Source organism: Microbulbifer sp. Q7 (genome assembly GCF_001639145.1).
Taxonomy (GTDB): domain Bacteria; phylum Pseudomonadota; class Gammaproteobacteria; order Pseudomonadales; family Cellvibrionaceae; genus Microbulbifer.
In genome coordinates this window covers 2187988-2303330 of sequence record NZ_LROY01000002.1, presented here as the reverse complement: position 1 = coordinate 2303330, position 115343 = coordinate 2187988, and the positions used below count along the sequence as shown (strand labels likewise).

The following is a 115343-nucleotide window of genomic DNA, read 5'->3' as shown; positions in this document are numbered from 1 at the left end:
GTACCGGTTCTGCCAGTACCCGGCCACAGGCCTGGCCCAGGGGAATCGTTTCGGTAGCAGTAATCGGGTGGATACTGTCGATCAGCATTCGCTTGGCGACTTCTACGGAGCGCAGGCCGTTTTCTGCACAGACGTCTGACATAATGCTTGCCTTTATTTTCTATCTGCTTGCCCCGCAAGATAGCCGGCCGGAGTGGGTTCTGCCAAGTCTTAGCCGACAGCGACCGCGAGATTGGTCGTCAGCAACGCGGAAATCTCCGGTTTGCAGGAACCGCAATTGGTACCGCAGCCTAAAAGTTCACCCAGTGCATCCACAGACGCCGCACCTTCGGCAATGGCCGTCTCGATTTCCTTGCGGGAAACCTGCAGACAGGTACATACCATTTGCGCTCCCGCCGGCACGTCGTGGAGGAGTGTGGCGGGAGCGTCTGGCAGGGGCTCCTGCAAAGCATTTTCCAGAGTCTTGCGATCGGGCAGGGTCTGCCAAGCCGCACTGGTAAATACCAGCAATTCCATATGTTCGCTGTGCAGCAGCCAGCGTTCACCACTGGGTAGCTGTAACTGTTTGCGATTGAGCTGCTTGCCGCTCAGGCTGAATAGCTTTTCGGCCAAGGATTGCCAGTCTGGCTGTTTCTTCAAGGCCAGTTCAAAGCGATAGCCGCCTTCTACCGGTACCCGGTACCAGTGCAGGATGGTTTCAAACAGCTGCGAGTCGCCGGCCTGCAAACAGCTGTGGAGCTCTTCGGCGGCTTTGGTGCGCAGCAGCAGGCAGGCGTAACTGTGGGCAATGAGGGGTTCCAGTTTTACCGCAACCTGTTTCAGCTCTGGTTGGCCAGACACCGGGTCAGTGAACGGAATGGCGAGAGCACTGACGGTGGCATTGTGGGCGAGGCTGTCGCTCCAGTGGATCGGGGCAAACAGTTGGCCCGGTTTCTGGCTGGCAGTCACCCTGGCGCGGCCAAAAAACTGACCTTTTTCGCTTGCTACGCGCACCAGTTGCGCGTCTTCGATACCGAACTTTGATGCTTCCTGCGGGTGTACATGGAGCTCCGGTGCTTCACTGTGATCCAGCAGTTTACGCGCACGGCCGGTGCGGGTCATGGTGTGCCACTGATCGCGCAAGCGGCCGCTATTCAGTATCAACGGATATTCGTCGCGGGTTTCCTGTTTCGGGCACTGTGGCTGAACCGCAATGAAGCGGGCGCGGCCGCTGGGAGTGTAGAAATCACCATCGCCGAACAGGCGCGCCGTACCCTGCGGATGTTCTCCATTGACCGGCCATTGCACCGGGGTAAGGAAGTCGTATTCCTGATCGCTAATATTCGCCAGTGCGGAAATATCGAAGGCGCGGCGGGTTTGCTCGCGGTTGTTCTCGAAGCCGGACAGTGCAGCGTGCTCGCGAAAAATTTCAGCAGGAGACTGGAAGTTAAAGGCTTCAGCAAAGCCGAGACGCCCGGCCACATCGCAAACAATCTCCCAGTCATGGCGTGCTTCGCCCGGTTTGGGCAGGAAGCCCTTCTGGCGGGAGATGCGGCGCTCGGAATTGGTGACGGTACCGGTCTTTTCCCCCCAGGTGGTGGCGGGCAGCAGCAGGTCGGCACAGCGCGCGGTATCGGTATCGCCCACGCAGTCGGACACAATCACCGTGGGGCACTGTTTCAGTGCCGCAGCGACACGGCGGGCGTCGGGCATACTCACCGCCGGGTTAGTGGCCATGATCCACACCGCTTTGATTTGGCCGCTTTCCACCGCATCAAACAGCTCCACCGCCTTCAGACCGGGGCCCTGTGCCATCTTCGCGGCACTCCAGAACCGGCCCACGCGGTCGATATTGTCCTCGGTGAAGTCCATATGCGCGGCGAGCATATTCGCCAGGCCGCCCACTTCGCGACCGCCCATGGCATTGGGCTGGCCGGTGATGGAGAAGGGGCCGCAACCCGGCCTACCGATACGCCCGGTAGCCAGGTGGCAATTGATAATGGTGTTGTTCTTGTCGGTGCCGGTGCTGGACTGGTTGACACCCTGGGAATAGAAGCTCACCGTCTTCTCTGTTCTACTGAACAGCGCATAGAATTCGAGTAACTGTTCCAGATCGACGCTGCAGTATTTCGCCACCTTCTCCGGTGTCCATTCCGCTGCGGCGTAGAGCGTATCGGCAAAGTTTTCCGTGTGATTGTCGATGAATCGCTGATCCAGCGCACCGGATTCGGTCAGGTAATGTAGCAACCCGTTAAACAGCGCCGCATCACTGCCCGGGGTAATCGCCAGATGCAGATCCGCCATTTCCGTAGTAGCACTGCTGCGAGGGTCGACCACCACCAGCTTGGCATTGGCTGCCTGCATGCGTTGGAACAGAATCGGATGGGTCCAAGCGGCATTTGAGCCGATCAGTACCACCAACTCCGCCTCGTCCAGATCCTCGTAATTGCAGGGCACCGCGTCGGCGCCAAACGCGCGTTTGTAGGCGGCTACGGCAGAGGACATACACAGGCGAGAATTGGTATCGACGTTGGCCGTGCCGATAAACCCTTTCATCAGCTTGTTGGCCACGTAATAGTCTTCTGTCAGCAACTGGCCGGACAGGTAAAACGCCACAGAATCCGGTCCGTGCTCATCGATGGTCGCACGCAGCCTGGACGCGGCAAATTCCATTGCCGTATCCCAATCACACTCCTCGCCGTGCAACTTCGGCTTTAACAGCCGCCCATGGTCACCGAGCGTATCCGCCAGGGAAGAGCCCTTGACGCACAGCTTTCCAAAATTTGCCGGATGCTGCGTGTCCCCCTGAATTCGGATTACCTCCTCACCCGAGGCCGGACTGGACTCCCGCGTCGCCGCCACCCCACACCCCACCCCGCAATAAGGGCAGGTAGTGCAGGACCTGCGGGCGCTGAACAGTTCTGTTAATGCCATCGTCGACTGCTTGTTTATGTGCGTTGTATTAACCGACCTGAATCAACACGTCATCGCCTTCAAAGGCAATGGGAAAGGTATCCAGCTGAATGTCTTCCTCTTCCAGGCACTGGCCGTCGGTCAGTCGGTAGTGTTGCTTGTACAGCGGCGATGCCACGGTCAGGTCACCGTTGATCTCCGCAACCAAGCCGCGGCCGATAACGCCGGCGTTGGCAATAGGGTCCCAGTTGTCTATGGCGTACAGCTGGGGTTCCTGGTCGGGTAAAAAAAACAGGGCAATCTGACGACCGCCCACAAGAGCGCATACTCCGGAATTGGCTACAAGATCTGATCGCTTGCAGACTTGCAGCCACTCGGCGCGGGTTATGGCAACTTCGCTCATTCTGGTTCTCCACTTAGGAATGGAAAGAGTAGGGTGGTGAAAAATCATTAACTCACTATTAGCGCGCTACACGCAGAAGGTAGATGTGAAGGTGGAGTGCCGGGTGTAAAGTTTCAGGAGCGTCGCAAACAGGAAGTTTGCGCCGCAACGCCCAGGGATGGGTTTACAGTGGTCCTGAAACTTTACACCCGGTGCTCCACCGCCACCGGGCTACAAAAGCCCCTAAGCCGGCTCAGCAATCTTGACGATTTCTTCTTCAGTGGCCGGGCGACGTTGCTTGCGCTCTTCCACGAACACGATCTTCTCGTCTTTCTCGTCGGTGTTCACAAACTGGCGGAAGCGCTTCAGCATCTCCGGGTCGTTGATCGCGGTTTTCCATTCACACTGGTAGGTGCCAACCACATTGCCCATCTGGCGTTCCAGTTCTTCGCAGATACCCAGCTTGTCTTCGATGACTACCTCACGCAGGTAATCCAGACCCCCTTCCAGGTTCTCCATCCACACCGAAGTACGCTGCAGCTTGTCGGCCGTGCGCACATAGAACATCAACACCCGATCGATATATTTAATCAGAGTCACATCGTCCAGATCTGTAGCAAACAGGTCCGCATGGCGCGGACGCATACCGCCGTTGCCACAAACGTACAGGTTCCAGCCGTTTTCCGTCGCGATCACCCCAATATCTTTACTTTGTGCCTCTGCACACTCACGGGTACAACCGGAAACCGCCATCTTGATCTTGTGTGGCGAACGCAGGCCCTTGTAGCGGTTCTCCACGGTGAGCGCCATGCCCACACTGTCCTGCACCCCGAAGCGACACCAGGTACTGCCGACACAGGACTTCACCGTACGCAAAGACTTTCCGTAAGCGTGGCCCGTCTCAAAGCCCGCATCGGTCAGCTCGCGCCAGATCTCCGGCAGTTCCTCCAAGCGTGCGCCGAACAGGTCGATCCGCTGGCCGCCGGTGATCTTGGTGTACAGGTCATACTTCTTCGCCACCTGCCCGAGAACAATCAGCTTGTCCGGGGTGATTTCACCACCGGCAATACGCGGTACCACGGAATAGGTGCCGTTTTTCTGCATATTCGCCATGAACGTATCGTTGGTATCCTGCAGGCCAACGTGGGGCTTGTTATGGATATGTTCATTCCACAGGGAGGCAAAGATGGATGCCGCCGTCGGCTTACAGATTTCACAGCCCTTGCCGGTGCCATGCCTGTGCAGCAGCTCGTCAAAGGTTTTAATTTCCTCCACCTGCACCATATGGAAAATTTCCTGGCGGGTGTAAGGGAAATGTGGGCACAGATCGTTATTGACTTCCACACCCAGCGCAGCGAGTTCTGTATCCACTACATTTTTCAGCAGCGCCGCACAGCCGCCACAGCCGGTGGATGCCTTGGTGCAGTCCTTGACCTCGCCCAAAGAGCAGCAACCACCCTGAACCGCGCCGACAATATCGCCCTTGCTCACGTTGTGACAGGAGCAGATGGTGGCGGTGTCTGGCAGTGCATCGGCACCCAGTGCCGGTGCTGCGCCGTCCAGAGCCGGCAGGATCAATTGCTCCGGGTGCTCCGGCAGGTCCATATCGTTCAGGTGATATTGCAGCAGGGTGTCGTAATCACCGGTGTCGCCCACCAGTACGGCACCGCGCAGTTTCTTGCCTTCGCGGTCGGTAATCATCCGCTTGTACACGCCGGTCTGCTCGTCCACGAAGGTGATCGCCGCGGAGCCTTCCGCACGGCCATGGGCGTCGCCAATGGAGCCTACTTCCACGCCCAATAGTTTCAGCTTGGTGCTCATGTCCGCACCGTTGAACTCCGCCGCCTCCCCACACAGCAGGGAAACAGCGGTGCGTGCCATGGTGTAGCCGGGCGCTACCAGACCGAAGATAAAGTTATTGAACAGGGCACACTCACCGATGGCGTAAATGTTCTTATCGGATGTGCGGCAGTGGTTGTCGACCACGATACCGCCGCGCTCACCCAGTTCGATACCGGCGGACTTCGCCAGGCTATCTTCCGGGCGGATGCCGGCAGAGAATACGATCAGGTCGGTATCCAGGGACTTGTCGCCTTTACTCTCGCCTTTGTCTTGAAAGGTCATGCGCAGACGGCCGCCATCGACCTCTTCAATCAGCTCCGTGGCGGTGCTGGTGTGGACGGTTACGCCCAGCGCCTGGATCTTTTCGCGCAGCAGTTTGGAGCCGCCTTCGTCCAGCTGCACGGACATCAGGCCCGGGGCGAACTCCACCACGTGGGCTTCCAAACCCAGCTGCTTGAGTGCGTTGGCCGCTTCCAGACCCAGCAGGCCACCGCCCACAACCACGCCCACCTTGCCGTCTTTGGCGGCGGCCTGGATGTTGTCGAGGTCTTCAATGGTACGGTAAACGAAGCACTTGTCATGCTTGTGGCCGGGAATTGGCGGCACAAAGGGGTAGGAGCCGGTGGCCAGAACCAGGTGGTCGTACGCTGCGGAAGCACCGCTAGCGGAAGTCACGATTTTATTTTCGCGATCGATGCTGACGGCTGCATCGTTCAGGCGCAGATCGTAGCCCCATTCGCGGTACTGCTCCACCTTGCCCATGGCCAGGTCGTCGGCGGTGCGACCGCCGAAGTACTCGGAGAGGTGAACCCGGTCGTAGGCGGGACGGGGTTCGGCGCAGAAAACGAGTACGTCAAACAGTTCCCGTTCGGGACGGTTTGCCAGTTGTTCCAGGAAGTGGTGACCCACCATGCCGTTGCCGATGACGACGATTTTTTGCTTAACCATAATCTCTGCCGTTTGTGCCTGAATCGTTCGACAGAAGTGAAGCGCTGGGGGAGGGCCTGGGGCGCGAGAGGCTCACGGGCGTCCCCTCTTCTGTCGAAGAGTGGTAGGCGCCGTTGCCTTGCTAAAAGAATTTCGGATTGTGACTATTGGTATTCAATCTCTGTGCCAATTTCTTCCGCCGCCAAAAACCCGCACATCCACAGTGTTGATGCGGTTTGGCGATGACCAGGGCATATGAGCTGCAATAAAGTGGTGCGTCAGATGGGGTTTTGCCTCAAAGAAGTGCGGGCGGGATTTCTGTGATGCAGGCTCCTGTGATGTAGCGACAGGTATTACGTGGCTCTGGGGCGGACAAGTTGCCTGAATAAAGCGCTGCGTTGCTTAAGGTTTTTTATATGGCGCCTACAGGAAATATAAAAGATGCGAAAAAATCGCCAGCGCGGCGACAATTTGCCAGAACAGCAATGGATTGCGCTCCATTAGTGGCGGCTTGTCGGCGGTATTGAAGCGCTTGTTCGGCGTGCGGAGATCGTGTACGAACTCGGACAGCGCCGGGTAGCGTGTTTTGGGGTCGGGTGCGCAGGCACGGCGCAGGGCGCCGTCGATCCAGTCTGGAATATCATTCCGGTGCTTGCGCGCACTCAGATACTTCAGGCTGGCGTAACTCTTCAATTGATAGTGACTGCTGCCGAAACGTTCCTTATAGGGGTAATGACCGGTCAGTAGCTCATAGGCAATGACCCCGAGAGAAAAAATATCCGATCGGTGGCTGGCCGCATCCCCACAGAAATATTCCGGTGCACAGTAATTTTTGCTGCCCGGTGGCGCGCTGCCTTGGTAGCGCAATAATTCCTCCAAGCCAGCCGCATTGGCGCCGCCCAGGTCGATTAGCTTCAGGCGGCCGGAAGAATCCAACATGATATTTTCTGGCTTCAGGTCCCCGTGCACGATCTCCAGCCGCTGCAGACGGCGCAGTGCGCTCACCAATTGCTCAATCAGGTTACGTACGTGATCCAGTGGTGGCTCCGGGTTCAGCTGCATCCACTGCCGCAGATTCTGTCCATCTACATACTCCAGGACGTGATAGAGGAACTTGCGTTCCTTGCGTGGCGGAAACACCTTTACAATGGCCGGGTGCTCGAGCCGGCGCCCAGTCCATTCCTCAGCAATGAACCGCTCTATATAGGCTGGGTCATCACTAAAGTTTTCTGACGGTGCTTTCAAAGCGCGCAGCGCGTGGGATGTCATATCCCGCACCAGGTACAAATAGCTGCGGCTGCTCGCATGCAGCTCCTGCAGTACCTCGTAGCCGTCGATCTTGTTGCCCGGCTGCAACGGTGGCGGAAAGGGCAGCTGGCTCGTCGCCAGTATCACATCCTCCGCCTCCAGTGAGTCCACGACATTCACCCGGCACAACGCCAGGCTCAGATTGTCCTCGCTACCGTTATCCAGCGCAGCCGCCAGCAATGGCTGCGCCGCTTGTAGTTGATGTTCAGTGAGCAGATGGGCGAACTGCCTGTGGGGCAAGAAGTCGTGAATTCCATCCGTCGTCACACAAAACAGGTCGGCCGGTTCCAGCGACTCCTGCCGGTAATCCACCTCGATATGCGCATCCATGCCCAGCGCCCGGCTTAAGAACGTCCGCCCCGGTCCCAGGGTGCGACTGTGATCCTGTGTCAGGCACTCCAGCTTGCCATCCCGCAACCGGTAAATACGCGAGTCGCCAATATGGATCAGATGCGCCGTGGCTCCCTTCAGCACCACCGCCGAAAAGGTCGTCAGCCAGCCCCGCTGCACCTCATCGGCACCGCCGCTCTGGCGATACAGCCAGCTATTGAGCGCATGCAAGACCCGCGCAGCCGCCTGCTTCACCGACCAGGAGTCCGGCGTACTGTAATAGTCGGAAATAAATCCGCTCACCGCCGCCCGCGCCGCTGCACCCCCGGCCTCGGCACTGCCAACGCCATCCGCAATCGCCACCAGTGAACCGCGGTAACGCCGATCACTGCCTGTGGCCCGGTAGACCGCAACCGCGTCGTCGTTGTAAGCGCGCTGGCCGCACTCAGTGGCCGTCGCGAACTCGAGGTTTTCGGAATTGGAAGCCTGTAGGTCGGAATCGGGCACAGTGATGGTTTCGCAGGTGGTGTTCAAATTGGTGCCGGCAATAGTAAGTGATGGAGTGGGCCCGGGAACCTGTTAACGGCTGCCCGGGAATTTAAATTAAGCAACGTCAATCAGAGAAACACTACCATCCGGCATGACCTCTGCCATCTGACCTTCCGGCTCCTCCAGGAACAACAGTGTGACAAAGCCGAGTACCGCAGTGCCGGCAATTACCAAGAAGAAGGTCTCGTACGAAACCATGCTCAATACCGTGAGGTAAAACACCGCGCCTACATTGCCGTAAGCCCCGGTCATTCCCGCAATCTGCCCGGTCAGGCGACGCTTGATCAGCGGTACCACCGCAAACACCGCGCCCTCACCCGACTGCACGAAGAACGAGCATGCCATCGCCGCAGCCACCGCCAGATACAGCGGCCACTCGCTATCGATCATGCTCATGGTCAGGTAACCCAGCGCCAGACCAGCTGTCAGGATCAGCAACGTGCTCTTGCGCCCGAACCGGTCGCTGATCAGGCCGCCCGCCGGGCGAGACATCAGGTTCATAAACGCATAAGCCGAAGCCAGCAGGCCCGCCTTCACCGGATCCAGAGTAAAGGTCTCCGAGAAAAATAGCGGTAACATCGAAATTACCGCAAGTTCAGAGCCAAAGGTCGCGAAGTACAGAATGTTCAAAACCGCCACCTGCTTGAACTTGTAGCGGTGAATCGGCTCCGGCAGCTGCACGAAGAGCTCTTTATTGATGTCGTAACACTTCTTCGCATCAAACACATACAGTGCTGCCAGTGCCACATAAATTACAACCGCCACCGGCTGCGCCAGAATGCCGACTCCATGTGGAGAGAGCTTCCAGGTGAGTAGCGCCAGTGCTGCGTACATCGGCACTTTCATGATCAGCAGCAGCACGAAGTCCGAAGGGCTGGACACTTCCATGCCGCCGATCTTCTTCGGTTTGAAATAGGTTCCGCCCTTGGGGGTGTCGGTTACTGAGCGGTAGTAGATCACACTGTATACCAGCGCAATCACACCGGTGAGACCGATGGCATAACGCCAGCCCTCTTGTCCTGGAGTGTCGCCACCAAACAATAGTGCGATGGTCGGCAGGCTCATGGCCGCGGCCGCGGAACCAAAGTTGCCCCAGCCGCCGTAAATGCCTTCTGCCGCACCCAGTTGTTTGGCCGGAAACCACTCGGACACCATGCGGATACCAATAACAAAGCCTGCACCGATAAAGCCCAGCAGGAAGCGGCCAATGGCGGCGGCGGCAAAGCTGTCTGCCAGTGCGAAGATAAAGCAGGGGATACTGCCGATGGCCAGCAGCAGGGAGTAGGTCAGACGCGGCCCGTATTTATCGGTCAGCATACCGATGATGACCCGCGCCGGGATGGTCAGCCCCACGTTCAGAATCAGCAGAGTCTTTACCTGATCGGAGGTGAGTGACAGGCTGTCGGCGATCGACATCAACAGTGGTGCGTGGTTGAACCAGGCAAAGAACGTAATAAAGAACGCGATCCAGGTCAGATGTAGCACCCGGATCTTTCCTTTAAAGGAAAACAGATTTAAAGAATCGCTGGACATACTTTTATCCCGTTAGTCGATGTTCTGAGTCAGCCTGTCGTCATCGTGGCAACCGTCCCAAATTGCGGGCATAAAAAAAGCCCACGGGGCAACCTGGCTGCCGCCGGTGGACTTCGCTGTCCGTATCGCAATGGCAGCCCGGGGTAAACCGGGCTGACCTCACGCGCTGTGTTGCAGTAAGTAATTCAATATTTGTGCCACCCTGCCTGATATTCGTGCATGGATTCAATTCTGGTGCGTGGCAGCGCAAAACTTTGGCGCATCGCGCTGAAGAAGTGGTGCTGAGGGGAATCGGAAGGGCGCTGATCGGCCACGGTGATGGTGCAGCGGACTTTTCTGGCGCCCCGTTTTGGGGTGTTTTGGGCCTCCGGTGGGCGGGAGTGCACCGGAGGCGTGCGTGCGCGAGGGGCTGGTTAACGCTCCCGCAGCCCTGTATGCCTAAGTGGCGACACGGATGTGGCGGTGTCGAATGAAGTCCAGGGTCTGCTGGTACAGATCTGCCTGAAATAGTTGTGTGGTATCGGTGTCGACCGGGGCAATGTCATTGCACAGGATTAGCAATTCGCGCGCTTTCTTGTCGGTAGGGCGTCCGTGGTCGGACTGGGGGTGGGCGAAGAGGTGCCAGCCGGTGTTTTCCGTGGGTACGCGATCCTGCCGACGCAGTAGTTGGTCGTTCAGCGACAGGGCGATAGTTTCCTCCGGCAGATCCAGGTACTCAGGTCGTGCCAGGATACCCACGGCATCGCGGCGCTGGCTGCGATCGCTCAACCAGCCGCAGGCTTCCAGTAGCGCCGCGCGCAGCGCGAGATGTGTGGCCGGGTTGGTTTGGTGCCAGCTGCGGGTAACCGCCAGCACCTTTTCCGGCATCGCCGGCATCATGGCATTGTTCGGTGTGGCAATCACGCCGATACCCTCCTGCACGGCGATGGTGTTCCAGGGTTCACCTACACAGAAACCGTCGATATCGCCGCGGCGCAAATGATCCACCATCTGTTCCGGTGGCAGAACCAGCAGGCGTACGTCGGTATCCGGGTTGATGCCGGCGCTGCTCAGCCAATGGCGCAGTTGCAGGGTGTGGCTGGAAAAGGGGTAGACGCTGGCAAAGGTCAGTGGGGTTTCGCTTTCGGCGCGAGCGCGGATGAACGCGCTGAGTGCGGCGCCGGTGCCCGCAGCGTCATCGGTTGCCGGTTGAAGACGATCGTAAAGGGTTTTCGAGAGGGTAATGCCATTGCCGTTACAGCTCAGGATCAGGCCACTGAGCAGCTCTTCCTCGCAGTTCGGCAGGGTCTGTTTCAGGGTCAGTGGCATCGGTGCCAGCATGGCGGCGGCATCGGCGGCACCACCGATCAATTTGTCGCGCAATGTAGCCCAGGAGGTTTCCCGCTGCAGCTCGACCTTCAGGCCATAGCGTTCAAACAGGCCCAGTTCGCGGGCAATGATAAGCGGCGCGCTGTCGGTGAGGCGCAGGTATAGGAGTTTCAGGTTAGGCTTTTCGGCTTGCAGGCTGCTCACGGTTGTACTCTCGGTAATCTCAAAATTTTTGCGCTGGGTTCCGGCACTTTCTGGGACGCTGTCTTGCTTCCTGCGTTATCGAACGGGCGCCTGTAAATGGGCGACGATTTGTTCTGCCACATTGCGCATGGTGGAGTTGCTATTCATGGCCAGGGTGCGCAGGGTCTGGTGAGCCGCCTGCTCACTGATATTCTTGCGCGCCATCAGTAGTCCCTTGGCGCGCTCGATAATTTTGCGTTCATCCAGCTGCTGCTGGGTACGCTGCAGAGACTGCCGCAGCTGCTGGTAGCTGCGGAACTGGGCCATGGCGATCTCGATGGCCGGTGCCACGCGCTCCGCCGAAAGCCCCTCTGCCATATAAGCGCTGACGCCGGCCTCGACTGCGCTGGTAATAAACTCAGCACCGCCACGGGCGGAGAACATCGCCACCGGTGTTGGGTTGTGCTGGTTGATTACGGAAAGGCTTTCGAGAATATCCCGGTCTGGGGATTCGATATCGATCAGGACGATGTCCGGACGGTGCTTCTCGACCTGGAATAGCAGGCCTTCGGCACTGGAGAGTTGCGCCAGCAGGTTGTAGCCGGCAGCGGTGAGCTGCGCGGCCACCATGGCGGCGCGTTCGGTCTGGTCATCAACCAGCAAGATACTGACAGATGCTGATACAGGTGTGGTCGTCATCGCTTGGTCAAAACTTCAGTTCGAACTGCAGCCAAAATTTGTCCGTATCGGTGCTGAACGTATCGGCATCGTAGGTGGCGTACTTGGCGAGCAGGCCGATATTTTTTGTTATGGCATAGGTCGCGACCAGGTCGAGTTCGTTGCCGTACTCTTGGCTGGCGCGATCGCTATAGAATTTATGCAAAGTTGCTGCAAGCTTGATGCCAGAAACAACGACTGAGCCGCCAGCGTAATAATATAGAGATAGTGGAGTGAGAGCTGGTCGCTGAAGTCTCACTCGGCGTGAAAAGCATTCTAGGTCTGCTCGTTCTAGCGGCTGGCGCGCAGCAGCACGCAGGGCGTCAAATCTTGCCAGCGAGCTTTGCGGGCGGTACTTAGGCTTGACGCTGGCGGGGGAAGCCCGGAGAGTGGTGCGACGAGTTTGGGGTGGATGTACAGGAACCTTTTCGACAGATGACGGCAAATTCCGAGTTTTTCAGTCAGGAGCGGGGCCGAGCGCCGGTGCAGAAGCGGGTGTGTCCGTTGGTATTGGCGGGCGGCCAGTCCAGCCGCATGGGAAAAGACAAGGCCCTGCTAAAATTATCCAATGGGCGCACGCTTCTGGAGCAGGCCAAGTATGTGATCGATGGGCTGCAGCCGTCAGAAGGCATCGTAATGATGCCGACGATGGTGAGCGGCGCGAGGCCCGGAGGCATACCGGACCGGGTCCCCGACGCCGGGCCACTTGGTGGTTTGCAGGCGATAGCGCGGCATCTGGACAGCTGGGCACTGCCGTGCGATGCGCTGTTAGTGTTACCGGTGGATATGCCATTGCTGAGCTCGGCACTGTTGCATCAGCTATGTGCAGCGGGACAGACGGTGGAGCAGGTAGTCTGTATTGGCGACGTTTACCTGCCGTGCTGGTTGCCCCTGAATGATCGTTGTCGAAGTTACCTGGATGCAGCGGTCACCGGTCAGGTCATTGGGTCGGTGCGCGCGCTGTTTGGCTATCTGGGGTGTATGCAGCTGCCAGAACCCGCTGGTGATTGGCATCTGAACGTCAACCGCCCAGAGGACTTCCAGCGCCTGCTGCCTTGAGGTGCTCGGGCCCTGCCGGGGCTGGGGCACGCTGGTGCGTGCAATCAAACGCGTGTGAGGCCAATGGCGTGAGAGGCCAGCGGTGCTTCCGGGGTGCAGCTCCGGTGAATCAGGGTTTCCGGGACAGAGAGGTTGGTGTCCATGGCTACTGGGTTGCGAGTTCGGCTACTGGCAGGTGTGCTCACGTGCGTCATGCTATTGCTGCTTGGCAGTTGTGGTTCGCGCCAACCGCCAGAGCTGCGGCTGGCGGTGGATGCCGGTTTTCAGCCGGCCGTGGAGGCATTGCGGGAGAGCTTTGAATCCCGTTGCGGGTGCCGCCTCAAGATCACTGCCGGAGCCAGCGGTCTGTTGTATAGCCAGATCCGTGCCGGTGAACCCTTCGACCTTTTCCTTTCTGCCGACAGCGCCCGCCCAGTGTTGCTGGAAAAAGCCGGCCTCACCGTCGCCGCCAGTCGCCAGACCTACGCCCGGGGCCAGTTGGCCCTGTGGGTTAATCGGCAGATCTCTGCGGATAAATCCTCAGGTTTCTCTACCCTCACCGCCAACCTTGCTCGCAACGACGCTACCCTGACGCCGCGCCAGCTGATCCTGTTACTGGGGCGCGGCAAGCACAAGCTGGTGGTTGCCGACCCACAGCTGGCGCCGGATGGGGATGCCGCGGTGCGTATGCTGAAAAAACTGCGCTTGTGGCCGCGGCTGCGCGGGCGGGTGGTATTTGCAGGGCACGCGGGGCACGCCCAGATACTCCTGCACCAGGGGCAGGGCGACATGGGGCTGATTCCTTACGGGCAGGCGCTCGCCACCGGGCGTCATGGGCAGTTCATGCGGATTCCCGCGCACTTTCATCCGCCCATTCACCAGCAAATGGTCATCCTGCGTAACACCCGCCAGCGCGATCTCGCTATCCGCCTGCTGCAGTTTCTGCAGTCCGATGAGGTGCAACAGCAATTGGGCGGGCTGGGTTTCTTGCGAGTGGATCCAGCCGCCAAATCGGCATTGTGAATATTCCCGGAAATGTATTCGGCTTCCCCAATAATTAGTTTTAAAAGATACCTATTCCATTACTGACTTATATCCATAGCAAAGCGTTATTATTTATTGGTGATATTGATAAACCGTTTGGAATAGTTAAATAAAGCTTTCTTTATATGAACTGGAGCGAATAGTTTTTACATGGTTTTCATCGTTGTGGGCCTGTTTGATAAAGATCGGTAAATTTTATGCAAAGTCACCAAAGTCAGGCTCATCTTCGCGTTATTCGTTACTTCGGTAACTGTTTCTGCTGTTTTTTAATCGATTTTCCGCATTTTCAATAGTATTGCGCTAAACGAGTAATAAGAATCCTCTATTTCCTTTGCCGATATTTATTCTCTTTAATTCATGGCCCTGCCGAATTGCATTTAATTTTCCGAAAAACTATTTTTTCGGGGATGCCCGTTTTCGCCCTTGAATCAGAGTATCCTGATGACGGTGCGAACGATTCGGGATTAGTTAGGTTTGGGATTAAATAGCAATGGTAAAAGAAGGATCCCATCAATCGGGGTAGTTCGTTCAGGCGCTATATTCAGAAATCGATAAAAACGACAATTTTTGTACGGGAGCACAAACGGTGATTATTGCCATACCAAAGGAGACCGCGCCGGGCGAGGCGCGGGTCGCGGCATCGCCAGCCAGCGTAAAGCGCTTGCAGGCGCTGGGCTTTGACGTTGCCATCGAACAGGGGGCCGGTGAAGCTGCCAGCTTCCCCGATGCAGAATATGAACAGGCGGGGGCTAAACTCTGCGCTAACGCAGCAGAGTGCCTGAGCCAGGCGGGCATTGTGTTGAAGGTACAGCAACCCAATGAGGCGGAGCTGGATCTGATTCCCAGCGGCGCTACGCTGGTGGCCTTCCTCAAGCCGGCACAAAATGAAGCGCTGCTGAAAAAGCTCGCGGACAAAAACATTAATGCGCTGGCGGTGGAGTCGATCCCGCGAATTTCCCGCGCACAAAAAATGGATGCGCTGAGCTCCATGGCCAACATCGCCGGTTACCGCGCGGTAATCGAGGCGGCGCACGAGTTCGGGCGTTTCTTTACCGGCCAGATCACTGCCGCGGGCAAAATCCCGCCGGCCAAAGTGCTGGTTATCGGTGCCGGTGTTGCCGGGCTGTCTGCCATTGGCACCGCGAAAAGCATGGGTGCCATCGTGCGCGCCTTCGATACCCGCCCGGAAGTACGCGAGCAGGTAGAGTCCATGGGAGCGGAATTCCTCACCGTGGAAATCGAGGAAGACGGCTCCGGCACTGGCGGTTACGCCAAGCAAATGTCCAAGGAATTTATCGATGCGGAAATGGCTCTGTTCCGGGAACAGGCCAAGGAAGTGGATATTGTCATTACCACTGCGCTGATCCCCGGCAAGCCCGCACCGAAGCTGTGGCTGGCGGACATGGTGGAAACCATGGCCGAAGGCTCCGTAGTAGTGGACCTGGCCGCGGAAATGGGCGGTAACTGCGACTTTACGGAAGCGGATAAAAAAGTCGTCAAGAACGGTGTGACCGTCATTGGATACACCAACCTGCCTAGCCGTGCGGCGACTCAGTCTTCCACCCTGTATGCCACCAACCTGTGTCATCTGTTGACCGATATGACACCGGAGAAAAACGGCGAGATCGACATCAATTTCGAAGATGAGGCGATCCGCGGTGCCACGGTGGTGAAGGAGGGTGAAATTACCTGGCCGCCGCCCGCGCCGAAAATCTCTGCGGCACCGCAGCAGAAAAAGCCGGAGCCGCAGATCCAGGTGGAGCCCAAGCCGGAGAAGAAGTCTTCGCCACTGTCGCTTATCGCATTCTGGGCTGTGGCTGGTGCGCTGTTACTGGCACTGGGCAAATCCGCGCCGGCGGACTTTGTGGCCCACTTTACCGTGTTTGTGCTGGCGATCTTTATCGGTTGGCAGGTGATCTGGAATGTATCCCACGCCCTGCACACGCCGCTGATGAGTGTGACCAACGCCATCTCCGGTATCGTGATCATCGGTGCGCTATTGCAGGTTGGGGCCACCGGTTCCTTCATCGTCACGATCATGGCATTTATCGCGGTGCTGTTCGCCAGTATCAATATCTTCGGCGGGTTCTTTGTTACCCACCGTATGCTCAAAATGTTCCGTCGCTAAGGAGAAAGAGACATGAATAGTGTAATTTCCATGGCTTATCTGTTCTCCGCGGTGATGTTCATCCTGAGCCTCGGCGGACTGTCTACCCATGAAACCGCAAGACGCGGCAACTACTACGGCATGGTGGGGATGGCAGTTGCCATCATCGCCACCGTGGCTGGCATCACTTCCGGTGCCTACCTGCCCGTCGGTATCGCCATGGGCGTGGGTGCGGTGATCGGTATTCACCTGGCGCGCAAGGTCGAAATGACCGCGATGCCGCAGCTGGTAGCGCTGCTGCACAGCTTTGTGGGGCTTGCGGCGGTACTGATCGGCTGGGGCGGCTACCTGGATCCGCGCATCAATCTCGAAGGTGCCGCGCACATCGTGCACAACTCCGAGATTTATATCGGCGTGTTTATCGGGGCCATTACCCTGACCGGTTCCATCGTTGCCTTCGGCAAGCTGCAGGGACTGATCTCCGGTAAACCGCTGATGCTGCCGGCGCGCCACTGGCTGAACCTGATCGCACTGGTGATCTGTGTGCTGCTGGGTGCCCAGTTCATCCCTGCAGACGTGAGCAACGCTACCATCATCAACCTGCTGGTGATGACCGGTATCGCCCTGCTGCTGGGTATCCACCTGATCGCCGCCATCGGCGGTGCGGATATGCCGGTGGTGATCTCCATGCTGAACAGCTACTCCGGTTGGGCCGCCGCGGCCACCGGCTTTATGCTCAGCAACGACCTGCTGATCGTGATCGGTGCGCTGGTCGGCTCCTCCGGTGCCATCCTCAGCTATATCATGTGCCGCGGTATGAACCGCTCCTTTGTCAGTGTGATTCTGGGCGGCTTCGGCTCTGATGGCACAGTTGCCAGCGCGGACGGCGAAGAAGAAGGTGAAGCGGTAGCCACCACCCACGATGAGCTGGCAGACGATTTGAGAAATGCCAAAAACATCGTGATCGTTCCCGGCTTCGGTATGGCCGTGGCCCATGCGCAACAGGCGGTGAGTGACCTTACCGACAAGCTGCGCAAAGCGGGCAAGACCGTGCGCTTTGGTATCCACCCGGTAGCGGGCCGTTTGCCCGGGCACATGAACGTATTGCTGGCAGAAGCCAATGTGCCCTACGACATCGTGCTGGAAATGGAAGAGATCAACGATGACTTCCCGGAAACCGATCTGGTACTGGTGATTGGTGCCAACGACACCGTTAATCCAGACGCGGTAGAAAAACCCGGTTCCCCCATCGCTGGCATGCCGGTACTGGAAGTGTGGAAGGCTGGCAAAGTGGTGGTGCTGAAACGCTCCATGGCGTCCGGCTACGCGGGCGTATCCAACCCGCTGTTCTACAAGGACAACTCGCGCATGCTGTTTGGCGATGCGAAAGAGAGCCTGCAGAGTGTGCTGGGGAAACTCACCCCGGCCTGATAACCCCGGGCAACCAATGGCCAGCTACTGGCCAGTGAGTTAACGGGTTATCACTCGCCACCCAAAGCGATCCCTTCCGGGGGTCGCTTTTTTTATACCTGTGTTTTGACTGTTCGGAGTCGTCATGGCGGGGAGTCGCTCCCGGAGGAGGCCGGTGGTAATCTATGTCACCAGAGTTTCCGTACAAAAAGCATCAATAAAAAGAAAGATCAAAATATGGCCGCCTCGCTCGAACACGCTTTAACCCGTAAACCCCTCGCCGCGCGCCACTTGCTGCGCGCCCCATTGGGAATCATTGCGCTTTCCCTGCTGACTGCCTGTGGTGGCGGCTCCGGCGGCGGTAACGACAATGATACCGGCGGCCTGCCACCGATTACCCCGGCCCCTGCGATCCTTACCCTCACCGGCGATAGTAGCGCTGAAGCGGGGGATTCGGTTGGCATCGTGGCGAGCCTGTCAGAGCTCGGCTACAACCGGTTTGAGTGGGTGCAGCTAGCCGGGCCGGATGTGGGGCCGCTGGCGGGGAATGGCACCGCGGGTATCAGCTTCGATGCGAAGTTCAGCGGCAGCTATCGCTTTCAGCTGACCGCCAGCAATGCCGATGGCGATCAGCAGGTGGAGACGTTTGATGTGGTGGTCAATGCCGGTAATTCCGCCGCGCGCGCGCAATTGCGCGCAGATCGCGCGGTGTCGGAAGGGGCGTCGTTCTCCCTGCGGCTGAATGCCAGTGACTACAGTGGCAGCGTCAACTCCTGGCGTTTCGAGCAACTCTCTGGCCCGATAGCAACACTGGCCGAAGATGACTCCGGCCAGCCGGTGCTATTTGTCACCGCGCCCAAGGTAAGCGGTGATCAGGTCATTACCATTGAAGGAACCCTGGAAACCACCGGCGGCAGTATTTCGGATATCGCCTACGTGGTGGTGCAGGACCGCCCGCAAGTCACCAGCGAATTTTTCTGCGACGGCGACGGCCAGTACTGCGCGAAAAGCGAGCCGCTAAACAATGTGTACAGTTATCGCGACGATAGCCCCTACCGGGACGTGCTGGCGGGTTGTGTTTACTCCAACCAGTTGACGGAAGACAACCTCTGCACTCTGGGCACTTTGCCCGTGATCGGCATGACGAGTAACGCCCCGAGCGTGGACCAGATCATGGACCATGTGCTGGTGTCCCACGACTGGATGGGGGAGCGTTTTGAGCGATTCCTTGGCGAGCTGGACCCCTATGGCGACTTTGCCAATATGCTGCGCGCCACCACCGCGGTGGTGATCTCCAGTGATGTGCGCCCGTCGTTTTACTGGCAGCTCACCGGCGCCATTTATCTCGACCCGGACAGCCTGTGGCTGACACCGGAAGAGCGGGATGTGATCAGCGAGATACCGGATTACCGCAGCGGTTTTGGCTCTGCGCTCAATTTCGTTACGCCGTGGCGGTATGTAAGAAATAACGACTATGCCTTTTATAGCTACAACACGGCCAGCCGCTTCTCCCGGCCCTTCTATGAGCTGGAGGCGGACCTGGGTTCGTTGTTGTACCACGAGCTGGCCCATGCCAATGACGCCATGTCACAGGGAAAAATCCGTAGCGGGCTGGATCGTGGGGATATTTTCTTCAATCAGGCGGCGAGTGGTTCAGCGGTGAACGAACTGGTGACCGCGGTTTCCCCTCCGCTGTCTCAGGAACTGTACGACTTGGCCGAAGTGCGCTCGCGGGGTGCAGAGGCCACGGCCCAGCAGCGCGCCTATACCCCGGGCGATATTGCCGGTTTTTTCTTTCCGGACAGCGCCAATGATTTCTACAGCTACACCACGCCCTGGGAAGACACGGCGATGCTGTTTGAGGAAACCATGATGAGCCTGCGCTACGGTATCGAGCGGGACATCGCGGTGACCAACAAGCCCACCGCACCCACCTCGGCCGATGATTACAAGGTGTCTCAGGGGCAGCGCGGACGCATCGGTTCCGAGCTAATTCGCCCTCGCGCCAGCACGGCGGTGCAGTATCTGCTGCCGGAAGCCTGGGCAGCGGCCGATGACCATCTGCGCAGTATTGCCCCGGTAGCCATGTGCGCTGGTGAAGGCTGGGGGCAGAACCTGACCCCAGCCTGCGAGGGCCAGTCCGGATTGTTGCGTTTTGCGGCGCCGCAGCCGAGCCGCGCGGCTCCGATGCCCACCGAGCGCCCGCGCAGCTTTATACCACCCACGCGCTTTTGATCGATAAATACGGGAGGTTGCCAGTGATGAATGCTCTGGGTAAATCAATCCGGCGCGGGCTGGTGGCCAGCGCTTTGCTCTGCGCCAGCGCGGTGGTTGCCGCCGCGCAGCAAACCACCACCATCTTCATGGCCGGCGACTCCACCATGTCGGTCAAGGAGCTCAAGGACTACCCGGAAACCGGCTGGGGCGTGCCTTTTGCGGTGTTTTTTGAAGACGGCGTCAAGGTCGATAACCGGGCCATGAACGGCCGCAGTACCCGCACCTTTATCGAGGAGGGGCGCTGGGCCGGCATCATGGACGATCTGCAAAAGGATGATTATGTGATCATCCAGTTCGGCCACAATGACGAGTCCGAGCACAAGAAAGACCGCTACACCACGCCGCAGCAGTACAAGGCAAACCTGTCCCGTTTTATCAACGATGTGCGCGGGGCCGGTGCCGAACCGATCCTGATGTCACCCATCACCCGCCGCTATTTTGATGGTGACAACACCATCAAGCACACCCACCCCTATGCGCCGCTGGTACGCGAAGTGGCCGCACAGGAGAAGGTGGAATTTATCGACATGGAAGTGGTGACCCGGGAATATTTCCAGGCCATGGGCGATCGCGATAGCGCCCTGCGTTTTATGCACATCGCCCCGGGGTTGCACCCCAATTACCCGGTGGGGGTGAGGGACGATACGCACCTGAACCACCTGGGAGCGCGGGAAGTGGCACAACTGGTGTTGGCGGAGCTGCGCAAGCGTCAGCACCCGCTGAGCGAGCGCTTACGCACACCGGACCCCAAGCATCTGGCGCTGAAATACTGAAGTACGGATTGAGAGGACGGGGCGCCTGCAAGGGCAGGCGCGCCAAAGGTGGGAAAGGTCCGGTCGGTCAGGGACGCAGCAGGTTGGACAGGCGGGCGTTGGGTTTGCCAGCCTTGCGGAAGATCAGGGCGATTTTGCCGATTTCCTGCACCAGCTCGGATTTGCTCTGGGCACACAGCTCGGCGATCAGCTCCCGGCGCACATCGCGGTCGTTGACCGCCACTTTCACCTTGATCAGCTCGTGATCTTCCAGGGCGCGTTTCAGCTCTTCCAGCACCCCTTCCGTCAGCCCTTTATCGGCTACAGTGACGATTGGTTTGAGGCTGTGGCCACGAGCGCGCAACGCTTTTTTGCGGTCAGCGGTTAAAGGCATACAATACTCCATCCTTAAATCGGGTAACCCGTGCGCGGACAACCCCAGAAATTAGCGATGTATTGTAACTGATGGGCCGATCAAAGAGCAGCCACCGCTGGCTACGTGAACATTTCAATGACCACTACGTCAAGCAATCCCAGAAAGACGGGTATCGCTCGCGTGCGTCCTACAAGCTGCAGGAGCTGCAGGAGAAGGACCGCCTGATCAAACCCGGCATGACCGTGGTCGATCTGGGCGCCGCCCCTGGAGGCTGGTCCCAGGTGGCCGCAGAACTGGTGGGCCACAAGGGCCGGGTGCTGGCCTCCGATATCCTGGAAATGGACGCACTGGCGGGGGTGGACTTCGTGCAGGGCGACTTTACCGAGGAAGCGGTGTTCGACCAGCTGTTGGAAAAGCTGGGAGAAGAACGCGCCGACCTTGTGATTTCCGATATGGCCCCCAATATGAGTGGAGTGCGCGCTGTGGATCAGCCTGCCTCCATGTATCTGGTGGAGCTGGCGGTGGATATGGCCCGCCAGACCCTGAAACCCGGGGGCGGATTTGTCGCCAAGGTGTTTCAGGGGGAAGGTTTCGATGAACTGATCCGCGATCTCCGCAGTCAATATCAGACCGTGGTTACCCGCAAACCCGGTGCATCCCGTCCCCGCTCCCGCGAAGTCTACGTTGTAGCGCGCGGCTTCAAGGGATAGGCCGTACCACCAAAGGGGAGCCGCGTCCCCGGCTGACCAACGAGCCCCGCTGCTTTGGCGCAGGTCGGGCGGTGTGGTACAACGGCACCCTGCGCCGGCAATGGCTGGCGCCCGCTTCCTGTCTTCAGTACTCCTTCCGACGATTACCGCAGGGGCTGGATGACCGGAGCGACAGATGTACGATTTTCGCCGCCTATACTGGGTGGAATGGAATTAGCTGCTAAGGCAATGGCAAGAGGGCATACCCTTTGAACGATATGGCAAAGAATCTGGTGTTGTGGCTGATCATCGCTGCGGTGCTGCTGATGGTCTTCCAAAACTTCAAGCCGCAAACCCGGGACGAGTCCGTCAGCTATTCCGAGTTTGTACAGGATGTGCAGTCTGGCCAGATAAAGAGCGCTCTGGTTGATGGCCTGGTCATCACCGGTGAAAAGGCCGATGGCAGCCGCTTCAAGACCATCCAGCCGCAGATCATCGACGACGAGCTCACCAACGAGCTGGTGCGCGGTGGCGTACAGTTCAATGGCCGCGAGCCAGAGTCCCCCAGTATCTGGCAGCAGCTGCTGGTGGCCAGCTTCCCGATCCTGATCATCATTGCCGTATTCATGTTCTTCATGCGCCAGATGCAGGGCGGCGCGGGCGGCCGGTCCGGCCCCATGGCCTTCGGCAAGAGCAAGGCGCGCCTGTTAGGCGAAGACCAGATCAAAACCACCTTCGCCGATGTGGCGGGTGTGGATGAAGCCAAAGAAGACGTGCAGGAGCTGGTGGAGTTCCTGCGCGACCCGTCCAAATTCCAGCGCCTCGGCGGTGCCATTCCCCGCGGTGTACTGATGGCGGGCCCCCCCGGTACCGGTAAAACCCTGCTGGCCAAGGCCATTGCCGGCGAAGCCAAAGTGCCTTTCTTCTCCATCTCCGGTTCCGACTTCGTGGAAATGTTCGTGGGCGTGGGTGCATCCCGTGTGCGCGATATGTTCGAGCAGGCCAAGAAGCAGGCGCCGTGCATCATCTTTATCGATGAGATCGATGCCGTTGGCCGCCACCGCGGTGCCGGTGTGGGCGGTGGCCACGACGAGCGCGAACAGACCCTCAACCAGCTGCTGGTGGAAATGGACGGCTTTGAAGGCAACGAGGGCGTAATCGTCATCGCCGCCACCAACCGCCCGGACGTGCTGGACTCCGCGCTGCTGCGCCCGGGCCGCTTCGACCGCCAGGTGTTTGTCGGCCTGCCGGATATCCGCGGCCGCGAACAGATCCTGAAAGTACACATGCGCAAGGTGCCGCTGGACGAGAAAGTCGACCCGCAGACCATTGCCCGCGGTACCCCCGGTTTCTCCGGTGCGGACCTCGCCAACCTGGTGAACGAGGCCGCCCTGTTTGCCGCCCGCGCCAACCGCCGCATGGTCACCATGGAAGAATTCGAGCGCGCCCGCGACAAGATCATGATGGGTGCCGAGCGCAAATCCATGGTGATGAACGAGAAAGAAAAGACCAACACCGCGTACCACGAAGCCGGCCACGCCATCATCGGCCGACTGGTGCCGGAGCACGATCCGGTGCACAAGGTCACCATCATCCCGCGCGGCCGCGCTCTTGGGGTGACCCAGTTCCTGCCCGAGGAAGACAAATACAGCCTGAGCAAGCGCGCCCTGGAATCCCAGCTGTGCTCTCTGTTCGGCGGCCGTATCGCCGAGGAAATGACCCTGGGTGCGGACGGTGTGACCACCGGTGCCTCCAACGATATCGAGCGCGCCACCGACATCGCCCGCAGCATGGTCACCAAGTGGGGCCTGTCGGAAAAACTCGGCCCGCTGCACTACGGTGAGGATGAAAGCGGCCAGCCTGGCCACGGCAACCCGATTTCCGGCAAGACCTCCAACGAGATCGACGAGGAAGTGCGCCGCATCATCGACACCTGCTACGACCGCGCGCAGAAGCTGCTGGAAGACAACCGGGATATCCTGGAATCGATGAAAGACGCGCTGATGGAGTACGAGACCCTGGATGCGGAGCAGGTGGACGACCTGATGGCCCGTCGCAAGGTGCGTCCACCGAAAGACTGGCACGACAACGACTACACCGGCGGCGGCCCCGCCGACGAGGTGCCGGAGGCCGATGCCGACGTAAAGCCTAAAGATGGCGACACCCCAGTGGGTGGCCCGGTCAACGGCCACTGAGCGTCAGCGCCCAGCCTGTTCGACGCCATCGGCGCGACACGGCACCAGACCTGAAGCGGGCCCTCTGGGCCCGTTTTGTTTACCCTCTGTTTATTTCCTCTTTCATCTAGATCGCCTGTCTCGCCTATGAAGTTGCACTGCGGAACCCGCACACTGGATTTGTCCCGCCCACGGGTGATGGGCATTCTCAACACCACCCCCGACTCCTTTTCCGACGGTGGCAGCTACTACGCGGGCGGCGATCTGAACCTCGATCTGGTGCTGCACCGTGCGGAGCAAATGGTGCGCGACGGGGCTGCGATCCTGGATATCGGTGGCGAGTCCACCCGCCCGGGTGCCGAGCCGGTATCAGAAGAAGAGGAGCTGGCGCGGGTCGTACCGGTGGTGGAGGCCATCAGCCAGCGTCTGGACGTGGTTATATCAGTGGATACAAGCACTGCCGCGGTCATCCGCGAGTCCGCCGCGGTCGGCGCCGGCCTGATCAACGATGTGCGGGCGCTGACCCGCCCCGGCGCACTGCAGGCCGCCGCGGCCACCAAGCTGCCCGTCTGCCTGATGCATATGCAGGGGCAGCCCGGCACCATGCAGGCCAAGCCTGAATACAGCGATGTGGTTGCCGAAGTGCGCGAGTATCTCGATCAGCGGCTGGCCGCCTGCATCGATGCCGGAATCGACCGTGCGCGGGTGATCTACGACCCGGGCTTTGGTTTCGGCAAGAACGATGAGCACAACCTGGCGCTGCTGCGCAGCTTGGCGGAGTTGGCGCCGGCGGACATCCCCCTGCTGGTGGGGCTGTCACGTAAATCCATGATCGGCCGCCTGCTGGGCCGCGAGGTAGAAGAGCGCCTGCCCGGCAGCCTCGCTCTCGCCCTGCTGTCGGCCCAGCGCGGTGCCCGCATCATTCGGGTCCACGATGTGGCAGCCACCGCAGATGTGCTTAAAATGCGCGAGCTTGTAGACTGCGCCTGATAAAAGTTAGTAATTGACAACGAGTTGTATGATGAGCAGAAAATATTTTGGCACCGACGGTATCCGTGGCCTGGTAGGTGAGGGAGCCATCACTCCGGATTTCATGCTGCGCCTCGGCTACGCCGCTGGCAAAGTACTCGGTGCCAGAACCGGCAGCGGCCGCAGCCGCATCCTGATCGGCAAAGACACCCGCGTCTCCGGGTACATGTTTGAGGCCGCCCTGGAAGCCGGCCTGATCAATGCCGGCGTTGATGTGGGCCTGCTCGGCCCCATGCCCACCCCGGCCATCGCCTACCTCACCCGTACCTTCCACGCCCAAGCGGGCATCGTCATCAGCGCCTCGCACAACCCGTACCAGGACAACGGTATCAAGTTCTTCAGCGCCGACGGCAGCAAACTGCCGGACCACGTGGAAGCCGAGATCGAAGCCGCCCTCGACCTGCCCATGGAGACCGCCAAAGACCTGGGCAAGGCCTGGCGTATCGACGATGCCGTGGGCCGCTATATCGAATTCTGTAAGGCCAGCACCCCCTGGCGCTATTCCCTGCAGGGGCTCAATATCGTGCTCGACTGCGCCAACGGCGCCACCTACCACATCGCGCCCAAGGTCTTCCGCGAACTGGAGGCTGAGGTGCACGCCATCGGTATCCAGCCAGACGGCGTCAATATCAATCTGGAATGCGGCTCCACCAAGCCCCAGCAACTGCAGAAAGAGGTGGTCGAGCGCGGCGCCGACCTGGGGATCGCCTTTGATGGTGACGGCGACCGGGTCATGTTTGTCGACAAGCACGGCAACCTGGTCGACGGTGACCAGCTGCTGTTCCTGATCGCCATCCACCGCCAGCAGTTCCTCGGCGGCTGCAGCGGCGTAGTGGGCACTCAGATGAGCAACTACGGCTTCGAGCTGGCCCTGCAAGACCGCGCCATTCCCTTCGCCCGCGCCAAAGTGGGCGACCGCTATGTGCTGGAGCAGATGTACAAGAACGGCTGGACCCTGGGCGGGGAATCCTCCGGGCATATCGTGTGTACCGACGTCACCACCACCGGCGACGGCATCATCTCCGCGCTGCAGGTACTGCGCGCGGTCAGTGACTTCGGTGAACCGCTGCACCAGCTCACCGGCAAAATGGAAATGCTGCCCCAGCACATGATCAATGTGCGCCTGGCCAGCCGTGACGGGGTACTGGAGCACAGCGATGTGCAGGACGCAGTCACCCAGGTGGAGACCAAGCTGGCGGGCAGTGGCCGCGTACTGCTGCGCCCATCCGGAACCGAACCCCTGATCCGGGTCATGGTTGAGGGCAAAGACCCAGAAGTCGTCCAGCAACTGGCGGGCGATATCGCCAAGGTGGTGGAGCGCGTCGGCAACGCCTGACGCGTCCCCGGTGGCGCTCATCCCCAGTGAAAGCCACCGGAAGCCCTTGATTAATCAACAGAAAAACCAATACAAAAATCCATAAATATCCGGAAACGCTGGTTGTATGTTACCGGCAATACCGCTAAGATTTGCGCCCCTTGGAGGAGCACCCATGCGTAAAACCCTGGTAGCTGCCAACTGGAAAATGCACGGCACCAAAGCGTTTGCCGAGCAACTGTTGGCCGAGCTGAACAACGGACTCAAGTCCCGCGAGTGCTCCGCGCAGGTCGTTATTTGCCCGCCGTACCCCTATCTGGGCGTCGTCGCAGGCAGCATCGGCCAGGCCCAACTGGGGGCGCAAAACCTCAGCGAGCAGCCCTCCGGTGCCTACACCGGTGAAGTGTCCGCAGAGATGTTGCTGGACTGCGGCGCACGTTACGCCATCGTCGGCCACTCGGAGCGTCGCAGCCTGTATGGTGAAAGCAGCGCACTGGTCGCCGCCAAGTATGCCGCCGCCAAAGCGGCAGGCCTGATCCCGATCCTCTGCGTGGGCGAGTCCCTCGAAGAGCGGGAAGCCGGCAAAACGCTGGAAGTGGTGGCCGAGCAGATTCAGGCGATTGTCGCCCTGGGCCTGCCGGATACCTGGCAGAATGCCGTCGTCGCCTATGAACCCGTGTGGGCCATCGGCACCGGCAAAACCGCCAGCCCGGAGCAGGCGCAGGAAGTGCACCAGTTCATTCGCCAGCAGCTGGGCGAAGCCGGTGGCGAGACGCAAATCCTCTACGGAGGCAGCGTCAAAGCGGCCAATGCCGCAGAACTGTTTGCCAAGCCCGATATTGATGGTGCGCTGGTAGGCGGTGCCTCACTGAAGGCAGAAGAGTTTATTCAGATTTGCTGCGCCGCAGACTGAGCGCAGCAATAAATTTTTGAGCAAGGGCGAACGCCCGACAGCAGGTTTTCTGGACAATGGAAAAACTGGTACTAATCGTACACATCCTCACCGCACTGAGCATCATCGGCCTGATCCTGATGCAACAGGGCAAGGGTGCGGAAGCAGGCGCCTCCTTTGGTGCCGGCGCGTCTAACACCGTATTCGGCAGCCAAGGCAGCGGAAATTTCTTTTCCCGCTTGACTGCAATTATGGCGACGGTATTCTTCGTCACCAGCTTCGGCCTGGCCGTCCTCGCCAGCCGCGGTGCAGCACCGGATATCGAAGGTATCCCGCAAGTACCGGCAGCGGTAGAATCCCGCGGACCGGCAGCGACCGAAAGCGACATTCCTGAGCTTCAGGAACAAGCCCCGGCCGCAGACGACCTGCCAGCAGCAGAAGAAGCCCCTCAGGCTGAACTGCCAGAAGCCGGCAGCGAAGAGACTGAGGAACAGCCTCAGTAAGCCGCAAGGCGAAATCAAAAACTGTAAAGTTTTTGCCCAGGTGGTGGAATTGGTAGACACGCTATCTTGAGGGGGTAGTGAGCTATGCTCGTGCGGGTTCAAGTCCCGCCCTGGGCACCACATTGAAAGCCGGCTTGATCCGGTATCCTTTCGAAAGCCCCGCAATGCGGGGCTTTTGTGTTTCTTGCCCCGAACAATTTTATTGCTCGCCACTTTTGTTTTACTTTCCCACCCTTCTTCTCATCAGAGAGATAACACCGCAATACCTAAGACCACTAATATTTAGAGGCATTCGATATTTTAGTGTTCGCTTTATGAAGCCGGTGCCTCACATAATCGCTAATCTAAGTGGTGTGTACGGATTATCGGGCTGCTTACCTTCCGCCTTTGGCTTATCTAACGGTCGTACCTATGGCTCTTACCTTAGACTGTTTTGCGCTCGATCGATTCGTGAGATGAGACTCACGCGGGCTATACCGTTGTACGTGGAGTCTGCTGGCTTAACCTATAACTAGGTACCTCAGTTATTGAAGATGATAATCGGCTTGGGCTCGGCGAGCTGAGTGTAGCCTGAGCTGGGACGCACGCTAGTTAAGCGGGATGCTATGAGGCCCACTTGATTTCAATCATTTTTAGGTGGTTGATCTGATGTTTTCTGCGCGCCCCTCTCCATAGTACGATTAAAAATTATCCATAAATCTTAGGTTGGAAGTTCTTGCGTCGCCGAAGATTAGTTACGTACTATGATCTAGTTCTTGGAGGCCGTTGTTACACTAAATTAGCCTATAACCTGTAAATAGTAATTCGGGGGCAAGTGCCCACATACTGGAGCAGTGGATTGTCAGAAAATAAAAACCCTCACGTGTACCGGATGGCTAGATTTTTGCCGTTTGACCCTTCACACGACCAGATTTACGAAGAGTACCAAGTCGCGGGTGACTCGCTCAATCTAGATACGGTTGCATACAGCTATGTATCGGATGCCGTGGAGTCCGGTGCAGGTGTCATTGTTCTGACTGGTGATGCGGGTCACGGCAAAACGCATCTGTGTCGAAGAGTTATCGAGAGCGCTCTTGGCTATAGTGAGGAAGAGGCCCGGAATTTAATCAATGAGGCCTGCGACGGCAAACAAGTGATTCGGGCGAAAGCGGGAATTAGTAATTCACGTGCCTTGCGCATATTTAAAGACTTTTCAGAATTTGCCCCGGAGATTGCCGCTAAATTACTCGAAGAGCCAAGCGGCGAGGGTGTGGTTACCATAATCTGCGCGAATGAGGGGCGTTTTCGAGCGGTTCTGGCCTCTAAAAGTGCGGGGTCGCGTTGTGCAGAGCTTCTGAAAAGTTTCGAGTTGTCCTTTGATCGAGGACAGGCGAGCCGCGATGGGGGGATCCATATTGTGAACCTCAATTACCAGTCAACCGCCGCAGGATTAGGCGGCCATTCTCTAGGAGACCTGGCTCTTCGTGACTGGACATCGGGCAAAAGGTGGCGAAGCTGCAATGACTGTGACGCCAGAGAGGCCTGTCCGATAATTCGCAACAGGGAAATGCTCTCTGAGCGGGTGGCGCAAGGTAAGGCTGCAACCAGAAAGGCGAAGTTACGTCTCCTATTTGCGACTTTAGAGCGGATAGGGTATGTCATAACTATCCGGGATATGCTAATGGCATTTGCATATCTCTTGACTGGGGGGCTGAAGTGTGACGATGTCCACAGGCTGAAAAGGGGGCGCAGAGAGGGCTGGCAGCAGGCTTACGCATTTTACAATCTCGCTTTCGAAGCTCCAAGCTCCCTACCAAAAGAGCAGTTAAAACGCCTACCGCTGATGCAGCAACTTGCGAAGCTTGATCCCGGAAAAAGAGCATTCCGAGAGGTTGATGAGAGAATTGTCAATCAGCAAGGGATTTTCTGCCTTGGCGAGCTGGACCTGCAATTTCCTGCACCTTCTACGTCTGGTGAAGATCTAATCGATGCCGCAGACGGAATTGATGAGATTATCGGAGACCCCCGGAATAAGAAACAAAGAGCAAGTGAGGCAGAAAATGTCACGCGCGTAGTTAGGGCCCTTAGGCGTCGCGCCTACGTAGATGGTATAGGAAATAGCGCATTGGATATGGCGTATCTGGGATTCCCATACGGTGCCGATTTTCTTTCTATTATCGATGGCCAGATGGGAGGGGCTGCGCAAGCTATCTTAAAGAAAAAAGTAATTGCTGGGTTACACCATATTCAGGGATTTCAGTTCTCCGAGCAGACGCCGACACTCCACTTGGTTGATCCTGCATTTGGACGGTCGATGTCAGGAACAGCGATACTTGCCGCTAGAATTAACCCTTCGAATGTCGAGCTTTTGAGGCTTTCAGAAAAATGGGGGGATAGCGAAGAAGTTGACTACCACCTGAAGAAAAGTGTCGACTGGATCGATCGTCATGTGGTTTTAAGGGTCGTTGATCAGCAGGGCGATTCACATGATCTCTTGCTCGATATGATGACTTTCGACTGTATTCTGAGGGCGGCGGCAGGGCATGTACCTACAAAATTCTACGAGCACGATATTCGACGCGTAACAAGCTTTCTCGGGCGTATCGCACAATCAGCGCATACAAACTCGGATCAAATAAGTTTAGTTAGAAACGGCCGCACTCAGACCATCTCAATTGACGGTAGTACTATCCAAGTTAGTACTGGGGGCTAAATGGGGAACCGTGACCATGAAGAATAATCCAGTACAAAGAGTGCGAAAAGGTCCTGAAGTTTCACGTGAACTGTTCGGGGGAGTGCTAGATTTCGATGCTGCCGGGCATTACCCCGGCCTTGAATTATTGAACTTCATATACTGCGGCGAGGAAGAGAATTCTTTTGCCGTAGGTGATGTCGTTAAAATAAGGCGTCGATCGCATGATTTTGGCAGAAAACTTGTCTGGGACAGCGACTTTAAAAGTGACCCGCGACGACATGATGTGCTTCTTGACGATGCCTCCGCAGAGGATGCACTAAGAGAGCTCCTTCGCTGTCTCCAATTGGAAATTCCTAGTGGCACCAAGGAGCCGAAATGGTCACGAGCACATTTCTTTCCTTATACGCCGTCGCTCATTCACTGGGATGCGAGGGATAGAAGCGGACGCATAAAATTAGAGCGCCTCTATCTTCGCGGTGGCGGTGCTCTCGCCTTCAAAATCCTTAGGTCTGATCCTAATACAGATCGCCTACAACGCATTATTGCCGGCTTTAATCGACTTTATTCGCCAACTATTGAAAGCCCGCTAGAAATTCTTGCCGCATTCATTAACGATCAGAGTAAAAAAGACGAAGAGCCTCGGTTGGACGAAATCGCAAATGCCACTCGAGCCAATATCGATGAATTTGAGAGTGTTTATTGCGACGGAATTCTCAATATTTTGGAGCAGGACGGAGCGACTTCTGTGGCAAAGGTTCGAGCCGTTATGGGGTGGACAGCGCTCTGGCTTGTTTTAATGCAAAATAAGCGAGCAAGATTTAGCCTTGGCCTAGATGAAGGGAACATCATCTGTGACTGCGGAGCGAGTAGTCCTCAGCTACGGCGAGTGGCTCAGCGTTGTCTGCAAGAAGTCCTGAGTAATATTGTAGATGCCGTAGAGAAGGTAGAGCCAAATATAGCAAATGCCCAGCGTAACAAAATCCGAAGTTTCTTCTGGGCCACAGCCGCAGCAAATGGCATCTTGAATGCGTGGCGTGGTCGAAAGCATTTTACATTGTCCGTCGATGCCTTGGAAATGATTGTGCTAGCTACCATTCCGGCGGACAAGGAGATGCCTTTCGAGAGATTTGTTGATGATGTGCTCTACGGCCGGCTTGGTATTACTGTTGGACGTGGTGCCGCAGAGCTGTCAGGCCTTATTAATTCAATTGATGCGAGTATTTTTGAAGAGAATGAGGCGCAATTAGCGCTTCAGATGATCGCCGCCGGATTAGTAACACAGTATTCTGACGCTACACGAATGGTTAGCCCAAGAACAGCTTTGTAATTGGATTTATTGATGATTGGAATCGAAAGCATTATAGGCAATACAGCCTTCGTGATCGTCGCTCGTAGCTTTTTAGCAAATGACAGTGCCGATCGAAATTCTTTTAGACTAAAGAATCTCACTAGGCATGAAGCACTGGCGTTCTTGGAAGTATGGAAGCGTCGTCGTACCGAATGGGGGCTGGGCCGTGTTACGCTTCTCGTTGCTAGTGATTCTCATCAGGATTTTCCCTCTGAGTTTAGGGCTGACCCGGATCATTCGATCACGTATTATCGTAATAATAATGATCACGGGCTCGTTTATATTGAAACGAAAGAGGAAAGTGACGAGCAAGGTCTGAAAAACCTATTTACCCTTAGAGATGTCAATTTTCTCGATGGCACATTCGACGAGGATGGCAAGTTCTTGGTTCCCGAGGAGATGTTCAGGCAGGCACTTCTATTTGAAGGTTCGCCCAAGGCAGAGGGATACGAGCTGCTTAGGGATCGACTTGTAGAGGTCCTGCGGGAGCTAAATTCTGTTGGAGTCCCTATTCCAGTAAGAAAGTTTGCCGGCTTTTTACTTGCAGTTTCAAAGGAAGTTGTCACGGTATCAAGTGCCTACTCACCGGAGGAAATAAATGCGTTAGTCGGAAGATGCTTGGTGCATCTCGACATGTTCCCGGATGAAGCTTGGCGCAAAGATCCTGGCAATGTGGCGCGCCGTCTTTCTCTCAATCTGCTGAGATCCGAACTTGCTGCCTCTACCTCTTCAGATCTTGACCCAGAAAAAGCTGCGCAGGATTGTGTTCGTACGAAATTCGAAGATGAAGAAGGTGTGCAATACGAAGCCGGGTTGCAGGCCTACTGGAGAGAGAGTTGCGCCGAATACTGTCGAGGGCCGTCCCGCGAGAGGCGAGAAAGGATTCCGTATAGGATCTTTGAGCAGGTTTTTAGAAAAGATGTGAAAGGGTTGCCTCTTGGTCAGCGAGTGGCGGGTGACATTGTCCACAGTGATCCTTCGAGGAAGTCTGAATTCGACGAGCTGTCTGTTGAGGGTGGTTTGGATAATCGATCGCCGGATGATGCCCGCAGGTTCCTTGAGAGTGAGGCCTCTGAAGCTAGTATCCTTCCTTTGAAAGACCTTCTTTCGAAACAGACGCTTCGCATGGTCGAAAAGCTCGCTTCACCTGCAGTAGAGCGGATCGAGAACCCCCTGATAAAATTATCCCAGGTCGCTTCGGATTTTCGTGCGCGTACGAGTTTTGATGGTGGCTCGCTCCGGATCGATATTCGTACTAGTGCAGCTACATCTGAGCGTCACACGCCCTCCCTTGGCCTATTTGCATTTCTCTATGGTCAATCGCTGTTGGAAATATCTAGTTCGCTTGCAGATGGCCTCGGGTCAGTCTCGCTGAATATCGATACTTCTCTAACTAGGCAGATTCCCGTCCCTCACCTAAAAGAGGAAATTGATCCGGAGATCGAGAGCTCGGAAGCTGGGTCATCTGAAGAAGATGAGGGAGTGATTTGGCTTCCGGTTCCTCTCGAGTTCGTGCTAGTGAATACTGAAGATGAGGTAGAGCTTGATAGTGAAGTGACAGTCGAATGGCTGCCAAGAGATCTGCATTATCTAGCGCTATTCTGGATATCCGTCTGTGGGGAGGATCGGAACGATTTAATAAAAGAGTCTTATGCACCTTTGAGCCCAACTGGTGAAGCGTGGATCGAGGAGGTAGTCCATCGCCTTCTGCCATTTAAAAATGGGAGAGCTAGGCCCATAAGTGAAGAAGTGCTACATCATCCTGTGATTAGCCGCTTAGTAGATATTCGGTCGAACTTCAGGGCTGAGGTTGAAAAAAACGGCCTTTCTTCTGGGCTTTTGAATGATGTATTTGACGAGTGGTCGACCCTTCTTGCTGAGGCGCGAACATCTTTTATACCCGAGGGGCACGTCCCAAGTGGCATGGTTGAGTTTTTGAATGCGGACTGCGTGCAGGAATTTGACGGCGACCGTGTACTCATGCTCCAGTCTCACCCGCTGAAACTTAGATGGATGGCAGCGTACCTTGCGAAATCGAAAGATCTTGCAGCTGATGCAATTGAAGGGTCGTTGCGGTTAAATGAGCAAAACGAGACACTGTACCTTAGCTGGATCCAAGGGCTTTCTCCTCATCAGCAACCGCCTATCCTTACATCGACAGAAGGACATATACTTTTCGCCGCCGGCGAAAGAGGATGGGCGGAAAGTTTTCAGCCTAACAGTTCGTCCGGAGGCACTGTTTCGGCTGGAAAAATCCATGCAAGTATCATTAGTGAAGTCGGTCGACAGATTACGGCATACCTCCATTCTCACCCTTACAAGGCAGATGGTCTTAAAATTCTCGTTGTAAGTAGTGAAGCAAGTTCTCTACCCGCAGATTTGGTCCAAGCGGTCAGAAAAGCTGAATTTAAGAACCTTGCTATGACTATCGATTTTGTCGCCCCTAAGAGCTGTTGGCAAGAGTCGGCACGTCAGTTTGAACTTGTTGATACGGATAATCGTCTCGCTGGTGACGGAGCACTTTTCCCGCCCGTACAACTGAATTTTCACGATCTCGATAAAGTGAAAGAAGATGCGGATGCGGCTTTGGACGGGCAGATCTTTGATCTGGCGATTGTGCCTCAGTTCCTCGACGACAATATAATCCAAGATACTAAAACCGAAGACCAATCAGGAGTCACCGGGAAATTTGATCCTCTTCTCGATGATCCAACTTATATCGCCTCGGGCGCTGGATCTTCTGCCTTGTGGGTATCTCTGAGGCCTCAAGTACCTGATATTGCTCTTGCTGACTGGTCGACCTTGGTAGTTAGGCATGATCGGAAAAGCCCGGTTGCTTCCGATCGTCCAGAAGCGACCGATTTTATCGACTTGAGAATCAATTTCCATAATGCAGCGCGTTTCTTCGGAGTACTCCATAAGTGCTCGCATTGGGTCATCACTATAGAGCGGCATATCACGCGGGAGCAGATTGAGAAGCTTGAAACACGCCCAGCAGTGCTTTCTATACGGGATAAAATCGGGCCGGGAGGATTATTCACTCTAATCGTATCGTCAAATGCTGGACGACAATTTATTACAGATCGTTTGACTCGTAAGTTAAAAAGAGTGGCGGCATCGATAGGTCGCACAGGACTTGCGGAGCGCCAAGCGCATTTTCTTGCTAACAAAATCTACGAAGAAGCTAGACAGATTTCTCCCAGGTTGACCCTAGATGCCTTAGGTATATCGCGGGTGACGGAAGAAGTTCTTGGCTTGAGTATTGCGAGACAGGTCGCTGATCGCATAGTTCCACTATCTATCACTGATGGTTTTATCGCTTGGATTTCGCTCGATGAGCATCCGGAATGGTTCGTTTCGGCAACTTCAATGCGAGCAGACATGGTCAGACTTGCGGTAAACCTTGTGGATGATTCTCTTTCGGTGGATGTTCTCGTTCTGGAGAGTAAGTTGAGGCGCTCGGGCTATGAAGCTCACGGAGCGGAACAAGTACTCAAGACTTTGAAAATGTTCGATTCGATCTTTCCGAAGGTTGAAGAGCAGGATGCAATGGATGGGAAGTTATGGAGGGACTCACTTCTGTCAGCTGTAGATACCGTGAGCGAAGATGCGCTTGTTATTCAGTCTTCGTCGGACTCAAATTTGAACCTGCGATCTTCGAAGGTATCGGATGAGATAAGAAGCCGTTTTCGCGAAGGTGATTTTTCTTCAGTAAACATCGGTGGGCTATATTCCATTTGCGAGTACTCACACTCTAGAAGTATGACGGTTCAAGTTTATGAGGCAGACCCTCGGGTTCAGGTTGTTAAGACAGGTGGAAGTGCGCTTTTGGACGGTCCTCCCGCGCCTGCGTCTCTTGCGCTAGAGAATGAAAAGGAAGCGGCTCAATTAAAAAGACTAGACAAGCAGAGGTCTTCATTTATCTCTAAGGATGGGAATGATGAGGAAGCCCGAGTCCACGTTTATGAGCCACCTGTACCTGCTTCTCAGGTTGACAGTAGTGGAACTGAGCCTAGTGAGGATGCGCTTGTTAATTTAGAGGGAAATACAGGTGGTCCTTGCGATCGAGGCCGCCTTGGATGGCTTGAGCTTGATCGTCGGTACCAGATAATACTGGACACTTTTGGACGATTTGGAATTAATGTTAATAGAACGTTGGCTGATGTTGACCATGCTATAGAGGGGCCTGCGTCAGTTCTCTATAGAGTGAAGCCTGGGAACGGTGTGGAAGCGCGCAAGCTTTATGCGCAGCATGATGCTTTGAAGCTTGCTTTAGAGCTTGAATCATCTCAGGATTTGCAATTTGGCATTGATAAAGGTTATGTGACTATTGATGTGCCTAAATCGGATGCGGATCGATATTTTGTTGCTGCGCAAGATCTCTGGTCTCGCTGGCAGCGTCCGGTCACAGGTCTGGTGGTGCCGTTGGGGGAGGATCGATTCGGTAATATCGTTGAAATTGACTTTGCCTCGTCAAACTCGCCCCATCTTTTGATCGGAGGCACGACTGGTAGCGGTAAGTCTGAGGCGCTGAACACACTTCTTGCAGGTATTGTTGGACATTATTCGCCAAAGGAGGTGCGCTTGCAGCTGATTGATCCGAAAGGAACGGAACTGGAGCCATTTTCAGGGTGCAAGCATCTCGATGGAGAGATAGGTTGGGACGAAGAGGACGCGATTAAAATTCTCGCCCGTGCTGTTGAAGAGATGCAGGTTCGATTTTCTAACTTCAAGAAAGCCAAGGTCCGCTCTATTGATGACTACAATGAGCAAGTTTCTGAAGAGAACCGCATACAGCGATGGGTGATTGTTCTCGATGAGTACGCTGACTTAACATCAGAACCTGAAACGAAAAAAATAATTGAGGCACATCTGAAGCGCCTTGCTCAAAAAGCTCGTCAAGCTGCTATTCATGTCATTATTGCGACCCAAAAGCCGGATGCGACAGTTATCAGCACAAACCTTAGGTCCAATCTTCCGGCTCAGCTGGCATTACGTGTGAAGAGTGCGACAGAAAGTCGGGTGATTATGGACGACCCAGGGGCGGAGGCTTTGACAGGAAAAGGTGATGCCTTTTTCAAGGAGAGCGGTGTATTAACTCGCGTCCAATGTGCAAAAATATAACCGGCGTGCTGGCATATCCCTCGAGTATTTTTGATTGAGAGGAGAGTAGAGTTTTTTTCGAAATGTTTATGCTGGTATGTCGGCTTCTTTCGTGGGGCCGATTGAGAGCAAGATAGAGGCAGCTGGAGCTGCCTTTCAGTTGTTCGCTAAATCCCGGATACGAGAAGTCATATCTTCGTCTCGAGTTGCCAATCTGTTCAGTGTCGGTGTGGCCGCATGGGACTTTAGGTGAAGGTTGTCCAAGTTCTCGGGGGCTTAAATAATTTCTTTCATTTTCATAATTCTCAGTACATGTTCTGCAATCTGCTTCGCAAGAAATGGAGGTACGGCATTCCCCACTTGGAGGTATTGAGCGCTTTGGCCTCCTTCAAAATAGTAGTCATCGGGGAAAGTTTGTATGCGCGCGGCCTCACGAACGGTGAGTGAACGCATCTGTGAAGGGTCGTAATGAATGTTGGCGTGCCCGTCCTTGTGCATATGTGAGGTAATTGTTTTTGCTCTGTATGTGCTCGGGTACGTCCTAAACCTATCTTGAAAATTCTTGCTATACCAGCTTTTGTGTTTCGAGGCCAGCTCTTTTGGAAAGAACTTTGTCGTTGGGGATGGTGAGGGTTCTCGGTTGGGTACTGGAGACTTTTTTCTAGCGTCTGTCCAAAGGGCGCTGAACATGTATCTTGTCATGTCTTTAGGCATGTGCTGTTTGGCGCAATGATTGAAAGTTCCGGGAAAATCTTTAGTTAGCCAATTGTCTAATTCGAAATACCGTTTTGCATCTTTGCTCTTAATTGCTTTTTCATTTTTTGAGTTTAAATAAAAATCACTCCCTTTATGGGTTTTTCTAAAGATGTCAATAGTCTTTAATTTTTCTTCGATTCGTTTATAAGTTTCAGATATCAAAGATATGTATTCAGATTTTTTTCTAAGAATTTTAGAGTCTTCTTCTGGTGTAAGAGGGATATTCTTAATGAATTTTTCTGATGCGTCCTTGGGAAGCTTTAAATTTTTAGCTTTTTCAATTCTTGCGCTAGTCCTCTCCCAGTCAATTATATCTCTAACACCTCTCTTTATCGCGCTGTCCCCCGAAACAAGTTTACGTATGAATTCTACGTTTGATTTTCGTATCTCGTTCCAATTTGAATCGGTATCTTCAGTTGCGTCTAAGTGCTGACCACCGAGGCGTATCGAAGCTTCTCTTTTGCTTATTGAGCTGCGAATCGGGGGGAGTGAGCCAATGGTTTCGCTGATCGAGGGGGCTAGAGGAGCTTCATTGGGATCCATAATCATCGAAAGAGAGTTTTCAGTATCATGTTCCGCATTGATTCCAAGGAGGATTACTCGTTTTCTGGCTTGAGGGACCCCAAAATCGACTGCATTTACCAAGTAGTCTTTGTCTGTAGGTTTGTCTTCTGTCCCGATAAAATTCTCTTTGCTGACTACCAGCGAGTAAATGTGATACTTTTTCTTGTCCTTTGGTGTGGGATTCTCTTTTAGATATTCTAGACGCTTGATGATCTCGGGGAAGATTCTAGATCCATTGGCAAGCTTTGCTGAACCTATTCCAGATACATTTTCCATTACAAATAGGTCCGGCCGTGCTTTCTCTATGACGTCTGCGTATTCTTTGTATAGAAAAAATCTTTGATCATGATCCTGATTGTGGTCAGCGATTCCAGCGAGCCTTCCTCGCCCTATTGTCGAATATGCTTGACACGGCGGCCCACCAATCACAATTAAAGGTTCGCAATCCTTTAGTGGTGTTTTCTTGCTGGTCCTGCGCGTTGACTCGCATACTTCTTTTATTCTTTTGTCAATTTCTCGCTGTTCTTTTGTTCTTTCCTTAAAGTCTTGATCTGTCGGGTTTTCTCCATTTTTCCATTTCTCAAAGATCGTGCTATTGCCTAGGGCATGAGGTGACCCCATGGTTTCGCGAAGCGCCTTTCCCCATTCCTCTGTTTGTTCTATTTTTTTCATCACTTTATTTTTTGAAAACTTTGATTTTGCAGTTACATATTCAATGTATAACGACTTATCTTTTAGTTTTCTATAAAATGATCGTAGCGTTAGGGTCTTGTGCGCGTTTTCTTCTTTTTCAACGGACATGGCAATTTCAAAAGGAGAGTTTTTGCAGTTGCTAAACCCTTCACCTAATCCGCCAGGGCCGGCAAAGAGATCTATGATGGTTACTTTTTTAGAGCGTCGTATGTTCATGTATGCGAAATTAAGCGGGTGAGAATAGAGGTAGGATACCAGGTTTATTTGGCCTTGCCAGGAGTAATTTTTCTCAATGATCTATATTGGCAGATGGAGGATAGAGGGCAGAGTGTACACCTTGGCTTTGATGGTGTGCAGATCGAGTGAGCAAGATCTAGAAGAGCATAGTTTCTATTGGCTGATAGGCCAGCTGCCCCTCCGAAGCATCTCGATATTAGGGAGCGGGCCCTCTGGGACCGATGCCTCTCTTGTCCGATCTTATCCCCGGTGATCCTCGAGGCGATTCTTAGTGTGTTTGTATCGGTAATGTGAGTGGGGATTCCGTGTCCAAAACATAATACCGCATTAGCTATATAGTGCCCTACACCTGATAAAGCGACAAGATCAGAGTACCTTTTGGGAATATGCCCCCGGTGTCGATTAACCAACATTTCGCAAGATTTAATAAACTGGTCGGCTCTTATCGCTAGGCCTAAAGTGGCGGTGAGTTCTAGCCAGTGGCTTTTGTTAGTAATAACAGATTCGGGTGATGGAAAGCGTGTAATTATAGTATTGAAAACTTCGGCCACGCTAGTTGATCTTGTTCTTCTCAAAAGATTCTCAGCCACAAATATTGACCATGGAGTGCTTTTATGTCGCCAAGGTAAATCGTGCCTACCCTTGACCCTGTACCAGTCCATCAGGGTTGCCCAATTTTCTTCGTTTAGATGATTAATCATTTTGATCAATTAGTGAGCCTCGTACTGCGTCAACATTAAACACAGGAGGTCAAATTGGCTAGGGAAACATTTAGTGCTTGGCTAACATTCAGCGCTAATTTCACCTAAAACCTCGTTGCCATTGCGCCCGCCTGCTATTTCACCGGCTCCAGCCGATAGAGCCCGGCACCCGTCTGATCGTTCAGCAGATAGATATATCCATCTTACCGCTAGCGCACTTCGTGGATCCGGGCGATCTCTCAGTCCAGTAGTGGAGAAAAAGGCATCCGCTAATTACTCCCCACTAATTGGTTCGGTGGTTGACAGTAGTCGTTTGGGTAGGCCAAGAAAGGCCACGAATTCCACCGTTTAATCAGTTGATTGGGTGAGCAGTGTAAAGCGACGTCACTCAGTATCATCGAAGAGTGGCAGATTATAGCGGTAAGCCCGTGATGATGTTTTTTTAAGAGTATAGTTTGGATTAGGAGGGGGCTATTCCTCTGTGGCCGCAGACATGCACTGCCGAAGCGATGTGTGATCTGATGATCCTAGAGAATCGGCCAGTACACACGTTCCCGCGGTTTGCCCCTCGGACGATAGACTCATTTAGCATACGCATATACCAGCTGATATCCATGAGTCTTGCGCGCCATATCTCCACAACCTCTATAAGTTTCGCCACCTCCTCCGTATCGAGAGTTTCGTGGCGAGCAAAAAGCTGGGACAGCAGTGTGGCGCTGATAGCCTTTTGTTTTATGGGTGTTCAGGAAGGACATTTCAGGAAAGGCGTTCTGCGGAAGCATTTGGGTTAGCTAAACGACAGTATTTACTACCGATGTTGATGTGCCGAAATGGGTTGCGCAGGAGGCTAATACAAAAACGACCCCGCATGAGCGGGGCCGCTTGTTTACAAACGTATCAGGTCAACTTGGCCTTGATCAGGCCAAGTAGCCCATTATCGATGTTTTTAGTTACATGCCCCCAGTGACATCCAGGGCTGGCCTGAGCCGGCGCCGCCATTGTTGCTGGATGGGTCATCACCTTGCGTCCACCACTTGGCTTCATAGCGTACACCGTCTTTTTGCACTTGATCGCCTTTGAGGTAGACGGCCCCGGCATTCCAGGTCGGTATGCTTGGGCAGGTGCCGCCACCGGAGCTGCTGCCGCCGGAACTGCTTGAAGAGCCACCGGACGAGCTACCGGAGCCTCCGCTAGACGATCCACCGCTAGATGAAGAGCCGCTGTCATCACAGCTACGCAGGTGAGTCCAGGAGGTTTCCCAGTGCAGGCCCGCACCTGGCTCGTAGGCCCAGGCCGCGGACGATGAGCACCAGCCGGCAACGTCGCAGCGGTATTCGCTGCCCAGGTTCTGAACTTCTTGCCCTGTACTATAGCTGGCGCCCGCGACGTACTGGGGTGCACTGCATGAGCCGCCGCCGGATGAACCACCAGAGCTGCTTGAGGATGAACCGCCGGAGCTGCTTGATGACCCGCCGCCGTTACCGGGCTCTGTGTACAGCAGTCGGTTTGGCGAACCATTGACGCCACTAATCGCCCCGGTTGTTGCCAGATCTATCATGCGTCTCTCGATGGTCGAAGGTGAGGCGCCCGGGTCTTCCTCCAGCAGCAGTGCGGCCATGCCCGCACCGTGTGGTGAGGCCATGGAGGTGCCGCTGATTGTGTTTGTCGCACTTGCGCCAGTCCACCATGCGGAAGTGATGTCTGAGCCCGGCGCGAAGAGATCAACACAAGATCCCCAGTTGGAAAAGTTCGACCGGCTGTCGCTGGAGGTTGAAGAAGCAACAGTCACGGCACTGCTCTCGCGTGCCGGTGAGTAACTACAGGCGTTGGCATTATCATTACCGGCGGCCACCACGACGGTAACCCCCCGATTCACTGCTCCGCGCACCGCTGAGTCCAGTGCGGTAGAGATACCGCCACCAAGGCTCATGTTCGCGACGGCCGGCTTAACGTGATTGGATGCGACCCAATTGACCGCATCAATAATGATCGAACTGCTGGTTTCTCCGGAGCAGCCAAAAACCCGTACGGAGTGCAGCGTCACATCCTTAGCCACTCCCCAGGTGGAGCCTCCCACTGTGCCTGCGACGTGGGTGCCGTGGCCATTACAGTCTTCGGTGCCCCGGCCGTCGTTGACGCCGGCGAATCCATTGCCCATGCGTCCAGCGAATTCTTGATGCGAGCCCAGTATCCCGGTATCGATGATGTAGGCATGCACACCGCGGCCGGTACTGTCATAGGTGTAGGCGTTGTCGAGCGTTCTCTGGCGTTGATCGATGCGGTCGAGTCCCCAGGTCGCCGGCGACTGAGTGGCGCTGGTATACATCACCTGATCCTGCTCGATGTAGGCAATCGAGCTGTCCTCGGCCAGTCTCTGGACTTGATCCGGCGATGCCTTGATGGAAAAACCCAGTATGGCGTTATCGTACTGGTGCATAACAGAAACGCCAGCATTTGCTGCGATGCGATTGGTTTCTGTAGTTACAAACTGTGAGGTGCTGATCGAATGCAGGCGCGCTTCGTCTTTCAGGACGACAATATATTGATCCGGGATTGCGCGGCTGGAATCTACAGACAGAATATCCGCTGCGGCCAGCGCGCCGGAAGACAAGGGGATGGCCCCGGCAACTAATAACGAGGCCAATATTTTATGGGTGTACTTCATGTTGATTATTCTCCAATTATATTTATGTAGTAAAAAGAATGGCCGAATGGAATTCGGCCAAAAACAACAACGAAATGCATGAACTACAGCTACAACATCCCCGTTACCATATCGATGAATATGGCTGAGAGATTCGGGTTGATATATTTTGCGCGAACGAATCCATAAGCCGCTGCGGATGAAGCGACTTGAGATGCCGGTCAGCTAAAAATATCTAAATCAGATGATTGTTTTTGTTGCGTTACAGATCAGAAATAGGCTCGAGCGAGAATCTGCTCGATGTCTAATGAGCTAATAAGCTTGCGATAGATAATATGATGATAGCGATGCAAAGCCTTGATGCGTGTGTCATCCATTTTTATAAAAACAGACAGAAACCTGGAAGGTTTTTTTGGGGCGAGGGGCTTAACTGGCGCTCTTAATCGCGTGGAAGCGCAATCACTATTCGACTTATGATCGACCACAATTATTCTCCGGTTTATTAGGTCTCAATCACTTGATCGGAAAGCAATTGATGTGGTGCTTGAGGTCGGCGAAATCAGCTTGTGACTGATTCTTAAGTCAAAATACGGGCACAATGATAGCGCTGTCAATGCGGTGCAATTATTGTGGCGCACAGCTCCTTGTGTTCACGGTGACGATCGTACCAACTAGGGCGTTTGCAGTAAAAACGCCTACAGTGCTGGCACATTTCTGTGTTTATTGAATGGATTAATGCAGTAACCGGGCGCTTATTTATTGTTGTGCGCCCGGGGGTGCTGTTGAAGCGAGAGGCGGGTGTACCACTTTCGAAAGTTCTTGGGCTGCGGCTCCAGTCGCCCGCTACTCCACCGGCTCCAACCGATAGAGGCCCGCGTCTGTCTGATCGTTCAAAAGATAAATAAATCCATCGCGCCCCTGGCGTACATCGCGGATACGGCCGATCTCGCCGTCTAGCAGCACTTCTGTCTCCTTTACTTCGCTACCGTCGATGACAATACGCAGAAGTTTTTCACTGAGCAGGCCGCCTGCCAGCAGGTTGCCTTGCCACTGGGGGAACAGTGGGCCATCCACTTGGGCGAGGCCGGAGGGGGCGAAGCGGCCTTCATAGTAGTGCTGGGGTTGCTGGGTGCCGGCTACGGACGACTTGCCGATGGCCTTGTCGCCACTGTATTCCTGGGAGCGGCTGGCCTTGGGCCAGCCATAGTTCTTGCCCGCCTCAATCAGGTTCAGTTCGTCGCCGCCGCGGGCGGCGTGTTCACTGGCCCAGATCTGATCCTGGGCCGAGACCACGAGGCCCTGAATGTTGCGGTTGCCGAAGCTGAATATCTCATCCAGCCCCGCCTTGTCGCCGGCGAAGGGGTTGTCTGCCGGCGCCTCGCCGGTGTCGGTGAGGCGCAGCACGCTGCCGGCGTGGTCCTCAATATCCTGCGCACGTTCGCGGTCCACGCCACGGTCGCCGATGCTCATCATCAGGGTGCCGTCATTGCGCCAGGCCAGTCGGGAACCATAGTGACGGCCGGGTTGGGAGAAACGATCCTGCACAAACAGTTCTTCGAAGTCGGTGAGGGTGTTGCCGCTGAGTTTGGCTCGGCCCAGCGCGGTGGCGGTGCCTTTGTCACCAGCCTTGTCGCCGGCTTTGGAATAGGTGAGATAGATCCAGTCGTGGCTGCCGTCGCCGTATTGTGGGTGCAGCACGACGTCCAGCAGACCGCCCTGGCCAGCGGCGGACACCTCGGGCACACCTTCTAGGTAAGTAATCTGTCCCTTGTCGACCAGTGCCAGGCGGCCGCGGCGCTCGGTGATCAGGAAGCGTCCATCGGGCAACTGTGCGACCGCCCAGGGGTGATGCAGGCCTGTAGCGACGCGCACGAGTCGGACGTCGTGCTTGTCGGTACCGATGCGCTCCTCGATTACCTCGGCAGCCGTCGCGAAAGTTCCGCTGGTCAGTGCGAGTGCCGCGAGGCCGCGGGTTATAAATTTGGCCAATCGGTTCATGTAGTTGGTCTCCTGTATTGCAACCTGTGTGCCGCTGCCGAATGCTATTGGGCCGCCAGTAAGCAACAGCGTGCGTATACTTTCGCTATGCAGAAATACGCATAAAAAAGCCGGGTGAGTGCCCGGCTGTGTTTACGCTGACAATCGCGTTTTCGATCATCGCTTTTGAGGGGGTTTACACTGCGGGCTACACATTCTCCACATTGTGATAAACCGCCTGCACGTCTTCCAAATCTTCCAGCATATTCAAGAACTTCTCAAACAGCGCCACATCATCCCCGGCAATCTGGGTGTAGGTTTGCGGCACGAACTGAATTTCGTCTGCATCGAAATCAATCTCGCCAAAGGCTTCGATTAATCCCTGCTTGGCTTTGTTGTACTCGGTGTGGGGGGCGAAGACGGTGAGTTTGCCGTCTTCGTTTTCGATATCCGTTACGTCTACATCCGCTTCCATCAGCGCTTCCAGCACCGCTTCCTCGTCGTCGTGGTTAAACGCGAGGATGGCGAGGTGATCGAAACTGTGGCTGACGGTGCCTTGGGTACCAATTTTGCAGTGGGTTTTGGTAAACGCCTGGCGCACGTCGCCGAAGGTGCGGTTGGGGTTGTCGGTGAGGCACTCGATGATGGCCATGCAGCCGCCGGGGCCGAAGCCTTCGTAGCGGGCGCGGGCGAAGTCTTCACCGGCTCCGCCCTTGGCTTTGTCGATGGCTTTCTCAATCACGTGGGCGGGAACCTGGTCTTTCTTGGCGCGGTCGATCAGGCTGCGCAGGGCCAGGTTGCCGTTGGGGTCGACGCCGCCGGACTTGGCGGTGACATAGATCTCGCGCCCATAGCGGCTGTAGACCCTGGCTTTCATGTTCGAGGTCTTGGCCATTGACTCTTTGCGGTTCTGGTAGGCTCTGCCCATGGGCTGGTGCTCCGGTATCGTTGCGTATTTCTGGGAAATCGGGAAAGTGGGCGATTTTACTGGGCGGCAGGCCCTAAGAGAAGCTGTTCGCGCACCCGCTCCGGCTGCCCGGCAGCTGGGCAGCTGAGGGCTGTTTGGTCACAATAACTCATGGGCAAGGCGACATTGCCCCTTTAATCACTGGTTGGAGAAGTCTGTGTATCCGTCATCAAACAATGTCATGGAGCGCCTGTTTGCGCTGCGCGCCCACGGAACCACGGTGCGTGGTGAGCTGCTGGCGGGGCTGACGACCTTTGTCACCATGGCTTACGTGGTGTTTGTAACCCCCAATATGCTCGCCGGTACGGGCATGGATCCGGGGGCGGTATTCGTGGCCACCTGCCTGGGCAGTGCCGTGGCCTGTTTGCTGATGGGGCTGTACGCCAACTGGCCGGTGGGGCTGGCGCCGGGTATCGGCTTGACCGCCTTCTTTGCCTATACGGTAGTGGGTGAGATGGGCTACAGCTGGCAGGTGGCACTGGGCGCGGTGTTTATTGCCGGGGTGCTGTTTGTGGCCATGAGCCTGTCGCGGGTGCGGGAGTGGATTATGAATAGTATCCCCATGTGCCTGCGCTACTCCATGGGCGCCGGGGTGGGCCTGTTTCTGGGGCTGATTGGCCTGAAAACCGCGGGCATCGTGGTACCCAGTGAGGCGACCCTGGTGTCGCTCGGGTCTTTCCGGGAGCCTCAGGCGCTGCTGGCAGCGCTGTGCTTCCTGCTGATTGCGATACTGAGCTTCTGGCGAGTATTCGGGGCGATTCTGGTCAGTATCCTGGTGGTGACGATGATCGGCCTGGGGCTCGGGCTGGTGGAGTACAGCGGCCTGGTATCGGCGCCGCCGAGCCTGGCGCCTACCTGGATGGCCATGGATATCCGCGGTGCCCTGGATGTGAGCATGGTCAGCGTGATACTCGCGTTTCTGTTTATCAATATCTTCGATACCGCCGGCACCCTGATGGGGGTTGCCCACCGGGCAAAGCTGATCGAGCCAGATGGCACTATTGAGAAGCTGCCGCGGGCGCTGAAGGCCGACAGTACCTCCAGCGTATTGGGTGCCTTCGTCGGCAGTCCGCCGGTTACCAGCTTTGTGGAGAGCGCCTCGGGCGTGGCAGCCGGGGGCCGCACCGGGCTCACCGCGGTGACGGTGGGCGTGCTGTTTATGCTGTGCGTCTTTTTTGCGCCGCTGGCGGGCATGATTCCGGCCTACGCCACCGCGGGCGCACTGATCTATGTGGCGATGCTGATGATGGGTGGTATGTCGCTCATTGATTGGGAGGATCTGACCGATGCCATACCGGCGGTAGTGACCATGATCATGATGCCGCTGACGTTTTCCATCGCCAACGGGATCGCCCTGGGTTTCCTGACTTACACCGCGCTCAAGCTGTTTACCGGCCAGCACCGGCAGATTTCTTTGAGCTTGTATGTGCTGAGTGCGCTGTTTCTGGCCAAGTTCGCGTTCCTGTAAATCTCGGCTGAAGTTGCCCGCACAATGTGTGGCTGCTACGTGTGGTTGTAACGTGTGGCTGCAAGAAGGCGGAACTGATTTTGCAGGGGTAGGGTAAAACGTCGCTTTCCCGGGGCAGGATTGTGCTGTGTGCCGGGAAGTGTTCACCGGGATGTTGAAAGGAGTCGCCATTTGAAAACGTTACCGCCGATCCATACCGATATGCGCGCCGTGGACCTGTCGCACTGGCTGCAAAGCCTGGCGGCCGTGGCCGTGGCTGCGGTGCATCCGGACAACCTGTTTTCGGGCCCATTGCCACCGCCGGGGCGCAAAACCCTGGTGGTGGGGGCCGGAAAGGCCAGTGCGGCCATGGCCGCCGCGCTGGAGCGGGCGTGGCAGCAGCAATACCCGGAGGCGGATCTCACCGGGCTGGTGGTGACGCGCTACGGCCATGGCGCCCTGTGCAATCGCATCGAGGTACTGGAGGCATCCCACCCCATGCCGGACACCCTCGGTGAGGTAGCCGCCGGACGCATGCTGGAAGCGGTCGCGGGGCTGACGGAAGACGACCTGGTGATTGCGCTGATTTCCGGTGGTGGCTCGGCATTGATGAGCCTGCCCGCGCCCGGATTGACCTTGCCGCAGAAGCAGGCCATCAACCGCGCACTGCTGCGCAGCGGTGCGCCCATTAGCGAGATCAATACCGTGCGCCGACATTTGTCGGCCATCAAGGGTGGGCGGCTGGCGGCGGCCGCGCACCCGGCGAAGGTGGTGACCTACTTGATTTCCGATGTGCCCGGCGATGCGCCCACGCTGATTGCTTCCGGGCCGACATTACCCGACACCACCACTCCTGCCGATGCACTGGAAATCCTGCAGCGCTACCGCATCGATATTGAGCCCGAAGTGCGCGCCCATCTGCAAGGCGCCGCAGACAGTCCCCGGCCAGACGATTTCGCGTTTGCGGGCGACCGGGCACTGATGCTGGCAAAGGCTGCCGACGCGCTGGAAGCTGCCCGCGCGGCGGCACAGGCGGCCGGCGTTGATGTGCGGGTGCTGGGGGACAATCTCGAGGGCGAGGCGCGCGAGCTGGGTGCGGCGCATGCCGAGCTGGCAGTGCATTGTCGCGATCAACTCGAGCGGCCTGCGCTGATCCTGTCGGGCGGGGAGACCAGTGTGACCGTCACCGGCGACGGCCGAGGTGGGCGCAATGTAGAATATCTGCTCGGGCTGTTTAACACTCTCGGCGGCGCCGAGGGCATTTACGGCCTGGCTATCGATACCGATGGCATCGACGGCTCTGAAGACAACGCTGGTGCCTTCTTTGCGCCGGATGACTGGAGCCGGATGCAATCCCAGGGACTGAGCCCGCAGGATTACCTCGCCAACAATGACGCCTATAGTTTCTTCGGGGAATTGGGTAACCTGATCGTCACCGGGCCAACCAGAACCAATGTCAACGATTTCCGCGCAATTCTGGTGCTCCCCGCGGCGGATAAATAATGGCGCGGCGGGGGTGCTGGGAAATTGCTGACTAAGCTGTGTCTAAGCCATCGGCCCCGGTCAGAATTTGCCAGAGAGAGATCATGACCCAAATCCCCGCCAGCCAGCGCACCGCCAACCCCCTCCGTCGTACCAAAATTGTCGCCACCCTCGGCCCCGCCAGTGATAAACCCGGGGTGCTGGAAAAGCTCATCGCCTCCGGCGTCGATGTGGTGCGCCTGAATTTTTCCCACGGCACCGCCGATGACCACCGCCGGCGCCTGCAGCAGGTTCGGGAAATTGCCGATCACCAGGGCAGGACCGTGGCGGCACTGGGGGACCTGCAGGGGCCCAAGATCCGTATTGCCCGCTTTCGCGACAACCAGGTCACCCTGCGGGAAGGCGAGTCCTTTGTGCTCGACATGGCGCTGGATACCAACGACGGCGACGAGCAGCGCGTGGGCTGTGATTACAAGGAGCTGGTCAACGATGTGGCCGCCGGCGATGTGCTGCTGCTGGACGACGGGCGCGTAATCCTCAAGGTGGAGCAGGTAACCAGCCGCCATGTGCTGACCACCGTGGTGGTGGGTGGACGGCTCTCCAACAACAAGGGTATCAACAAGCAGGGTGGGGGGCTGTCGGCCGCGGCCCTGACCGACAAAGACCGGGCCGACCTGAAAACCGCCATCGACATCGGCGTGGATTACCTGGCCGTCTCCTTCCCGCGCAGCGCCGCGGATATGCGCGAGGCGCGGGCACTGCTGGGCGAGGCCGGCAAGCACATCGGCCTGGTAGCCAAGGTGGAGCGCGCCGAAGCCGTGGCGGAAGACGAAACCCTGGATGAGATTATCCGCGCCTCCGAGGCGGTCATGGTGGCCCGTGGGGACCTGGGGGTGGAGATCGGCGATGCCGCGCTTATCGGCGTGCAAAAGCGCATGATCAAGCGCGCCCGCCAGCTCAACCGCGCGGTGATCACCGCCACCCAGATGCTGGAGACCATGATCACCGCCCCCCTGCCCACCCGCGCGGAAGTGTTCGACGTGGCCAACGCGGTGCTCGATGGCACCGATGCGGTCATGCTGTCGGCGGAAACCGCCGCCGGCGATTATCCGGTGGAAGCGGTGGAGGCCATGCACCGGCTGTGCCTTGGTGCCGAGCGCGAGCGCTCCGCACAGGAGTCTGGCCACCGCATGCATCAGGGCTTTACCCGCATCGACGAAACCATCTCCCTGTCCGCCATGTATGCCGCCAACCACCTCGAAGGCGTCACCGCCATTGCCTGCATGACCCAGACCGGCTACACCCCGCTGATTGCCTCCCGCATCCGCTCCGGCCTGCCCATCGTCGGTCTCGCCCACGACCCCATCGCCCAACGGCGCATGGCTCTGTACCGCGGGGTGATCTCCGTGCTGTTTGTGCCCGGTGAAAACGAGGGCGACCGGGAGCTGAACCAGCGCGCCCTGGACACCCTCAAGGCCCGGGAAATCGTCCAGCCGGGGGATCAGGTCATACTGATTCGTGGCGACCTGATGCAATCCCACGGCGGCACCAACACCCTGAAAATTCTTGATGTGATGTAATGATGTAAAGGGCGTCGATAGGGCGACAGTGCACAAACTGGCGGGAAAATTGCCTAGTAAAGGGAAGGCTCCGATAGAATGCCGAAGTGCGCGGTGAAATCCGCCAGAGAATCAACTACTAAGAATGAACAGAGGGCAGTGCCACCGATGGCCTAATCTCAGCACAAACTGATAACTGAAATACACCGAGCCAGTATTCCTAAGTCTTGTATAGGGGGTGCTGGCCGCGGGCGGCAATGCCAGCTCGCCAGGGTCGCAAGGGAAACCGAACGGCCTCCCGCATTTGGAAAGGTGATGAAAAAGAATAACGTCCTGGAAGACGGCTATGGTCGCCGCTTCTACTATTTGCGCCTGTCGGTCACAGACGTCTGCAACTTCCGTTGCGACTACTGTTTGCCCGACGGCTACCAAAGCGCCCCTAAAGCCCCCGATCTCTCGGTCGCGGAGGCTACTACTGTCATGCGCGCGTTCGCCCAACTGGGCACCCGCAAGGTGCGCCTCAGTGGTGGCGAACCCTCCCTGCGCAAAGACCTTCCTGAGCTCATTCAGGCCGCCAAGCAAACCCCCGGCATCCAGCGCGTCGCCGTCACCAGCAACGGTTACAAACTCCCCAGCGTCATCGATAGCTGGCACCTAAGCGGCCTCGACCAGCTCAACATCAGCATCGACAGCCTCGACGACAACGAATTCGCCCACATCACCGGCCACGACTGCCTGCCCAAAATCCGCGCTGGCATCGATCGCGCACTGGCGCTGGGCATGCAAACCAAAGTGAATGCCGTACTGCTCAATGATGGTGCGCAGGCCCGCCTGCAGCAGTTCCTCGGCTGGCTGAAAACCACCCCCGTCACCATGCGCTTTATCGAGCTGATGCAGACCGGCGACAACCGCGACTACTTTGCCAGCAACCACCTGCGCGGCAGCGACATCGAGCAGCACCTAATAGAAAGCGGCTGGCAACTGCTCCCCAGAGCCATCGACGCCGGCCCCGCCCGCGAATACGTCCACCCGGACTACATCGGCCGCATCGGCCTGATTACCCCCTACAGCAAAGACTTCTGCAGCAGCTGCAACCGCCTTCGCATCTCCGCCCAGGGCAAACTGCACCTGTGCCTGTTCAGCGATGCCGGCCTCGACCTGCGCGAAACCATCCGCACCGGCGATGCCGACGCACTGGCAGAGCAGGTGAGGGCGCTGATTGACAACAAAGAAGTCAGCCATTATTTGCAAAAGGGAAATACGGGTGGAACCCAAAACCTGTCGATTATTGGTGGATAACAGTTAAGCCTTACGAAGTACGAAAGACAGAATTGAAGAGCGGGCGTCGGGTGAAAGGTTTCAGGAGCGTCGCAAACAGGATGTTTGCGCCGCAGCGCCCAGGGATGGGTTCACAGCGGTCCTGAAACCTTTCACCCGATGACCGCTCGCCACAAAGCAAAAAACAGAGCACCCAAGGCTACGGAGTACCAAACCATGAGCCACGCACCAATAAACCCTGAGCAGAAACTCAATATCGCAGTCCTGACTGTCTCCGACACCAGAACCGAAGAAAACGACACCTCGGGTAACTACCTCGTCGAAGCGTTAAAAGCAGACGGCCACAACCTCGCCGACAAAGCCATCGTCATCGACGACAAATACCTGCTGCGCGCCCAAGTCTCCGCATGGATCGCCGACCCTGAAATCCAAGTCATCCTCACCACCGGCGGCACCGGCTTCGCCGGCCGCGACTCCACCCCCGAAGCCCTCGCCCCACTGTTCGACAAACACATCGACGGCTTCGGCGAAATCTTCCGAGCCGTCAGCTATGAAGAAATCGGCTCCTCCACCATCCAATCACGCGCCCTCGCCGGGCTCGCCAACCACACCCTCATCGCCTGCCTGCCCGGCTCCACCGGCGCCTGCAAAACCGGCTGGAACAAACTGCTGCAGGAACAGCTCACCGCCAGCCACAAGCCCTGCAATTTCGTCGGCTATCTGTCCAAATAAATTCCCTGAGGCCGCCAACACCATGACACTCACACACCTCAATCAGCAGGGCGAAGCCAGCATGGTCGATGTCACCGACAAAGACATCACCGACCGCACCGCGCGCGCCCAGTCTGCCGTCGCCATGTCCAGCGAAGCCTTCGCACAACTGCAGGCCGGCAACAACAAAAAAGGCGATGTGCTCGCCACCGCCCGTATCGCCGGCATCCAGGCCGCCAAGAAAACGGCCGACCTGATTCCCCTGTGTCACCCGCTGGCACTCACCAAAGTGCAGGTGGACTTCACGCTGGACCCGGCCAACTGCACCGTGAACATAGCCAGCTACTGCCGCCTCGCCGGCCGCACTGGTGTGGAAATGGAAGCGCTTACCGCCGCCAGCGTGGCCGCCCTCACCATTTACGACATGTGCAAAGCGGTCGACCCCGCCATGGTCATCGGGCCAACCCAGCTGCAGGAAAAAACCGGTGGCAAGCGCGGTCACTGGACCCCGCACAGTACGGGGGAGGGCGCGTGATACGAGTGCTGTTTTTTGCCAGCCTGCGGGAGCAGTTGGGGCGCGATGCCATTGACTGGGAAGCGGGACAGCTCGCCGATGTCAGCGCATTGCGCAGCGCGCTCGCCGGCCAAGACGAAACCTGGCGCAAGGCGCTGTCGCAGCCGCAGCTGCAGGTCGCGGTCAACCAGCAGCTGGCGAACCTGCAATGTCCCGTGCGCGATGGTGACGAAGTAGCCTTCTTCCCCCCGGTCACCGGAGGCTGAGATGACAGCGGACATCTCCATTGCGGTACAGGCCGAAGGCTTCGATCCCGGGGCGGAATATAACCGGCTGCGCCGCGCAAACTTTGCCGATGGTGCCACCGCCATGTTCGTGGGCAACGTGCGCGATTTTTCACCAACGGAAACGGGTGGGCATCAACAGGTCTCGGTACTCGAGCTGGAGCACTACCCCGGTATGGCGGAATCCGCACTTGCTGCCATTGCCCGTCAGGCCGCCGAGCGCTGGCCGCTGGGCAGGGTGCGCGTCATCCACCGCTTTGGCCCTTTGCGCGCCGGGGATGAAATCGTATTCGTGGGGGTGACCTCGGCCCACCGCCAGGATGCCCTCGATGCCTGTGGCTTCATCATGGACTTTCTCAAAAGCCGCGCGCCCTTCTGGAAGAAAGAAGTAAACAAAGACGGGGAGCAGGGCACCTGGGTGGCGGCTCGCAGCAGTGACGAGAAAGCGTTGAAGAAATGGTGAGTGCACACTTTCATCGAAGTGGGTGCTCACTAACCCGCCGGGACATAATTTTCGCGCCACAATGCGCCGATCACGTGGTAAGTAGGAAGTGTGTCGCGGAAATTCAGCCACCTTGTGGGTTTCGTCACATTTTTCCACCGCCTGGCGGCCGTGATACCTGTCACATAATCGAGATTTATTCTCTTGTCCTTTGAATTTTAAGAAAAAATTCTTCTCCGACTCTGTGCGCGAGTTTTGAAGCGCCTCACATCTCCCCCTCGCCCCTTGCCATACAATCTGCCCGGCTAAGGCTGCCTCTCCGACGTTGGTCGGATGTTTGAACGGCACTCCTTGGTAACGAATTTCAGGGCGGGGTTTGAGGTCTAGGGGATATGCGCAGAATTCTGATCACACTGGCAACAGCGGTGCTGTTGTCCCTGTCCGTTCTGGCGAGCGCCCAGAATGTCAGCCGCGAAGAGATTCGCGGCCTTGATGAGCAGATCCAGGACGTCAAGAAAGACGTGATCGGGCTGACGTCGGAGCTGAACCGGCTGGAAGAAAAGCTGCTGTTCCCCTCCAATACGCAGGCGGCCTTTTTCATCTCCCTGGCGGGTGCCGCCAGCAGTGACGACTTCAGCCTTGAGTCGGTTGAAGTCAAACTTGGCGACCAGGTTGTCGCGCACCACCTGTACACCTATCGCGAAATCGAAGCCCTGCAGCAGGGCGGTGTACAGCGTATCCACACCGCCAATGTGCAGACCGGCACCCATCCGCTGGTGGTGAGTTATTTCGGCAAGTCCAAGTCCGGCAAGGAGTACCGCGGTTCTGCGAGCTACAGCGTGGAGAAGGCGGTAGGTCCGAAATTCGTTGAAATCCAGATCGCTGGAACCCAGTCAGCCATTCATTTCAAGGACTGGTAAGCATGTTCCCCCGTCTGGCCTGCGCAATTGCCGGCGTGACCCTGTCGGCACTGACCTCGCTGCACAGTTTGTCTGTGCAGGCCAAGGCGCCCGTGGATCCGGGTGCGCTGCACACCGATGCACTCCAGGACCTGTTTTTTGGTGAGGCGTTGTTCAACGCTTACCAGGACAACTACGTCGATGCCATTATCGGCCTCGATACCGAGCTGAAGCAGCATCGCCTGCTGGATGATCCCGAACGCGACCCCTTCCGTGTGCACTTCGGGCAGGCGGAATTCGCCGTGGGCGACCTGGAGCTCTCCTACCGCATGCACCGGGAGGCCGGCCGGGCCATGCAGCAGGTGCTGCAGGGCAACGTGGCGCAGCCCATCAAGAACGAAGCGGCCTACCGGCTGGCAAAGATCCACTACCAGAAACAGCAGTTCGCCAACGCGTTGCACGCGCTGGAGCTGATTCAGGGGCGCGTGCCCGAGCGGGTGCGTCCGCAAGAGCAATTTCTGCGCGCGCGGGTGTATATGCAGCTGGGTCGCTTCGAAGAGGCTGTGGCCCTGCTCGAAGACCTGAAAGGGGAAAAATCCCTGCAGGGCTTTGTAGAGTACAACCTGGGCATCGCACTGTTGCGTGCCGGCGAGACCGAGAAGGGTGTGCTGGTGCTGGATGGTCTCGGGCGCAATGCCGGCAGCGGTACTGCCGCGCAGGCGCTGCAGGACAAAACCAATCTGCTGCTCGGCAACCAGCTGATGAAGGCAGAAGAGTTCGATCGTGCGCGTAAGTACTTCGAGCGGGTGCAGCTCTCCGGCCCGTTTTCCGATCAGGCCCTGCTAGGGGCGGGCTGGGTGGAAGCCAATGCGGGGCGCTTTGACCGCGCACTGGTGCCCTGGCGGATGCTCAAGCAGCGCCGTGCCACCGATGCCGCGGTACACGAAGCCATGCTTGCGGTGCCCTACGCCTACGGCAAGCTGGACGTACACAGCACTGCCGCGGTGAACTACGGCGAAGCGCTGGACCTGTTTGGCGAGCAGGTAGATGTGCTCACCCGCTCCATCACCAGCATCCGTGAGGGCAAGCTGCTGGAGGCGCTGCGTCGCAAGGAGGCCCGCCAGGTGAAAAACTGGGTGGTGGAGCTGCGCAAGCTGCCGGGGGCGCCGGAAACCCATTACCTGCTGGACCTGATGGCCTCCAACGACTATCAGGAATTTTTGCGCAATTACCAGGACCTGAATGACCTGTACGAGCGCAACCGCGACTGGCTGCAGAGCCTGGATGCGTTCGAAGACATCATTGCCCTGCGCCGCAACTATTACGAGCCGATCCTGCCCGGGCTGGATGTGGCGTTCCGTCAGGTCGATGCGCGCATCAAGATGCGCCTGGAGCAGCGTGCGCGTCTCGCCGCCCGCATCGACAACCTGTTGGTCAACCGCCGCCCCGAGCTGCTGGCCAAGAGTGATGAAACCGAGGCGCGCCTGATGCTGGCGCAGATTCGCGAAATCCTTGCCTATAACCCCAGTCTCAGCAGCGAAGAAACCGAGGACCGCATTGCGCGTCTGGAAGGGATTTTGAACTTCCGCCTGTCCCGGGAATTCGATGACCGCCTGACCACCGCATACAAGAACTTGCAGGAACTCGACGGCGTGATTGCCGTATTGCAGGAAACCTACCAGCGCTACGTACGCACCCGCCAGGCCGCCACCCATAGCTATGAGGGCTATAGCGACCAGATTACCAGCCTGCGCGCGGGCCTCAATCGTGCCCAGCGCCGTATCGATCAGTTGATGGCGCGGCAGGGCAGCATGCTGGAGCAACTGGCTATCCATGAACTGGACCAGCGCCGCGCGCAACTGGAGAGCTACCAGATAAAAGCCCGCTTCGCCCTCGCCGACAGCTACGACCGCGCCAATGAGCTGCAGGAGCGCCGGGAAGACGAGCGCAAGGTAGAGGAATACCGCGAGCAGGCAGATCAGCTGCAGCAGGCCGAGCCCGCGGTGAATCCCGATGGTGAGCTACTGCCCACGGACAATCCGCCGGAGCTGGAAGCGCCCGCGCCGGAAGCCATTCAAGACGCTGCAGACGGAGAGGGTGCCGGTGATGCATAACCGAGTCTGGGCGAAAACCCCTCTCAGCCTGACCATCAACCGCATTGCGGTGGCCTCTGTGGCATCGGCCGCGCTGTTGCTGAGTGCGTGCGCCAGCAACAGTGGCAAGACCATTGGCAGCCTGAAGCATGTGGATATCGAAATTCAGGAAACCCGTATCGAGGGCAGCCTGGAAAAGGCCCTCGCCAGCTACCAGAAGTACCTGCAGGAGACGCCGGAAACGGCGTTGACGCCGGAAGCGATTCGCCGTATCGCAGACCTGAAAATCAAGCAGGCACACCGCGCCGAAGCGGGGGGATATACACCCTCCACGGAGCCCCGGATTCTGTCTGAAGAGGACGTGACCGCGGCCATGAATACCGGTGCGCAACGCAATGTCACCGGCACACAGGCCGCGCTGGACGCTCCCGCTGCAGCGGCGGTTGCGGTGGCGCCTGCGAACGGCAACGCCATGGCATTGAGCGGCGTTGCTGCTGGCAGTGAGGAAAGCCAGGCAGATTTTGAGGCCCGCGCTACCGCAGCGGTCGCTATCGATGGTGCAGCTGGCGAGAATGTGGCTGGCGAGAGTGTGGCTCTGGAAGGCACCCTGCCCGGCGACGATCCGGATGCGCTGCTGGCGGCCAATGCCCGCGAAGCCATTGCCCTGTATCAAAAGCTGCTGGTGCAGTATCCGCTGTATGAGCGCAATGACCAGGTGATGTACCAGCTCTCCCGGGCCTACGAGGAAACCGGCCAAATCGAGGAAGCCGTCAACGTCCTGCGTCAGCTGGTGGCCAAGTACCCGGCCTCGCGCCATCTGGATGAAGCCTATTTCCGGTTGGGTGAATATTATTTCACCCGCAAGAAATATCTGGACGCGGAAGAGTCCTACGGGCGAGTCATCGATATGGGCGTGGCCTCCAGCTTTTTTGAGCTGGCGGTCTACAAGCGTGGCTGGGCACTGTTCAAGCAAGACATGTATGAGATGGCGCTCGACGATTTCGTGCGCATGCTCGACCACAAGGTAGGGCAGGGTTACGACTTCGAGCAGCAGCCCAACGAAACCGAGCGCAAGCACATTGAAGATACCTTCCGTGTGATCAGCCTGAGCTTCTCCTACCTCGGCGGTGCGGAATCCATTGTGGATTACTTTGCCCGCAAGGGCGCGCGGGATTACGAGTCCTATGTGTACAGCCATCTGGGCGAGTACTACCTGGACAAGCGTCGTTATCAGGATGCGGCGAAAGCCTACGATACGTTTGTCGAGCGCAACCCGCTGCACAAGGTCGCGCCGGACTTTTCCATTCGCGTCATTGAAATCTATCAGAAGGGCGGTTTCCCCCGCCTGGTACTGGATGCGAAAAAGGTCTTTGCCAACACCTACGCACTGGACGCGCAATACTGGACGGTATTCGATATCCAGGAATACGCGGCGGTGGTCGAGTTTCTGCAGGGCAACCTGATTGATCTGGCCAGCCACTATCACGCGGCTTACCAGAATGTGAAGCCCAAGGATAAGCAGTTCCAGCAAAAGCGCGGCGAACATTATGCGGAAGCGATCCACTGGTATCGCCGCTACCTGAAGTCCTTTGCTGACCAGCCGAAGGCGCCGGAGATCAATTACCAGCTCGCTGGCCTGATGCTGGAAAACAAGGATTATCTGAACGCCGCCCAGGAATACGAACGCACGGCCTATCAGTACGCGGTGCACAAAGATGCCAGCGAAGCCGGTTACGCTGCGGTATTTGCCTACCGCGAGCACCTCAAGCGCGATCTTGCCAAAGGCAGCACCGCACAGAAGACCGCCGTTCAGAAAGAAATCATTCGTTCATCCCTGACCTTTGCAGAAACCTTCCCCGAGCACGGCAAGGCACCGCAAATTCTATTGGGCGCAGTGGGTGACCTGTACAAGCTGAAGAGCTTTGCAGAAACCATTCAGAATGGTCGCCTGTTGCTGGAGAAATTCCCTGCAGCAGAGCATGAAATTCGTCGCTCCGCTTGGCTGCTGGTGGCCCACGCCTCGTTTGATACCGAAGCCTATGCGGATGCCGAGGGCGGGTATCGCCAGGCGCTTGTCATGACGGCTGAGGACGCCAAAGACCGTCCGGATCTTATCGACAACCTCGCCGGTGCCATTTACCAGCAGGGTGATGTGGCGCGCCGCGCGGAAGACCATCTGGCGGCGGCGGAGCACTTCCTGCGTATTCGCAACGCCGCGCCGGGAGCTTCCATTCTGGCAACGGCAGAGTACGATGCCGCTGCCTCACTGATTCAGTTACAAAGCTGGGTACGGGCCGCGGATGTGCTCAAGGCTTTCCGCGCGAACCATCCTCAACACGAGCTGCAGAAAGAAGTCACCAAGAAGCTCGCAGTGGTGTATCAGGAGAGCGGTCAGCTCCTGCTGGCAGCGGCCGAGTTTGAGCGCATCGAACGCGAATCCGACATCGACGAGGTACGCCGCGAGGCGCTAACTCAGGCAGCAGACCTGTACGGTGCGGCCAAGAGTTATGACAAGGCTCTGGCGGTACTCAACCGTTACGTCAAACTGTTCCCGAGCCCGATGGAGCCTGCACTGGAAACCCGGCAGCGCATCGCCGATATCCACAACAGTGCCGGCAACCGCAAAGCCTACTTCAGCACCCTGGAAGACATGGTGCGCATCGAGGCCCGTGGCGGCAACGAGCGCAATGACCGCACCCGCTACCTGGCAGGCAGCGCGGCGCTGTTGTTGGCCGAACCCAAGTTCGAGACGTTCAAAGAAATCGCCCTGGTGGCGCCGCTGGAGCGCAACCTCAACAGCAAGCGCACGCGCATGAAGGCTGCGGTCAGTGCGTTCAGCGACCTGATCGACTACCAGGTGGCCGACGTCACCGCCGCAGCGACCTTCTATCTCGGTCAGATCTACCTGCATTTCAGCCGTGCGCTAAAAGACTCCGAACGACCCACCAACCTGAATGCGATGGAACTCGAAGAGTACGAACTGGCACTGGAAGAACAGATTTACCCGTTCGAAGAGCGTGCCATCTCCGTGCACGAGAAAAACATCGACCTGATGGCCGCGGGTATCTACAACCGCTGGATTGGCAAAAGTATCGGCCAGCTTGCCGGCCTGGTGCCCGCCCGTTACGACCGTCCGGAAGATGCACACAACATCGTGATGACCATCGTGCCGGTGGCGGAATCTGCGCAGGCCCCCGCGGCTGCGAGTGTAGAAAAAGTTGAAGCGACGGTGATTGCCGAAGCGGAAGAAACCGAAACCGGGGAGGACAAAGGATGATCGTAAGCAAGCGCCTTCTCGCCGGGTTGGCCTGCCTGACTGCGCTGCTGCTCAGTGCTTGCGCCAGCGGTCCGAAAAGTGCCAGTGGCCCCGTGGACCCCATGAATGTCAGTGTTTCCGGTAGCGTTAATCGCGATTTCCTGCAGGCGGTGGACTACCTGCAGGGTGAGCGCTATCCGGAAGCCATCGAACTGCTGCAGAGTGTGGTCGAGCGCGAGCAGCGTCTGTCGGCCCCGTACGTCAATCTCGGCATTGCCCACTTTAAAAACGGCGATGAAAAACATGCGGAAGAGAGCTTTCTCGAAGCCCTCCGCGCGGCACCGTTCGACCCGGTGGCGAGTAATGAGTTGGCGGTGCTCTATCGCCATCAGGGCCGCTTTGATGAAGCCCGAAAAACCTATTCCGATGCGCTTGCACTGCACCCGGACCATCTGCCGCTGGTGAAAAACCTCGGTATTCTGTGTGACCTGTACCTGCAGGATGTGCACTGCGCGCTGGCTCAGTTTGAGCAGTACCTGAAATATCAACCGGATGATCGCAAGGTTTCCATCTGGGTAGCAGACCTGAAACGGCGGGCTAACTGATGAGTATGAAAAAGCGTACAACTGCACTGGGTGTGACCGCGTTGACGGCTTTCCTGATGCCATTGATGGCAATGGCGCAGGACGATAGCGGTACAGCCGAGAAGAAAGTCGACCAGGAAGTAAAAGAGCTTTCTGGTATCTCGATTATCGGCAACAAGGAAGCACCCAAGTCACTGTATATCGTGCCGTGGAAGAGTTCCGAAGTGGGCGTGGAGAGTGGCCTGAATTCCAGCTTGCTGGATCCGAGCCTGCAGCCACTGGACAAGGAAGTGTTTGAGCGAGAGCTCGAGTTCTACCAGCTCAGTCTCTCTGACGACTGAGTAGACCCAAACCAAACCTAAATCAATAAACGACCACCAAAGGTCACAGCCAGGTAAAGCGGAAAAGTGCCGCGGAGCCGAGAAAGAAAACCAAGAGGGCAAATGATGGATTTCTTTAACAGCGTAATCGCGTTTTTTCAGACTGGTGGTGTTTTTATGTACCCCATTCTGGTGGTGTTCGCGCTCGGCGCTGCGGTCGCCATCGAACGTTACATTCGACTGGTCTACGAGCGCAGTACCAACCGCGCTACCTGGGAAAAGGTACAGCCGGTACTCAATTCCGGCGACTTTGATCGCGCGCGCAATCTCGTAAAGGACGACAACACCGGCGTGGGCCGGCTGCTCGCCATGGGGCTTGAGCGTCAGGGCGCGGTACGTCGCCGTGAAGACATCGAGATCGCCATGGAAGAGAGCATCATGGAAAGTATTCCGCAGCTTGAAAAGCGTACCCCCTACGTGGCACTCGGCTCCAACATTGCCACGCTGCTCGGCCTGCTCGGTACCATTATGGGCCTTATCGAGGCATTTACTGCGGTAGCGAATGCCAACCCGGCGGAAAAGGCCGACCTACTGTCGGCCAGTATCTCCGTGGCGATGAACACCACCGCCTTCGGCCTGATGGTGGGTATTGCGCTGCTGATCGTGCATGCGCTGCTCAACTCCCTGACGGGCCAGATCGTGGACAGCCTTGAAATGGTTTCCGTGAAGGCGCTGAACATCATGTCTTCCGGCACCCGCCGCCGCAGCGACGCCGCCAAGGAAGAGAAGCCCGAGGTCAAAACGGCCAAGCCGGTAAATCAGGATGTTCAGCAGACCCAGCAGGCCAGGCAGAACACCGCTGCCACCCAGTCCGCTGCCGAACACAAGACCAAGCCGGAATCTGCGTAATGAGAAGCAGGCGTCACGGTAGAACAAAAGAAACCCCGGAGCTGGACATCACCGCGTTCCTCAACCTGATGGTTGTGCTGGTGCCGTTCCTGCTGGTTTCCGCAGTGTTTTCCCGGGTCACTATCCTGGAGCTCAATATGCCGAGCGGGGCTGGGGGCGGAGCCGCAGACCCGGGAGTGAGTCTGGAAGTGGTCGTTCGCAAGCAGGTGCTCGAAATCAGCGACGGCGATAAAGTCATCGCGCGCTTTCCCAACCTGAATCAGGAAGCGGCCAGCGATGGCGGTGCGGAGGTGGCTACCGACGGTGAGAGTGCCGTGCCGCTGGATGAAAACGGCCTGCCGATCATCCTGCCCACCGAAGAGGTCTATGACTTGGCCAAACTGCGGGAATTCCTGCTGCGGATCAAAGAGTCGTATCCGGATAAAACAGACTCCATTCTGTTGATGGAGCAGGATGTGGCTTATGAGCATCTGGTGGGCATCATGGACGCGGTGCGTAGCACACAGGTGATGCCAAAGGTGGAAGAGGGTGCACAACCGGACCCTGAGGCAAAGCCGGAGACTCTGGAACTCTTTCCCGATATTTCCCTGGGAGACGCGCCATGAAACGTGAAAGCAGACGCATGAAGCGCATGGCGCGGAGCCGCAAGCGCAAAACCCAGGGGATGAACCTTACCTCGCTGATGGATGTGTTCACCATTCTGGTGTTCTTCCTGCTGACCAACAGTGCGACTAACGAAGCCATCGAGGCGCCGAGGGTCATTACCCTGCCGGACTCGGTAGTGGAGTCCAAGCCGCGTAAAACGGTCACCCTGATGGTGACGCATGACGAAGTGCTGATCGAAGCCAAGCCGGTCATGGCTACCGAAGACCTCTTTCAGAGCGAAGAGCTGGTGATTGAGGCTATTCAGCAGGCCATGGTGGAAGAAGTAGGCAAGGCCGTGACCATGGCAGAATCCGAGCTGGAAGAAGCGAAAGCGGCCCTGGCAGAGCGCGCCGCCGCGGGCGAGGATGTGGCGGAAGCCATGGCCGAGCTGTTGGCGGAGCCACCAGAGGTCAATATTCTCGCCGACCGCACGGTGCCGTTTGCGGTGCTGAAGAAGGTTATGTCCAGCTGCACCAATGCCGGATACACGCGAATTTCCCTGGCGGTGATTCAAAAAGCATCTCAGAGTTAGTGAGCCTTTGTGAATAATTTTCATCAACAGAAACAGGCACTGACAGCGAAGCAGGAAGCGGTTCGCCAGCAGCTGGCCATGCTCGAAGCCGAGTATGGTCAGGTTGATGGCAAGCTGGAATCGCTGCGCGAAGACGGGGCCAAGCACCAGCTGCTCGATGAGATCTCCGATCGTCTCGCAAAGCTCGAGGATGCCGGAGCCGGCGATCTTTTTTGGGCAGAGCACTACAAGCAGGATGCGTCCAAGGCCCTGATTCATCGCCTGCAGAAAACCGTCAGCATCTATCATGCGAACCTGGATCTGCTGCTTGAGCGTAAGCGCAAACTTCAGGACCAGATGGAAGACTGCCGGGATGACCTCTTCGACCTCGACGCCGAGTTCCGCGAGATTCGCCAGCAGGAAGAGGAGATTCACTACGAGTACGAAGTCACCCGCGAGCTGGGTGATGGTGCCTTCCGCAATGCCATCATGCCGTGGAATACCAATGGCGATGATGAACGGCGCTTCCGCCGGAGCCTGCTCGCCTGCTTGCTGGCGGCCTTCTTCCTCGGCTTTGGTATCCACCTATGGCAGCTGCCGGAGCCTGATGAAAACGAAGTAGTCGAAGTGCCCGAGCGCCTGGCCAAACTCGTGCTGGAAAAGAAAACCAAGCCGAAGCCACCACCCGAACCGGTGGTGAAGAAGCCGGAAGAGAAAAAGCCCGAGCCTGAAAAGCCCAAGCAGCAGGTAGCCAAGGAAGAACCCAAGCCCTCCAATGTGGAGAAAAAGCAGGTGCGCAAGAAGGTGGAGCGCGCCGGGGTACTGGCCTTCAAGGACAACTTCCAGGATTTAATCCAGGACGACCTCGACAATCGCCTCGGCCAGCAGACCCAGCTCAGCACGGCTGGCAAGAAAGAAAATCGCAGTCAGCGCTCGCTGATCACCGCGGCCGCGAAGTCTGGCTCCGACGGTATCAATACCGCCGCGCTCAGCCGCAACGCCGGTGGTGTGGGTACGGCGCTGGATGGTGTGAGCTTCTCGCGGGTGTCCAGCGGCATCGGCACCGAGGGTGACTTTGCCGGCGAAGAGCGGCCGCTCAGCGATGGTGTGGGCCCGTCCCGTACCGACGAGGAGATCCAGATCGTGTTCGACCGCTACAAGTCGGCACTGTACCGGATCTACAATCGCGAACTGCGCAATAACCCGGCGCTGCAAGGCAAGATGGTGCTGAAAATCACCATTGAGCCGGACGGGACTGTTTCGCTGGCCTCGGTAGAAAGCAGCGATATGGACTCGCCCACCCTGGACAGCAAGATTGTTGCCCGCGTGAAGCGGTTCAACTTCGGGCCCAAAGAGGGTGTGCCTACCATCACCATCCTTTACCCGATCGACTTCCTGCCGGCGGCGTAACGGAGAGGTTAAAAAACCACCACTCGGGTCAAGGCCTGAGTGGTGGTTTTCATTCTTAAGAAACTACCTGAGCTTTGCCTGAGAACTGTTTGGCAAAGGTAGAAAAAATTCCCCCCATGCCGCTGCAACTATGACTTGCTTCACGGTGCCAAATTGCCCCTTCCAATAAAGTTCCGCGACCGGCCCCTCCCCCGGTAGTGCCGCCTGTGCGGCAGTTCTCGAAATACTTATTTCACTGGCAGCGGAAAGCGATGAAGTCTGAAGTAACTGGGCGAAAATTATTCAGAAATGCACCTGCGGCACTGAGATCTTCAGTGCGGTGGCTGCTTTCCGTCGCGCTACTGTTGGGCTCCGGTCAGGCCTTGGCCGCCTTTACCAACATGTGTGTGGTGGGTGAGCAGAACCCGCCCACTAATCTGGTTACGGTACAGAACAGCTACTGTGATTTTTGTAGCTACGGCTACGTAGAAATTCAGATTACCAACCCCTACCGGCAGGGCACCAATGCTGACGATGGCGACCAGCCCTATGAAACACGCGTGGTCACTATTAATGGTGATACGCGCACCCAGACGCGTCGCAATGCGGACTATGGCTCGGCAAACCCGTCGCTCAATTTCAGAAACTCTGGTGGCCTGACGATCACCCTGACTGACGGCCTGGAGCTTTACACGGGGGTAACCCCAACACTGCCGCTGGGTGGCACGCTCAGTGGTACCAGCACGGTTTCCGTCAACAATATGCTGGACCTGCCTCCGGGCAATACCGTTACCTTGCGTATCCCGGTACACCGCCCGCCAACCAACAGCCCCGAGTCCCTCTTCGGCACAGCGCCCCAGGCCACCGCTACTATCGATTACACGATGGCGGACGGCTGTGACGATGTCCCCGGGCAGCGGGAAAACTTCCGCAATGACAATACCTGGTATGACGGCTGCGGCGGCAACCGCTGCTCAGGGTCGGAGGACCCGGATAATTACCCTACCGACTTCTGGCAGAACTACGCCCGTCCCGACAGCCAGCACAGTGCGGGCATTGATGTCCGCGAGCCGGGTATTGCCCTCAACAAACAAGGGTGGAACTACGACAGCGGTCAGCGCCAGAATACCCGCAGCGATCAGGTATTCGGTCACAACGACGACGACATCGTTTGGCGAATCAATATCCGGAACACGGGCAATGCCCCGCTGCAGGACCTGCGTATCGATGACCTGCTGAGCCGCGCGGATGTGATGGATGCGAATTACGTGTGCCCCTCAGCTGCGGAGGCGAATGCCATTGCCGCTCAAAATGGGGTGTTGCCTCTAGGCTCAAATTGTGTGGCGACGGATGCTGCTACTGGTGCCGTGCTGGCCGACTGGAGTGTGGCCGCACCGTTTGGGCATAACGATGATATCCCTCCCCCCTATGCAAACACCGTGGATTCGGTGATCGCCGGTACCTCCAGTGATGCGATCGATATCCGTGCCGGTGACAATATCAACCTTTATGTGGTCGGTAAGATTCATGGCAGCGGTTCCTGTGCACCCGGTCGTTTGACCAACAGTTTTGAAGATGTGCAGTTCGGCTGCGCTGTGCAGACACCACCGGGTGGCATTGACTCAGGGCAGGACGAAACTAGTTTTCTGGATGCTTACTATGGGCTGAATGGTGGCACCAATGCTTTGCGGGTGGAGCGGCAGCTGACCGGTATTACCGGCACGGGTCCGGTGGGTACTCGCGGTTTGATGACCATCACTCTGCGCAATGAAGGGCGTGGTACCGTCTGGTTTGATCCCAGCATGGCCTGGCACTTGAGCAATGTTCTGCCAAGCGAATATGTGGTCGACCCAAGCTTTGAGCCCACCTTTGAGAATGCGTTCTCCCTGTATGGTGCTTACGAGGGGCGGGTGGATACCCTGGATTGGGTCAATGCCAACGGTCCGATTCCGGGTGCCTCGGGCAATGAAAGCGCCTACCTCAATAACTCCGAGCCACAATTCAAACTTACCAGCAGCTCAAGTGATAGCGATCCCGATCAGGTGGAAGAAAGCACCGGTTTGATGCGTCATGGCGACGTGGTCGTTATCCGTTTTGCGGTGGTGATGAAAGAAAAGGACTATTTCGATCGCGCGGCGGATCTGGACGTTCTGGAGGAGCTTTCTTCCGTTAACCTGAATCAGAGACCGGAGCCGACAGATCCGGATCTCAGCCCCTTTTCCGCTCTTGATAACGCCCTGACCGTTCAGGTGAAAACGCTGTGTGATACACAGGGCGTTTTGCAGTCCACCATGACGGGTAACGGGGTAAACGACACTTTTGCCGCGAACGATGCGGGTACACCCGTAGATTTTGCGCCGGAGGAGCTCGATGTAAACATCAACGAGCCCACCTTCATTATCACCGATGACCGCACACAGACTACGCCGCTATCCGTCACCGTGACTAACCGCGGCGGCGACGAAGCGCGCGATTTCAGCGTATTCATCAGCTTTGGTGCGACCATCAATGTGGTCGGCAGTTCAGCGCCAGCAGGCTTCAGTTGTGCCGCGACCAGCGTCACTCAGACCAGTGTGGATGGCAATGGCCGCCCCATGGGGCACCCGGACCCCTTTAAGGTGTGGGCGGTGAACCCCGCGCCCGATGAAGTCAACAAGATGCATATGTTGCTGCCGAGTGATGGCACTGTGTATCAGTGCCAGCCTAGCGGCTCACAATTGAATGCTGCGCTGGCCGCGGGCAGCAGTGCGACCTTCAACTTTGAAGTGAACAAGACCACGGACCCCGCCGGGATTGCTGCCGATGACCTGACGTTTCGTGCAGACGTTGTTGGTGAAATTTTTACCCTGAGCGACTTCACGATCCCCGCCACCCAGGTGAATACCCGTAATATCGGCGTAAATCAGGTCACCAATGGTGGTAACCGCAGTATTTCCTCAGTCGTCGTCAACAATCCTTCGGCCATTACCAACGGCAATCCCCTCTGGTTTCCGGCGCCGGGCAACGCGGGCAATACCCGTACCGACGGCGAAGTCGACCGCGGCAACCTTTACTCGCTGGACGCGCACTGGTCGCGGGGAATCGGTTTTAACCTCAAGAAAGACCAAGTGACCGCGGGTGATACCAGCTCGGGTAACTATGGCGGTGTGCCAGATCTCGGGGTGTGTAATGAAAATACAGATGGTGTAACTCGCGCTGCGGCCGATACATTCCCCGGCCAGGCCAAGCCTGCCGAGCACGTTCAGATTGGTGAAGAGTGTACCGTGCGCATCCAGACTGGCGGCTGGTTCGGATTTGATTCCCGCGGCTTCAATTTTATTGGTGTGCGGGATATTCAGGTGCTGGACCTGATTCCGGACGGACAGGGCTTTATCTCCAGTACGGCACCGGTAGTCACACCGCAGATCGCTGGAGCCACCCAGGCTCCCAATGATCCGGGTACCACGACCCTGGGGGAGCTCAGTCCGTTTGGCTGGCGATTTACCGGGACAGAGTCTTCCGTATTCTCCGGCGCGCCCAATGACGACTACGTGATCGACATTGATCAGTGGTTCACGATCAATACCACCAGTCGTCTGCTCAACAAGATGCAGAACGACCGGGCGGCACCCAACCTGCATGGCAACAACAGCGCCAATGTACTGGACTCCTCCTTCAAGGGGACATTCTTCAACAACAATACCGGTGAGTGGGAAACCTACAACTTTGGCAGTTACGGCGGTGGTGAGACTGTCGGCTATCCGAAGGAGCCCATTCGTCGCGTCGACGTGGTGGTAACCGAGCCCCGAATCACGGTGGTCAAGGAAATCTGCGCGGCTTCTGATTTCGATAACGGCACCGGTTCCTGTGGTGCTGGCTGGACCGAAGATTACCAGGGCGCGGTCACTACTAATGACTACATCTACCGCCTGTCGGTTACCAGTGAGGCTGATGCGGGCGGTCATCCGCGCCCGCCGGTATACGACCTGACCGTTGAAGATACCCTGCCGGACCTGCTGTTTATCGAAGATCTGGACAGCGACGGCATCGACAACGACGGCGACGGGGTCATCGATGAGCCCGGTGAAGAAGGCGTTATTGTCGGCAACGTGATGAACGATGGGAATCCGACCACCATCACCTTCTCCCACACCCAAGGCGTGGACGGCACTGGGCTGCGCCGTCTCGACTCCGGCGCCAGTGTGCATATGTACTACCGCGTGGATCCGGATGATCGCATTGCCCCGTCTGAAACGCTGACGAATAACGTAAAGGTTACCTACTACGATTCCCTGGAAGGCAGCGGGAACGACCACAGTAACCAGACTGTGGTTACCCCGGGCAGTGGGGAGCTGGGCGGTGCGCGTATCTACCCGGCTGCTGGCGATGCGGATACCGAGGCCACGGCTTCCATTACCTTCAGCGAGCCCACCACCGAGCCTAAAACGATCACCGCCCTGTCGGAAACATCGCTGGTGGGCAGTGGTGTACAGCCGGTGAAAATCGGTGAGGAAATCGAATACACCCTGACCGCGGAACTGCCGGTGGCGCAGCTGCGCGCGCTCACGGTCACCGATGTGCTGCCCGTGGGACTGATGTGTGCAGATGCCCCCACCATCAACCTCTCTACCGACGCACCCTGGAGTGCGGCCGGTTTCAAGCGCCCCGATCTAAGCGATGTTGGGGATGTCACACCCGTCTGTTCCGACAATCAGGTGCAGTGGTCTTTCGGTGACGTGGTACTTTCCAATCCGTCGTCAGACAGGGATCCCAACCGTTTCACGTTTGAACTCAAGTTTATCGCCCGGGTACAGAACAGCGCGGACAATAACGATGGAACTGCGCTGGTCAATGGTGTGCCGGCGACCAGCGCCACGCTGGAGTGGCGTGACGAAAGCGGCACCGATAACAGCCTCGATTACGGCCAGGTAGAGGTGCAGGTCACCGAGCCATTGATCGCCCTGAGTAAAAGCTGGGATGCGCCGAGCGGCGATATCGATGCCGCGGATACCATCACCATCACGCTGACCGCCACCAACAACGGTACCGCCAATGCCTATAACCTGCGGATTCTGGACGACCTGCTCGATAGCGAGATGACGTTTGTTTCCGGGAGTGTCGGTGGCAGCACTCCACCGGATAGTGTCGATACCACCACCTTCGGCAGCAATCAGCCGGTATTTGTGTGGAATCCGGAAAATCCGCTGGCGCCGGGGGAAAGCCGCGAAGTCACCTTCGAGGTGACCGTGGACGAAACCGCCCGGCCGCACCAGCTGTTGCAAAATGCTGCGCAAGCGGTCTGGACTTCACTGCCCGGGCAAAACACTGCACTGAATCCCGCTGATCAGATCGGCGTTGATGGCGCATTGGACGGCCAGCGTATTGGTGCGCTGCCACGCGCGGGCGATGCGATCAATGACTACGAAACCGTTAGTGAAACCGTGGATGCCGCGGTGGCCGGATTGGCGCTGCTGAAAGAAGACATCACCGAAAACGGCAGCACCCCAGAGTCCCGGGCCATCGGCGCGCACCGTACTTTCCGCCTAGATATCCGTCTGCCCGAGGGCGTGACCGAAAACGTGGTGGTGACCGATACCCTGTCTGCGGGTTACGCCATCGCCGATCCCGCGCACGGTTACGAAATCCGCTGTGAATACGACAGCACTATCCGCACCATCAACGACCAGGCGCCGGATGCTGCCTGTGGACAATTTGCCGGCGCCTTGCCGCAAAACGGCGATACCGGTGTGCTGTCCTGGAATATCGGCAAGGTCGAGACCGAAACCGAAGATGACACCGGAGACGGCGCCACCAATGCGATCGACCCGGTTATTCACATTTACTACGTCGCGCGTATCGAGAATACCGGCAGCGTGGTGGCGGGCACGGCGCTTTCCAACAGCGCGGAGCTGGATTACCTGAACGCACCGACCACGCTGACAGCGGATTCGGGTCCGATCGAGGTGGCAGAGCCGCAACTGACGGTGACCAAAACCGCGAGTGCCGCGAGCGCGGTCAGTGGCGATACGCTCGACTACACCATCACCATCACCAATGCGTCCGGTGCCAATGTTTCCACCGCCTACGACGTCAACATTGCCGACTTGCTGCCGGAACAGTTGCGCCTAGACAGTGCGACCGTCGACGGTGCCGACTACATGCCCGGCACCCGTGCGGATGGTGCGTTTGTGTGGGGTCGTGAAAATGGTGACAACAGTCTGGATATCGGCCCCGGCGAATCCCTCACGCTGATCTACAACACCACGGTACTGTCTGCCTTTGGCAGTGCAATCGAGAATATCGTGCACGTGGACTGGACGTCGCTCGATCACGGTGTGCCCGGCCAGGACACTTATCCCGGTGTTTACCAGCGTCACGGTGACGGTTGTCCGGATGCCGTGGCACCGAATACATACTGCAGCTTTGTTAATGAAAGCGTCGCTACCCAGGACAGCACCGACTTCAGCAAAACGGCTGTTGCCGATGCGTGGGGTGCGGCGGACCGCGCGCGGATTGGCGATACCGTGCAGTACACCCTGAACCTGTTTGTCCAGCCGGGCATCACCCGCAATGTAGTGGTTACCGACCAGTTACCCGCGGGCCTGGAACTGGTCTCTGTGGATAACATCGATTGTGGCGTCAACGGATTTACCTGTTCCCAGGCTCCCGTTGAGCCGACGCCGGGTGCCACCGGCACGCTGCAGTGGCAGCTGGGCGATATCGACGCGCAGAGCGATTCCACACCGCCGTTCACCATCGTCTATACCGCGTTAGTGTTGGATGATGAGACCGTATTCCCCGCGGGCAGTGGTGAAATCGAGCGCGCGAACAGCGCCGAGTTAACTTACGACGGTGCTACAACATTGTTGCAGGATCAGGCGAGCATCTGGGTGGTACAGCCGAATGTCACCAACCTGCAGAAAACCGATTCCCGCTCCGGCGTTACCAGCCCGCACACGGTTGTGGATATCGCCAACGAGGTGATGAATTTCCGCCTGCAGGCACAGAACACCGGCGGTGCGCCGGCCTATGGAATGGTAATTGCCGATACCCTGAACATCGATCCGGCCAACCCGGAATACGATGAGGCTTCGCTCAACATTACGCAGGTTCTGATCGATGGTATGGCCGCGAATTACACCCACACGGTGAATGCGGGCATTATCGAATTTACCCTCGCCGATGTAGTTCCTGAAAACGCGACTATCCAGATCGATTACGAAGTCGGCCTGAATCTCGATATTCCCAGCGGCCACACCTGGTACAACCGCTTCCATATCGACAACTACATTTCCAACGATATCGACAGCACCAGCAGCCGTCTGTACGAAGGTACCGCGCCGGCCTGTGAATCCGCGCTGTCCGCGAACTGTTTCCAGCTGATGACCTCGGTGGCAAACCCGGAAAATCTAACGCTGCAGTTGATGGAGCCCTCCGATGGCCGCGCGCCGATTGGTGAGCCGGTAAGCTACCGCATCACCGTACCGGCAAGCCCGATTGCCAGCTCCACCCTGGCGAATGTAAAGGTTGAAAATACGCTCCAGGGCCGCGATACGGTGATTGTGCTGGATGCCGTCACTATCGGTGGTAATCCGATAACCGTCCCCGATGGTGAGACATTTACCATCGACGTGGGTGACATCCCGCCCAATGAAGTGCGTGAAATTGTCTTCACCGGCTGGGTCGCCAATGTCGATGCCGCCCAGTCCGGACAGACCTACAATATCAACGCGACCTATACCTATGACGAAGCCGGTGTAGTGACGGAAATGGGTGGCGGCTCCGCGACCCTCACCATCGTCGAGCCGGAGCTGGCCCTGACCCAGAGCGCGGTCAACCAGAGCGGCAATCCCGAACCGGTGGCCGGCGATCTCTATCGCTTCAGCCTGACGCTGGCAGAGCAGGGTGCGAACGGCTCCACCGCCTACGATCTCTCCGTACTGGAAGAACTGAGCATGGGCTGGGCCTATCAGGCCGGCAGCGCGACCTTTAACGGCGTGCCGATGGCTGAGCCGGCAGTTACCGGCGACGGTATCAATACCGCGCAGAGCCTGAACTGGAATGCCGTTGCCAGTACAGATATTCCCACGGGTGAAACTCGCACTCTGGAATTTGATGTGCGGGTTCTCGACAGCGTCCTCGCCGGCCAGCAGTTGACTGGAAGCGCCAGCGTACAGTGGACCAGTCAGGCTGGCGGGCCGCAGCATGTAGAGCGCGATGGCTCCGGGATGCCGGACCCTGCGGCGCTGAACAATTACTTCCTCGGTCCCGAGCAGCTGCCGCCGCTGGTCATCAACAACACGGCGACGTTCGAGAAAAACGTGGTCAGTGAAACCGCGCCGCTCAATGACGGTGAGCTGCGCATTGGTGATCTGGTGACCTACGAACTGCGCCTGGGTCTACAGCGTGGTACGCTGCCGAATGCGGTTGTTACCGACACCTTGCCTGAGGGTATGGTGTTTGTGGATACGGTTTCCATTGCCGCCGACGGTATGAGCTATGCGCTGGCCGAAGAACCAATGGCCGAAGCCGCGGGCGCAGTCACCTGGAACTTTGGTTCGCTGGTGAACAGCACCGGCGACGAGCTGGTGATTACCTACCGCACGCGCGTGCAGCGCGATGTGCTGCCGTTGAACACAGCCAGCATCGAAATGCGCAATGCGGCCAGTTTCCAGTTCGACACCGCTGCCGGGCCCAGCACGCCGTTGCTGGCGGAGCAGGTCCTGACCCTGCTGCAACCGGATCTGGCGTTTGCGCTGACCGCTAATCCTGATGGCAGCGCTGCGCTGATACCGGACCAGGCGATCACCTTCACCGCCACTGTGACCAATAACGGCTCCGCACCGGCGTATGACATTGTGCTGCGGGATGTGATTCCGGTAGGCATGCGCAAGGCTGGTGTTGAGACGGTTTCCGTCAACGGCAATACAACGAACCCGCTGCAGCCGACGTTTGATGCTGCCACCGGTGAAGCCGTGTGGAATTTCGTTAACGAAATTCCCGCGGGCGGTGTGCTCGAGGTCGTCTATCAGGTAGCGACGGACAGCGACCTCGCCGCCGGTCTGCAAATCGGCAACAACGCGTACATCGAATGGTATTACTCCTTCGGCGAAAGCGAGATTCCCGAAGGTGCGGTGCTGGATAACCGCCAGCCCTACGGCCCCAGTGACGCGGTGAGTGTAATTTTTAGCACCCCGGATGCGGAGCCATTGCAGATCGCGGTTGAGCCGACCACTCGCGAACAGGCGTCGATCGGCGAGCCCTTTGTTTATCGCCTGACGATTCCAGCCGTGGGTGCGCTGCACGATGTGGCGATCCTGATGGACCTCGCGGACTCCGGGATCGATCCGGTGGATCTGGCCTTTGTAGAGGTTATGCAGGTCTCCGGCAATATTGCATTCAATCCGCAGGGTTCCGTGGATGGCGGCTTGCTGACTATTGTGGATAACACCAGCGGTATTGATGTCGAGGCCGGTGACGAAGCCGTCATCGACGTGACCCTGCGCCTGCGCGATACCGCGCAGAACCAGTTCGGAAACGCCTTTACTTCCCGCGCCAGTTACAGCTACAGCTACGCCAATGACGATCCGGCTGCGGGTCGCGGCATGGGCGAGGTCAGTGAGTACTCGGCACCCATCGAGATTGTCGAGCCCTACGAGCTGGTGATGAACAAAACCGGTGATGCGCAGGTGCAGTCCGGTCTGGCCGGCCGCTTCACCCTGAATGTGCACAACCGCGGCAGCGGTCCGGCGTGGGATCTGACCGTAAGAGATTTCCTGCCCAGCACGGAACAGGGCGGCATGTGTGCGACACCGCCGGCCAACTTTGTTGCTGCGGTGGTGGATGCTGCTGGCAATCCCGTGGCATCCCTCAGCGAGGGCAGTGATTTCAGCGCGGTATTCGATGCGGAAAACTGTACCCTCACGGTCACTACTCTTGGCGCCAATGCCGTAGTACCCGCGGATCATCATCTGCAGTTTGCCTACGACGCCTGGCTGGATGAGAACACCGTCGACGGCACTGCACTGGATAACGTGGCCGGCGCTGAGCGCTGGTACAGCTGGGACCGTACCGGTCCGGATGCGCGGGTTTACGAGCGCACTTATGCGGCCGAGCCCCCCGACGGTACACCGTCCATGGAAGACCACGAGGACGTGTTCACCGTGATTGCCGCGGTGCCGAGCGTGGTGTTCGAAAAAGTGGTGGAAAACATCACCGCCGGTGAAAGTCCGGCGACCACCGCGACACCGGGCGATGTGCTGCAATACACCGTTACCCTGCGCAACCTCAGTGATCTGGATGTGGAAAACGTTGTGATCACCGATGCGCTGGATCGCCTGAACGCACCAGCGCTGTTCGCGCCCGGTACCCTGCAACTGATCAGCGCGCCTGCGGCTGCCGATAGCAGCGCGACCAATGCCAATGGTGGAACCAATGGCACCGGCCTGGTGGATGTGCGCAACATTGCCCTGGGCGCCGCCGGCAGCGGCAGCGAAGAAGTGCAGCTGGTGTATCAGGTGCAGTTGATCAACGTGATCGACAGTGCCAGCGCCGTGCTGAACCAGGCCCAGGTGGAATTGCCCGGCCAGCCGCTGATCGACAGTGACGATCCGAATATCAATGGCGCTGCGGATCCGCAGGTCGCCGGCGATGAAGATCCCACCCGTGTCATCATCGAATCCGCCCCGGTCTTTAAAGTCGAAAAAACGTCGCAAGACATGACCGGCGAACCGGACAGCCTGATGCCTGGTGACACCCTGCGCTATACCATCCGTGTAGAAAACATCGGCAACGAGAACATGCTGGAGGCCAGCCTGCGCGACCAGGTGCCGGCCAATACCAACTACGTTGCTGGCTCTACCACGCTGAATGGTGTGGCGGTGGAGGATGTGGATGGCAGTACGCCGCTCGCACAAACCCTGGCGATCCAGTCGCCGGGTGCGGAAGCCGGCTACCTGCTCGCGGACCCCGCTGCCACCGGCAGCCAGGCGGCGATCATCACGTTTGAGGTGACCATCAATGAGGTCAACGATGGCACCGTGATTTCCAACCAGGGCTTTGCCAATGGTGCGGGTGCCGGTGGTGACAATACGCCTCTCGATGAACAGCCATCCGATGACCCCACCACCGAAGTGGCCGACGACCCCACCATCGATATTGTCGGCAACGTGCCGTTGATTCGCGCCCAGAAAACCGTGGCGCTGGTGGTGGACAACATGACCACCGGTATCGTCGATCCGGAAGATGTACTGCGTTACACCATTACCGTCGCCAACCTCGGCGGCAAGAATGCGACCGAAGCGCGCCTGGTGGACCTGGTGCCCGAGCACACCACCTATGTGCCCGGTAGCACGCTGCTCAATGGCGTCGCCGTGGCAGACAATGGTGAAGAGTCACCGCTGGTAACCGGCATCCCCATCAGTAGCGACGACCTCACACCGCCGCTGCCGGTAGACGGAGAGGGCATCATCAGCACCGCGCAGACGGCCACCATCGTGTTTGATGTGATGGTCAACGCGGACACCGAGCGCGGCACCATCATCAGCAACCAGGGCAATGTGTACAGCCTGGAACTGCCGCTGACGCTGACCGACGCCGATGGCAATAGCAGCAACGGCGCCCAGCCGACGGAAGTGGTGGTGGGCGATGCCCAGCAGCTGTCCATCACCAAGGAGGTTGCCGTGGTCGGTGGCGGCGCGGCGGAATCCGGCAAGGTGCTGGAATACATCGTGCGGGTCACCAATATCAGTGCGGTGCCGGCGAGTCTGGTGACCATTTACGATGACCTGCTGGTGGCGGGTGAGGGCGTGCTCACCTACGTGGAAGACTCCGCGCGCCTGAATGGCCAGCCCGATGGCATCCTCGTGGATGGTTCGCTGATTACGGTGGATTACAGCACCACCTATGGCGAACTGCAGCCGAGCGAAACCATTACCCTGCGCTTTGAAGCCAAGCTGGGTGAGAACCTGGCCATGGGTTATTCGGTGGTCAATACCGCGCAGGTGAAATGGAACGATCCGCCGGCGTACATCGAGGCGACGGTGGCGATCGATATCGGCGGTACCCCGGGCATCGCCAACCTGGCCGGTTATCTCTGGCACGATGTGAACTTCAGTGAAACAGCAGACACTGAAGAGCGCCTGCTCAGCAACTGGACCGTAGACCTGTACTTCAACAACGCACTGCTGGAAACCGTACAGAGTGACGAGAACGGCTACTTCCAGTTCGCGGGCCTGGTGCCCAACATGGAAGGCGCGGAACTGGCCGGCACCAGCTACGAGCTGCGCTACCGGGCACCCAACGCGGTGGACTCCACGGCATCCCTGGGTACTGCGAGCTCCGACTACACCAATGGTCCTCAGCAGATCCGCGACATCTATATCGGCTCCGGCGCCAACCCGCAGAACCTGAATCTGCCGATTACCCCCAATGGCGTGATCTACGATTCCGTGCTCCGCGCACCAGTGGCCGGTGCCCGTGTGCGCATGCTGCAGGCATCCAGTGGCCAGCCGTTGCCAGAGAGTTGCTTCGAAGACCCGGCGCAGCAGAACCAGGTGACCCTGCCCGGGGGCTTCTACAAGTTCGACCTGAACTTCAGCAGCGCCGCCTGTGCAGTGAACGCGGATTACCTGATCGATGTGGAAGTGCCCAACGACAATTACACCTCGGGCCCGTCCCAGATCATTCCGCCGCAGACCGGCAGTGATACCGGTGCGTTTGATGTGAGCGCTTGTCTCGGCAGTGCCGCCGATGTGATTCCAGGCACTCCGGATCACTGTGAAATCCAGCTCACCGCGCAGCCGCCTTCCATCGACATGGATGCGCGCGCCAGTGAAACGGACTACTACCTGCGGTTGAATCTGGACGACGCCAACCAGCCGGGCAGCAGCCAGTTGTTTAACAACCATATTGCCCTGGATCCGCTGCTGGAAGGTGCGCTGGCGCTGACCAAGACATCGGCCATGACCAACGTGACCCGCAGCCAGCTGGTGCCGTACACCATCACCTTCACCAACACCATGCCGGTGCCACTGACCGACCTGCAGCTGGTGGATTATTTCCCCGCGGGCTTCAAGTATGTGGCCGGTTCCGCAAACCTGGATGGCGTAGCGCTGGAGCCGGAAGTGAACGGCCTGCAATTGCAGTGGCCGCATCTGCGCGCCGAGGGCGAACAGACCCGCACCATGAAACTGTTGCTGGTAGTGGGCTCCGGTGTGGGCGAGGGCAAGTATGTTAACCGCGCACGCATGTTCAACGAGCTCTCCGGCCAGCAGGCTTCCGGTGAGGCGTCCGCGACGGTGCGCGTGGTCCCCGACCCGACCTTCGACTGTACCGATGTGATCGGCAAGGTGTACGACGATAAAAACCTGAATGGTTACCAGGACAGCGGCGAAGGCGGTGTGCCCGGAGCGCGCGTGGTAACCGCGCAGGGCCTGCGTGCCACCACCGATGCCCACGGTCGTTTCCACATTACCTGTGCGGCGGTACCCAACCCGGATCGTGGTTCCAACTTTGTACTCAAACTGGACGACCGCAGTCTGCCCAGCGGCTACCGCCTGACCACGGAAAACCCGCGGGTACAGCGCGCCACCCGAGGCAAGATGCTGGAGTTTAACTTCGGTACCAGCCTGCACCGGGTGGTGCGTCTGGATCTGGCAGAAGCCGTGTTCGAGCCGGGCTCCACCGAGCTGCGTCCACAGTGGCGTTCCCGCACCGAACTGTTGCTGGAGCGCCTGCAGGAAGCACCCTCGGTGCTGCGCCTGTCTTATCTGGCGGAAAATGAAGATCCAGGATTGGTCGACCGGCGCCTGCAAGCCATCAAGGCGCGCATTGCCGAAGACTGGGCCGCACTGGACTGCTGTTACCCGCTGAGTATCGAAACTGAAATTTTCTGGCGCCGCGGCGCGCCGCCCGAGCGTGGCAATGTGCTGGACGGGCTCAAACGCAGTGTGAATCGAATGATCGGAAGTGATGATCAGGGAGGAGCCCGGTAATGTCCCGTCCCTCACAACTAAGACTGGCCATTTGCATGGCGGCGCTGGCGAGCTCTGTGGTTCTCGCACAAAGCCAGGAAGAACGTGCGGAAGAGCACCCGGCAGAAACCGCCTGGTGGCAGAAAATTCCCGGCCTGGCGCCACAGGTCGAGAGCCCTGCTGATTACACTGACAAGCCACTGGGCAGCAACACCGAGACCACCCTGATTCCCGCAGCGGGCCAGCTGTGGGTGCAGGATGCGGAAGCCTTTATCGATCCCGAGCAGCCGGTGCTGGAAAGCGATGTATTGCCACCGCTGTTGTATCAGACCTTGGAGGATGAAGTTGATCCGGAGCTGGTTGCCCAGCTGCAGGAAAAGCTTGCAGCGCTGCAGGATGCGCACGAACTGCAACTGATTTTCATCGGCCACACCGACAGTGATCCACTGGCCGATGACCCGCGGGAAGCCGTCGCCGATAAAACAGCATTTACCGAAGCCCGCGCGCAATACGTCGCCGAGTTTTTTCAGACCGCGCTGGAATTGCCGGAAGCCGCCGTTCTGTTTGAGGGGCGCGGAGACAGCGAACCACTGACAGAAAATATTACCCAGCAGGGGCGCACGCTGAATCGTCGGGTAGAGGTCAAGCTGCGCTACTTTGAGCTGGATCAGCTGGCGCGGGAAGCGCAGCGCCGTGCCGAGGCCGCGCAACTCAACCGGGTACAGGTGTGTCGCCAGGAAACCGTATGTCAGCTGCGCTATACCGCCGGTGCTGACAAGCGTGCGCGGCTCAAAAATCTCGTATCACCCCTACGGCTGCAGCCGGGGCAGGTAGACCTGCCTGCCGCCTTTGTGCGCCGGGTGCAGGAAGTACGTAATACGCTACTGGAAAAGCCCAATCTCACCATTCACTTTGTCGGCCATACCGATGGCAAGCCGCTGCCGGAGGGGCCGGCGGAACTCTACGACGACCAGATGGCGTTGTCCCGCGCGGAAGCGCGCCGGGTGGCACTGGCGGTAGCGGATCAGCTGAATCTGCCAGGCTATATGGTTACCAGCAGCGGCAAAGGCGCCAGCCAGCCGATTGCCGCCAATGACACCGCCAAGGGGCGCTCCCTCAACCGCCGTGTAGAGGTGGAGTTCTGGTACGACGACTTGCTGGAAACCGCGGCCGAGGGCCTGCAGGCCTGCCCGGAGTCCGCTGCCGCAGAAACCATTACCATTGCGCACGAGTCACCCACCGGCGATATCCCACCCATTTTCCTGGACAGCGGTGATCCGCAGATCTCCAGTGCGCAGCTTGCGCAGATGCAGCGCCTGATGGATGAAGTGGCGGGCAAGCAGAACGTACGTTTGAGCTTTATTGGCTACAGCGATAATCAGCGTATGGAGCGCCGCGAGGCCATGGTGTATGGCGATGATGTGGGCCTGTCTGCGGCGCGCGCGGAAAAAGCCATGCGCGCGGTACAGCAGCATCTGGACCTCAGCGACGAGCAGGTTGAGTTTGAAGGCCGCGGCTTTGTCGAGTCCAGGGATGTGGTAGAGACGGGCTTTATCCACATGGACGGTGCGCGGGTGGAGGTGCAGGTACTCTACGACGAACTCGCGATACTTGCGGAAGCAGATCGTCTGGAAATCGAACGCATCCAGCGGGAGGCGGCAGCCTATAACCCTTACGCCCTCAACCTGATGCGTATTACCGTGGACGGCGCGCCGGAATACGACCCGCACAAAAACTCGGCGGACCTGCAGCGCTGCACCGACGTGGCCCTGCAAAGTGCCAATATCCAGTTCCGCTTTGACAATCAGGCCATGCAGCCGCGCCTGAACGTAACCGCGTTTCCGAGCACCATCCGTTACGCCGATGACCCGGCCACGGAAATCGCCGACAGCCGGGTGCAGTTCAAACGCTACACCAATTACCCGTCGTTTATTACCCGCGCGGAAGTGCGCATCTTTGAAGAAGACCAGTCCCTGCGCGACGAGCCGCTGGTAGTGGTCACGCTGGACCAGAACGGTGAGGGCAGCTGGGACGCGGACTTCGAGTCCTACCAGGCACCGCTGAAAAAACTGCAGTACGTACTGCGCGTGTATGACTGGAAGCAGCGCTTCGACGAAACCCGGCCGCAGACCCTGTGGCTGGTAGACAATTTCGAACCACGGCTACAAGAAGCCACCACCGAGCAGGAACTGTTGGTGGGTTACGGGGAAAACCGTCTCGCCGAACAGAATATTCCTGTCAATGGCAATGCGGTGCTGGTGAACGGTACAGATATTCCCACCAATCACAGCGTGTGGCTGGCGGGGCGCGAAGTGCCGGTGAGCAACGCCGGCGATTTTGTTGCTGAGGAAATTTTTGCCAAGGGCCTGCACACCGTAGAGGTGGCAGTACTGGATGATGCGGGCAACGGCGAGCTGTTCCTGCGGGATCTGGAATTCACCCGCGACGACTGGTTTACCGTGGGTATTGCCGACCTTACCGTTGCCCGGGACGACACCAACGGCCCGGCCGCGCTGGTGACCGGGGACGAAACCCACTACGACAACTCCGCCAGTTACGACGGTCGTCTGGCCTTCTATACCAGCGGTAGCTTCGGCGATGGCTGGCGTCTTGCGGCCAGTGCGGATACAGAGGAGGGTCCGGTAGAGGACCTGTTCACCAATTTTATGGAGAAGAGCCCAGACGCCCTGTTTCGTCGTCTGGACAGCGATCTCTACTATCCCACCTTTGGCGATGACTCCACCGTGGTGGAGGACGCGCCCACCTCCGGCAAGTTCTACATCAAGCTGGAAAACTACGACGATTACGGCCTGTGGGGTAACTTCAACGCTTCCTACACCGATAACGAGCTGGCGCATATCGACCGCGCGCTCTACGGGGCCAATTTCCATTTTGAAACGGACGATGTCACCGGCTTTGGGGACAAGCGGTTCCAGGTTGATGCCTTTAGTGCGGAGCCGGGGACCGTTGCCGGTCGCGATGAATTCCGTGGAACCGGTGGTTCCCTCTACTACATGCGTCACCAGGATATTCTCACCGGCTCCGAGCGGCTGCGGGTAGAGGTGCGGGATAAAAATTCCGGCATCGTACTGGGGGTGAAAAACCTGACCCCGGTGATTGACTACGATGTGGATTACATTCAGGGCCGCATTCTGTTGAACCGCCCGCTCTCCGCCATCGCCAACGACAACCTGATCGTGCAGGACGGTTCTTATAACGGCAATCCACAATATCTGGTGGCCCGCTACGAATACACGCCGGGCTTTGATGACCTGGATACCCTGGCGGTGGGTGGCCGCGCGCATTACTGGGCCGGGGATCATGTGAAGATCGGGGTGAGCGTCAGCCAGCAGAATGAGGAAGATAACGAGTCCTCGCTGAACGGAGTGGATCTTACCCTGCGCAAAACCGCCGGCACCTGGATGAAAGTGGAAGTGGCGGAAAGCCAGGGCAACACCCTCAACAGCCTCTCGTCCCTCGACGGTGGTTACAGCTTCAATCCCGGTGGCTTTGATCAGGGCAATACGGCGCAAACGCCGCTGGATCCGGATGCCAAGGCCGGCGCCAGCAAATTCGAGGCCGCCGTGCAGATGGGGGATTTCTTCGAGGGCATGCGCGGCTCCGCTTCGGTTTACGTGCAAGAGCGTGAGGCCGGCTTCGCGGCGCCGGGGCAGCTGGCTACCCGCGAGACGGAGCAGTACGGTGCTGCCGTGAGCGTGCCCATTGGCGAGCGTTTCGATATTGGCCTCAAGACCGATACCCGTGAACAGCAGCAGGGGCTGCAGACCGAAGCCACCGATGTGGAACTGGGCTATCGCCTGAGCGACCGCTGGCGCCTCGCCGCCGCGGCCCGCGCAGATTCCCGCGCGGACCTGTCACCGGTGGTGCCGCTCACGCAAAAGCAGGGCGAGCGCACCGATGTGGCGGTGCAGGCCAGTTACGATTCCGGAGCCGACTGGAGCGCCTTCGGATTTGTGCAGCGCACGGCAGAGCTGTCCGGCAACCGGGATGAAAATAACCGGGTTGGTTTTGGTGGGGCTTACCGGGTGAGTGATCGCCTGACTCTCGACAGCGAGTTGTCCGGTGGTGACACCGGCACCGCGGCGCGCCTGGGTACCGATTTCCTGGTAACCGACCGCACCAATCTTTACCTGAATTACACCCTCGACAATGAGCGCACGGATACCGGGGTGCGGGCGCGCAAGGGTAACCTGAATAGTGGTTTCCGCAGCCGCTTCAGTGATACCACGAGTATTTACGGTGAGGAGCGCTACACCCACGGCGATGTGTCCACCGGCCTCACCCACGCCCTGGGTGTGGACCTGGCCCCCAGTGATCAATGGAATTACGGCACCAGCCTGGAAGCGGGCACGTTGGAAGATCCACGCACCGGTGCCGAAACCGAGCGCCGCGCCATGGGTGCCAGCATGGGCTTCAACGATGGCAGCCTGCGTCTGTCCAGCGCGGTGGAATACCGGGTGGACAATATGCAGACGCTTTCCGGTAGCGGCACCGAGGACGACCCGCAGAGCGTATTGGAAAACGAGCGCAAAACCTGGCTGTTAAAAAATACGCTCAGTTTCCAGCTCAGCCCGGACTGGCGTCTTGTGGGCAAACTGAATTACTCCGATAGCGAAAGTTCTCAGGGCCAATTTTACGATGGCAAATTCACCGAAGGTGTCATGGGTTACGCCTACCGCCCGGTGAACAATGATCGCTGGAACACATTGCTGAAATACACCTACTTCTACAACGTGCCAACCAGAGACCAGGTGCTGGTGACGTCAGGCAGTAGCAGCAGTGCCATTGAGTTTGTGCAGAAGAGCCATATCTTCTCGGTGGATACCAATTACGACCTGACCCAGCGCTGGACCCTGGGCGCGAAGTACGCCTATCGTCTGGGCCAGTTGAGTATGGAGCGGGAAAACCCGGAGTTTTTCGATAGTGCTGCCAGCCTGTATGTGCTGCGTGCCGACTGGCACTTCGTGAACAAATGGGACCTGCTGATCGAAGGGCGCCTGCTGGACCTGCCGGATGCCGGCGACCGCAAAAGCGGTGCCCTGGTGGCGCTGTATCGCCAGATGGGACGCAACTTCAAGGCGGGTATCGGCTACAACTTTACCGACTTCTCTGACGACCTGACCGACCTCGACTACGACAGCCAGGGCGTGTTCATCAATATGGTGGGTAAGTTCTAAGCCCTTCAGCGCGCAGCCACCGGCCTGGCGAACACGTCAGACGGTGGCCAGTGCAACGAAGCCCGGAGCAACGAAGCCCGAATAGAGTCCCGATGCCTTCAGGCCTCTGTGGGCAGGCCGTTGGATGTCTCTGGTGCAATGGCCCGGTGTTGCTGAGCGCGCGACTGGAGCTGCCGCTTGCGCCACCACAGGTAAGCGCCGGTTGCGAACAGCAGGGCGGGTACCAGGCCGGCCAGCAGTACCAGCCAGCGTCCCACTATCCCCAGTGCGTCGCCGTTGTGCAGTGGAAACTGCCAGCGCAGGATTTGGTTACCCAGCGAAAGCTCTGTGGCGTTTTGTGACATGAGTATTTCGCCGCTGTACTGGTCCACCCGCGCAAAGCTTGCGCCGTAATTTGTCCACACTTCTTCTGCTGCGCGGAAACTCAGGCCGTAGCTGTCGCTTTCATCGCGCGGTAGATAGATACGCTTCAGCGCACCACCGGGAAACGCCGCCTGAGCAATGGCGGCCGCCTGATCCGGGGTGATGGGTTTTCCGCTGTTGGCATCGGAACTGGGCAGGGCAGGGCGGGGCTCCATCTCGAACAGGCTGCCGACGACCGTTTCCACCTGTGTGGGAAACACCATGCTCACACCGGAAAAGCTGATCATCAGCAGTAGCGGCAGGAAATAGATACCGAATACCTTGTGCACATCCAGGTAAAAACGGAAGCGGTTGCCGTTGCGGGAAATGGCAAAAGCGCGTTTCCATTTCCGTTTGTGGGTTTTACTCTTTTTCGGCCACCACAACACCGCACCGGTGATACAGAACCCCATCAGCAGCAGGCCCATAAAGCCCACCACGGTCTTGCCGTTCTTACCCGCCAGCAGGGTGTAGTGCAGGCGGTACAGCCAGCTCATGGTGTATTCCGGCGTGCCCCAACCCCGTACCGCAAGTACTTCCGCGTCGCCCGGTGATACCGCCACCTCTATGGGGCCGGGGGCTCCCTCGGGCGCGGGAAAACGGACCACATGGGGGCTGCCTGGCTGGCGCTGGGTCATCAGGCGGGAGGGCGCGGGGTTGCCCGGTACCGCGGCCTGCGCCACGGCCAGTATGTCCGCATAGCTGGCCGGGTTTGTCGTCGGTTGAAAGGCTACGGTCTGCGGCGTGAGGATTTCATCCAGCGCGTGGTCGAACACCAGCAGGCTGCCAGTGAGTCCGATCACGGAAAGCAGAAGACCAAGGGCCAGGCCCGCGTATTTGTGCAGGATAAACAACGTTTTGCGCATGGTACCGATACAGGTTGCTGGACAGAGATGTGTTTCCCCGGCAGGCCTGTGGTGCGGCCCGCCGGCGAGCAGTCTATTCGCAAATCCAGAGTTAGAACATGGTCGAGTAAGACAGGCTCACACTGCGCCCCAGTCCCTTGAAGTTGCGCCCGTCATTCCCCGCGGTCTGCGAGTAGTAGGTGAAGTAGTCTTCATTGGTCAGGTTCTGCAGGCCCAGTGCGAATTCGCCGCCCAGGGCTTTCAGCTGTGCGCTGGCATCGAAGATGGCGTAGCCGTCGAATTCTCTGGTGACCTCACCCGCGCTGTTTTCAAAATCCCGATCCAGCAGCCAGCTAGCCTGCAGGCGGGTGCTGAAGTCTTCGCTCCAGTTGCGCGCCCAGCTCAGGTTGAATCGGTTGGGGGCGATATTGGCACCGTCCAGGTCGGTATCCACCTTGCCATCCTGGTCGGAATCGTAGCGGCCCCGGGTGTAGGCGTAGCGCACTTCCAGGGTGTCGCTATCACTGGCAAACCATTGGCCGCGGAACTCGGCACCCTCGATGTCGGTCTTCTCGCGCTTGACGCTGTAGATCCCGTCGCTGCCCAGTGCCAGCCGCTGCCCGAAGTCGGAATCCGAGGAATACAGCGCAAGTTGTGCGCCGAATTGGTCGCTAATAACGTCGAGGCCCAGCTCGCGGTTCTGGGTAAGGATTGGCTTCAGCTCGAGGAAACTCTCCACGCTCTGGCCGGGCTGGTTAATTCCACGCAGCACGCGCCCCACGTCAGGCATGGAGAAGCCTTCGGAGTAGTTGGCGTAAACCCGCAGGCCACTGGTTATGGCGTAGGTGGCCCCGATATTCCCGAGGGTCTCAGTAAAATCCGGGTTGCCGCCCGCGACAAACTGGCTGCCGTAAGACGCCAGGGTGGTGAAGTCGTCCACTTTCAGCTTGGAGCGCTCGTGGCGTACACCGGCGGTGATGGTGACCTGGTCGATGCCGCTGAACTCCGCCTGCGCATAGGGCGCGGCACTTTTGTACTGGGTGGGCGGCACCCAGGCGCGGCCGGTTTGAATCAGCTGCTGCCAGGTTTCGTCTTGCAGCAGGTCGGCGCCGTAGGCGAGGCTGATCGCACTGCCGGCGATATCTTCTTTGATCAGGGTCAGCTTCAGACCGCGCTTTTCCGAGTTGTTCTGGGATTGGTCGAAAATATCTTCGCCGAATGCCGGGTCCTGAAAGGTGGCATAGGTGCCGCCACCGTAAGTGCCGGCAAAGTCCTGTGAAAATACCTGCGCGCGCAGCTTGTGTCCCAGTAGGCTGTCATGGCTGTACTGGAGATTGATGGTGGTGACTTCGTTGGACGGTGCATCTCCCGGGACCGGAGCCTTCACGGCGGTGGTGGGGATGCCTTCGCTGATATCGCCATCCACACTGGTCCAGTTATTATTGCCCTCAACCAGATAGCGGTTCACGGTCAGCTGTACACGCTGGTCATCCCAGCGGTAGCCGGTCTTGATAAAGGCATTGCTGGTTTCGCTGTCCATGGTGTCACCCTGGGTGTTGTCGAAACCCACAATGTCCCCGTTGGCGTCGTAGCCCACACCGCTGTTGCGGTAGGTGAGGCTGGCCAGCACATCCACCGCGTCGATCTTGCCGGAGACGCTGTAGCTGCCGTTGTAGCCCCCGGACTCACTTATATCCTCGGCCTGCAGCGCGGTTTCAACGCGCAGGCTCTGTTGGAACTGGTCGCTGGGGGTGCGGGTGACCAGGTTAATGATGCCGCCGGAGGCGCCCATCCCGTGGATGGCGTTGGCGCCGTGAATGACTTCCACGCGTTCCAGCACCAGCGGATCAATGGTGTGGCCATCGCGGCCGCCACTGCGCAACGGGTTGGACTGCGGCACGCCGTCGATCAGATACAACGGCTTGCGGCCGCGCAGGCTCTCGCCGGTGTTGGTCATTTTCTGCCGGCTTGGTGAGAAACTCGGAATCAGATTGCCGAGGATGCTCGACAGGTCGCTGGTGGCGGCCATCTGGCTGGCCAGCTCCTGTCGGTCGATCAGGGTAACGGTATTGGGAATGGCGCTGAGGGGCTTCTCTGTGCGGCTTGCGGTCACCACAACTTCCTCTTCAATAAGCCGCTCCTGGCGGTCTTCTGCCCCGAGAGTGGTTGTACTGGCAGCGAGAATAGAAAGGGCGAGTGAAGTCTTCAGGTAGCGCATCCGGGGCTCCTCGGTTGATTAAGGCATGTTTGTCCACAAAATTGATGAGCGGGAGCAGAGTGTTATGGATTCCCGCTCCAGTCGTCAGCAAGGATGGCGATAGTAATCTAAATGAGAATCTGTATCAATTGCGTTTTTCGGGTGAGCGGATTGCGATATTCCCGTTACTCGTGCGTGCTTGGCGCAATTTCCGCCGGGGAGTACCGGTAATTCTTCCTATAATGACGTTCGATACGATGAAACACCGGTATCCTGCCCGTGGTGGCAGGGATGAGAGAATTAGTGCCACAAGCGGCTTGACTCTATGGGGACTCACCCATAGAATGCGCAGCCTCTTGAGCGGTCGGGGAAACCCGCCGCAGGAAGCCGAGTATCTCACCAGGGGCCGGCTTTCAGGGTGTAGGTGCGGGGTGGAGCAGCCTGGTAGCTCGTCGGGCTCATAACCCGAAGGTCGTAGGTTCAAATCCTGCCCCCGCTACCAATTTTGGTATCAGTGGTTTTGGCGAGGCGCCCGACGGGCTCTCTCTTTACCTCTGGCGGCATTGCCGGCGAAGGTCGTAGGTTTAAATCCTGCCCTGCTGCCAATTTCCATTTATACTGGATGTGTATGTGGTATCCCTCAGGTGTGTGTTGTTGCGGGGTGGAGCAGCCTGGTAGCTCGTCGGGCTCATAACCCGAAGGTCGTAGGTTCAAATCCTGCCCCCGCTACCAAATTTTGCGAAAGCGTTTCAGAGCGTTTTTGCGCAGTAAAAGCCCCTGTTAGGGGCTTTTTCGTATCTGCGGCAAACAGGCCCGAGCCTGGTTTGCCATCCGAATGGGCCGGGAGTCGGCGCCGCGGTTTCTCATTCGGGCCGTGGGGCCAGCTTCGCTGCCCATTTTTCGTTTTTGCAACGAGCGGATGCCGTTGCACATCTGCCCCGGTCGGTCGCCGGGCCAAAGTGGTGATATGGCAAGCAAGCGCGAACTTTTAGAAGAGCTGTTGGCTCCGGTGGTTGAATCACTGGGGTGCGAGTTGTGGGGGATCGATTACCAGACCCACGGCCGCAATGCCCTGCTGCGGATTTATATCGATTCCGAGCGCGGCATCGCTGTTGAAGACTGTGAAAAAGTCAGTCGCCAGGTCAGTGCAGTGATGGATGTAGAAGACCCGATCAACAGCAGGTACACCCTGGAAGTGTCCTCTCCGGGGATGGACCGCCCGCTGTACAAGCTGGAGCAGTATCAGCGGTTTATTGGTGCACAGATCGAGCTGCGGTTGCGTATGCCGCTGGACGGTCAGCGCAAGTGGCGCGGCCTGCTGGCTGGCGTGGAGGGCGATGAAATCGTCCTGCGCATCGACAGTGAAAATGAATACCTGTTGCCAATCGACAGTATCGAGAGAGCAAATATCGTCCCTCAGTTCGAGGGCGGACAGAAGTAAGGGCAATGCTGTAGTACCTGGTGGCGCTGGTTTAGTGGCGTTCACCGAAGCATTGAATAGTCAGCACGTAGCGTTTTTGAAGAGGCAGCTGCATGAACAAAGAAATCTTGCTGGTGGCCGAGGCGGTTTCCAACGAGAAAGGCGTTGACCGGGATATTATTTTCCAGGCAATTGAGGCGGCCCTCGCAACGGCCACCAAGAAGCGCTACGACGAAGATTCCACCATCGAGGTCATCATCGATCGCCGCACCGGCGACTACGACACTTTCCGTAGCTGGGAAGTGGTCGACGATGACACCCTCGCGGAGCTGGGAACACAGTTCACGCTGGAAGAGGCCCACGAGAAAGACACCGAGCTGAAAGCCGGTGATGTTTATCGCGAGCAGGTGGAAAACGTCGAATTTGGTCGCATCGCTGCACAAACTGCCAAGCAGGTCATTGTGCAGAAAGTACGCGAAGCCGAGCGCGCCAAGATCGTTGATGAGTACCGCGACCGGGTCGGTGAGCTGGTTAGTGGCACCGTGAAAAAAGTGACCCGCGACTTTATCGCTGTGGACCTGGGTAACAACGCCGAAGCGCGTCTGCCCCGCGACCAGCTGGTAGGCCGCGAGATTTTCCGCCTGGGTGATCGTGTACGTGCAATCCTGCTGGAAATTGAGCCGGAAGCACGTGGCCCGCAATTGAAGCTGAGTCGCTCCTGCCCGGAAATGCTGATCGAGTTGTTCCGCATTGAAGTTCCGGAAATTTCCGAGCAGGTAATCGAGATCAAGGGCGCTGCGCGCGATCCAGGCCTGCGTGCCAAGATCGCCGTCAACACCAACGACGGTCGCATTGACCCGGTTGGTGCCTGTGTTGGTATGCGCGGTGCACGGGTACAGGCGGTTTCCAACGAATTGTCTGGCGAGCGTGTGGACATTGTGCTGTGGGATGACAACCCGGCCCAGTTCGTGATCAACGCCATGGCGCCGGCAGAAATCGAATCCATCGTTGTGGATGAAGATGCGGGCTCTATGGACGTGGCGGTTGCCGAAGAAAACCTGGCCATGGCCATTGGTCGCAGTGGTCAGAACGTCCGTCTCGCGTCCGAGCTAACCCAGTGGCAGATCAACGTGATGAGCGTTGACGAGTGGCAGGCCAAGCAGGAAGCCGAGTCTGGCAGCATCATGGAGACCTTCATGGCGCGCCTGGACATCGACGAAGACGTTGCCGGTGTGCTGGTGGATGAAGGTTTCACCTCCCTTGAAGAGGTGGCCTATGTGCCGCTGGAAGAAATGCTGGGCATCGAAGGCTTCGACGAGGAGATCGCTGAAGAACTCCGCGCTCGCGCCAAAGACGCCCTGCTGACCCAGGCGCTGGCTTCAGAGGAACAGCTGGATGCAGCCGAGCCTCAGGAAGACCTGTTGAATATGGAAGGCATGGACCGTCAGCTGGCCTTCCAGCTGGCAAGCCGTGGCGTTGCTTCCATGGAAGACCTGGCAGAGCAGGCGGTTGACGATCTGCTGGACATCGAAGGCGTGGACCAAGAACGCGCTGCCGCACTGATCATGAAAGCGCGCGAGCCCTGGTTCGCCGACGACAGTGACCAAGAGGCTTGATGCCCGAGTGCCGGGCGCGCGCCCGGCCCAGCGCACCGATATGAGGTGCGCGCCCGAATTGCCTGTCATGCAGGCCAAAGGTGGAGCAGTCAAATGAATTGATGCTGCTCCCCACAAGTGACTTTTTAGGAGAGAGAATGGCCGAAGTAACAGTTAGCGAACTCGCCAAATCGGTTGGTGCCACCGAAGAGCGTCTGCTCAAGCAGATGCAGGAGGCGGGTTTGCCCCACACTTCAGCGGATGCGACCGTATCCGCAGAAGAGAAGCAGGTCCTGCTTAACTTCCTGAAAACCAGTCACGGGGAGCAGGCTGCTGCACCTCGCAAGATTACCCTCAAGCGCAAGACCACCACGACGCTCAAAACCGGATCTGGCACCGGCCGCAAGACCGTCAACGTGGAAGTCCGCAAGAAGCGCACCTATGTGAAGCGCCCTGAGGCCGAAGCGGAACAAGCCGAGCTCGATACTTCCGCACTGCAGAAGGCGGAAGAAGAGCTGGCCGCGGCAGAGAAAGCCGCCGCCGACCGCGCCCGCGCCGAGCAGGAGGCCGCTGAAGCCGAAGCCAAGCGCGCCGAAGAAGAAGCCAAGGCCAAGCAGGAGGCCGAGGCCGCTGCCAAGGCGCAGCAGGAAGCGAAGGCCAAGGCTGAAGCACCTGAGCCCGAGAAGGCAGAAGCGCCCGCGAAACCTGAGCCCAAGGCAGCGCCCAAAGCTAAGCCCCAGCCGACACCTATCCGCTCTACCTACGTCGATGACATCGAAGCCATGCGCCTCGCCGCCATCGAGCGCCGCAAAAAAGAAGATCAGCGCGAAGCCGCCGAGCTGGAAGAGAAAAAAGCCCGTGTTGAAGCGGAGCGCGCACGTCTGGAGCAAGAGCAGAAAGAGCGTGCGGAACAGGCCAAACAGAAACCGGCAGCGAGCACCGCGACCGCAGCGGCAGAAGATAAGCCCGGTCTGCGTCGCAAGGTCGAAGCCGCAGTGGTTACCGATCGTGATGACGACGAGCCGCGCAAGCGCCGCAGCCGTCGCGGCAAGGCCGGCCCCAAGAAGTCCAGCAAGACGTCTCTGTACGATGCGGCGCTGGAAGCCTTCGAGAGCGACGAGGAAGAGAAGCGCAGCACCCGCTCTCTGTCCCGCCCGACGCTGAAAGTAAAGAACACACACGGCTTCAAACGGCCGACAGGAAAGCAAGTGTACGAAGTGCAACTGGGTGAGACGATCACCGTCGGCGAGCTTGCCAAACAGTTGAATATCAAAGCCGGTGAGCTGATCAAGCGCCTGATGAAAATGGGCGAAATGGTCACCATCAACCAGAGCCTGGACCGCGACACCGCAACCCTGATCGTTGAAGAGATGGGGCACAAAGTTGTGCTGCGTTCAGAAAACGAACTGGAAGAGAAACTGGTTGCCCAGTCCCAGGACGTTGAGGGCGAAGAAGTCAGCCGCGCGCCAGTGGTTACCGTTATGGGTCACGTCGACCACGGTAAAACCTCGCTGCTGGACTACATCCGCAAAACCAAGGTGGCCTCCGGCGAAGCTGGCGGCATTACCCAGCACATTGGTGCCTACCGCGTAAAAACCAGCCAAGGTGAGGTTGCCTTCCTGGATACCCCCGGACACGCGGCATTTACTGCCATGCGTGCCCGCGGTGCCCAGGCTACCGATGTGGTCATCCTGGTGGTGGCCGCGGACGACGGCGTCATGCCGCAGACCGAAGAAGCCGTTGCCCACGCCAAGGCGGCGGGTGTACCGCTGGTGGTCGCAATCAACAAGTGTGACAAGGAAGCGGCGGATCCGGATCGTGTAAAGAACGAGCTGGCAGCCAAAGATGTGATCCCGGAAGATTGGGGCGGCGATACTCAGTTTATTGAAGTGTCTGCGCACACCGGGCAGGGCGTCGACGAGCTGCTCGAAGCCGTTTCCCTGCAATCCGAAATGCTGGAACTGAAAGCCAAAACTGGCGTGCCGGCCAGCGGTGTTGTGATCGAATCCCGCCTGGAAAAAGGCCGCGGTGTGGTTGCTACCCTGCTGGTGCAGAACGGTGAGCTGAAGCGCGGTGATATCGTATTGGCGGGCCAGAGCTATGGCCGCGTTCGCGCCATGACCAACGAGCTGGGCAAGTCCGTCAAGGAAGCCGGTCCGTCCACGCCAGTGGAATTGCTGGGTCTCGACGCCACGCCGAATGCGGGTGACGAATTCCTGGTGGTTGCCGACGAGCGCAAGGCCCGTGAAGTGGCCGAGCAGCGCGCCGACAAAGAGCGTCGTGAGCGTATGCAGCGGCAGCAGGCGGCCAAGCTGGAAAACATGTTTGCCGATATGGAAGCGGGTGAGAGAAAAGTCTTGCCGGTGGTGATCAAGGCAGACGTGCGTGGTTCCCTCGAGGCGATTCTCGCGGCACTGGCTGAGATTGGTAACGAAGAAGTTTCCGTCAACGTGGTATCCAGTGGCGTTGGCGGTATTGCCGAAAACGACATCAACCTGGCGTTGACCTCGGGCGCAATCGTGATCGGCTTCAACACCCGTGCGGATGTCGCTGCGCGCAAGCTGGCCGAGACCGAGAGCGTTGAAATCCGTTACTACAGCGTGATCTACAACCTGCTGGACGAAGTGAAGCAGGCCCTGTCTGGCATGCTGGATCCGGAGCTGCGCGAAGAGATTGTCGGTATCGCGAAGGGGCGCGACGTGTTCCGCTCACCCAAGTACGGCGCCATTGCCGGCTGTATGGTGATCGAGGGTACCGTCGTATAACTTCGTATAATGTATGCTATCGAAGTTATTACGCAGGCCCTGTCTGGCATGCTGGATCCGGAGGTGCGCGAAGAGATTGTCGGTATCGCGCAGGTGCGCGACGTGTTCCGCTCACCCAAGTTCGGCGCCATTGCCGGCTGTATGGTGATCGAGGGTACCGTCTACCGCAACAAGCCGATCCGCGTACTGCGTGACAACGTGGTGATCTACCAGGGCGAACTGGAATCCCTGCGTCGCTTCAAAGACGACGTGCAGGAAGTCCGGAACGGCATGGAGTGTGGTATCGGCGTTAAAGACTACAATGACGTCAAGGCTGGCGATCAGATCGAGGTCTTCGACATCGTCAAGGTAGCCCGCGAACTCTGATTTTCGTTGAGTCTGATTGGGCCAATGAGCGGCACATGGATGTGCCGCCGCCGGCAGTTTGCCGGCGCGAGCCTGACAGATGTCAGCAGTTTATTCCCTGCGGCAGCGAAGCTGTGGTCTCGCTCCGCTCGGCTCACACAACTGCGCCTGCAGCTGTCAGGTGACGATAAGACCGTTCCGGGAGAACGGTCTTATCAGTAGGTAAACAGGTAAAAAATGGCCAAAGAATTCCACCGTGCTGACCGGGTAGCCGACGCCATGCGTCGCGAACTGGCCCGTCTGATCCAGCACGAAGTGCGCGACCCGCGCGTTGGCATGGTCAATGTCAACGACGTGGAAGTGAGCCGCGATCTCGCCACCGCCAAGGTGTTTGTCACCCTGGTAGGGGAAGACGATCGCAGCAAAATCGATATCTGTATGACGGCGCTGAACAAGGCCGCAGGTTTCCTGCGTACCCAGCTCGCCAAAGAGATTCAGATGCGCTCCATTCCCCGACTGCATTTCCGCTATGACGAAACCTCCGTGCGCGGCCAGCACCTCTCGGCGCTGATCGACAAGGCGGTCCAGTCTGATCAGCACAAGTCCGAAGAGGACACTGATCACGACAGCGAATCCGACAACAAACCGGGCGAACAGAACGACTGATGGGCCGCAGACCAAAATGGGGCCGGCAGGTGGATGGCGTGCTGTTGCTGAACAAGCCCGCCGGCATCTCTGCCAACGATGCCCTGCAAAGAGCCAAGCGACTGTTTTTTGCCAACCGCGCCGGCCATACCGGTGCGCTGGATCCGCTGGCAACCGGCGTGCTGCCGATCTGCTTCGGTGAGGCCACCAAGTTCTCCCAGTATCTACTGGATGCGGACAAGCGCTATCGCAGCACCTTCTGTTTGGGTATGACCACCGAAACCGGGGATGCTGATGGCGATGTGGTTGCCACCAGTGATGCCTCCGGGATCACCGAGCAGCAGGTGTGCGACGCCATGGCGGCGTTTCGCGGTACCATCAGCCAGATTCCCTCCATGTATTCGGCGCTCAAGCACAATGGCCAGCCGTTGTACAAGCTGGCGCGCCAGGGAATAGAGGTGGAGCGGGAGCCGCGGGAAGTCGAGATTTACTCCTACGAGCTGCTGGGCTTCACTCCAGCCAGCGAGTCGCCGGATAAGCTGCCGCGGGCAGAGGTCGAGGTGCACTGCTCCAAGGGCACCTATGTACGCAGCCTCGCCGAAGACCTGGGTAAGGCCCTGGGCGTGGGTGCCTTTGTGGAGAAACTGCACCGCAGTGCCGCCGGGCCCTACCACGAAGAAGACTCGGTTACTCTGGATGAGCTGACCGAGGAGCGGGGCGAAGATCGCGCCGAAGTGCTGGATCACCACCTGCTGCCGGCGGACTCCCCGGCCTCTGGCCTGCCCAAAATGATCCTCGCCGATGACACGGGTTACTATCTGCGTCAGGGGCAGCCGGTAATGGATCTGCAGGTCTATCGTTTGGGCGATGAAGGTGATATGGTGCGCCTCTTCCTGGAAAGTGGTGAATTTCTAGGCGTTGGAGAGATTACTGATGACGGACGGGTTGCACCCCGTCGGTTGGTAAAATAACCCGCAATAGCCTGGCAACAGGGGAAAGCGGGTTATCTAATGACTAGCTGGTCTGTAAACATGCACGGGCCAGCCGAATCTTTAAAGCATGTTACGAACGAGGTAATTCGTTATGGCACTGTCTGCAAACGAAAAAGCAGCCATCCTGAAAGAGCACGGCCAGTCTGAAGGTGATACCGGTTCCCCGGAAGTTCAGGTAGCCCTGCTGACTGCCAACATCAACAAGCTTCAGGGTCACTTTGCTTCTCACAAGCAAGACCACCACTCCCGTCGTGGTCTGATCCGCATGGTAAACCAGCGTCGTAAGCTGCTGGACTACCTGAAGCGCAAGGATCTGAACCGTTACGCTCAGCTGATCGCCAAGCTCGGCCTGCGTCGCTAAGACCCTGCAATGCCCGCCTATGGCGGGCATTGTTCTATATAGAATTCAGGTTTCTGACATAATGATTGCGTAATAGCTGTCGTCAGTAACTGTGGGCGAAAGCCCAAAACGATTTCCGCTGTCGGGTAGCCGTCAGCGGATTTTGGCGTTTGTGAGGTCCGCTTTATGGGCGCACAGCGCAGGATGAGCACGGTTTGCTCATCACTTGTAGGCAAAGCGTTGCTGGAATGGGCCAGCACGCAAAGGAAACAGGAAAGAGTCTAGTGAATCCAGTAACCAAAACCTTTCAGTACGGTAAAGACCAGGTCACCATCGAGACCGGCCGTATCGCACGCCAGGCAACCGGCGCCGCGCTGGTCACCATGGGTGAAACCGTCGTGCTGTGTACCGTTGTCGGTGCCAAGGAAGCCAAGCCAGACCAGAGCTTCTTCCCGCTGTCCGTACACTATGTGGAAAAGGCCTACGCGGCCGGCAAAATTCCCGGTGGCTTCTTCAAGCGTGAAGGCCGCCCGTCAGAGAAAGAAACCCTGACCTCCCGCCTGATCGATCGCCCGATCCGTCCGCTGTTCCCGAATGGTTTCATGAACGAAGTACAGGTGATGATCACCGTGCTGTCCGCGGAAAAAGACGTGGATCCGGATATCGCCGGCATGATAGGCACCTCTGCAGCCCTGTCTGTGTCCGGTATTCCCTTCGCCGGCCCGATCGGTGCGGCGCGTGTGGGTTACACCGAGAAAGACGGTTACCTGCTGAACCCCCGTTACAGCGAGCTGAAAGAGTCCGAGCTGGACATGGTGGTCGCCGGTACCAAAGACGCGGTTCTGATGGTGGAATCCGAAGCGAAAGAGCTGCCGGAAGACATCATGCTGGGCGCGGTGCTGTTTGCCCACCAGGAAATGCAGGCAGTTGTGAAAGTCTGTGAAGAACTGAAAGCCGAAGCGGGCAAGCCCACCTGGGATTGGCAGCCGGAGCCGGTGAACGAAGAGCTGAAATCCGCTCTGGAAGCCCAGTTCGGCGAGAAAGTGGCAGAAGCCTACAAGATCACCGACAAGCAGCAGCGCACCACCCGTCTGGGCGAGCTGCGCAATGAAGCGGCGGCAGCCCTGGCGAGCGAAGAGCTGGATGAAGGCACCGTAAAGAGCTACTTCGGCAAGCTCGAGAAGAAAATTGTGCGCGGCGCCGTGGTTCGTGGCGAGCCCCGTATCGATGGTCGCGATACCAAGACCGTGCGTCCTATCTCCGTGGAAGTTGGCGTACTGCCGAAAGGCCACGGTTCTGCGCTGTTCACCCGTGGTGAAACCCAGGCGCTGGTGGTCTCCACTCTCGGTGCTACCCGCGATGCACAGATCATCGACGCGCTGGAAGGCGAGCGTAAAGACTACTTCATGCTGCACTACAACTTCCCTCCCTACTCGGTAGGTGAAGCGGGTCGTGTCGGCGCTACCGGTCGTCGCGAAATCGGCCACGGCCGCCTGGCGCGCCGCGGTATCGCCGCAGTGCTGCCGAACCCGGATGAATTCCCCTACACCCTGCGTGTGGTTTCCGAAATCACCGAATCCAACGGCTCCAGCTCCATGGCCTCCGTGTGTGGTTCCAGCCTGGCACTGATGGATGCGGGTGTACCGCTGAAAGCTCCGGTTGCCGGTATCGCCATGGGCCTGGTGAAAGAAGACGAAGGCTTCGCGGTTCTGACCGACATCCTGGGTGACGAAGACCACCTGGGCGACATGGACTTCAAGGTTGCGGGTACCGCTTCTGGTGTGACTGCACTGCAGATGGACATCAAGATCGAAGGTATCACCGAAGAGATCATGGAGACTGCTCTTGAGCAGGCCCTGCATGCCCGTCTGCACATCCTGGCGGAAATGAACAAGGTGATCGGCGAATCCCGCTCTGTAGTGAACGAGAACGCACCGCGCTACGCCACTCTGAAGATCCATCCGGACAAGATCCGCGACGTGATCGGTAAAGGCGGTGCCACCATCCGCTCCATCACCGAAGAAACCGGTGCATCCATCGATATCGAAGACGATGGCAGTATCAAGGTATTTGGTGAAGACGGCGTGAGCCTGGAAGCCGCGGTAACCCGCATCGAGGAAATCACTGCGGAAGCCGAGATCGGCGCCATCTATGAAGGTAAGGTTGTGCGCATCGTCGACTTCGGCGCATTCGTAAACTTCCTGCCGGGTAAAGATGGTCTGGTACACATCTCCCAGATCGCCGAAGAGCGCGTCAACGCGGTGACCGACTACCTGAGCGAAGGCCAGATGGTGAAGGTCAAGGTACTGGACGTAGACCAGCGCGGCCGCATCAAGCTGTCTATCAAGGAAGCCAACGCAGACGCAGCAGCGGAAGCGGATGAGGCAACTGGCGAGGAGTAATTACCTTGCTGGAGCTCTTTAGCGTACGCAACGGAGCACATTTCTAGATGCCAAGGGCAGGTGCCGGGAGCGGCTTTTCGGGCTCGTCGCAAACAGAATGTTTGCGACGAAGCGCCCAGGGATGGGTTTACAGCGGTCCTGAAAAGCCGCTCCCGGTGCCTGGCCGCCACTGAAGCTGATCGGTGGTGCCAATCTGGAAACTCAAGAGCGGTGGCTAGATGCCACCGTTTTTTTTGCCTGAAATTTGCAGGGGGCATTGTGGAAGTACTTCTGATTTACCTGTTGGTCGGAATCGGGGCGGGTACCATTGCCGGTCTGTTCGGCGTTGGTGGTGGCCTGATCATCGTGCCGGCACTGGTGCTGGTGTTTGCCGCCCAGGGGATACCGCCTGACATTCTCACCCATATGGCGGTGGGCACCTCCCTTGCCACCATCATCATTACCTCCGTCAGCTCCATCCGTACCCATCACGGCAAGCGCGCCGTGGACTGGAAAATCGTCGCCGCTATGGCCCCCGGTATCCTGCTCGGTTCCTGGATTGGCGGCGTCACTGCAGACTGGCTCAGCGGTGCCTGGTTACAGCTGCTGATCGGAATTTTTGCCGTGGGCATCGCGCTGAAAATGTGGCTGGATGGCATGCGCAAATCGCAACTGCCGACGGATGGTGAAAAGGTTCCGGGCAAGGTGGGGCTGTCTATCGCCGGGGGCTTCATTGGTTGGGTCTCGGCAATCTTCGGGATTGGTGGGGGCTCACTCACCGTGCCGTTCCTGTCGCGCTGTCATGTAGTCATGCAACGGGCGGTGGCGACTTCCGCCGCCTGTGGCCTGCCCATAGCCGTTGCCGGCGCACTCAGCTTTGCGGTGCAGGGATGGAACAACCCCCAGCTGCCGGCGTGGAGCAGTGGCTATATCTACTGGCCGGCGTTCCTCGGTATCGTTCTAGCCAGCACCTGGTTCGCACGCTTCGGCGCCCTGCTGGCCCACCGACTTTCCCCACAGTTGTTGAAAAATTGCTTCGCCGGACTGCTGTTTTTGATCGGTGCGCGCTTTATCTGGCTGAATTATACAGTGCTCGTCAGCTAGAGCCCTTCGCTCCGCGTAGGGTGGATAGGCGAAGCGCATCCACCATGAAAGAACCTCAGTTCGGTAGGTGCGCGCGCTTACCTACCCTACAGGCGCAAAACAAAAAAAAGGCCGCTGCGGGAAACCGCAGCGGCCTGTTTTCACAGAGTGCCCACCACAAGGATGGGCATCAGACTTTGCCTTACTCGAAGCTGTGAGTCAGGCTCAGGTACCAGCGGGTTCCACGGGGGTCGTACATACCCTGGTCAAACCACGGCCAGCCACCGCCTGCCAGTTCGGAGTAAGGAGGCTCTTCGTCGGTCAGGTTAACGACACCGAAGGTCACGTCGGTAGCATCAGTGAACTGGTAAGTACCGCGCAGGCCCAGTTCAAAGTAGCTGTCGACAGTGTTAACACTACCGGACGGATTAGGCGCACAGCTGTTGTTGGCTGTGTCGCGGCCGCCGATCAGGTCTTCGGTTTCGCCGATGTAACGGCCGGTCAGAAAAACGGACCAGTCGTTCTGTGCCCAGCCCAGCTGAGTATTGAAGCGCCACTCCGGCTCACTGGTAGTGCCAGCGTCCTCACACAGCGGCTGGACAGCGGACAGCTGACGTTCGTGGCTCAGCAGGTAGGAAGCACGGAAATCAGCTGTCATCATGCCCGGCCCCATTTCCATGGTGTAGCGGCTGGACAGGTCGATACCTTGGCCGTTCTCCTGGCTCAGGTTCTGCAGGTTAGAGCGGACTTCAGCATTGCGGTTGCTGAGCGAGCCATTTACGCGCGTTACGAGTTCCGGATAGTTGGCTTCGTTGTTAAGGATTTCTTGTACGCTCAGGGAGCCGATCTTGCCATCTACCTCGATGTTGTAGTAATCGACCGCGACCATCAGGTTGTCGATACCGGTGTAGACGAAGCCAGCGCTGATGTTCTGGGACTCTTCAGTCGCCAGGTTCGGGTTGCCCCCGGAAGCCGAGCGAACCTCGATTTGGCGGCATGCGCTTGCTTCCTCTTCCGGAGTTGTCGCGGCATTACAGCGTGTTGTGTCAACTGCTGTGGTCACGCCGAAAGAGCGGCCCAGAAACAGTTCACCGAGCGTCGGAGCCTTGAAGCCGGTGCCAGCGGAGGCGCGAACCAGCAGGCTGTCCACGGGGCGGTAAGAGACCGCGAGATGGGCAGTGGTGGCATCGTCACCAGAGCTGGTGCCCAGGCCTTGCCACGTATAGTCGTCGTAACGGGCTGCCAGGGAAATTTCCAGGTCCTGAATCGGGTTCAAGGCGATCTCGCCGTATACCGAGGTGTTCTCACGGGAGCCGTTACCGTTGGAGCTAGCACCACCGGCAACATCGCCTTCGGTAGACAGTGCGTCTGCACGGTCATCGAAAGAGTCTTCCTTGTAGCGGGCGCCCAGAGCGTAGCCGATTTCGGACTGACCGACTGTTACGGGTATTTCACCGGACAGGTTGGCCGCAAGGGTATTTTCCGTGCCCACCGCCTGGCGCTGGGTAGAAATGGACATGCCATTTTCTGCAAAGAAAGCTGGGTCGTAAGTTTGGGTCGGGTCGAAAACGCCGTCGGCGACGGCTTCTTCTACTCGACTTGTGGACAATTGACCACCTACACCGATACGGTTCATCTCTGATTCAACAGTCTGGAAGCTCACGTCCAACTCGTGGCCGGCACCAAGGTCGACACGGGTACCAAATACAGAAGAAAAGGCAGTATTTGTGTTATCAGTTGCACGCGGGCCGGCATCGACGAAACGGCGCAGGATGAACACTGTGGAAGAGTTCGCCAGATCGCTGCCTAGCTCGGCATCAACATTAGCCAGAGACTCGGCTCCGGTGATGTTAAAGAAAGCCGGTGCTGCACCATTGCGCACTTCGGTGAAGTTGCGGCTGAAGCGGAATTCACCATAGCCAGTGATGCTGTCACTGAGCTTGATCTCACCAGTGGTGAGGAAATTGAAGCGGTCTTGCGCCGGGATAGCCTCATACAGCTTGGCGAAGTCGAAGGAGCAATCTTGGCCAGCCGTAGTGTACAGCGGGTCCCGCTTGCTGCCTTCGGGGCAGTCAGCGGCCGGGTAAGATATATCGTTACCAAAATCGAGGTAGGTGCCAGGCAAGCCGGTGGGGCTGCGGCCATCGATGCCGGTCGGAGAAATGGCGGAGCCGATCAGCGGCAGGCCATCAGCCATGACGGATTCTTGGGTCTGATAGTCAATCGAGGCCATCAGCCAACCTTTGTCGCTGGAAATACCACCGGAAAAGCCAAAGTTGTGCTTGGTGCCATCACCATCGGCCATGGCTTCGGTGCGCATGTCGAGGTTGAAACCCTCGAAATTAGATTTGGTAATTACGTTGACAACACCCTGCACCGCGTCGGCACCGTAAATTGCAGAGGCGCCAGTGGACAGGTATTCAATACGCTCAACAGCCGCGATGGGAATCAGGTTCAGGTTAGTGGCATTGTCACCGCCCAGGGGGTCGGCCGGGAGACGGCGTCCGTTGAGCAGCACCAGAACGTAGTCATCGCCGAAGCCGCGGCTGTCGAAGTTAGCAGTACCGGCAGTCTGGCTCAGGGTGGCATTTTCATTGAAGAGCGATGGACCGGCGAAATTCGACGTAAACAGGAAATCCTGGATGTTGGAGGCGCCGGAGTTCTTGATGTAGTCGTTGTTGAACACCTGTACCGGGACAGACAGCTCCGGGTCGAGTCGCTTGATGCGCGAACCGGTGACAACCACCTCTTCGACATCACCTGCCTCGATTGCTTGCGTGTTCTCTTGAGCTATCGCTGGAGTCAGCATCACTGCAGCAGTAAGGCCTAGAGCACTCTTGACCGCCAGAGCAAGGAGATTCTTATTCATCGTTGATCCTCTTTTTTATTTGATTGCCGTCTCAGGCAAGACTGGGAGAGTCTACCTCCCGTGTGTGATGGCACCCCCCCCAAAGGGTATGCCTCCCAACAAGATCTATGACGATGGAATAGAGTGCTCCCTCAAAAAATGAAATATTTTTGTGGCTTGAGCGCGATTTTTAGCCGAAAGAAGACTGGAATTGCTGATGGATAGTCTTTATTGGCAATACTGGTCTGTTTGGTCTTTTGCTGAGACCAATTCTTTTAATTCAGAATTTGCAATGAGAAGCATTAAAAAAGGCCGCACTGGTTACCAGTGCGGCCTTTTTTTTGATTTGAGCAGATCAGGTTAGGGGTTGACGGTTTTGGCCGTTGCCTCTGCCGGCTCAACCGCCTCGATGTGATCCAAACCCTGGCCCTCCCAGGACTTGGACTTGAGGCTGATCAGCGCGATCACCGCACCGATACCAATACTGAAGATGGCGATCTGCAGGTACAGGTTCGGGAGGGTGGAGATGTTGTCCGGATCAAAATTACCCGCCAGCAGACCGGCAATAACATTGCCGATGGAGTAGGTGAGTACAAACACACCCATCATCTGGCCGGCAAAGCGACGCGGCGACAGCTTGCTTACCGCGCTCAGGGCCACCGGGCTCAGGCACAGTTCACCCACGGTGTGCAGGAAGTAAGTGGTCACCAGCCACATCGGTGCAACTTCGAGGCCCTGTGCCGCCTGCTGGGCGGCGAAGAACATCACGATAAAGCCGGTGGCCATGATGATCAAGCCGATCGCGCATTTCATGCTGTAGGAGGGCGTGATCATGCGCTTGCCCAGGTTGATCCACAGGGCGGCGAAGAAGGGCGACAGGATGATGATGAACATCGGGTTCAAATTCTGGAACCAGGACGCCGGAATCTCAAAGGAGCCCATTGTGCGATCGGTAAAATCGCGGACAAACAGGTTCAGGGAGGAGCCCGCCTGCTCGAAGCCAGACCAGAAACACGCGGAGGCGACACACACAAGGAACAGTGCCCACATCCGTTTCTTTTCGGCCTGGCTCAGCTTGCCGCCGAAGTAGATATAGGCGTAGTAGATGAAAAAGATTGCGGTAAAGAAGATAGCGACCTTGGTAGCCACTGCGACCGGGTCGAAGGTAATCACGCCACTCATGGTGAGAGCCGTAATCACTACTACGGCGCCGACAACCGCCCAGATAACTCCCCAGGCTTTCTTTTCACCCGCCGGTGTCATGGGGTGCTCAGGCTTGAGGCTGGCGTCGCCCAGGTTGCCGATGGTCTTGCGGTACTGGATCAGGCCAATAGCCATACCGATTGCAGCGGCGCCGAAGCCCCAGTGCCAGCCCACCTTCTCACCGAAGTAGCCACAGATCATGTAGCCGAGCACGGAACCGATATTGATACCCATGTAGTACAGGGCGTAACCACTGTCGCGGCGCACATCGTTGTCCGCGTACAGGTGGCCAACCAGAGCACTAATATTGGGTTTGAGCAGACCGGTGCCGGTGGCGACCAGGATCAGACCAATAAAGAAGGTATGGTCGCTGGGGATGGCGAGCACGATATGGCCGCACATGATGATGATACCGCCGTACCAGACGGTACGCTGGCCGCCCAGCAGGCGGTCGGCAATCCAGCCACCCGGGAGTCCCAGGAAGTACACCGCACCGGTGTAAAGGCCGTAGATAGCGGTAGCGGCGGCAACGGTGAAGGCGAGGCCTTCCTGCTGCAGGCTGGCGGTCATGAACAGGACCAGCAGGGCGCGCATACCGTAGTAACTCATCCGCTCCCACATCTCGGTGAAGAATAGGGTGGAGAGCCCCTTGGGATGACCAAAGAAGCCATCGCTGTTTTGTTGTGGTTGTGACGACATATCAGCGTTTCCGGTTGTTATAACGTTATAAGTTAACCTTTCCGAGTGTACCAGCGGTCTCGCAATCAGGCGAATGGTTGCAGGTGAAACAGGAAATGCGCCTGTGAAAAGTATTCCTTTGCGACAGGAATTATGGAAAATCAGGGATTCAGAACACGTTATGGGGAGAATAACCATGAATACCCCGCATACGACCGGGCTGCAAGAACGCCGGTGGCTGGCCCGCAGCGTGCACGCCTGGAAGAAATCCTGCGCGGTAGCCGCCTTTGTGGCACTGGCTGGCTGCGCCGGTGCGCCGCCGCAGACCAGCGCGCCGATCGACTCCGCCTGGCTGCTCTCCGGGCAGGCCCTGCTGGGCGAGCCCCTGAACGCCGCCGAGCTGCCAGAAGACGATATTCTCGGTCTGGCACCGGAAATGCGCACCTACCTCACCAGCATCGCCCCCCACGCCAGCCCCCAGCAGCGCCTGCAGGCACTGATACGCGGGTTTCAGGATCAGGAATTCACCGTCCACTACCAGGCCGATAGAACTTTGAGTGCCAGCGAAACCTATCGCCAGCAAGAAGGCAATTGCATGGCTTTCACGGTGATGATGGTGGCCATGGCGCGTGAGCTGGGCGCGGATGCCTACTTTAACCAGGTGGAGGTTCCGCCGGTCTGGGGGCACGAGGAATCCCAGACTTTTGTGGTCTACCGGCATATCAACATGGTCAGCGAGAGCCACCGCGGCCGCCGGGTGGTGGATTTCAATCTGGAGGCCTACGACCCGATATACGATCAGCGCAAGATTTCCGATACCGAGGCGTTCGCTCAGTATTACAGCAACCGCGGCCTCGAGCTGATGCAGCAGGAAAAAATGCCGGAAGCCTTCCGCTACCTGCGCAAGGCACTGGAGTTAAAGCCGGGCAACGCCGATTTATGGGCCAACCTCGGGGCCCTGTATAGCCGAAATCAGCGGTTCACCGCAGCCGAGCAGAGTTACCTGCAGGCACTGCAATTAAAATCCAGTCACACCATTGCGATGAGCAATCTCGAGCGCCTGTATCGCACTCAGCAACAGGTCGAGCTCGCGGACTTTTATGCAAAAAAAGCCCGCTTCCACCGCGAACGCAACCCCTACTACCTCTATTACCAGGCGCGCAATGCCTACGAGCACGGCGACTATAAAAGTGCGCAGAAACAGCTAAAACGGGCGCTCTGGCAATACGAAGACGATCACCGGTTTCATTTTTTGATGGGACTCGCCAGCTATCGTTTGGGCGAAATGGATGACTCGCGAGAGCACTTTTTCCAGGCCTTTCACCTTGCGGATAACCCCTCTGCACAAAGTGTGTATATGAGAAAACTGGAATCGATGGGGTTGGGTAGCGGAGGTAACAGTACGGGGCAGAGCACCCGTCAGGGTATCGGTGCAGGCGCCGGTATTCGCGTAATTGAACCGGATGAATTTTTGCGTTAACCAGAATGAAAAAGAGGATGCCAATGGCATCCCCTTTTCGCTTGACGGAACGTCAGTTCGACATCGTCGGCAACTTAGAACTGGTAAGAAGCGCCAGCCCAGAAGTAGCGACCTTTGAAGTCGTAGGAGCTGTTCCAGTCGTTGTAGCCAGAGGTGTCTTCCGGCTCAACATTGCCCACGTTGTCGATACCGGTGGAGAGACGCAGAGAGTCGCTCAGGTCCCAGCCGGCTTTCAGGTTCACGTAGGTTACTGCACCAACAGGCTTGTACGCGCTCTCGCCTTCGCTCAGGTACTGAGCTTCAAGACCAGCTTCCCAGTCGCTGCCGTACCACATGGCGCTCGCCAGGCCGCGCCACTTCACGAACAGACCTCCGGTGGTGCCAACGTAATCCAGGTAGTCAGACTCGGTGCCAGACTGCTTATTGAATTCGTTATACTCCAGCAGACGGGTAGCCTGGGCGCGCAGCGCCAGCTGACCAGCGTCGAAGTGCAGGTTCTGAACGATGTCGATGTCCACACCGCGGGTGTCCACCTGGCCGATGTTCATCTTCGCACCTTCCAGCTTCACGATCTGGTCACCAGCACCGCGGGTCACCAGTGCGCATGCACTTTCGATGCCTTCGCGGAAGCAGTCGTCCAGGATCTTCTGCAGGTCCGGAGAAGTGATCGCGTCTTCAACCTGGATGTCGTAGTAGTCCAGGGTGATGGACAGGTCGTCTACGAAGCTCGGGGTCCAAACCACACCAGCGGTGAAGGTTTTGGCTTCTTCCGGGGTCAGGTTTTCGTTACCGCCGATGTTGGTCGGTACCTGGTTACCAGCCTGGGTGAAGCCGTTGTCAACGTCACAGAAGTCGCCCTGACCTTCCTTGTTGGAAGCACTGGTGTCGCACGGATCGATCAGGAACTCATAGCTCTGCGCGGAACCGCTGTACAGCTCGTAGATGCCCGGTGCGCGGAACGCGGTGGACAGGCTAGCGCGGAAGCGAACATCTTCAACCGGTGCGTAAACCAGGCCCAGCTTGCCGGTGCTCTGACCGCCGAAGGTGCTGAAGTCGGAGTAGCGTACGGCCACGTCGGCAGACAGCTCTTCCGCGCCGGTTACGCCCGCCAGGATCGGCAGGTTGAATTCAGCGAATACTTCAGAAACGTTGTAGCTGCCGCCAGTGGCGTCTTGCTGGTTGCCGAAGGTTTCACCGCTGCGGGTTTCCTGGGACGGGTTGAACTCGCCGGATTCATCGCGGTACTCAAGACCCGCTGCGAAACCGAGGGTGCCGCCCTGGAACTCGATGGCATCGATGTCGCCAGACAGCGCTGCGCCAACGTTGACCAGCTCGTACTGGTTGTCTTCACGATCGTCGTAGCGGAAGTAGTCCATGATTTCCGGGCTCATGCCACCGGTGAAATCAAAGTCCAGACCTGCTTCGCCGCTGAAAATTTCGTTCAGGCGCGCCTTGTTGTAAGAGTTGTAAGTGACATTGTCACCGGAGTTCTTACCGTAGCTGGCGAAGGTGTCCCAGCTCCAGCCGTTGGCCAGATCGCCGCGCAGACCAGAAGCGATGCGGAAGGTGTCGGTAGACTGTTCGTAGTCACGGGTACCACCGGCAACCGGGCGAACACGGTAGTCGGAGAAACCTTCAACCCAGCTGTCACCCGGGTAAGCGGGCAGCTCGTCTTCCGCTACGCCGGCAGCCACGGCTGCGTCATAGGCGTCTTTGGCTTCTTGCCATGCATCTTGCAGCTGGTCTTTGATTTCCTGCGGCAGGTGCTGTTCCGGATCCAGGTTAAAACCGTTACCGGCGTACATTGGCTGGGCAGCCAGCTGCTGGTTGGTGGTTTTGGTGGTGTAGCTGAACTCACCCCAGGCTTCTACGGCGTCAGTAGCAGAGTAGGTGCCGGAAGCGGTCACAGAGGTGCGCTCCATCGCGCCAGACAGCCACATGTGCTGGCCAATGTCGTAGCCCTCGTAACCACCCAGGGTCAGGCCATCTTCCTGAACGCTGAAGGCGCCGTAGCGAGTGAAAATATTGCCATTCGGGCCCATGGAGCTGGTCAGGCCAGCCCACTCGCGATCGTTGTAGGTAATTTCGTCGCGCTGGCTGTGGTTGATGTTGGCAATGAATTTGCCGCGCTCGCCTTCACCACCGAAGGTGATGGACAGCTCGCCATTTTCGCCGCCACCTTCAGAGGTGCTACCGGCGCGAGCGTTGATACGAACGCCTTCGAAGGAGTCCTTCATCACCACGTTGATAACGCCGGCAACAGCGTCAGAACCGTAAACGGCAGAAGCGCCGTCGGTCAGAACTTCGATACGGTCGATCATGTCAACGGGAATGTTGTTCATGTCGACGGCAGAGCTAACGCCGGAAGCGGACGACACGAAGCGACGGCCGTTTACCAGTACCAGAGTACGGGCGGAGCCCAGGTTACGCAGATCAACAAATGCCAGGCCTTGGCCGCCGTTGTTGTCGTTTGCGTTGATGCCAGTGGTACCCATGGACGGCAGCTGGTTCAGCAGCTCGTCGATGGTGCCCACGCCGGAGCGGCTGATCGCTTCGGAGTCAACGATAGTGATAGGGCCGGTGGTGGAGAGCGGATCACGCGCAATACGGGAACCGGTAACAATCACTTCTTCAACGGTCGGGCCAGGCACGGCTTCCTGAGCGGAAACAGCGGCGGAAGCCAGGGTGCTGAATGCTGCAATAGCAATGCTCAACTTGGTCTTGATCATAAATGCATCCTTTATGTACTTAGAGGCACTTTTATTGGTTAGTTGTAATTCGAGTGCCGGCTGACTTTAAAGGATGACGATGATTTGTGGAACTAACCTGACATTACATGATCTGTCTGATATTAGTCATTTTGTTTATTCGCCATGCATGTCGATCAAATATTGATCGTTAAGAAGTGTTAACATCCGCTTTTAAAGTAAATAATTGTTACATGCTAATAAATTAATCTTTTTATTAGGATAACTGTAACTTTTGCTCAAAAAACCATTGAGGTTGTTTTTTGTGCAAGGCTTTCGATGTGTATGAAAATCCATCGATTTGAAGGCTGGATAGGCTTTTATAGCCCTATGTTTTGCTGGTGGGTGTTTCTTTAGCGAAAAATACTGTCAAGCCTTCTGCTGCTAGTGCGGCAAAAAGTTAGACAAGAGTGCAAGAATGTGAGGGGAGGATGAGGCGCCGGTGCAACCGGCCGCCTCATGGCAGGGGTGTTTAATTGAGGCTTTGCTTGATGCCGTCGAGGAACAGCTGGACGGCCAGCATGACCAGCACCATACCCATCAACCGCTCTACTGCGATCAATCCTCGGTTACCCAGCAGCCGCGCCAGTGGCGAGGATGCGAGCAATATCACCGCGGATACGCCCCAGGCTCCCAGTAATGCCAGGGTCCAGTCCCAGAGCTGCTCGCCTTCACTGTTTGTCATTAGCATCAGGATTGCCATGGTGGATGGCCCAGCTACCAGAGGGACAGCGAGGGGTACAAAGAAGGGCTCCCCTTCGAGGCGCTCACCCATAATCCCCCCTTCAATCGGGAATACCATACGTATCGCGATCAAAAACAGAATGATTGCCCCGGCAATCCGGATAGCCTCCTGCGAGAGCCCCAACCAGGCCAGCACAAATCGCCCGCCATACAGGAACACCAGCAACACGATCAGAGCGAAGATGAGCTCGCGCATGATGACGTAAAGTTGACGCTTCGGCGGAACATTCTTCAGGGCCGCGAGGAACACCGGGATATTGCCAAGGGGGTCCATGACGAAGAGGAGGGTGAGGAAGGCGGTTAAGGTATCCATTGGGTCAACTTAAAAAAATAATGGGAGGGCGTAGCGGCCGACTAGGTGTGTCTGCTATTTGGGTTGTGACGTGACCTACGAAGCAGCATGATTGTCAGCTATTCTAGCCTAGCTATATGGGCAGTATAAATGGAGCAAGAGTGCGGGTGGCCAAATGATTGAGGATCAAACAGATCCACGGCGCGAACATGCAGATAGCGACGCATGGGAGCACTACTGGGAGAAGGCCCTTGGCGCTGATATGGCCGGTGTTAGTGGCACGGCAGCCCAATTCGTGCGTGAATTTTGGCTGGCATCGATTGGCTCTAATTTGACAGGCACGCTGCCTTTGCGGGTCTTAGATGTGGCTTGTGGGCGTGGGGGGGTTGCGTCGATTCTCGATGAAGCAGGTTGGTTGGGCAAGGTGGAATACTGTGGAGTAGACATTTCGCATGCCGCCGTGCGGTCAATGATTAATCATTTTCCGAGTGCGCAAGGCGTAGTGGCCGATGTGCAAGACCTTCCATTGTTATCCGGGAACTTCGATATCGTATGCAGTCAATTCGGAGTGGAATATGCCGGAGAGGCAGCCATTCTGGATCTGGTAAGCCAGCTTCGGGCGGGTGGGCAACTTATTCTTTTATTGCACTGTGTTGGTGGACAGATATACAAAGAATGTTATGACCAGATGGAAGGGGCGCGGGAGTTGGTTCAAACCGAGTTCCTGCCACTTTCGATGGAGATGTTCAAAGACGCTTATGCTGTGCTCGAAGGTGGGGAGCGTAGAGCCTATGAGGGTAGCTCGGGACGGCTTGTCGCCAAATTTCGTGCTCTGGAAGATATTATGCGGCGGCGAGGGCGGGGCGCGGCCGCTGGCATGGTTTACCGTTTATACCGCGACGTAAATCAAATACACAGAGACTTACCCAGGTTTCAGCGAGAGCAAGTGCTCAGTTGGTTGCAAGCTGCTGCGCAGGAGGTGGCGTCGTTTGCTGGGAGGATGGATGGGATGTGCGCCTCGGCCATGTCCGAGTCTCAGGTCGATGCGCTGGTATTGGAGCTTGCAAAGAGGCGGCTCAACGCCAAAGTTGAGCCAATGTTGACGGCAGAAAGTGGGGCGCAAATTGCATGGCAGCTGACTGGGGCGATGCGAAAATAGTCGGCTCGCGCGCAATCAGTTAAATAGCTACCGATTCCAGTTCAAGCATGGAACTTTACTTGAATATACGATGTAATCGGATTGCTAATCTTATAGGAACAGGAGGCCAACGTGGTCAAGTTTGCAGGACTGATAGTGGTTTGTTCGCTGGCGATAGGCTGTGCTTCAACTGGTGAAAACTCGGCGTCTAGTTCGAGTCTCGCGGGGAATCCCAACTCTAATGTCAGTGAAGCTGACAAGCGGGTGTGTAAAAACGAGTCTGTTGTGGGCTCCCGTTTGCCGGTGCGCACGTGTCTGACGCAGGCGCAGTGGGATAGGAGGGCCGAAGAATCTCGGAAAATGACAGAAAAGATGTCCCGGGGTGGGGTTCATATGAATCCGGATGGGGGCTGAGAATTTTCCGCTGACTTAACATCTACTCTGTCGGCTCAAAAAAAGCAGCGTATTCGCTGCTTTTTCGGTTTATAGGTCATGAAGAATTTGTACTTAGAAAAAATTACGGCGGCTAGAAAAGCGTTCGCGTCAGGAGATAAGGCGAGAGCCGAACAGTTATTGCTGGACTGTGCGGGCGCTCATGGCAACCCGATTCCGGTATTGATTGAGCTTGTGCAGCTATACCGGGCACTGAAGCAGCCAGAAAAGTCGATTCCGATACTCAAGGAGCTAGCTCGAATTGACCGCACTGACTTAAGCCACTTGTCCGAGCTTGCTCATACTTTTCAGGCATTGGGGCGTAATGCGGAGGCGGCACAGACATATCGGCAGGTGGTAAGCCAGAGGAGTGATCTCCCCAATACCTGGTTTAACCTCGCGTGGAATTTAACACGTGCTGGAGAGCTTCAAGAAGCCATCGCAGCTTACGAAAGAGCTATTTCCTGTGGTATAGGGGGCAAGGATGAGGTGTACCTAAATATTGCGGGTATCCATGCCACGCTAAAAAACTTCCTCGAGTCAAAAAAGTGCCTGGATAAGGCACTTGATGTGAATCCGAGATACATTCCTGCTCTTTTCAACCTCGGTTCATATTATGAGGAGCAGGGGCTTCGAGAGGAGGCTGAGAAACTATACCAACAGTGTTTACGCGAAGATCCGGGGTTTCACCCGGCATTGTGCCGACTGTCTCATATGAGTCGGGGGGGGGATAACTCCGAGCTTCTGATGGAAAAAATACGGCGCCTTTTGGCGACCGAGTTACCGGAGTCTGCTCGTGAAGAATTACTCTTCGCTGAGGGGAAGTTATTAGACGAGTGCGGACGTTATGCGGAAGCCTGGCGAAGCTTTGGTAGCGCCAATCTTCTGGGGAAGAAGCGAGTTCCCCCCTTCGATGTGGAGAATCTGAAAGGCCGGATTCGAGAGATTATCAGTTTTAAAAAAGAGTATACACCGTGCCTGCCGCAGGCAGAATCTACGCCGTCCTCATTATTTATTTGTGGGATGTTTCGCTCTGGATCAACGCTTTTGGAGCAAATTATCGGCGGGCATTCTGAAATAGTTTCGGGTGGTGAGCTTTACTATTTTTCTGATGCATTTAAGCGCAGAGGTGCTGCGTATCCGGAGTTTTATGACTGGGCGACGGGTTGCGGGGGGCTCGCATCTGGTTACCTGTCGTTTGTGCAGAAGAGATTTGGTGCTGGCAATATCGGAATGTTGACAGATAAAAGTCCTGAAAATTTCATGTATGTTGGGCTGATCAAGGCACTGTTCCCAAAAAGCAAATTCATATGGACGCGCCGAAATTTCGAAGATAATAGGCTGTCAATATTTTTTCAGCATCTTGGGGAGGCATTAAATTATTCGGTTGACCTGCAGTGGATTCGTCAATACTACGAGCAGCAGCAACTATTGATGGAGTATTGGTGCTCTAAGTTTCCAGATTCTATCTATGAGATTCATTATGAGAGGCTGATAGAAAGCCCGCGTGAGGAGATTGAAGGCCTGTTCGGCTTCTTGGGTTTACCTTGGGAAGATGCTTGTTTGAATTTCAGAGGTAGAAAGAATCATGTTCAGACTGCGAGTATCTGGCAAGTTCGGGAAGACCTGCACTCACGATCGGTAGGCCGCTTTAAAAATTACAGGCCTTTTCTGTCTGAATGACCATGTAAACTGTCAAAAAAAAGGCAGGGCTTTCGCCCTGCCTTTTTCGTTTCCTTCTAATTTTAGGAATTAGAAGTCTACGGTCATGCCCAAGAACATGTAGCGACCCAGAGCGTCATACATGCCCGGGAAGGTGTTGCCGTTGCCGTAGATGCTGGGACCAGCGTCTGCAGTCAGCGGCGGCTCTTTGTCCAGTACGTTGTTGATACCGGTACGTACGCGGATCTTATCGGTTACACCGTAAGACGCGGACAGGTCGAGGTAGTTCACAGCGTCAAAGTCAGCACCGTTGCTGCCATTGTCGGTAGTGCCACCAATGTGACGCCATCCGCCCATGACATCCAGGTTCCACGGAGTGATCCAGGTAGCGCGCAGAGTGCTAACCAGCTCCGGGGTGGGGCTGCCGCAGGAACCGCCCCAGGTGCCAACACAAGATTCTGCAGCTTCAGTTGGAACTTCTTGCTGCTCCCACTCGGTGAGGTAAGTAGCGATCAGGTTGAAGTCTACAGAACCCATGTTACCTACATCCATGCCGTAGTTAGCATTGATGTCTACACCGGAAGTGCGGAAGTAGCCGATGTTGGTGTTGGTAGACTCGATGTTGGCATCGCCAATCCACAGGTTACCGTTACCGCCGCGGTTTACTTTGTCACAATTGACGTTGTTGTACAGGCAAAGGTTCAGAACTGTTTCAGAGCTGACTGCTGAGATCGCGTTTTGAACGTCGATGTCAAAGTAGTCAACGCTCAGGTTCAGACCTTCGACGAAGGACGGAGTGTAAACGAAGCCGAAGGACAGGGTTTCAGATTCTTCCGGCTCGAGATCCGGGTTGCCACCGGTAACTTCGTTGTACTGGCCCGCTGGAGAATCCAGGTTGGAGCCGTACTGAGAAGCGGTGATGCCGGTACGCTGACACTCTTCCAGGGTAGCGATCATGGCGGTACCACAAGGGTCTACGTCCATGTCGAACAGGCCGATGCCTTGGGCACGGAACAACTCAGAAATGTTCGCTGCACGCGCTGCAGACTGGAAGCTTGCACGCAGCTTCAGGTCTTCAGTTGGAACCCAATCAAGGCCGATTTTGTAAGTGTCGGTGGTCTTGTTGGTAGAGTAGTCAGAGTAGCGGTAAGCAACTTCCAGGCCGAGGTATTCAGCACCAGCCATGCCGGAGAGGATGGGCAGGCGTGCTTCGGTGAATACTTCGTCCACGCTGAAAGAGCCAGACAGCGGGTTAGTTGGGCCGCCTTGACCTGCACCTTCACCATTCTGGAAGCCCTGGTCAGGGTTGTAGTCCAGTGCTTCGCGACGATGCTCGTAACCGAACACTACATCGACGCCCTGATCAGCAGTCGGCAGTTTAACGCCGTAATCAGACAGGTTGCCAGCTACGTAACCGGAGAAGATTTCTTGTTCGTTGGTGCCGCGAGCGAAGAGAGGCAGTACCAGGTAGTCGATTGCTTCCTGAGTTACGCCACCTTCTTGGAAAATATTCCAAGGCACACAGTTCGGATCAGAGCCGTCCAGAACGGACTGACATACTGGGTTGCCATCTGCATCGGCGCGAACGTCCAGAGCGCGAGCGATACGTGAGGAACTCAGGTCGTTCATGTAAGTCTGTTCGAGGCTGACTTCTGCCAGCTGGTAGTACACGTCGTAGTTCCAGCTGTCATTAATGTCACCGCGCACACCAAACACACCGCGGTAGGAGGTGTGGCGCAGGTCATCTTGACGGGGGCCGCCTTCGACGTTACGACGGCCGATATAAATAGCGCCCGGGTAGGTAACAGCCAGGCCAGTGTCTGGATCGATCACGGCGTTGCCATCTGCGTCAGCAGCGGTAACAACCAGGTCGCTCATGGACTGATCTTTGGTCAGGCCGTAAACACCACAGATCGCTTGATATTGTTCTTCGGAAAGGAACGGGTTGCCACAATACAGGTCGTTGGTTACGAAGAAGGCACCAGAAGGAGCAATCTGTGCAACGGTGCGGTCATCGTTGAAAGACAGCTGAGTGTAGGCAGTGGCCTTTTCGTTGATGTCGTAGTGTGCAAATGCACCCATGGACCACTTTTCGTCCGGACGCTGGAAGTAGTTCAGCGGACCGTAGTTATAAAGCTGGCTGAACTCGGTGAAGCCGTTGCCGTCAACGCTGTAATCAAAGCCTTCAGTGTCAACGCCATTGTTCACGCCGAAATCGGTGAAACGGCCCCAGGGCACAGTGGAGGAGCCACCGCAGGAGAAGCTGTCGGGGCTGCCACGCAGAGCACAGCCGCTGTAGTCGCGGTCTGCCTGGAGAACGGCGTCGATCTTGCGGTAGTTTGCATAAGCAGTGACGTTACCACGGCCATCTTCAAAGTTGGCACCGAATACCATGGTGAAGTCGTTGGTTTCACCGTCGGTAACCGAACCGTCAGCAACGTCGAATCCGCGCTCTTTTACCACGCTTTGGATGTTGCTGTTGTCATTGTCGTGCTGATAAACGCTGGTCTGAGTCTCGAAGCGGAACCCTTCGAAGTCGTCCATCATTTTGAAGTTCACAACACCGGCGATGGCGTCAGAACCATAGGTAGCGGAAGAGCCACCAGTCAAAACTTCAACGCTTTCAACCAGTGCGGCAGGAATTTGGTTGAGGTCCGCAGCGGAGCTGGTGAAAGGGGAGCCTGCCGGCATACGGCGGCCATCCATCAGTACCAGGGTGCGGCTGATGCCCAGACCACGCAAGTCAACAGTAGCAGTACCGGTTGCGCCGTTTGCCTGACCCGCGGTTTGCGTCGCAGCAACTTGCGGAAGGTCGTTGATCAGGTCTTCAACCCGAACAACACCGCTGGCTTTGAAATCTTCTGCACTTACTGCAGTCACCGGGCTGACGCTTACGTCATTCGCGCGCTGGATTCGAGAGCCGGTAACTACCACTTCTTCTACCATCTGCGCGTCTTCTTGCGCGAATGCTGGCAGGGCGGGAACCATGATCGTAGCGGCTACGGCTACGGACAGGAGGTTCTTTCTCATTGTAAATCCTCTCTTGATCGTTGGATTTATAGTGTGTTGCCAAGAATTGGCGTGTGCGGAAACGACTACCCCCAAGTGGTCATTTCCTTCCCAACGTGTATTTAACGTATGGGGGAAAAGTTCCCTCAAAAAAATTTATGAATATTTGCAAATAAACCAAAGTCAGCTTGGACAGCTGTGTCAATTAGCGTTGGCAGACGCTCGTCTGAAGTTTCAGGTATTTGCCGGTATGGCTGGTGATGCAGGAAGGGCAGGAAAGGTCGGGCATAAAAAAGCCCCGCCGGGTGGGGCGGGGCTGGGAGGAGATGTTTCGGGTATTAGAACCGCAATGTCACGCTGCCGTAGAAGAAGCGGCCGACGGTGTCGTAGCTTCTCATCAGGGTGTTCATGTCATCGTTGTTGGTGACGTAGGGCGGTTGCTGATTCCAGACGTTGCGGATACCGCCGGTCAGGGTCACGTTCTCCCAGCGGAAGTAGTTGAAGTTCACGTCCTGGTACCAGGTGGCATCGATGTGCGTCGCCAGGTCACCGGGCGATGGATCGAAGTCGTCCACTTCACCGAGCATGCGTACAGTCGTAAAGGCGCTCCAGCAGTCGTACTCATACCCCACGGTGCCATAGAACTTCCACTCGGGGAAAGCCACGATGGCGGTAGTCACCGGGTCGGCGCCGAAGAAGCCTGCCAGATCAACGGTGGGGTCCTCTGAGCTGCCGCGATACTTCCATTCGTGAAGGTAAGTGGCGGAAAGGTTGACGCTGACTATGCCGGCACCGGCGTCCACGCTGTAGTCGAATCCGAGGTCGACACCGGAGGTCTCAAAGGTAGCGACGTTCTGGCTGTTCAGCAGCTGGCCGGCGATGGTCAGGTCAGAGGCACGGCGTGTGGGTGCTCCCTGGGATGGGCTGGTGCCCACGGCCGGTGCACCGGTGATCAGGTTACACAACGGCGAGCTGAAGTTAGGGCTCTCGTAACAGCCCTGCACGATGGTATTCGTGGTGAGGGTGCCGATGGCGTCGTCGATACTGATATTGAAGTAATCGACGGTGAAGCCCATGTCGTCAGTAAAGCTCGGCGTCCACACCGCACCCAGTGTCCAGCTTTCTGATTTCTCTGCTTCCAGATCCGGGTTGCCGCCAAACAGGCCGGTAGCCTGGGTAGAAGCAATGGTGGTGCCGGGGGCAATGCCGTCGGCGGCACAGTTCGCCTGCACGTTGGCGTTGTCTGCAGTGCCGTACTCGTTACAGGGATCCGAATAGCTCTCTGCTGACACGGTTGGTGGCAGGAAGAGGTCATCGAGACCCGGAGCCCGGAAGCCCTCGGAGTAGGTGCCGCGGAAGCGGAGCTCATCCAACGGTGCGTATTCG

68 protein-coding genes, 3 tRNA genes, 1 pseudogene and 1 riboswitch (2 of these 73 only partly in view) are annotated in these 115343 nt (G+C 57.4%); of the genes and pseudogenes, 49 read left to right on the top strand and 23 right to left on the bottom strand.

The window, feature by feature from the left end; all coding sequences use genetic code 11:
* From glp to AU182_RS16690, 9 genes are all read right to left on the bottom strand, one after another.
* Positions 1–142, bottom strand: partial view of a gephyrin-like molybdotransferase Glp gene (gene glp / locus AU182_RS15150; RefSeq protein WP_066967046.1) — the 5' end (the start) only. 1112 nt of this gene lie to the left of the window's left edge; only the first 142 of its 1254 coding nucleotides appear in the window; it begins with the start codon at positions 140–142; the stop codon falls past the left edge of the window.
* Positions 143–210: 68 nt separating this feature from the next.
* Positions 211–2913, bottom strand: coding sequence for a nitrate reductase (locus AU182_RS15145; protein WP_066967043.1), 2703 nt, complete (start codon positions 2911–2913; stop codon positions 211–213).
* 28 nt (positions 2914–2941) lie between these two features.
* The gene (gene nirD, locus AU182_RS15140) at positions 2942–3295 is read right to left on the bottom strand and encodes a nitrite reductase small subunit NirD (RefSeq protein WP_066967039.1); all 354 of its coding nucleotides are present in this window, start codon (positions 3293–3295) and stop codon (positions 2942–2944) included.
* Between the two features lie 222 nt (positions 3296–3517).
* Positions 3518–6064 carry a nitrite reductase large subunit NirB gene (gene nirB, locus AU182_RS15135; RefSeq protein ID WP_066967035.1) on the bottom strand — a complete coding sequence of 849 codons (2547 nt, stop codon included), beginning with the start codon at positions 6062–6064 and terminating at the stop codon, positions 3518–3520.
* Positions 6065–6466: 402 nt separating this feature from the next.
* Positions 6467–8188: a bifunctional protein-serine/threonine kinase/phosphatase gene (locus AU182_RS15130; RefSeq protein ID WP_227718292.1), complete on the bottom strand. Its 1722-nt coding sequence runs from the start codon at positions 8186–8188 to the stop codon at positions 6467–6469.
* Between the two features lie 96 nt (positions 8189–8284).
* The gene (locus AU182_RS15125) at positions 8285–9763 is read right to left on the bottom strand and encodes a NarK family nitrate/nitrite MFS transporter (RefSeq protein WP_066967029.1); all 1479 of its coding nucleotides are present in this window, start codon (positions 9761–9763) and stop codon (positions 8285–8287) included.
* A gap of 438 nt (positions 9764–10201) precedes the next feature.
* Positions 10202–11275 carry a CmpA/NrtA family ABC transporter substrate-binding protein gene (locus AU182_RS15120; protein ID WP_066967026.1) on the bottom strand — a complete coding sequence of 358 codons (1074 nt, stop codon included), beginning with the start codon at positions 11273–11275 and terminating at the stop codon, positions 10202–10204.
* Positions 11276–11350: 75 nt separating this feature from the next.
* On the bottom strand, positions 11351–11953 hold the full coding sequence (locus tag AU182_RS15115; RefSeq protein ID WP_066967023.1) for an ANTAR domain-containing response regulator: 603 nt from the start codon (positions 11951–11953) through the stop codon (positions 11351–11353).
* A gap of 7 nt (positions 11954–11960) precedes the next feature.
* Positions 11961–12137, bottom strand: a complete 177-nt coding sequence (locus AU182_RS16690) for a hypothetical protein (RefSeq protein WP_193754358.1) — start codon at positions 12135–12137, stop codon at positions 11961–11963.
* Positions 12138–12406: 269 nt separating this feature from the next.
* Here AU182_RS16690 and AU182_RS15110 point away from each other — a divergent pair, with 269 nt between their 5' ends.
* The 6 genes from AU182_RS15110 (at position 12407) to AU182_RS15085 (ending at position 20620) form a co-directional block, all read left to right on the top strand.
* Positions 12407–13030, top strand: a complete 624-nt coding sequence (locus tag AU182_RS15110) for a molybdenum cofactor guanylyltransferase (protein WP_066967020.1) — start codon at positions 12407–12409, stop codon at positions 13028–13030.
* Between the two features lie 192 nt (positions 13031–13222).
* On the top strand, positions 13223–14032 hold the full coding sequence (modA, locus tag AU182_RS15105; protein ID WP_066967016.1) for a molybdate ABC transporter substrate-binding protein: 810 nt from the start codon (positions 13223–13225) through the stop codon (positions 14030–14032).
* Positions 14033–14639: 607 nt separating this feature from the next.
* On the top strand, positions 14640–16181 hold the full coding sequence (locus AU182_RS15100) for a Re/Si-specific NAD(P)(+) transhydrogenase subunit alpha (protein WP_066967013.1): 1542 nt from the start codon (positions 14640–14642) through the stop codon (positions 16179–16181).
* Positions 16182–16193: 12 nt separating this feature from the next.
* Positions 16194–17591 (top strand): Re/Si-specific NAD(P)(+) transhydrogenase subunit beta, encoded by a 1398-nt coding sequence (gene pntB, locus AU182_RS15095; protein WP_066967010.1) that lies wholly within the window; start codon positions 16194–16196, stop codon positions 17589–17591.
* 216 nt (positions 17592–17807) lie between these two features.
* Complete coding sequence (locus AU182_RS15090) at positions 17808–19805, top strand: hypothetical protein (RefSeq protein ID WP_066967007.1); 1998 nt, start codon at positions 17808–17810, stop codon at positions 19803–19805.
* A gap of 26 nt (positions 19806–19831) precedes the next feature.
* On the top strand, positions 19832–20620 hold the full coding sequence (locus AU182_RS15085) for a rhamnogalacturonan acetylesterase (RefSeq protein ID WP_082859466.1): 789 nt from the start codon (positions 19832–19834) through the stop codon (positions 20618–20620).
* A gap of 67 nt (positions 20621–20687) precedes the next feature.
* Here AU182_RS15085 and yhbY read toward each other — a convergent pair whose 3' ends face one another.
* A complete protein-coding gene (gene yhbY, locus AU182_RS15080; protein WP_066967004.1) occupies positions 20688–20993 on the bottom strand; it encodes a ribosome assembly RNA-binding protein YhbY in 306 nt (101 codons plus the stop codon).
* Positions 20994–21064: 71 nt separating this feature from the next.
* Between yhbY and rlmE the strand changes: the two genes are divergently transcribed.
* The 10 genes from rlmE (at position 21065) to AU182_RS15030 (ending at position 36723) form a co-directional block, all read left to right on the top strand.
* Positions 21065–21685, top strand: a complete 621-nt coding sequence (rlmE, locus tag AU182_RS15075) for a 23S rRNA (uridine(2552)-2'-O)-methyltransferase RlmE (protein WP_066967001.1) — start codon at positions 21065–21067, stop codon at positions 21683–21685.
* Between the two features lie 257 nt (positions 21686–21942).
* The gene (ftsH, locus tag AU182_RS15070; RefSeq protein ID WP_066966998.1) at positions 21943–23859 is read left to right on the top strand and encodes an ATP-dependent zinc metalloprotease FtsH; all 1917 of its coding nucleotides are present in this window, start codon (positions 21943–21945) and stop codon (positions 23857–23859) included.
* A 126-nt stretch (positions 23860–23985) separates the two neighbouring features.
* Positions 23986–24828, top strand: a complete 843-nt coding sequence (gene folP / locus AU182_RS15065; RefSeq protein WP_066966995.1) for a dihydropteroate synthase — start codon at positions 23986–23988, stop codon at positions 24826–24828.
* 31 nt (positions 24829–24859) lie between these two features.
* On the top strand, positions 24860–26203 hold the full coding sequence (gene glmM, locus AU182_RS15060) for a phosphoglucosamine mutase (protein ID WP_066968242.1): 1344 nt from the start codon (positions 24860–24862) through the stop codon (positions 26201–26203).
* Between the two features lie 154 nt (positions 26204–26357).
* Positions 26358–27095, top strand: a complete 738-nt coding sequence (tpiA, locus tag AU182_RS15055) for a triose-phosphate isomerase (RefSeq protein WP_066966993.1) — start codon at positions 26358–26360, stop codon at positions 27093–27095.
* Positions 27096–27151: 56 nt separating this feature from the next.
* A complete protein-coding gene (secG, locus tag AU182_RS15050) occupies positions 27152–27577 on the top strand; it encodes a preprotein translocase subunit SecG (protein WP_066966990.1) in 426 nt (141 codons plus the stop codon).
* A 34-nt stretch (positions 27578–27611) separates the two neighbouring features.
* Positions 27612–27697, top strand: a tRNA-Leu gene (locus tag AU182_RS15045).
* 718 nt (positions 27698–28415) lie between these two features.
* Positions 28416–30269, top strand: coding sequence for a hypothetical protein (locus AU182_RS15040; RefSeq protein WP_153039247.1), 1854 nt, complete (start codon positions 28416–28418; stop codon positions 30267–30269).
* 16 nt (positions 30270–30285) lie between these two features.
* On the top strand, positions 30286–31578 hold the full coding sequence (locus AU182_RS15035) for a hypothetical protein (protein WP_066966984.1): 1293 nt from the start codon (positions 30286–30288) through the stop codon (positions 31576–31578).
* Between the two features lie 12 nt (positions 31579–31590).
* Positions 31591–36723, top strand: a complete 5133-nt coding sequence (locus tag AU182_RS15030; RefSeq protein ID WP_227718291.1) for an FtsK/SpoIIIE domain-containing protein — start codon at positions 31591–31593, stop codon at positions 36721–36723.
* 255 nt (positions 36724–36978) lie between these two features.
* On the opposite strand, the gene dcm is transcribed toward AU182_RS15030, so the two are convergent.
* The 5 genes from dcm to AU182_RS15010 form a co-directional block, all read right to left on the bottom strand.
* Positions 36979–38931, bottom strand: coding sequence for a DNA (cytosine-5-)-methyltransferase (dcm, locus tag AU182_RS15025; RefSeq protein WP_082859465.1), 1953 nt, complete (start codon positions 38929–38931; stop codon positions 36979–36981).
* 44 nt (positions 38932–38975) lie between these two features.
* Entirely contained in the window at positions 38976–39365 is a 390-nt protein-coding gene (locus AU182_RS16935) for a hypothetical protein (protein ID WP_227718322.1), read from the bottom strand.
* A 1234-nt stretch (positions 39366–40599) separates the two neighbouring features.
* A complete protein-coding gene (locus AU182_RS15020; RefSeq protein WP_153039245.1) occupies positions 40600–42318 on the bottom strand; it encodes a S8 family serine peptidase in 1719 nt (572 codons plus the stop codon).
* 822 nt (positions 42319–43140) lie between these two features.
* Positions 43141–44295, bottom strand: coding sequence for a PQQ-dependent sugar dehydrogenase (locus AU182_RS15015; RefSeq protein ID WP_066966971.1), 1155 nt, complete (start codon positions 44293–44295; stop codon positions 43141–43143).
* Positions 44296–44482: 187 nt separating this feature from the next.
* Complete coding sequence (locus AU182_RS15010; protein ID WP_066966969.1) at positions 44483–45202, bottom strand: YebC/PmpR family DNA-binding transcriptional regulator; 720 nt, start codon at positions 45200–45202, stop codon at positions 44483–44485.
* Positions 45203–45422: 220 nt separating this feature from the next.
* On the opposite strand from AU182_RS15010, the gene AU182_RS15005 reads away from it, so the two are divergent.
* The 19 genes from AU182_RS15005 (at position 45423) to AU182_RS14915 (ending at position 82714) form a co-directional block, all read left to right on the top strand.
* The gene (locus AU182_RS15005; protein WP_193754378.1) at positions 45423–46709 is read left to right on the top strand and encodes an NCS2 family permease; all 1287 of its coding nucleotides are present in this window, start codon (positions 45423–45425) and stop codon (positions 46707–46709) included.
* Between the two features lie 171 nt (positions 46710–46880).
* Positions 46881–48191, top strand: a complete 1311-nt coding sequence (locus AU182_RS15000; protein ID WP_227718290.1) for a glycerate kinase — start codon at positions 46881–46883, stop codon at positions 48189–48191.
* An 83-nt stretch (positions 48192–48274) separates the two neighbouring features.
* Positions 48275–49750 (top strand): pyruvate kinase, encoded by a 1476-nt coding sequence (gene pyk / locus AU182_RS14995; RefSeq protein ID WP_066966963.1) that lies wholly within the window; start codon positions 48275–48277, stop codon positions 49748–49750.
* A 171-nt stretch (positions 49751–49921) separates the two neighbouring features.
* A riboswitch (molybdenum cofactor riboswitch) is annotated at positions 49922–50059 on the top strand.
* Positions 50045–51028, top strand: coding sequence for a GTP 3',8-cyclase MoaA (gene moaA / locus AU182_RS14990; RefSeq protein WP_066966960.1), 984 nt, complete (start codon positions 50045–50047; stop codon positions 51026–51028). Its footprint overlaps the riboswitch before it by 15 nt.
* Positions 51029–51223: 195 nt before the next feature.
* Entirely contained in the window at positions 51224–51739 is a 516-nt protein-coding gene (gene moaB, locus AU182_RS14985; RefSeq protein WP_066966957.1) for a molybdenum cofactor biosynthesis protein B, read from the top strand.
* 22 nt (positions 51740–51761) lie between these two features.
* Positions 51762–52253, top strand: a complete 492-nt coding sequence (moaC, locus tag AU182_RS14980) for a cyclic pyranopterin monophosphate synthase MoaC (RefSeq protein WP_066966954.1) — start codon at positions 51762–51764, stop codon at positions 52251–52253.
* Positions 52250–52498 (top strand): molybdopterin converting factor subunit 1, encoded by a 249-nt coding sequence (gene moaD / locus AU182_RS14975; protein WP_066966951.1) that lies wholly within the window; start codon positions 52250–52252, stop codon positions 52496–52498. The genes moaC and moaD overlap by 4 nt, the downstream gene beginning before the upstream one ends.
* Position 52499: 1 nt before the next feature.
* Positions 52500–52979 carry a molybdenum cofactor biosynthesis protein MoaE gene (locus AU182_RS14970; RefSeq protein ID WP_153039243.1) on the top strand — a complete coding sequence of 160 codons (480 nt, stop codon included), beginning with the start codon at positions 52500–52502 and terminating at the stop codon, positions 52977–52979.
* Between the two features lie 371 nt (positions 52980–53350).
* Positions 53351–53878: a hypothetical protein gene (locus tag AU182_RS14965; RefSeq protein ID WP_066966948.1), complete on the top strand. Its 528-nt coding sequence runs from the start codon at positions 53351–53353 to the stop codon at positions 53876–53878.
* 2 nt (positions 53879–53880) lie between these two features.
* Entirely contained in the window at positions 53881–55971 is a 2091-nt protein-coding gene (locus tag AU182_RS14960) for a lipopolysaccharide assembly protein LapB (protein ID WP_066966946.1), read from the top strand.
* Positions 55964–59227 (top strand): tetratricopeptide repeat protein, encoded by a 3264-nt coding sequence (locus AU182_RS14955; protein ID WP_082859528.1) that lies wholly within the window; start codon positions 55964–55966, stop codon positions 59225–59227. The genes AU182_RS14960 and AU182_RS14955 overlap by 8 nt, the downstream gene beginning before the upstream one ends.
* Positions 59224–59811 (top strand): tetratricopeptide repeat protein, encoded by a 588-nt coding sequence (locus tag AU182_RS14950; protein ID WP_066966944.1) that lies wholly within the window; start codon positions 59224–59226, stop codon positions 59809–59811. The genes AU182_RS14955 and AU182_RS14950 overlap by 4 nt, the downstream gene beginning before the upstream one ends.
* A gap of 5 nt (positions 59812–59816) precedes the next feature.
* Positions 59817–60131: a hypothetical protein gene (locus AU182_RS14945; protein ID WP_082859527.1), complete on the top strand. Its 315-nt coding sequence runs from the start codon at positions 59817–59819 to the stop codon at positions 60129–60131.
* 102 nt (positions 60132–60233) lie between these two features.
* The gene (locus AU182_RS14940; protein WP_227718289.1) at positions 60234–61019 is read left to right on the top strand and encodes a MotA/TolQ/ExbB proton channel family protein; all 786 of its coding nucleotides are present in this window, start codon (positions 60234–60236) and stop codon (positions 61017–61019) included.
* Positions 61019–61624: a biopolymer transporter ExbD gene (locus tag AU182_RS14935; protein WP_066966941.1), complete on the top strand. Its 606-nt coding sequence runs from the start codon at positions 61019–61021 to the stop codon at positions 61622–61624. Before AU182_RS14940 ends, AU182_RS14935 begins: the two co-directional genes overlap by 1 nt.
* Complete coding sequence (locus tag AU182_RS14930; RefSeq protein ID WP_227718288.1) at positions 61621–62196, top strand: biopolymer transporter ExbD; 576 nt, start codon at positions 61621–61623, stop codon at positions 62194–62196. Before AU182_RS14935 ends, AU182_RS14930 begins: the two co-directional genes overlap by 4 nt.
* Before the next feature lie 9 nt (positions 62197–62205).
* Positions 62206–63585, top strand: a complete 1380-nt coding sequence (locus AU182_RS14925; RefSeq protein ID WP_066966938.1) for a TonB family protein — start codon at positions 62206–62208, stop codon at positions 63583–63585.
* Between the two features lie 314 nt (positions 63586–63899).
* On the top strand, positions 63900–77537 hold the full coding sequence (locus AU182_RS14920) for a DUF11 domain-containing protein (RefSeq protein WP_066966936.1): 13638 nt from the start codon (positions 63900–63902) through the stop codon (positions 77535–77537).
* Entirely contained in the window at positions 77537–82714 is a 5178-nt protein-coding gene (locus tag AU182_RS14915; protein ID WP_066966933.1) for an OmpA family protein, read from the top strand. Before AU182_RS14920 ends, AU182_RS14915 begins: the two co-directional genes overlap by 1 nt.
* Before the next feature lie 98 nt (positions 82715–82812).
* Here AU182_RS14915 and AU182_RS14910 read toward each other — a convergent pair whose 3' ends face one another.
* Positions 82813–83982: a PepSY domain-containing protein gene (locus AU182_RS14910; protein WP_066966930.1), complete on the bottom strand. Its 1170-nt coding sequence runs from the start codon at positions 83980–83982 to the stop codon at positions 82813–82815.
* 91 nt (positions 83983–84073) lie between these two features.
* Positions 84074–86179, bottom strand: coding sequence for a TonB-dependent receptor (locus tag AU182_RS14905; RefSeq protein ID WP_066966928.1), 2106 nt, complete (start codon positions 86177–86179; stop codon positions 84074–84076).
* A gap of 404 nt (positions 86180–86583) precedes the next feature.
* Here AU182_RS14905 and AU182_RS14900 point away from each other — a divergent pair.
* The 11 genes and pseudogenes from AU182_RS14900 (at position 86584) to AU182_RS14850 (ending at position 97745) form a co-directional block, all read left to right on the top strand.
* Positions 86584–86660 (top strand) — tRNA-Met (locus tag AU182_RS14900).
* A 153-nt stretch (positions 86661–86813) separates the two neighbouring features.
* A tRNA-Met gene (locus AU182_RS14895) sits at positions 86814–86890 on the top strand.
* Between the two features lie 235 nt (positions 86891–87125).
* On the top strand, positions 87126–87599 hold the full coding sequence (rimP, locus tag AU182_RS14890; RefSeq protein ID WP_066966925.1) for a ribosome maturation factor RimP: 474 nt from the start codon (positions 87126–87128) through the stop codon (positions 87597–87599).
* A gap of 92 nt (positions 87600–87691) precedes the next feature.
* Complete coding sequence (gene nusA / locus AU182_RS14885; protein WP_066966923.1) at positions 87692–89194, top strand: transcription termination factor NusA; 1503 nt, start codon at positions 87692–87694, stop codon at positions 89192–89194.
* Positions 89195–89331: 137 nt separating this feature from the next.
* A complete protein-coding gene (gene infB, locus AU182_RS14880) occupies positions 89332–91938 on the top strand; it encodes a translation initiation factor IF-2 (RefSeq protein ID WP_227718287.1) in 2607 nt (868 codons plus the stop codon).
* Positions 91939–92004: 66 nt separating this feature from the next.
* Positions 92005–92304: pseudogene (locus tag AU182_RS14875) on the top strand (EF-Tu/IF-2/RF-3 family GTPase); the annotation flags it as partial.
* 216 nt (positions 92305–92520) lie between these two features.
* Positions 92521–92949 (top strand): 30S ribosome-binding factor RbfA, encoded by a 429-nt coding sequence (gene rbfA / locus AU182_RS14870; RefSeq protein ID WP_066966916.1) that lies wholly within the window; start codon positions 92521–92523, stop codon positions 92947–92949.
* Positions 92949–93899, top strand: coding sequence for a tRNA pseudouridine(55) synthase TruB (gene truB / locus AU182_RS14865; protein ID WP_066966913.1), 951 nt, complete (start codon positions 92949–92951; stop codon positions 93897–93899). The genes rbfA and truB overlap by 1 nt, the downstream gene beginning before the upstream one ends.
* A 112-nt stretch (positions 93900–94011) precedes the next feature.
* A complete protein-coding gene (gene rpsO / locus AU182_RS14860) occupies positions 94012–94281 on the top strand; it encodes a 30S ribosomal protein S15 (RefSeq protein ID WP_066966910.1) in 270 nt (89 codons plus the stop codon).
* 263 nt (positions 94282–94544) lie between these two features.
* Entirely contained in the window at positions 94545–96662 is a 2118-nt protein-coding gene (pnp, locus tag AU182_RS14855; protein WP_066966907.1) for a polyribonucleotide nucleotidyltransferase, read from the top strand.
* Between the two features lie 258 nt (positions 96663–96920).
* Positions 96921–97745: a sulfite exporter TauE/SafE family protein gene (locus AU182_RS14850; RefSeq protein ID WP_066966905.1), complete on the top strand. Its 825-nt coding sequence runs from the start codon at positions 96921–96923 to the stop codon at positions 97743–97745.
* A 181-nt stretch (positions 97746–97926) separates the two neighbouring features.
* Here AU182_RS14850 and AU182_RS14845 read toward each other — a convergent pair whose 3' ends face one another.
* Together AU182_RS14845 and AU182_RS14840 are read right to left on the bottom strand one after the other, a co-directional pair.
* Positions 97927–100593, bottom strand: coding sequence for a TonB-dependent siderophore receptor (locus tag AU182_RS14845; protein WP_082859463.1), 2667 nt, complete (start codon positions 100591–100593; stop codon positions 97927–97929).
* 339 nt (positions 100594–100932) lie between these two features.
* Complete coding sequence (locus tag AU182_RS14840) at positions 100933–102474, bottom strand: peptide MFS transporter (RefSeq protein ID WP_066966898.1); 1542 nt, start codon at positions 102472–102474, stop codon at positions 100933–100935.
* Between the two features lie 175 nt (positions 102475–102649).
* On the opposite strand from AU182_RS14840, the gene AU182_RS14835 reads away from it, so the two are divergent.
* Positions 102650–103933, top strand: a complete 1284-nt coding sequence (locus AU182_RS14835) for a tetratricopeptide repeat protein (RefSeq protein WP_066966895.1) — start codon at positions 102650–102652, stop codon at positions 103931–103933.
* Between the two features lie 74 nt (positions 103934–104007).
* Here the strand turns inward: AU182_RS14835 and AU182_RS14830 are convergent, their stop codons facing one another.
* The gene (locus AU182_RS14830) at positions 104008–106662 is read right to left on the bottom strand and encodes a TonB-dependent siderophore receptor (RefSeq protein WP_066966892.1); all 2655 of its coding nucleotides are present in this window, start codon (positions 106660–106662) and stop codon (positions 104008–104010) included.
* 490 nt (positions 106663–107152) lie between these two features.
* On the bottom strand, positions 107153–107737 hold the full coding sequence (locus AU182_RS14825; RefSeq protein WP_066966889.1) for a MarC family protein: 585 nt from the start codon (positions 107735–107737) through the stop codon (positions 107153–107155).
* A gap of 154 nt (positions 107738–107891) precedes the next feature.
* On the opposite strand from AU182_RS14825, the gene AU182_RS14820 reads away from it, so the two are divergent.
* Positions 107892–108875: a bifunctional 2-polyprenyl-6-hydroxyphenol methylase/3-demethylubiquinol 3-O-methyltransferase UbiG gene (locus AU182_RS14820; protein WP_066966887.1), complete on the top strand. Its 984-nt coding sequence runs from the start codon at positions 107892–107894 to the stop codon at positions 108873–108875.
* Positions 108876–109346: 471 nt separating this feature from the next.
* The gene (locus AU182_RS14815) at positions 109347–110969 is read left to right on the top strand and encodes a sulfotransferase (RefSeq protein WP_066966884.1); all 1623 of its coding nucleotides are present in this window, start codon (positions 109347–109349) and stop codon (positions 110967–110969) included.
* A gap of 69 nt (positions 110970–111038) precedes the next feature.
* Here the strand turns inward: AU182_RS14815 and AU182_RS14810 are convergent, their stop codons facing one another.
* Both AU182_RS14810 and AU182_RS14805 read right to left on the bottom strand, forming a co-directional pair.
* Positions 111039–113978 carry a TonB-dependent siderophore receptor gene (locus AU182_RS14810; protein ID WP_066966882.1) on the bottom strand — a complete coding sequence of 980 codons (2940 nt, stop codon included), beginning with the start codon at positions 113976–113978 and terminating at the stop codon, positions 111039–111041.
* Between the two features lie 317 nt (positions 113979–114295).
* Positions 114296–115343: the 3' portion of a TonB-dependent siderophore receptor gene (locus AU182_RS14805; protein WP_066966879.1), read on the bottom strand. 1733 nt of this gene lie beyond the right edge of the window; 1048 of the gene's 2781 nt are visible here — the last part of the coding sequence; the start codon falls outside the window, past its right edge — the gene reads right to left on this strand; its stop codon occupies positions 114296–114298.

Coding starts and splice junctions, on each gene's coding strand:
- AU182_RS15145 (WP_066967043.1), bottom strand. CDS start 2,913: ATGGCATTAACAGAACTGTTCAGCGCCCGCAGGTCCTGCACTACCTGC.
- nirD (WP_066967039.1), bottom strand. CDS start 3,295: ATGAGCGAAGTTGCCATAACCCGCGCCGAGTGGCTGCAAGTCTGCAAG.
- nirB (WP_066967035.1), bottom strand. CDS start 6,064: ATGGTTAAGCAAAAAATCGTCGTCATCGGCAACGGCATGGTGGGTCAC.
- AU182_RS15125 (WP_066967029.1), bottom strand. CDS start 9,763: ATGTCCAGCGATTCTTTAAATCTGTTTTCCTTTAAAGGAAAGATCCGG.
- AU182_RS15115 (WP_066967023.1), bottom strand. CDS start 11,953: ATGACGACCACACCTGTATCAGCATCTGTCAGTATCTTGCTGGTTGAT.
- AU182_RS15110 (WP_066967020.1), top strand. CDS start 12,407: ATGACGGCAAATTCCGAGTTTTTCAGTCAGGAGCGGGGCCGAGCGCCG.
- modA (WP_066967016.1), top strand. CDS start 13,223: ATGCTATTGCTGCTTGGCAGTTGTGGTTCGCGCCAACCGCCAGAGCTG.
- pntB (WP_066967010.1), top strand. CDS start 16,194: ATGAATAGTGTAATTTCCATGGCTTATCTGTTCTCCGCGGTGATGTTC.
- AU182_RS15090 (WP_066967007.1), top strand. CDS start 17,808: ATGGCCGCCTCGCTCGAACACGCTTTAACCCGTAAACCCCTCGCCGCG.
- AU182_RS15085 (WP_082859466.1), top strand. CDS start 19,832: ATGAATGCTCTGGGTAAATCAATCCGGCGCGGGCTGGTGGCCAGCGCT.
- yhbY (WP_066967004.1), bottom strand. CDS start 20,993: ATGCCTTTAACCGCTGACCGCAAAAAAGCGTTGCGCGCTCGTGGCCAC.
- rlmE (WP_066967001.1), top strand. CDS start 21,065: ATGGGCCGATCAAAGAGCAGCCACCGCTGGCTACGTGAACATTTCAAT.
- ftsH (WP_066966998.1), top strand. CDS start 21,943: ATGGCAAAGAATCTGGTGTTGTGGCTGATCATCGCTGCGGTGCTGCTG.
- folP (WP_066966995.1), top strand. CDS start 23,986: ATGAAGTTGCACTGCGGAACCCGCACACTGGATTTGTCCCGCCCACGG.
- glmM (WP_066968242.1), top strand. CDS start 24,860: ATGAGCAGAAAATATTTTGGCACCGACGGTATCCGTGGCCTGGTAGGT.
- tpiA (WP_066966993.1), top strand. CDS start 26,358: ATGCGTAAAACCCTGGTAGCTGCCAACTGGAAAATGCACGGCACCAAA.
- secG (WP_066966990.1), top strand. CDS start 27,152: ATGGAAAAACTGGTACTAATCGTACACATCCTCACCGCACTGAGCATC.
- AU182_RS15035 (WP_066966984.1), top strand. CDS start 30,286: ATGAAGAATAATCCAGTACAAAGAGTGCGAAAAGGTCCTGAAGTTTCA.
- AU182_RS15030 (WP_227718291.1), top strand. CDS start 31,591: ATGATTGGAATCGAAAGCATTATAGGCAATACAGCCTTCGTGATCGTC.
- dcm (WP_082859465.1), bottom strand. CDS start 38,931: ATGAACATACGACGCTCTAAAAAAGTAACCATCATAGATCTCTTTGCC.
- AU182_RS16935 (WP_227718322.1), bottom strand. CDS start 39,365: ATGTTGGTTAATCGACACCGGGGGCATATTCCCAAAAGGTACTCTGAT.
- AU182_RS15020 (WP_153039245.1), bottom strand. CDS start 42,318: ATGAAGTACACCCATAAAATATTGGCCTCGTTATTAGTTGCCGGGGCC.
- AU182_RS15015 (WP_066966971.1), bottom strand. CDS start 44,295: ATGAACCGATTGGCCAAATTTATAACCCGCGGCCTCGCGGCACTCGCA.
- AU182_RS15010 (WP_066966969.1), bottom strand. CDS start 45,202: ATGGGCAGAGCCTACCAGAACCGCAAAGAGTCAATGGCCAAGACCTCG.
- AU182_RS15005 (WP_193754378.1), top strand. CDS start 45,423: ATGGAGCGCCTGTTTGCGCTGCGCGCCCACGGAACCACGGTGCGTGGT.
- pyk (WP_066966963.1), top strand. CDS start 48,275: ATGACCCAAATCCCCGCCAGCCAGCGCACCGCCAACCCCCTCCGTCGT.
- moaA (WP_066966960.1), top strand. CDS start 50,045: ATGAAAAAGAATAACGTCCTGGAAGACGGCTATGGTCGCCGCTTCTAC.
- moaB (WP_066966957.1), top strand. CDS start 51,224: ATGAGCCACGCACCAATAAACCCTGAGCAGAAACTCAATATCGCAGTC.
- moaC (WP_066966954.1), top strand. CDS start 51,762: ATGACACTCACACACCTCAATCAGCAGGGCGAAGCCAGCATGGTCGAT.
- AU182_RS14970 (WP_153039243.1), top strand. CDS start 52,500: ATGACAGCGGACATCTCCATTGCGGTACAGGCCGAAGGCTTCGATCCC.
- AU182_RS14965 (WP_066966948.1), top strand. CDS start 53,351: ATGCGCAGAATTCTGATCACACTGGCAACAGCGGTGCTGTTGTCCCTG.
- AU182_RS14960 (WP_066966946.1), top strand. CDS start 53,881: ATGTTCCCCCGTCTGGCCTGCGCAATTGCCGGCGTGACCCTGTCGGCA.
- AU182_RS14955 (WP_082859528.1), top strand. CDS start 55,964: ATGCATAACCGAGTCTGGGCGAAAACCCCTCTCAGCCTGACCATCAAC.
- AU182_RS14950 (WP_066966944.1), top strand. CDS start 59,224: ATGATCGTAAGCAAGCGCCTTCTCGCCGGGTTGGCCTGCCTGACTGCG.
- AU182_RS14945 (WP_082859527.1), top strand. CDS start 59,817: ATGAAAAAGCGTACAACTGCACTGGGTGTGACCGCGTTGACGGCTTTC.
- AU182_RS14940 (WP_227718289.1), top strand. CDS start 60,234: ATGATGGATTTCTTTAACAGCGTAATCGCGTTTTTTCAGACTGGTGGT.
- AU182_RS14935 (WP_066966941.1), top strand. CDS start 61,019: ATGAGAAGCAGGCGTCACGGTAGAACAAAAGAAACCCCGGAGCTGGAC.
- AU182_RS14930 (WP_227718288.1), top strand. CDS start 61,621: ATGAAACGTGAAAGCAGACGCATGAAGCGCATGGCGCGGAGCCGCAAG.
- AU182_RS14915 (WP_066966933.1), top strand. CDS start 77,537: ATGTCCCGTCCCTCACAACTAAGACTGGCCATTTGCATGGCGGCGCTG.
- AU182_RS14910 (WP_066966930.1), bottom strand. CDS start 83,982: ATGCGCAAAACGTTGTTTATCCTGCACAAATACGCGGGCCTGGCCCTT.
- AU182_RS14905 (WP_066966928.1), bottom strand. CDS start 86,179: ATGCGCTACCTGAAGACTTCACTCGCCCTTTCTATTCTCGCTGCCAGT.
- rimP (WP_066966925.1), top strand. CDS start 87,126: ATGGCAAGCAAGCGCGAACTTTTAGAAGAGCTGTTGGCTCCGGTGGTT.
- nusA (WP_066966923.1), top strand. CDS start 87,692: ATGAACAAAGAAATCTTGCTGGTGGCCGAGGCGGTTTCCAACGAGAAA.
- infB (WP_227718287.1), top strand. CDS start 89,332: ATGGCCGAAGTAACAGTTAGCGAACTCGCCAAATCGGTTGGTGCCACC.
- rbfA (WP_066966916.1), top strand. CDS start 92,521: ATGGCCAAAGAATTCCACCGTGCTGACCGGGTAGCCGACGCCATGCGT.
- truB (WP_066966913.1), top strand. CDS start 92,949: ATGGGCCGCAGACCAAAATGGGGCCGGCAGGTGGATGGCGTGCTGTTG.
- rpsO (WP_066966910.1), top strand. CDS start 94,012: ATGGCACTGTCTGCAAACGAAAAAGCAGCCATCCTGAAAGAGCACGGC.
- AU182_RS14845 (WP_082859463.1), bottom strand. CDS start 100,593: ATGAATAAGAATCTCCTTGCTCTGGCGGTCAAGAGTGCTCTAGGCCTT.
- AU182_RS14840 (WP_066966898.1), bottom strand. CDS start 102,474: ATGTCGTCACAACCACAACAAAACAGCGATGGCTTCTTTGGTCATCCC.
- AU182_RS14835 (WP_066966895.1), top strand. CDS start 102,650: ATGAATACCCCGCATACGACCGGGCTGCAAGAACGCCGGTGGCTGGCC.
- AU182_RS14830 (WP_066966892.1), bottom strand. CDS start 106,662: ATGATCAAGACCAAGTTGAGCATTGCTATTGCAGCATTCAGCACCCTG.
- AU182_RS14825 (WP_066966889.1), bottom strand. CDS start 107,737: ATGGATACCTTAACCGCCTTCCTCACCCTCCTCTTCGTCATGGACCCC.
- AU182_RS14820 (WP_066966887.1), top strand. CDS start 107,892: ATGATTGAGGATCAAACAGATCCACGGCGCGAACATGCAGATAGCGAC.
- AU182_RS14815 (WP_066966884.1), top strand. CDS start 109,347: ATGAAGAATTTGTACTTAGAAAAAATTACGGCGGCTAGAAAAGCGTTC.
- AU182_RS14810 (WP_066966882.1), bottom strand. CDS start 113,978: ATGAGAAAGAACCTCCTGTCCGTAGCCGTAGCCGCTACGATCATGGTT.